Source organism: Lentzea sp. NPDC036949, assembly GCF_055608075.1.
Map to the genome: position 1 here is coordinate 111,735 of NZ_JBVJRA010000013.1, position 115,343 is coordinate 227,077.

The 115,343-nt window shown below is 69.6% G+C and carries 98 protein-coding genes and 3 tRNA genes (2 of these 101 cut by a window edge); 49 read left to right on the forward strand and 52 right to left on the reverse strand.

The features are described 5' to 3' along the window. Nucleotides 1-391: the 5' portion of an AraC family transcriptional regulator gene (locus ACZ7CD_RS31275; RefSeq protein ID WP_470380293.1), read on the reverse strand. 404 nt of this gene lie to the left of the window's left edge; 391 of the gene's 795 nt are visible here — the first part of the coding sequence; its start codon is at nt 389-391; the stop codon falls past the left edge of the window. 90 nt (nt 392-481) lie between these two features. Here ACZ7CD_RS31275 and ACZ7CD_RS31280 point away from each other — a divergent pair, with 90 nt between their 5' ends. Further along, nucleotides 482-1,288, forward strand: coding sequence for an NAD(P)H-binding protein (locus tag ACZ7CD_RS31280; RefSeq protein ID WP_470380294.1), 807 nt, complete (start codon nt 482-484; stop codon nt 1,286-1,288). Here ACZ7CD_RS31280 and ACZ7CD_RS31285 read toward each other — a convergent pair. Then, nucleotides 1,264-1,647, reverse strand: a complete 384-nt coding sequence (locus tag ACZ7CD_RS31285; protein ID WP_360400820.1) for a hypothetical protein — start codon at nt 1,645-1,647, stop codon at nt 1,264-1,266. The genes ACZ7CD_RS31280 and ACZ7CD_RS31285 overlap by 25 nt on opposite strands. 87 nt (nt 1,648-1,734) lie before the next feature. On the opposite strand from ACZ7CD_RS31285, the gene ACZ7CD_RS31290 reads away from it, so the two are divergent. Then, on the forward strand, nt 1,735-3,234 hold the full coding sequence (locus tag ACZ7CD_RS31290) for an alpha/beta hydrolase (RefSeq protein WP_470380295.1): 1,500 nt from the start codon (nt 1,735-1,737) through the stop codon (nt 3,232-3,234). A gap of 38 nt (nt 3,235-3,272) precedes the next feature. Here the strand turns inward: ACZ7CD_RS31290 and ACZ7CD_RS31295 are convergent, their stop codons facing one another. The 12 genes from ACZ7CD_RS31295 to ACZ7CD_RS31350 form a co-directional block, all read right to left on the reverse strand. After that, nucleotides 3,273-3,992, reverse strand: coding sequence for a MerR family transcriptional regulator (locus ACZ7CD_RS31295; RefSeq protein ID WP_458434000.1), 720 nt, complete (start codon nt 3,990-3,992; stop codon nt 3,273-3,275). Nucleotides 3,993-4,145: 153 nt separating this feature from the next. Beyond that, nucleotides 4,146-4,685 (reverse strand): VUT family protein, encoded by a 540-nt coding sequence (locus ACZ7CD_RS31300; RefSeq protein WP_470380296.1) that lies wholly within the window; start codon nt 4,683-4,685, stop codon nt 4,146-4,148. Next, nucleotides 4,682-5,845 (reverse strand): DGQHR domain-containing protein DpdB, encoded by a 1,164-nt coding sequence (gene dbpB / locus ACZ7CD_RS31305; protein ID WP_470380297.1) that lies wholly within the window; start codon nt 5,843-5,845, stop codon nt 4,682-4,684. The genes ACZ7CD_RS31300 and dbpB (ACZ7CD_RS31305) overlap by 4 nt, the downstream gene beginning before the upstream one ends. Continuing rightward, nucleotides 5,842-7,080: a tRNA-guanine transglycosylase DpdA gene (dpdA, locus tag ACZ7CD_RS31310; protein ID WP_470380298.1), complete on the reverse strand. Its 1,239-nt coding sequence runs from the start codon at nt 7,078-7,080 to the stop codon at nt 5,842-5,844. Before dpdA ends, dbpB (ACZ7CD_RS31305) begins: the two co-directional genes overlap by 4 nt. Beyond that, nucleotides 7,077-8,216: a DGQHR domain-containing protein DpdB gene (gene dbpB / locus ACZ7CD_RS31315; protein WP_470380299.1), complete on the reverse strand. Its 1,140-nt coding sequence runs from the start codon at nt 8,214-8,216 to the stop codon at nt 7,077-7,079. Before dbpB (ACZ7CD_RS31315) ends, dpdA begins: the two co-directional genes overlap by 4 nt. Next, on the reverse strand, nt 8,216-9,130 hold the full coding sequence (locus ACZ7CD_RS31320) for a hypothetical protein (protein WP_470380300.1): 915 nt from the start codon (nt 9,128-9,130) through the stop codon (nt 8,216-8,218). The genes dbpB (ACZ7CD_RS31315) and ACZ7CD_RS31320 overlap by 1 nt, the downstream gene beginning before the upstream one ends. Continuing rightward, on the reverse strand, nt 9,130-9,951 hold the full coding sequence (folE2, locus tag ACZ7CD_RS31325; protein WP_470380301.1) for a GTP cyclohydrolase FolE2: 822 nt from the start codon (nt 9,949-9,951) through the stop codon (nt 9,130-9,132). The genes ACZ7CD_RS31320 and folE2 overlap by 1 nt, the downstream gene beginning before the upstream one ends. Further along, the gene (gene queD, locus ACZ7CD_RS31330; RefSeq protein ID WP_470380302.1) at nt 9,948-10,307 is read right to left on the reverse strand and encodes a 6-carboxytetrahydropterin synthase QueD; all 360 of its coding nucleotides are present in this window, start codon (nt 10,305-10,307) and stop codon (nt 9,948-9,950) included. The genes folE2 and queD overlap by 4 nt, the downstream gene beginning before the upstream one ends. After that, nucleotides 10,307-10,948, reverse strand: a complete 642-nt coding sequence (gene queE / locus ACZ7CD_RS31335; RefSeq protein WP_470380303.1) for a 7-carboxy-7-deazaguanine synthase — start codon at nt 10,946-10,948, stop codon at nt 10,307-10,309. Before queE ends, queD begins: the two co-directional genes overlap by 1 nt. Further along, nucleotides 10,945-11,652, reverse strand: coding sequence for a 7-cyano-7-deazaguanine synthase QueC (queC, locus tag ACZ7CD_RS31340; protein ID WP_470380304.1), 708 nt, complete (start codon nt 11,650-11,652; stop codon nt 10,945-10,947). The genes queE and queC overlap by 4 nt, the downstream gene beginning before the upstream one ends. Nucleotides 11,653-11,990: 338 nt before the next feature. Then, nucleotides 11,991-12,063, reverse strand: a tRNA-Arg gene (locus ACZ7CD_RS31345). A 130-nt stretch (nt 12,064-12,193) separates the two neighbouring features. Further along, nucleotides 12,194-13,273: a LacI family DNA-binding transcriptional regulator gene (locus ACZ7CD_RS31350; RefSeq protein ID WP_470380305.1), complete on the reverse strand. Its 1,080-nt coding sequence runs from the start codon at nt 13,271-13,273 to the stop codon at nt 12,194-12,196. 73 nt (nt 13,274-13,346) lie between these two features. On the opposite strand from ACZ7CD_RS31350, the gene ACZ7CD_RS31355 reads away from it, so the two are divergent. Beyond that, nucleotides 13,347-14,510, forward strand: a complete 1,164-nt coding sequence (locus tag ACZ7CD_RS31355; RefSeq protein WP_470380306.1) for an MFS transporter — start codon at nt 13,347-13,349, stop codon at nt 14,508-14,510. Here the strand turns inward: ACZ7CD_RS31355 and ACZ7CD_RS31360 are convergent. Beyond that, on the reverse strand, nt 14,485-15,009 hold the full coding sequence (locus ACZ7CD_RS31360; protein WP_470380307.1) for a DUF3558 family protein: 525 nt from the start codon (nt 15,007-15,009) through the stop codon (nt 14,485-14,487). The two genes, ACZ7CD_RS31355 and ACZ7CD_RS31360, sit on opposite strands and share 26 nt — an antisense overlap. 36 nt (nt 15,010-15,045) lie before the next feature. On the opposite strand from ACZ7CD_RS31360, the gene ACZ7CD_RS31365 reads away from it, so the two are divergent. Beyond that, on the forward strand, nt 15,046-16,977 hold the full coding sequence (locus ACZ7CD_RS31365; protein WP_470376338.1) for a bifunctional copper resistance protein CopD/cytochrome c oxidase assembly protein: 1,932 nt from the start codon (nt 15,046-15,048) through the stop codon (nt 16,975-16,977). Here the strand turns inward: ACZ7CD_RS31365 and ACZ7CD_RS31370 are convergent. The 3 genes from ACZ7CD_RS31370 to ACZ7CD_RS31380 are packed head-to-tail and all read right to left on the reverse strand — an operon-like array spanning nt 16,974 to nt 19,305. Further along, the gene (locus tag ACZ7CD_RS31370) at nt 16,974-17,771 is read right to left on the reverse strand and encodes an ABC transporter permease (protein WP_458433972.1); all 798 of its coding nucleotides are present in this window, start codon (nt 17,769-17,771) and stop codon (nt 16,974-16,976) included. The two genes, ACZ7CD_RS31365 and ACZ7CD_RS31370, sit on opposite strands and share 4 nt — an antisense overlap. A 9-nt stretch (nt 17,772-17,780) precedes the next feature. Further along, on the reverse strand, nt 17,781-18,704 hold the full coding sequence (locus ACZ7CD_RS31375) for an ATP-binding cassette domain-containing protein (protein WP_470380308.1): 924 nt from the start codon (nt 18,702-18,704) through the stop codon (nt 17,781-17,783). Next, nucleotides 18,697-19,305 carry a TetR/AcrR family transcriptional regulator gene (locus ACZ7CD_RS31380; protein WP_458433970.1) on the reverse strand — a complete coding sequence of 203 codons (609 nt, stop codon included), beginning with the start codon at nt 19,303-19,305 and terminating at the stop codon, nt 18,697-18,699. Before ACZ7CD_RS31380 ends, ACZ7CD_RS31375 begins: the two co-directional genes overlap by 8 nt. A gap of 253 nt (nt 19,306-19,558) precedes the next feature. Between ACZ7CD_RS31380 and ACZ7CD_RS31385 the strand changes: the two genes are divergently transcribed. From ACZ7CD_RS31385 to ACZ7CD_RS31410, 6 genes are all read left to right on the forward strand, one after another. Further along, nucleotides 19,559-19,966: a single-stranded DNA-binding protein gene (locus ACZ7CD_RS31385; protein ID WP_360401895.1), complete on the forward strand. Its 408-nt coding sequence runs from the start codon at nt 19,559-19,561 to the stop codon at nt 19,964-19,966. Between the two features lie 262 nt (nt 19,967-20,228). Then, nucleotides 20,229-21,905, forward strand: a complete 1,677-nt coding sequence (ettA, locus tag ACZ7CD_RS31390; protein WP_360401898.1) for an energy-dependent translational throttle protein EttA — start codon at nt 20,229-20,231, stop codon at nt 21,903-21,905. Nucleotides 21,906-21,923: 18 nt separating this feature from the next. After that, on the forward strand, nt 21,924-26,267 hold the full coding sequence (locus ACZ7CD_RS31395) for a hypothetical protein (RefSeq protein ID WP_470380309.1): 4,344 nt from the start codon (nt 21,924-21,926) through the stop codon (nt 26,265-26,267). Between the two features lie 334 nt (nt 26,268-26,601). Next, a complete protein-coding gene (locus ACZ7CD_RS31400; protein WP_470372140.1) occupies nt 26,602-31,542 on the forward strand; it encodes an NAD-glutamate dehydrogenase in 4,941 nt (1,646 codons plus the stop codon). A 119-nt stretch (nt 31,543-31,661) separates the two neighbouring features. Beyond that, on the forward strand, nt 31,662-32,093 hold the full coding sequence (locus ACZ7CD_RS31405) for an acyl-CoA thioesterase (protein ID WP_360401907.1): 432 nt from the start codon (nt 31,662-31,664) through the stop codon (nt 32,091-32,093). Further along, a complete protein-coding gene (locus tag ACZ7CD_RS31410) occupies nt 32,086-32,712 on the forward strand; it encodes a DUF8010 domain-containing protein (protein ID WP_360401910.1) in 627 nt (208 codons plus the stop codon). Before ACZ7CD_RS31405 ends, ACZ7CD_RS31410 begins: the two co-directional genes overlap by 8 nt. A 4-nt stretch (nt 32,713-32,716) precedes the next feature. On the opposite strand, the gene ACZ7CD_RS31415 is transcribed toward ACZ7CD_RS31410, so the two are convergent. The 5 genes from ACZ7CD_RS31415 to ACZ7CD_RS31435 all read right to left on the reverse strand — a co-directional run bounded on the left by ACZ7CD_RS31415 (nt 32,717) and on the right by ACZ7CD_RS31435 (nt 38,849). Beyond that, a complete protein-coding gene (locus tag ACZ7CD_RS31415) occupies nt 32,717-33,592 on the reverse strand; it encodes a DMT family transporter (RefSeq protein WP_470380310.1) in 876 nt (291 codons plus the stop codon). Nucleotides 33,593-33,641: 49 nt separating this feature from the next. Beyond that, entirely contained in the window at nt 33,642-35,234 is a 1,593-nt protein-coding gene (locus ACZ7CD_RS31420) for a glycoside hydrolase family 13 protein (RefSeq protein WP_360401916.1), read from the reverse strand. 57 nt (nt 35,235-35,291) lie between these two features. Beyond that, nucleotides 35,292-35,675, reverse strand: a complete 384-nt coding sequence (locus tag ACZ7CD_RS31425; protein ID WP_360401919.1) for a globin — start codon at nt 35,673-35,675, stop codon at nt 35,292-35,294. A gap of 151 nt (nt 35,676-35,826) precedes the next feature. Then, nucleotides 35,827-36,657: a mechanosensitive ion channel family protein gene (locus tag ACZ7CD_RS31430; RefSeq protein WP_360401931.1), complete on the reverse strand. Its 831-nt coding sequence runs from the start codon at nt 36,655-36,657 to the stop codon at nt 35,827-35,829. A gap of 95 nt (nt 36,658-36,752) precedes the next feature. Next, nucleotides 36,753-38,849: a prolyl oligopeptidase family serine peptidase gene (locus ACZ7CD_RS31435; protein ID WP_470380311.1), complete on the reverse strand. Its 2,097-nt coding sequence runs from the start codon at nt 38,847-38,849 to the stop codon at nt 36,753-36,755. Between the two features lie 151 nt (nt 38,850-39,000). On the opposite strand from ACZ7CD_RS31435, the gene ACZ7CD_RS31440 reads away from it, so the two are divergent. Beyond that, nucleotides 39,001-39,669, forward strand: coding sequence for an HNH endonuclease (locus tag ACZ7CD_RS31440; RefSeq protein ID WP_458433966.1), 669 nt, complete (start codon nt 39,001-39,003; stop codon nt 39,667-39,669). Nucleotides 39,670-39,688: 19 nt separating this feature from the next. On the opposite strand, the gene ACZ7CD_RS31445 is transcribed toward ACZ7CD_RS31440, so the two are convergent. After that, complete coding sequence (locus ACZ7CD_RS31445) at nt 39,689-40,306, reverse strand: DUF2345 domain-containing protein (protein WP_470380312.1); 618 nt, start codon at nt 40,304-40,306, stop codon at nt 39,689-39,691. Nucleotides 40,307-40,766: 460 nt separating this feature from the next. Between ACZ7CD_RS31445 and ctaJ the strand changes: the two genes are divergently transcribed. Together ctaJ and ACZ7CD_RS31455 are read left to right on the forward strand one after the other, a co-directional pair. After that, a complete protein-coding gene (ctaJ, locus tag ACZ7CD_RS31450) occupies nt 40,767-41,012 on the forward strand; it encodes an aa3-type cytochrome oxidase subunit CtaJ (protein ID WP_360399583.1) in 246 nt (81 codons plus the stop codon). After that, nucleotides 40,999-41,478 (forward strand): DUF5130 family protein, encoded by a 480-nt coding sequence (locus ACZ7CD_RS31455; RefSeq protein ID WP_458433965.1) that lies wholly within the window; start codon nt 40,999-41,001, stop codon nt 41,476-41,478. The genes ctaJ and ACZ7CD_RS31455 overlap by 14 nt, the downstream gene beginning before the upstream one ends. A 953-nt stretch (nt 41,479-42,431) precedes the next feature. Here ACZ7CD_RS31455 and ACZ7CD_RS31460 read toward each other — a convergent pair. Then, nucleotides 42,432-43,616 (reverse strand): hypothetical protein, encoded by a 1,185-nt coding sequence (locus ACZ7CD_RS31460; protein ID WP_470380313.1) that lies wholly within the window; start codon nt 43,614-43,616, stop codon nt 42,432-42,434. 84 nt (nt 43,617-43,700) lie between these two features. Further along, nucleotides 43,701-46,262 carry an aminopeptidase N gene (gene pepN / locus ACZ7CD_RS31465; RefSeq protein WP_360399574.1) on the reverse strand — a complete coding sequence of 854 codons (2,562 nt, stop codon included), beginning with the start codon at nt 46,260-46,262 and terminating at the stop codon, nt 43,701-43,703. 163 nt (nt 46,263-46,425) lie between these two features. On the opposite strand from pepN, the gene ACZ7CD_RS31470 reads away from it, so the two are divergent. The 4 genes from ACZ7CD_RS31470 to ACZ7CD_RS31485 all read left to right on the forward strand — a co-directional run bounded on the left by ACZ7CD_RS31470 (nt 46,426) and on the right by ACZ7CD_RS31485 (nt 50,667). After that, complete coding sequence (locus tag ACZ7CD_RS31470) at nt 46,426-47,034, forward strand: mycothiol-dependent nitroreductase Rv2466c family protein (protein ID WP_470372145.1); 609 nt, start codon at nt 46,426-46,428, stop codon at nt 47,032-47,034. A 224-nt stretch (nt 47,035-47,258) separates the two neighbouring features. Beyond that, on the forward strand, nt 47,259-48,611 hold the full coding sequence (locus ACZ7CD_RS31475) for an aldehyde dehydrogenase family protein (RefSeq protein WP_470372146.1): 1,353 nt from the start codon (nt 47,259-47,261) through the stop codon (nt 48,609-48,611). A 41-nt stretch (nt 48,612-48,652) separates the two neighbouring features. After that, on the forward strand, nt 48,653-49,867 hold the full coding sequence (locus ACZ7CD_RS31480) for a GNAT family N-acetyltransferase (RefSeq protein WP_470380314.1): 1,215 nt from the start codon (nt 48,653-48,655) through the stop codon (nt 49,865-49,867). 56 nt (nt 49,868-49,923) lie between these two features. Beyond that, the gene (locus ACZ7CD_RS31485) at nt 49,924-50,667 is read left to right on the forward strand and encodes a hypothetical protein (protein WP_458433961.1); all 744 of its coding nucleotides are present in this window, start codon (nt 49,924-49,926) and stop codon (nt 50,665-50,667) included. A gap of 67 nt (nt 50,668-50,734) precedes the next feature. Here the strand turns inward: ACZ7CD_RS31485 and ACZ7CD_RS31490 are convergent, their stop codons facing one another. Further along, on the reverse strand, nt 50,735-51,535 hold the full coding sequence (locus tag ACZ7CD_RS31490) for an Fpg/Nei family DNA glycosylase (RefSeq protein ID WP_360399559.1): 801 nt from the start codon (nt 51,533-51,535) through the stop codon (nt 50,735-50,737). 3 nt (nt 51,536-51,538) lie between these two features. After that, the gene (locus tag ACZ7CD_RS31495) at nt 51,539-51,997 is read right to left on the reverse strand and encodes a ribose-5-phosphate isomerase (protein ID WP_360399556.1); all 459 of its coding nucleotides are present in this window, start codon (nt 51,995-51,997) and stop codon (nt 51,539-51,541) included. A 27-nt stretch (nt 51,998-52,024) separates the two neighbouring features. Here ACZ7CD_RS31495 and ACZ7CD_RS31500 point away from each other — a divergent pair, with 27 nt between their 5' ends. Together ACZ7CD_RS31500 and ACZ7CD_RS31505 are read left to right on the forward strand one after the other, a co-directional pair. Next, nucleotides 52,025-52,705 carry a 2-phosphosulfolactate phosphatase gene (locus ACZ7CD_RS31500; protein ID WP_470376005.1) on the forward strand — a complete coding sequence of 227 codons (681 nt, stop codon included), beginning with the start codon at nt 52,025-52,027 and terminating at the stop codon, nt 52,703-52,705. After that, on the forward strand, nt 52,702-53,310 hold the full coding sequence (locus tag ACZ7CD_RS31505) for an MBL fold metallo-hydrolase (RefSeq protein ID WP_470380315.1): 609 nt from the start codon (nt 52,702-52,704) through the stop codon (nt 53,308-53,310). The genes ACZ7CD_RS31500 and ACZ7CD_RS31505 overlap by 4 nt, the downstream gene beginning before the upstream one ends. Here the strand turns inward: ACZ7CD_RS31505 and ACZ7CD_RS31510 are convergent. The 3 genes from ACZ7CD_RS31510 to ACZ7CD_RS31520 all read right to left on the reverse strand — a co-directional run bounded on the left by ACZ7CD_RS31510 (nt 53,291) and on the right by ACZ7CD_RS31520 (nt 54,438). Then, a complete protein-coding gene (locus ACZ7CD_RS31510; protein WP_360399547.1) occupies nt 53,291-53,626 on the reverse strand; it encodes a histidine triad nucleotide-binding protein in 336 nt (111 codons plus the stop codon). The genes ACZ7CD_RS31505 and ACZ7CD_RS31510 overlap by 20 nt on opposite strands. Before the next feature lie 206 nt (nt 53,627-53,832). Then, nucleotides 53,833-54,171, reverse strand: coding sequence for a VOC family protein (locus tag ACZ7CD_RS31515; protein ID WP_470372150.1), 339 nt, complete (start codon nt 54,169-54,171; stop codon nt 53,833-53,835). 196 nt (nt 54,172-54,367) lie between these two features. Then, nucleotides 54,368-54,438 (reverse strand) — tRNA-Gly (locus ACZ7CD_RS31520). Between the two features lie 62 nt (nt 54,439-54,500). Here ACZ7CD_RS31520 and ACZ7CD_RS31525 point away from each other — a divergent pair. After that, nucleotides 54,501-54,574, forward strand: a tRNA-Pro gene (locus ACZ7CD_RS31525). A 110-nt stretch (nt 54,575-54,684) separates the two neighbouring features. On the opposite strand, the gene ACZ7CD_RS31530 is transcribed toward ACZ7CD_RS31525, so the two are convergent. The 3 genes from ACZ7CD_RS31530 to ACZ7CD_RS31540 all read right to left on the reverse strand — a co-directional run bounded on the left by ACZ7CD_RS31530 (nt 54,685) and on the right by ACZ7CD_RS31540 (nt 56,492). After that, nucleotides 54,685-54,864: a hypothetical protein gene (locus ACZ7CD_RS31530; protein ID WP_360399541.1), complete on the reverse strand. Its 180-nt coding sequence runs from the start codon at nt 54,862-54,864 to the stop codon at nt 54,685-54,687. 58 nt (nt 54,865-54,922) lie between these two features. Then, nucleotides 54,923-55,402: a LacI family DNA-binding transcriptional regulator gene (locus ACZ7CD_RS31535; protein WP_470380316.1), complete on the reverse strand. Its 480-nt coding sequence runs from the start codon at nt 55,400-55,402 to the stop codon at nt 54,923-54,925. A gap of 247 nt (nt 55,403-55,649) precedes the next feature. Continuing rightward, complete coding sequence (locus ACZ7CD_RS31540; RefSeq protein WP_360399535.1) at nt 55,650-56,492, reverse strand: DUF5677 domain-containing protein; 843 nt, start codon at nt 56,490-56,492, stop codon at nt 55,650-55,652. 218 nt (nt 56,493-56,710) lie between these two features. On the opposite strand from ACZ7CD_RS31540, the gene ACZ7CD_RS31545 reads away from it, so the two are divergent. The 3 genes from ACZ7CD_RS31545 (at nt 56,711) to ACZ7CD_RS31555 (ending at nt 60,595) form a co-directional block, all read left to right on the forward strand. Further along, nucleotides 56,711-57,259 carry a DUF4365 domain-containing protein gene (locus tag ACZ7CD_RS31545; protein WP_360399532.1) on the forward strand — a complete coding sequence of 183 codons (549 nt, stop codon included), beginning with the start codon at nt 56,711-56,713 and terminating at the stop codon, nt 57,257-57,259. Next, nucleotides 57,256-58,389, forward strand: coding sequence for a hypothetical protein (locus ACZ7CD_RS31550; protein WP_360399529.1), 1,134 nt, complete (start codon nt 57,256-57,258; stop codon nt 58,387-58,389). The genes ACZ7CD_RS31545 and ACZ7CD_RS31550 overlap by 4 nt, the downstream gene beginning before the upstream one ends. Nucleotides 58,390-58,804: 415 nt before the next feature. Next, nucleotides 58,805-60,595 (forward strand): hypothetical protein, encoded by a 1,791-nt coding sequence (locus ACZ7CD_RS31555; protein WP_470380317.1) that lies wholly within the window; start codon nt 58,805-58,807, stop codon nt 60,593-60,595. Between the two features lie 63 nt (nt 60,596-60,658). Here ACZ7CD_RS31555 and ACZ7CD_RS31560 read toward each other — a convergent pair whose 3' ends face one another. The 8 genes from ACZ7CD_RS31560 to ACZ7CD_RS31595 all read right to left on the reverse strand — a co-directional run bounded on the left by ACZ7CD_RS31560 (nt 60,659) and on the right by ACZ7CD_RS31595 (nt 71,088). Further along, nucleotides 60,659-60,835 (reverse strand): hypothetical protein, encoded by a 177-nt coding sequence (locus ACZ7CD_RS31560; protein ID WP_470372152.1) that lies wholly within the window; start codon nt 60,833-60,835, stop codon nt 60,659-60,661. Between the two features lie 157 nt (nt 60,836-60,992). Further along, nucleotides 60,993-62,462 (reverse strand): PKD domain-containing protein, encoded by a 1,470-nt coding sequence (locus ACZ7CD_RS31565; protein ID WP_470380318.1) that lies wholly within the window; start codon nt 62,460-62,462, stop codon nt 60,993-60,995. A gap of 12 nt (nt 62,463-62,474) precedes the next feature. Continuing rightward, entirely contained in the window at nt 62,475-63,977 is a 1,503-nt protein-coding gene (locus tag ACZ7CD_RS31570; protein ID WP_360399518.1) for a PKD domain-containing protein, read from the reverse strand. Nucleotides 63,978-64,103: 126 nt separating this feature from the next. Further along, nucleotides 64,104-67,010, reverse strand: a complete 2,907-nt coding sequence (locus ACZ7CD_RS31575; protein ID WP_470380319.1) for an alpha-mannosidase — start codon at nt 67,008-67,010, stop codon at nt 64,104-64,106. A gap of 1 nt (nt 67,011) precedes the next feature. Continuing rightward, nucleotides 67,012-68,133: a glycoside hydrolase 5 family protein gene (locus ACZ7CD_RS31580; RefSeq protein WP_470380320.1), complete on the reverse strand. Its 1,122-nt coding sequence runs from the start codon at nt 68,131-68,133 to the stop codon at nt 67,012-67,014. A 17-nt stretch (nt 68,134-68,150) separates the two neighbouring features. Next, the gene (locus tag ACZ7CD_RS31585; protein ID WP_470380321.1) at nt 68,151-68,972 is read right to left on the reverse strand and encodes a carbohydrate ABC transporter permease; all 822 of its coding nucleotides are present in this window, start codon (nt 68,970-68,972) and stop codon (nt 68,151-68,153) included. Next, nucleotides 68,969-69,838 carry a carbohydrate ABC transporter permease gene (locus ACZ7CD_RS31590; protein ID WP_360399510.1) on the reverse strand — a complete coding sequence of 290 codons (870 nt, stop codon included), beginning with the start codon at nt 69,836-69,838 and terminating at the stop codon, nt 68,969-68,971. Before ACZ7CD_RS31590 ends, ACZ7CD_RS31585 begins: the two co-directional genes overlap by 4 nt. Then, entirely contained in the window at nt 69,835-71,088 is a 1,254-nt protein-coding gene (locus tag ACZ7CD_RS31595) for an ABC transporter substrate-binding protein (protein ID WP_470372157.1), read from the reverse strand. The genes ACZ7CD_RS31590 and ACZ7CD_RS31595 overlap by 4 nt, the downstream gene beginning before the upstream one ends. 99 nt (nt 71,089-71,187) lie before the next feature. Here ACZ7CD_RS31595 and ACZ7CD_RS31600 point away from each other — a divergent pair, with 99 nt between their 5' ends. Next, the gene (locus ACZ7CD_RS31600) at nt 71,188-72,180 is read left to right on the forward strand and encodes a LacI family DNA-binding transcriptional regulator (RefSeq protein ID WP_360399505.1); all 993 of its coding nucleotides are present in this window, start codon (nt 71,188-71,190) and stop codon (nt 72,178-72,180) included. Nucleotides 72,181-72,243: 63 nt separating this feature from the next. On the opposite strand, the gene ACZ7CD_RS31605 is transcribed toward ACZ7CD_RS31600, so the two are convergent. Then, the gene (locus tag ACZ7CD_RS31605) at nt 72,244-73,143 is read right to left on the reverse strand and encodes a LysR family transcriptional regulator (RefSeq protein WP_360399502.1); all 900 of its coding nucleotides are present in this window, start codon (nt 73,141-73,143) and stop codon (nt 72,244-72,246) included. A gap of 293 nt (nt 73,144-73,436) precedes the next feature. Beyond that, nucleotides 73,437-74,207, reverse strand: a complete 771-nt coding sequence (locus ACZ7CD_RS31610) for a hypothetical protein (protein ID WP_470380322.1) — start codon at nt 74,205-74,207, stop codon at nt 73,437-73,439. A 215-nt stretch (nt 74,208-74,422) separates the two neighbouring features. Between ACZ7CD_RS31610 and tig the strand changes: the two genes are divergently transcribed. The 6 genes from tig to ACZ7CD_RS31640 all read left to right on the forward strand — a co-directional run bounded on the left by tig (nt 74,423) and on the right by ACZ7CD_RS31640 (nt 80,391). Continuing rightward, nucleotides 74,423-75,766, forward strand: coding sequence for a trigger factor (gene tig / locus ACZ7CD_RS31615; protein ID WP_360399496.1), 1,344 nt, complete (start codon nt 74,423-74,425; stop codon nt 75,764-75,766). A gap of 187 nt (nt 75,767-75,953) precedes the next feature. Continuing rightward, nucleotides 75,954-76,541 carry an ATP-dependent Clp protease proteolytic subunit gene (locus ACZ7CD_RS31620; protein ID WP_053735683.1) on the forward strand — a complete coding sequence of 196 codons (588 nt, stop codon included), beginning with the start codon at nt 75,954-75,956 and terminating at the stop codon, nt 76,539-76,541. A 35-nt stretch (nt 76,542-76,576) separates the two neighbouring features. Continuing rightward, nucleotides 76,577-77,191, forward strand: coding sequence for an ATP-dependent Clp protease proteolytic subunit (locus ACZ7CD_RS31625; RefSeq protein WP_089957693.1), 615 nt, complete (start codon nt 76,577-76,579; stop codon nt 77,189-77,191). Between the two features lie 234 nt (nt 77,192-77,425). Next, the gene (clpX, locus tag ACZ7CD_RS31630; protein WP_360399493.1) at nt 77,426-78,706 is read left to right on the forward strand and encodes an ATP-dependent Clp protease ATP-binding subunit ClpX; all 1,281 of its coding nucleotides are present in this window, start codon (nt 77,426-77,428) and stop codon (nt 78,704-78,706) included. Nucleotides 78,707-78,772: 66 nt separating this feature from the next. Continuing rightward, nucleotides 78,773-79,837 carry a BUD32 family EKC/KEOPS complex subunit gene (locus tag ACZ7CD_RS31635; RefSeq protein WP_360399490.1) on the forward strand — a complete coding sequence of 355 codons (1,065 nt, stop codon included), beginning with the start codon at nt 78,773-78,775 and terminating at the stop codon, nt 79,835-79,837. Further along, nucleotides 79,813-80,391, forward strand: a complete 579-nt coding sequence (locus tag ACZ7CD_RS31640) for an RBBP9/YdeN family alpha/beta hydrolase (protein ID WP_458433942.1) — start codon at nt 79,813-79,815, stop codon at nt 80,389-80,391. Before ACZ7CD_RS31635 ends, ACZ7CD_RS31640 begins: the two co-directional genes overlap by 25 nt. Here the strand turns inward: ACZ7CD_RS31640 and ACZ7CD_RS31645 are convergent. The 3 genes from ACZ7CD_RS31645 to fdhD are packed head-to-tail and all read right to left on the reverse strand — an operon-like array spanning nt 80,388 to nt 83,248. Then, entirely contained in the window at nt 80,388-81,269 is an 882-nt protein-coding gene (locus ACZ7CD_RS31645; protein WP_470372160.1) for an alpha/beta hydrolase, read from the reverse strand. The two genes, ACZ7CD_RS31640 and ACZ7CD_RS31645, sit on opposite strands and share 4 nt — an antisense overlap. A 7-nt stretch (nt 81,270-81,276) precedes the next feature. Continuing rightward, the gene (locus tag ACZ7CD_RS31650) at nt 81,277-82,434 is read right to left on the reverse strand and encodes a CaiB/BaiF CoA transferase family protein (protein ID WP_360399481.1); all 1,158 of its coding nucleotides are present in this window, start codon (nt 82,432-82,434) and stop codon (nt 81,277-81,279) included. Continuing rightward, the gene (gene fdhD / locus ACZ7CD_RS31655) at nt 82,421-83,248 is read right to left on the reverse strand and encodes a formate dehydrogenase accessory sulfurtransferase FdhD (RefSeq protein WP_360399478.1); all 828 of its coding nucleotides are present in this window, start codon (nt 83,246-83,248) and stop codon (nt 82,421-82,423) included. The genes ACZ7CD_RS31650 and fdhD overlap by 14 nt, the downstream gene beginning before the upstream one ends. A gap of 64 nt (nt 83,249-83,312) precedes the next feature. Between fdhD and ACZ7CD_RS31660 the strand changes: the two genes are divergently transcribed. The 4 genes from ACZ7CD_RS31660 to ACZ7CD_RS31675 all read left to right on the forward strand — a co-directional run bounded on the left by ACZ7CD_RS31660 (nt 83,313) and on the right by ACZ7CD_RS31675 (nt 86,181). Continuing rightward, entirely contained in the window at nt 83,313-84,827 is a 1,515-nt protein-coding gene (locus tag ACZ7CD_RS31660) for a phytoene desaturase family protein (RefSeq protein ID WP_470380323.1), read from the forward strand. A 47-nt stretch (nt 84,828-84,874) separates the two neighbouring features. Next, nucleotides 84,875-85,366, forward strand: a complete 492-nt coding sequence (locus ACZ7CD_RS31665; RefSeq protein WP_360399472.1) for a hypothetical protein — start codon at nt 84,875-84,877, stop codon at nt 85,364-85,366. 70 nt (nt 85,367-85,436) lie between these two features. Further along, the gene (locus tag ACZ7CD_RS31670; protein ID WP_470380324.1) at nt 85,437-85,994 is read left to right on the forward strand and encodes a winged helix-turn-helix domain-containing protein; all 558 of its coding nucleotides are present in this window, start codon (nt 85,437-85,439) and stop codon (nt 85,992-85,994) included. 25 nt (nt 85,995-86,019) lie between these two features. After that, entirely contained in the window at nt 86,020-86,181 is a 162-nt protein-coding gene (locus ACZ7CD_RS31675) for a hypothetical protein (protein ID WP_470380325.1), read from the forward strand. Here ACZ7CD_RS31675 and ACZ7CD_RS31680 read toward each other — a convergent pair whose 3' ends face one another. Together ACZ7CD_RS31680 and ACZ7CD_RS31685 are read right to left on the reverse strand one after the other, a co-directional pair. Continuing rightward, entirely contained in the window at nt 86,182-88,470 is a 2,289-nt protein-coding gene (locus tag ACZ7CD_RS31680) for an FdhF/YdeP family oxidoreductase (protein WP_470380326.1), read from the reverse strand. A 149-nt stretch (nt 88,471-88,619) separates the two neighbouring features. Beyond that, a complete protein-coding gene (locus ACZ7CD_RS31685) occupies nt 88,620-89,507 on the reverse strand; it encodes a hypothetical protein (protein WP_470380327.1) in 888 nt (295 codons plus the stop codon). An 85-nt stretch (nt 89,508-89,592) separates the two neighbouring features. Here ACZ7CD_RS31685 and ACZ7CD_RS31690 point away from each other — a divergent pair, with 85 nt between their 5' ends. The 8 genes from ACZ7CD_RS31690 to ACZ7CD_RS31725 all read left to right on the forward strand — a co-directional run bounded on the left by ACZ7CD_RS31690 (nt 89,593) and on the right by ACZ7CD_RS31725 (nt 105,144). Beyond that, nucleotides 89,593-92,220: a valine--tRNA ligase gene (locus tag ACZ7CD_RS31690; protein WP_470380328.1), complete on the forward strand. Its 2,628-nt coding sequence runs from the start codon at nt 89,593-89,595 to the stop codon at nt 92,218-92,220. 3 nt (nt 92,221-92,223) lie between these two features. Continuing rightward, on the forward strand, nt 92,224-93,561 hold the full coding sequence (gene folC / locus ACZ7CD_RS31695) for a bifunctional tetrahydrofolate synthase/dihydrofolate synthase (protein ID WP_360399454.1): 1,338 nt from the start codon (nt 92,224-92,226) through the stop codon (nt 93,559-93,561). Further along, entirely contained in the window at nt 93,558-93,956 is a 399-nt protein-coding gene (locus ACZ7CD_RS31700) for a DUF4233 domain-containing protein (protein ID WP_360399451.1), read from the forward strand. The genes folC and ACZ7CD_RS31700 overlap by 4 nt, the downstream gene beginning before the upstream one ends. A 217-nt stretch (nt 93,957-94,173) precedes the next feature. Beyond that, the gene (locus ACZ7CD_RS31705; protein ID WP_470380329.1) at nt 94,174-95,682 is read left to right on the forward strand and encodes an alkaline phosphatase D family protein; all 1,509 of its coding nucleotides are present in this window, start codon (nt 94,174-94,176) and stop codon (nt 95,680-95,682) included. 21 nt (nt 95,683-95,703) lie between these two features. Then, complete coding sequence (locus ACZ7CD_RS31710; protein ID WP_470380330.1) at nt 95,704-97,632, forward strand: hypothetical protein; 1,929 nt, start codon at nt 95,704-95,706, stop codon at nt 97,630-97,632. Between the two features lie 94 nt (nt 97,633-97,726). Further along, nucleotides 97,727-103,129 carry a pullulanase-type alpha-1,6-glucosidase gene (gene pulA, locus ACZ7CD_RS31715; protein ID WP_470380331.1) on the forward strand — a complete coding sequence of 1,801 codons (5,403 nt, stop codon included), beginning with the start codon at nt 97,727-97,729 and terminating at the stop codon, nt 103,127-103,129. Between the two features lie 49 nt (nt 103,130-103,178). Beyond that, complete coding sequence (locus tag ACZ7CD_RS31720; protein WP_458433933.1) at nt 103,179-103,661, forward strand: MarR family winged helix-turn-helix transcriptional regulator; 483 nt, start codon at nt 103,179-103,181, stop codon at nt 103,659-103,661. Between the two features lie 40 nt (nt 103,662-103,701). Continuing rightward, nucleotides 103,702-105,144, forward strand: a complete 1,443-nt coding sequence (locus ACZ7CD_RS31725) for a DHA2 family efflux MFS transporter permease subunit (RefSeq protein WP_470380332.1) — start codon at nt 103,702-103,704, stop codon at nt 105,142-105,144. 200 nt (nt 105,145-105,344) lie between these two features. Here ACZ7CD_RS31725 and ACZ7CD_RS31730 read toward each other — a convergent pair whose 3' ends face one another. Continuing rightward, nucleotides 105,345-105,962, reverse strand: a complete 618-nt coding sequence (locus tag ACZ7CD_RS31730; protein WP_470372173.1) for a hypothetical protein — start codon at nt 105,960-105,962, stop codon at nt 105,345-105,347. A 108-nt stretch (nt 105,963-106,070) separates the two neighbouring features. Between ACZ7CD_RS31730 and ndk the strand changes: the two genes are divergently transcribed. Then, on the forward strand, nt 106,071-106,481 hold the full coding sequence (ndk, locus tag ACZ7CD_RS31735) for a nucleoside-diphosphate kinase (protein ID WP_053735616.1): 411 nt from the start codon (nt 106,071-106,073) through the stop codon (nt 106,479-106,481). 278 nt (nt 106,482-106,759) lie between these two features. Here the strand turns inward: ndk and ACZ7CD_RS31740 are convergent, their stop codons facing one another. Continuing rightward, nucleotides 106,760-107,356 (reverse strand): GNAT family N-acetyltransferase, encoded by a 597-nt coding sequence (locus tag ACZ7CD_RS31740; RefSeq protein ID WP_470380333.1) that lies wholly within the window; start codon nt 107,354-107,356, stop codon nt 106,760-106,762. A 55-nt stretch (nt 107,357-107,411) separates the two neighbouring features. Here ACZ7CD_RS31740 and ACZ7CD_RS31745 point away from each other — a divergent pair, with 55 nt between their 5' ends. From ACZ7CD_RS31745 to ACZ7CD_RS31760, 4 genes are read left to right on the forward strand one after another with little or no spacing between them, the layout of a single operon-like run. Further along, nucleotides 107,412-108,326 (forward strand): ABC transporter ATP-binding protein, encoded by a 915-nt coding sequence (locus tag ACZ7CD_RS31745; protein WP_470376024.1) that lies wholly within the window; start codon nt 107,412-107,414, stop codon nt 108,324-108,326. Then, a complete protein-coding gene (locus tag ACZ7CD_RS31750) occupies nt 108,326-109,099 on the forward strand; it encodes an ABC transporter permease (RefSeq protein WP_360399382.1) in 774 nt (257 codons plus the stop codon). Before ACZ7CD_RS31745 ends, ACZ7CD_RS31750 begins: the two co-directional genes overlap by 1 nt. Before the next feature lies 1 nt (nt 109,100). Then, complete coding sequence (locus ACZ7CD_RS31755) at nt 109,101-109,943, forward strand: ABC transporter permease (protein ID WP_360399379.1); 843 nt, start codon at nt 109,101-109,103, stop codon at nt 109,941-109,943. 52 nt (nt 109,944-109,995) lie between these two features. Next, on the forward strand, nt 109,996-111,960 hold the full coding sequence (locus ACZ7CD_RS31760; protein ID WP_360399376.1) for a TIGR03960 family B12-binding radical SAM protein: 1,965 nt from the start codon (nt 109,996-109,998) through the stop codon (nt 111,958-111,960). A 90-nt stretch (nt 111,961-112,050) separates the two neighbouring features. Here ACZ7CD_RS31760 and ACZ7CD_RS31765 read toward each other — a convergent pair whose 3' ends face one another. Continuing rightward, nucleotides 112,051-113,466 (reverse strand): S8 family peptidase, encoded by a 1,416-nt coding sequence (locus ACZ7CD_RS31765; RefSeq protein WP_470380334.1) that lies wholly within the window; start codon nt 113,464-113,466, stop codon nt 112,051-112,053. A 206-nt stretch (nt 113,467-113,672) separates the two neighbouring features. Between ACZ7CD_RS31765 and ACZ7CD_RS31770 the strand changes: the two genes are divergently transcribed. Both ACZ7CD_RS31770 and ACZ7CD_RS31775 read left to right on the forward strand, forming a co-directional pair. Beyond that, nucleotides 113,673-114,398 (forward strand): TIGR03936 family radical SAM-associated protein, encoded by a 726-nt coding sequence (locus ACZ7CD_RS31770; protein WP_360399586.1) that lies wholly within the window; start codon nt 113,673-113,675, stop codon nt 114,396-114,398. A gap of 212 nt (nt 114,399-114,610) precedes the next feature. After that, nucleotides 114,611-115,343, forward strand: the start of a protein-coding gene (locus ACZ7CD_RS31775) for a translation initiation factor IF-2 N-terminal domain-containing protein (protein WP_360399370.1). The gene runs 2,327 nt beyond the window's last position; the window shows 733 of its 3,060 coding nt (coding positions 1-733); the start codon lies at nt 114,611-114,613; its stop codon lies off the right edge, out of view.

Below are 115,343 nucleotides of genomic sequence, written 5' to 3' on the forward strand. Positions count from 1 at the left end.
ACCAGGTCCGCAGGCCGCACACCATGATCCAGTCCAGCAACCGGTCCGCCACCACGCCCGACTCCTCGTCGAGCGTGCCGTAGAACTCCGCGCACCCCTCCGTGCCGTGGGACACCAGCACCTCGGGCAGCACCGCGGCGAGCCTGCTCGCGACGGCACCGGTGAGGTCGTAGGTCCCGGTCACCACCTCGGCCCGCCCGGTCAGCGTGAACGGTCCGCGCGCGACCAGGACGTCGCCCGCCCGCGCGGTCTCGCCCGCGACCTCCACCCAGCCGGACACCAGCGCGTACACGGCGAGGCGGTCGCACTCGACGGTGCCGATGACCTCCGACCGGCGCAGGTCACCGCCGTCCGCGCGCACCCCGCGCAGCAACTCCTCGAACGGGTCCATGACACCCACGATAGTGGCTCGAACGATCGAACATCATCGATGAACTCTCGGACATGGGCCGATCGCGCCGGTCCCGGTTGGCTGGACGCCATGACACAGGAGATCTTGGTTCTGGGCGCCACCGGCAAGACCGGCCGCCGCGTGGCCGACGCCCTCCGCGGCGCCGGCGCGACCGTCCGCCCCGCGTCCCGTTCCAGCGCGGTCCGCTTCGACTGGACCGACCGCTCCACCTGGCGGCCCGCCCTCACCGGTGTGACCGGCGCGTACCTGATCGCACCGCACGACCCGGCCGACGCGGCACCGTTCGTCGAACTGGCCGAAGAGCAGGGCGTCCGCCGCCTGGTGCTGCTCTCCGGTCGCGGCCTCGACCGGACCCCGCGCCACGTGTTCGCGGGCATGCACGCGGCCGAGGACGCCGTGCGCGCCTCCGGGCTGGACTGGACCGTGCTGCGCGCCAACAACTTCACCCAGAACTTCTCCGAGGAGATCTGGGAACCGGAGGTCCGCGCCGGCCGGTTGTCGCTGCCGGTGGACGACACCCCGGAACCGTTCGTGGACGTCCGTGACATCGCCGACGTGGCGGTCAAGGCGTTCACCGAGGACCACGCCGGGCAGACCTACGACCTGAGCGGGCCCACCGGGGTGACGTTCGCCGACGCGGTCGCCAAGATCGGCGCACGGACCGGGCGCGCGATCGAGCTGGTCCGGCTGACGCCGGAGGAGTACCGGGACGTGTTGCTCTCGTACGGCGTCTCGGAGGAGGAAGCCGCGGAGCTGAACGGCATGTTCGAGGGGATGCGCAAGGGCCTGCTCGCGACCCCGGCCGACGACATCGCACGGCTGCTCGGCCGCCCGGCCACCGACTTCGACACCTACGTGGCCGACACCTGGGGCTGACGCGGCAGCAGCAGGTGCACCGCGAACCCCGCGGCCGCCGTCAGCACGGCCTGGTAGACGACCGAGAGCCGGTACTGCCCCGCGACCAGGAACGCGGCCTCCAGCCCGGTCGTCCACCAGCCGGCGAGCGCACCGAGCCCCAGCACGTGCCACCCGAAGAACCCCGCGCACCAGCCGACCACCGCCCAGGCCGCCCGCCCTCCCCGGCGCACGAGCAACCCGGTCGACACCGCCGCCACCGCGTTGAACGCGAGCGCGATGCCCGTCAGCGTCGTGTCAGCGCTCCACACCAGACTGGCCAGGGTCTGCACGACGAGCACCGCGACCACCACACCGATGCCCACCCGCGTCTTGTCCACGCGTCACGGTAACGCGCGGAATCGCGAGGCAACCGGTTGACTGTCACCGGCGTCGTCATGATCGGAACCAACTGGGGAGTTGATCTCGTGAAACCACTGTTGATGGCGGCGGCGCTGCTGGTCGGTCTGGCACCGGCGGCGACCGCCCAGGCCGGGTCCGGGGCCCAGACCCCGGCGCTGTCCTGGCAGGACTGCCAGGACGGGTTCCAGTGCGCCACCGCCGAGGTACCGCTCGACCACGACCAGCCGCGTGGCACGAAGATCGACCTCGCGCTGATCCGCCTGCCCGCGACCGACCCGGGCAAGCGGATCGGCTCGCTGTTCGTGAACTTCGGCGGCCCCGGCTCGTCCGGCGTCGACCGGCTGCGCGCCCGCGCCAGGTGGGAGTGGCTGTTCTCGTCCGAGCTGCGCTCCCGCTTCGACGTCGTGTCGTGGGACCCGCGCGGCATCGGCAGGAGCGCGACCGTGCGCTGCTTCGACTCCGTCGAGGACCAGCAGGCGTTCCTGAACTCCATCCCGCTCTACCCGGTCACGGCCGCGGACGAGCCCGCGTTCCACGCCAAGCACCAGGAGTTCGCCCAGCGCTGCGAGGACAGGTCGGGCGACCTGCTCGACCACGTCTCGTCGGCGAACACCGCCCGCGACCTCGACCTGCTGCGCAAGGCCGTCGGTGACAAGAAGCTGACCTACCACGGCATCTCCTACGGCACGCACCTCGGCGCGATCTACGCGAACCTGTTCCCGGACAAGGTGCGCGCGCTCGTGTTCGACGGCTCACTCGACTTCATCGGCAACGCCACCGGCCACGGCAACCAGGGCAGGACCGTGCCGCTGGACACCCGCCAGGACGTGCCGCGCGGCACCGCCGAGACGTTCGACCAGTTCCTGACCCAGTGCGCGGCAGCAGCCACGAAGTGCGCTTTCGCCGGCGGTGACCTGAAGAAGAAGTGGGCGGACCTCGTCACCAAGGTGACCGCGACACCGATCACCACACCCGACGGCACGTTCGACCGCGCCGCGCTGATCGGCACGGTGTGGGACGCGATGTCCCAGCCCGACACCTGGCAGTCCACCGCCCAGATCCTGCAGACCGTGTGGGAGACGCAACCCGCGCTCACCCGCATCGCCGCCGCGGCACCGGACTACATCTCCAACCGCACCGAGGCGTTCAACGCGGTCCAGTGCTCCGACAGCAACTTCCCGCGCGACACCGCCGCGTACACCAGGTACGGCAAGAGCGAGGACGAGCGCGTCCCGTACTGGGGCCGCCCGATCGTGTACGACATGATGCCGTGCGCGTTCTGGCAGGGTCGTGACACCGACCGCTACACCGGCCCGTGGAACCGCTGGACCTCCGCGCCGATCCTGTTCGTCAACAGCAGGTTCGACCCGGCCACCCCGCTGCACGGCGCGCAGGACGGCGCCGCGGAGATGGCCCGCACCGGCTTCCTGACCGTCGAGGGCTCCGGCCACACCTCGATGTACGTCCGCAGCACGTGCGCGGAGAAGGCCAAGCGCGAGTACCTGTTCACCGGCGTCCTGCCGACCCAGCGCACCTGCGCCGTCGACCAGGCCCCGTTCGCCTAGCACCCGCTCGGCACCGTCCGGTGTGGACGGTGCCGAGCTCACTCCCGGCTCCGCCCCATCCGCACCAGCACGTCGAGCTGCGCCGAGTTGTACAGGTCCACCAACGCCCGCCCCGCAGCCTCACTGGCGTACTTCGCCCCACGCGGCGCGTCGGCGTAGATCCCACCGGGGAACATCACCTTCATCTCCCGCACGATCGGCAACTCCAGCATCGCCTCCGCAAGCCGCTGCCGAGTCCCCTCGTCCGCGTCCTCGGCCAGCTCGTCGAACTCGACCTCCACCGGCCACCGCCCGTGCTCCCGCACCGACTCCGCATACCGCGCGAACGTCTCCGGCGCCAACACCTGCGCCAACACCACGGAAAACGCCCGATCCGCCGCAGACAGGTCCGCCTCCGCCACCACCTTCGCCACCGCCGGCGGCAACTCGGTGGGCGACGCCTGCCGCAGGATCACCCCCAACTCCACCCGCACCCGCTGCAACCGCTCAATGGTGCTCGCCAACTCCGCATCAAGCGCCCGCAACGCCTCCTCGGGGTGCTCATCCGCATCCCCGAGCTCAGCGATCCGCGCCAACGACAACCCAAGCCCGGTCAACCGCTTGACGCGCAACACCCGCACCAGGTGCGCCACCCCGTAACTCTTGTACCCGTTGGCCCTGCGCTCCGGCTCCGCCAGCAACCCCACCTCGTGGTAGTGCCGGATGGTGCGCAACGTCGTGCCGGCCAGCTCCGCCAACTGCCGGGTGCTCCACCCCACGCCCCGCACTCCCTTCGCCGCGTCCAGTCAAAACCATGCCGCAACGGCAGACTCAACCAGCGCTTGCCTCATCGACAATGCCAAGAGGCGAGGTGCAGTCCACGTTTCCGCGGCTGCCCTCGCCTCTTGAACAGAGAATGCGTGAAGCAGTGTTCAGACTGCTGGCCGAGCAGTCCTCTGATAGGTGTTCACTCCGCGGCGTATGAGCTCACCGAGCACGAGACATATTCCTGTCACCCAGACAGCCTTCACGAGAATCTGTCCAGCCACTGCGGTGAGGGTCAGACCGAACCCGGACAACCACAGGAACAGCATCGTGTCTGCGACAGAGCCGACAGCGTTCGATGAAATCAGCGCCAGGCGCCAACTGCGGGCTCGCAACTTGCTGTACACCACCATGTCGAGAAACTCAGACAGAGCGAACGCCGCGCCGGAGGCAAGAGCGATACGTCCGTCAGCCACGGCGACCGACAACACGGTGCCGGCAGCGATGCCGATCCACACCCATGTCCTGCCGGCGAACTCCTGCACCGCGTCGCGCAAACTCAACGCAAGAGCAGCCGTATAGGTCCCCGCAGGCACCAGAAGTCCGAATCCGGCTGCTACCAAGCCGAACTCGCTTGTGACGATGTTCGCGAGGAGCACAGTACCCACGTATGCCGTGACAGCGAGTATGAGAAGAGGTCGATTCATCGGTTCGAGGATCGCATTCTCTTGCTCTTGGCGTGCTTGCGGTAGGTGTCCAAGAGGTGGTTCGTCAGCAGTTGGATGTCCTTCGACGTGTTCTGCAGTTCGTTCCACCTCCGCACAGAACCGTCCTTGAACTCCCAGTTTCCCTGAGTCCAGCGACAGATCGGTGCAAGCGCCTTGAGCTCGACTTCGAACTCTTCGACGGTGAGTGGCTTACCGGTGGACTTGATCTTGATGATCTCATCCATCACGAACCCGAGGCTGATGATGCCGACACCGTGAGTGAGCCGTGACTTGGTCGGCTTGAGGTCCCACGGCAAACTGAAGACACGAGATACTGCAGTCCAGTAGTTCTTCAAGATGTCCAGCATCGCAGCCACGTCGCCGTCGCCTGCGCCAGCGTTGCGGTGATCGTGCAACGCGCCGTTGTCGAGACTGTTCTCCAGCATCCGCAAGATCGAATTGTCCTTGACGAAGCCATCCGGCATCGTCGTCGTGTGGATACGGTGCCTGAGCGGTGAGCCCTCGTCGTAGTTGAGACGTTCGAGCAACAGCGCAGGGAACTGACGCAACTGGAGAGGCAGGGGTAGTTGCCCGGAAGCGGTGGGCAACAGTTCGTGGATCAGCCCCTTGGGCAGCGGCTTGGTGTTGTTGACCAAGATGAATTGGGAGCGCTGCTCTGCAGCGTCGTCGGTGATGAACGCCGTCACGCAGACGGGGAAGCTCTCGACTCGGGCTTGGCGGATCGCAGAACTGCGCTGCTGACCGTCGACGATCCAGCCGGGCTTGTCGGACTCCGTCCACTCCTCGTCCACAGGGATGATCAGCATGCCGGCCCGGCTGTGACCATCTGCTGGAGCCCCCTTCATCGGCTCGAAGGTGACGCGCTTGTCGAACGCCACGACGAGCGCATTCGGCAGCATGGCGTCTGCGGATTCGATGTAGCGCTTGATGGCGTTGATGTGCGAGGTGACAGCGGTGCGCTGGTAGCCCTGCAACTGCGCGTCTTCATCACGACGGATGCGGGCGATCGTCGCTACCTTGGGCAACTGCTTCCCATCGATGGCGAAGGTGTAGAGCGTCCTGCTCGGGCCTTGCTTGACCTCGATGGCGGGGATCCGCAGCGTCTGCTCGGGCTCTATCAGGCTGTCGGTCGCGGTCACGCGGTGCTCCCTGCTACCAGTTCTCGGTCGAGTTTCTTGCTGAAGACGTACAGGTTGTGAAAACCGCGGCTCTTGTTGCGTTCCGAGCCTCGGAACAAGATCACTTCAACGCCGAGCCGAGTGCAGATCGCACACGGGCACTTCTCCCACGGACGATCGGCGAGCGTCGTGCGGTACGCGTTCCTGTGATCCTTCTTCGGGTCGTACAGCTTCTCGTATGCGCACAGAGCCTCGACGACTTCGTCGATGCTGCTGCTCCCGGCAGCGTAGGACCGGACGAGCTCCAAGCAGGTTTGCTCGTGCTTGAAGGCAAGATCCTGCTCGATGCGACCGGCGCTGATCTCTTTGCGCAGGCGAGGACTGCCGTCCACCTGGGGAATCCTAACGGCCACGTAGTTGCGCTCAGGACCGTAGTAGTTGTCCTTGTCGTCCTTGAACGACTGGCGGAACGCGGATGTGGTGTCGAAGCTGGTCACGCCGTATTTCTCGAACTCCAGGACCTGCTCGCAACGACTGATGCCGAGGAGGTGGAGCTGGGTCTTCGGGTCTCGATCTGCATCGATCCGGCGCAGGCTCAGCAAGATGTCTGCAGTCTTGAGCGGCACCATGCCACCGAGGGCGATCCGCGTATAGCCGATCTTCTGCAGTTCGGCCACAGAGTGAGCGTACGAGTCGGGATCCCATCCCTGTGCGACGCCCATCGGGATGAAGTCAACCTTGCGGAGCTTGCACAACTTCCAGAACTCGGCTGCGAGTTGCAGAGTGATTTCCTGGCGGCGCGTCCATTCGGGAAGTTTGGGCTCGTCAGGAGGTGTGATCGGCTTGAAGCCGAAGATCACGTGGTCGACCGAGATGCCGATGTGCAAGCCGGTCTCTTGATAGAAGTCGATGACCTCGTCCGGGGTGTACGGCGGGTACTCCTCGCCCACGTAGTTGAATGCGCCGCAGTCGCCCATGATCTTCAGGTCTTTGCTCTGGTTGGCAAGGCGGAAGAACTGCTCAGCGCCTTCTCGATAGAGCCTGTGCCGCTGTGCAACGGTGTACTTGCCGGTGCCGCTCATCGTCCCGTCGACGATGGCCTTCGACACGAGCAGTCCGTCGAAGGGCGGCTCAGTGAGCGCTTCGTGAGCGTAGAGGTCATCGCGTTGGCGGATGCGGAACGCCTTCTTCTCCTCGGTGATGAAGTCGAACGCTGGATCGATCTGATCCTGCGAGTCAGGGAAGAAGAACTTCATGGCGTGGGCGTCCTGCCGCTCGTGACGTAGGTGCGGATGAGGAAGTTGGACAGCTCTTGTATGTGCTTCGGGACGTTCTCGATGGCGTTCCACTTCATGCCGAGTTCCTCCCATGTGCCGCTGGTCCACCGGCACATGGGAACGATCTTCGCAAGCTCGCGGCGCACGAGTTCCGGCGCATCGTCCCGGAGGGGGTCCACTGCGATGAGCACACGATCCATCAGCCGACCCATGGCGCGGATGCCGGCACCATGACTCAGCCTGCTCTTGGTTGGAGGCTTGCCCCAAGCTTCAGGAAAGGTGTCCTTCACTGCGTTCCAGAACACCATGAGTGCGCGCCAGACCCCGTCGACGTCGGTGTTTCCGCTGCTCATGTTGCGGTACTGGAACAAACAACCCGTGTCTTTGAGGGATTCCTCCAGCATCTTGACGATGCTGGTGTCCGTGATCACCGCTGTCTTTTGGATCTTCGTGTCCGTCGATGAGCGGACGATGAGTCCGTGGAACGGAGACTTCTCATCATAGTTGAGCATGTTGCACAATTGCGATGCCAGCTGCTTGAGAGTCAGTCTCCGAGGCAGTTCTGTGGCAACCTCGGGCAGCAGTTCTGTGACCAGGCTCCGTGGCAACGGTTTGGTGTTGTTCACCCGGATGAACTGATCCCGCTGCACCGAAACCTCATCGGCGATGAACGCGGTGACCGGTACGGGGAAGTTCTTGTTCGCAGCTTGCGCCAGAGCAAGCGCGCGCTGCTGACCGTCCACGATCCAGCCCGGCTTGGGGCGGTCAGGCGGAACGAGTGGGATCTCGATCATTCCCGCCGTCGCGTAGCCGTCCTTGGTCTTCGGTCCCCGGCTTCCGGTGAAGTGGACGTCGGACGACAACGCAAGAATGATCGGATTGGGGAACAACACGTCGTCGCCGTCGAGGTAGTCGACGATCTCCTGGATGTGCGCTCGCACCGGAGCTCGTTGGTAGCCGATCAGATCTCCGGCCTCATCACGGTTGACTCTGGAGATCTCAGCGACCTGGAGGATCTCGGCTGCGGTCAAGGTGAAGAGGTACAGCGGTCGCTGCGTGCTCTGCTCCACCTGCAATGCTCGTCTGCTGATGATGAGTGATGATGCGTTCGCCATCAGTTGCCCCCCACCGCATTGAGGAACAGTTGGCGGAACCTGGTCTGCTCACAGGCGAATCCTGCAGTTCGGAGCTCACGCAACATCGAAGTGTGTGTGCTCCTCGGAGTCAGTCGTTCTGCGATGAACCCCAGTACTTCGGCGTCGCTCATCGGTACGCGCTCGAACTTGCGGCGTGGTGCACTGCTCGAACGCAACCGCAGCAAGTGCTCTGTGAGTGCCGACCTGGACAGGTCGTCGCCTTGGAGAAGTGCTGCAGCGATGCGCACGTTCAGCGAACCGAGGCTACCACCCAAACTGCTTTGCAGTCTGGCGTCAGTCGGCAGGAGGTAGCGGTCCCACTCGCCGGCGGACGACGCGCCAGCCGAGATGATCGACAACTGCTCGGCGTTCCGCAGTTGTCGCCCGGCGTTGACGAGGTCAGGTCCGATCGCACGCAGGTAACTGCTGGAGAGCACGGCGATGAAGGTCGCATCGGGGTCGCTGTCCGCGAGAGCAGCCAATGATCGCGGTGAGGTCGTGCTGGGGCCGCGCCAGGTCGACAGGTACTGCCACCATTGCTGGAGCTTGGTTGTCGTGTTGCCAACGCTGTCCAGTTGATCGGTGGCGAAGGTCGCGGCGTACGGCCTCAACTCAGCATCCAGCGTCACCAAGCCATAGCCCGCTGAGCAAACCCAGGTGCGGGCGTTCTCCGTCTTGGTGTGCAGCTTGCGTGCGATCTGCCACTGATCACCCGCATAGAGTTGCTGTGCCTCGACTGCCGGGACGGCAGAAGTGCTCAAGCGCTCGATCCACGCGTCGAAACGACCCGCTGTCCCCAGTTGGGTCAAACTGCGGACCTGCAGGGTTTCAGGTACGGGTTGCTGCTTGCGGTTGGTACACGTGACGATGATGTGCGTGCGAGACGTACCCATCACGTCGTCTCGAGCGTGTACGCACCGCGGTGAGGCCACTCTGTCACTGCGTATGCCGCATGGTCGTGAATGCTCTCGTCATTGGTAGCGCGAACATGGAATGCGCGCACCCGATCATCGGCGCGCAGTCGTTCAGCAACCGATCGTGCCATGTCCTCGACGAACACCGGGTTGTCATACGCCTGCATCGTGACAAAGCGTTCATCAGGGCGCTTGAGCAATGGGTAGACAGGTGCGGAAGCCGCCGATTCTGCAAGATCGAACAAGTGCGAGAGGCTCACTGGCTCGACGATGTCAGCACGCTCGTCAAGCAGAACACCGATGGTGATGTGACCGCGCTGGTTGTGGGCGCCGTAGTCGCTGATCGCCTTGCTGCAGGGGCATACGCTCGTCACGGGGACAGTGACCTCTACCCGAGTCGAACTGGCACGTTCGTCACCTACCACTGACCAGAGAACGCGGTGGCCGAGCAAAGCACGCGCGCCGCTGACCGGAGCACGGCGTTCGCGGAAAAATTCGGTCTCGACACACACCTTCGCCCACGGTGCAGTCAGCCTGCGAAGCACCTCGTTGTGGACAACGCGCATGCCGATGGCGCTGACCTCGGATGCGCACTCGTGCAAGATCTCCACGAAACGGCTCATGTGTGTGCCCTTGACCTCGGCAGGCAGCGCCACTGCGAGCGCGAACTCGCCAATGCTCTCCTGCTTGCCTTCAGGTCCCTCCGAGATCAACACCGGATACCTCAACCCGGAGATTCCGACCTCGTCAAGCGCGACGCCGCGAGTGTCCGGACGGTTCTGGACGTCTTCGAGCGTCATGCTGCGTCTCCTCGGTACACACAGCCGGAAGTGCACGTCTCCCGCACCACGATCTTCGACAGCGGAAGTTCGGCGGTCAGTTGATCCCAGATCCACCGCGCCAGGTTCTCGCTCGTCGGGTTCTGCAAGCCAGGCACTTCATTCAAGTAGCGGTGGTCGAGCTGGGCGTCGACCGGCTCGAACGCTTTCTTCACATCACCGAAGTCCATGATCCAACCCGTGGCGGGGTCCACGTCTCCCGTGACGTGGACCTCCACCCTGTACGAGTGGCCGTGCAAACGAGCGCACTTGTGACCCTCCGGCACGTTCGGCAGCCGGTGGGCCGCCTCGAAGGTGAACTCGCGGAAGATCTCCATCAAGCGATTCCTAGGTACTTGTGCGTTTGCAGGCTGAGGCTCCACTGAGGATTCTGCAGGCAGTACTCAACGGCGGCCTTGGTGTTCGTCTCGACCTCCGGCCCGTCCATCGGCTGAAGCCTCAGGTGGGTGAAGTCGAGGTTTTCGAACCTTTCCGGTGGCGCCGCCTCTTGTGGGTAGACGAGCTTGAGTTCGTCTCCGGAGGTGAGCACCAGTTCGCTGTCCGCCTTCGGACTGACGCAGATCCAGTCCAAGCCAGGGGGGGCCGGCTTCGTGCCGTTCGTCTCGACAGCGATCTCGAACCCGGCTTCGTGCAAGGCGTCAACCAGAGGCGTGTCGAGTTGCATGAGTGGTTCGCCGCCGGTGCACACGACGAATCGCTTCGTGCGTGGTCCGGTGACGCCTGACCACGCATGGCTGATGCCTTCCGCCAACGCCGCAGCGGAGTGGAAAGTCCCACCGCCAGGGCCGTTGGTGCCGACGAAATCTGTATCACAGAACTGGCAAATCGCCTTTGCGCGGCCGGACTCACGACCGTTCCACAGGTTGCAGCCGGAGAAACGGCAGAACACCGCAGGTCGGCCAGCGTGAGTTCCCTCGCCCTGCAGCGTGTAGAAGATCTCCTTGACCTGGTAGGTCACGAAGTCACCGACTTGGCAAGAACGGGATCGGCGAGGCCGAGGTCTTCGAACCCGCGCTTGCGAAGCAGACAGGAGTCACAAGTCGCGCACGCTTGTCCGGAAGGACTGGGGTCATAGCACGAGTGAGTGATCGCATAGTCCACGCCGAGTTCCAGGCCGCGCTGGATGGTTTGCGCTTTGGTGAGGTCGACGAGAGGTGCGTGCACCTTGAACTTCATACCGCCGTCGGCGCCGGCAACCGTGCCGAGGGTTGCCGTGGTCTCGAAGGAGTCGAGGAACGGTCGTCGGCAGTCCGGGTAGCCGCTGTAGTCCAGTGCGTTGGCTCCGATGAAGATGTCGGTGGCACCAAGCGTTTCGGCCCAACCGGCAGCAACCGAGAGGAAGATCAGGTTCCGAGCGGGCACGTAGGTGATGGGAGCCGCGCTTGAATCCAGTTGGTCGACGCTGTCGTGGTGCGGCACGTCGATGTCATCCGTCAGTGCAGATCCTCCGATGGCCCGCATGCCGAGGTCGAACACGATGTGCCGTGCTGCGCCGAGTTGGTCCGCGACGCGTTGAGCGGCTTCCAGTTCGACGGTGTGTCGTTGGCCGTAACGGAAGCTCAGCGCGAACGTCTCGTAGCCTTCTGCGTTGGCGATGGCCAGAACCGTCGCTGAGTCCAGGCCGCCGCTGAGCAGCACAACAGCTCTGCGTGGTGTGTCCACCGATGCCTCCAAGATCAGATCCGGCTCGCGAGAGCTGGATCGGTCAAACTGTGACGGTGCCAGAATCCTAGCAGTGCACTTTTGTGGCGCCATGTTGCACATAAACTGTAGTGGCAGGCATGCCTGACTGCCTGCGGGACGGTGGGTCGCGTGTCAATGTCGCCGCTGCGTAGCGCAACGCCAATTCGGGGCGTGACTGGCGGATCGCGTTGTGTTGACGTCGGCATCATGAGTTCTTGACGGGCTATGCGGCGCTTGCGAGTGGTCAACCCCGTAAAAGATCAAGGGGTGAGGTGGATCCGCGCACTGCGCGGATCCACCTCACCCCTCAACACGAGCGCCCCTGGCAGGATTCGAACCTGCGACCTCGGGATTAGAAGTCCCTCGCTCTCTCCACTGAGCTACAGAGGCTGGAGGGGTGCGGGAGCGGCCACGATGCGTGGTCGCCCGCTGCCCCCACCGGACACATCGTCCGGAGTCGATCGTCCGTTTCCGCCCTACGGCCAAACGGGTGGCGGAAACGGGGTAAACGTGACGCGAATCACGTTCTGGGGGCCGTTGAGGCTCTCTCCACGAGGGAAACGTCGAGTCTCGTCGGCTGGGGCGGTCTGCTGCCGGCCAGCAGTTCCAGGGCCAGTTCGCCGGCTCGGCGGCCCTTGTCGGCCAGGGGTTGACGCACCGTGGTCAGCGGTGGGTCGCTGTAGGCCGCCTCGGGGACGTCGTCGAAGCCTGCGATCGACACGTCGGAGGGCACCGAAAGGCCTAGGTCGCGGGCGGCCCGGAGTGCGCCGAACGCCAGTTGGTCCGAAGCGCACAGCAAAGCGCTCGGCCGGGGCGTGCGGGTGAGCAGCCACCGCGCGCCGAGACGTCCGAGCTCGCGATCACTGCCGCGCGCCTCCCACACCGGAACATTGTCCGGTTGCACCCCGGCTTTTGCCAAAGTGTCCAGGTAGCCGGCCAGGCGGTCGCGGCTCACGCGGAACGGCACGGCCGATCGGCGGTCAGCGGAGACCGGGCCGGATGCGCCGTCCGGGTGAAGCGCGAACATCAGCACGCCGAAGCGGGTGTGGCCCAGGGACAGCAGGTGTTCCGCCGCGAGCGAGGTGCCCCGGTGGTCCTGGACCTCGACGCGTGCGGAGTCGGGCAGCTCGGGCTGGTCGATCACCACGAGCGGCAGGCCGCGGGCGGCCACGGCGTCCAGTGCCGGTGCGGAGTCGGGAAGTGAGTAGGCGACCATCACGTCCGCTTGCGCGCGCGTCACGATTGAGGGGCGTGGTCCGCCTGTGGTGTCGCCGGGCATGAGGACGAGGCTGTGGTCGTGGCCGTCCACGGTCTGTGCGAGGCCGTCGAGCACGATGGACAGCGCTGGATCCGTGAACGCCCCACGGAGGCCCTGCGGCAGCATGAAGCCCACGGCGGCTGACGACCGTGTGGCCAGAGAGCGTGCAACGGGGTCTGGGCCTGCATAACCCAGAGAGCGCGCCGTCTCGAGGATGCGTTCGCGCAACGACGACGAGAGTTGGTCGGGGCGGTTGTACGCGTTCGACACCGTTGCCCGCGATACCCCGACCGCGGCGGCGACGGTGTCCAGCGTCGGCCTGCGGCGGCGGTCGGAGTCCACGGACAGCATCGTAGGCGAGGAGGCGTAAGAAGGGAGTTGGCGACTCTGAAGCGCTTCAGTCATGCTGGGGGACATGTCCCCACGGCTCGTCACGTTCGTCGTCTTCCTGCTGAACGGCGCCGTCTTCGGCACTTGGGCCTCCCGCGTGCCCGCACTCGCCGGCCAGGTCGGTGCAGACGAGGGCGTCCTCGGGCTCGCGTTGCTCGGTGCGAGCGCCGGGCTGGCGTTCACCGCGCCCGTGGCGGCCCGGATCTGTGCCGTCTACGGGTCGCGAGGGGTGCTGATAGCGAGCACCCTCCTCTGTCCGCTCCTTCTACCGGTGCTGGCGCTGTCGCAGTCGCCGTTGCAGATGGGGCTGAGCCTGGTCGCGTTGGGCGCGAGCGTCGCCGCGATGGACGTGTCGATGAACATCGCCGCCGTCACGGTCGTCCGCGACCTGCGGCGGCCGTTGATGCCGCAGTTCCACGCCGGCTTCAGCGTCGGCGGCCTCATCGGGTCGTTGGGCAGTGCTGCCGCCGCTCAAGCGCAGTGGACGCCCATGAGGCACTTCCTGGTTGCGGCGCTCATCGGCCTGATCGTCACGGCGATTGTGGCGAAGAGCATTCCTGGAGGAGTGGGGGAGCGGCATAGGCAAGAGGCCACCGAACGTGCCAGCGTCCTCAAGAGCCCTGTCTTATGGTTGTTGGCGGCCGTGGCGTTGTGCAGTGCCATCGCGGAAGGGGCGACAGCGGACTGGTCGGCGTTGTTCATGGTGCGTGAGCGCGGCATGGGTGACGCGGCGGCGGCGTACGCCTATGCGGGATTCTCGGTCACGATGGCGCTCGCACGGTGGTTCGGTGAGCCGGTGCAGCGGAAGCTCGGGCCGCACCGCCTGCTGGCCGCCGGTGGCGGGCTGGCCGCGACAGGGCTGGCGCTCACCGTCCTCGTGCCGGTCCCGGCCGCGGGTTACGCCGGGTTCGGGCTGGCCGGGCTGGGGCTCGCGTTCTCGTTCCCGGTGGTCATGGACCTGGCGGGCGAAGCGGGCAAGCGCGCGGACGGCAGTGGCGGGGAACGCGAGCTGGGGCTGGTGACCACGATCGCCTACACCGGGTTCCTCGCCGGGCCGCCGATCGTGGGCGGGCTCGCGCACGTGAGCTCGCTCGTGCTGTCGCTCGGGTTCGTGGCGCTGGTCACCGCGCTCATCATCCCGGCGACCTGGCTCGCGAAACGGGCTACGAGGCAGCCGGCAGGCGTTTGAGGGCGGTCTGGGCGACCGGCTCCAGCAGCTTCGTCGCCTGCGTGCCGGTCGAGGCCTTCTTGCTGATCGCGACCAGCAACGACTCGTTGCGCGACACCGCGATCGTGGCCGTGCACACCATGTTCTCGCCCTCCTGGCCGCAGGACAGCCACGTGGCGTGCTTGAGCGTCTGGACCTCGGAGCCCTTCGTCTGCCGGCTCTTCGACTCGTCGAACGACCGGTACGGCACCGCCACCATCACCTGGGCGTCCTCGTTCAGGACGAACAGGCACGAGTGGGGGATCTTGTCGTTCTGCGGGCTCGGCTTGTACTTGGGCGTGCCGATCGACTTCAGGTCGTCGTCGCCGATGAGCGTGCACGGGTCGACGTTCGCCGTCTTGCGCGGTGTCGCCACGGCGGGGCCGGGCGGCAACGGTGCGGCCACGGGATCGCCCTGGACGCTGTACGAGCAGCCGGCCAGGACGAACGCGACCACCAGCAGGAGGGGAGAACGGCTCACACAGGGCAACACTAGAGGGTGCGTAGGCTCCAGGCCGTGGCTATCGAGCGCTCGACCAGAACAGGTCTGATCCCACTCGTCGTCATCGGCTTCGCGGTGGCGGCGCTCGTCGCCGTCGCGCTGAGCGCGCTCTCGCCCAACCCGCCGGCCGGTCTGCTCGTCGTGCGCGTCCTCACCGAGGTGGGTGCGGTCGTGACCATTGGCTCGTTGCTGCTGGCGGCGTTCCTCGTGCCACCGCAGCAGTCCGGGAACCTCGCGGCCGACGGGTACGCGGCGTTGCGCACGGCCGGATGGGCGTCCCTGGTCTGGTTGGTCGGCGCGGTGCTGTCTGTGCCGTTCACCACTGCCTCGGCCATCGACCGGCCGGTGTCGTCGTTCACGGTCACCCAGATGATCGACACGTCGATGTTGCTGGAGCAGTCGAAGGCGTGGGCGCTGACGGCGATCGTCGTGGCGCTGCTCGCGCTCGGCTGCCGGCTGGTGCTGTCGTGGGGCTGGACCGCGGTCCTGCTGTTCGTGGCGATCTTCGCGCTGGTGCCGGTCGCGGTCACCGGCCACTCGTCGTCGGGTGGTTCGCACGACATGGCCACCAACAGCCTGTTGTGGCACCTCGTCGCCGTGGTGCTGTGGGTGGGCGGTCTGATCGCATTGCTCGCACACGGGCGCCGTGGCGGTGCGCACCTGCCGCTGGCCGCGTCCCGCTTCTCGAAGCTGGCGCTGGTCTGCTGGATCGTCCTGGCCGTCTCCGGCGTGGTGAACGCGCTGGTCAGGATCACGCCCGGCGACCTCGTGACCTCCACCTACGGCTGGCTGACGCTCGGCAAGATCGCCTGCCTGGTGGTGCTCGGCGTGTTCGGGTACTTCCAGCGCGAACGCGGCGTGAAGGGCGTGGTCGACGGCCGGCCCTCGGCGCTGCTGAAGCTCGCGGGCGTCGAGGTCCTGCTGATGATGTTCACGATCGGGCTCGCCGTCGCGCTCGCCAGGACACCTCCGCCCACCGGCAGCGTCGCGCTGCCCAGCCGCACCGAGATCGCCATCGGCTACGAGCTCGACGGGCCGCCGACCCTGGCGCGGATCTTGTTCGACTGGCGGTTCGACCTCATCTTCGGCACGGTCGCGGTCATCCTCGCCGTGCTCTACGTGCTGGGCGTGCGCCGGCTCACCAAGCGCGGCGACAAGTGGCCGGTCGGGCGCACCGCCGCGTGGCTGTGCGGGTGCTTCTCGCTGCTGTTCGCGACGTCGTCGGGCATGGGCCGCTATTCGCCCGCGATGTTCAGCGTGCACATGGAAGCGCACATGGTGCTGTCCATGCTCACGCCGATCCTGTTCGTCCTGGGCGGCCCGGTGACGCTCGCGTTGCGCGCCCTGCCGGTGAGCAAGGAGGTGCCGGGGCCGCGGGAGTGGGTCCTGGCGTTCGTGCACTCACCGGTCGCACGTCTGCTCACGAACCCGTTCGTGGCGCTGGCGTTGTTCGTCGGCTCGTTCTACGCGCTGTACTTCTCGGGGCTGTTCGAGGCCGCGCTGCCGTTCCACTGGGCGCACCTCGCCATGAACGCCCACTTCATCCTCGCCGGCTACGTCTTCTACTGGCCCGTGATCGGCGTGGACCCGTCACCGAACAAGCTGCCGCCGCTGGGACGGCTGGGCCTGTTGTTCGCGTCGATCCCGTTCCACGCGTTCTTCGGCGTCGTGCTGATGAGCTCGCAGAACGTCATCGGCGAGCAGTTCTACCGCGGGCTGGCGCTGCCGTGGGTGCAGGACCTGCTGGAGGACCAGCGGCTCGGCGGCGGCATCGCGTGGGCGGCGGGGGAGCTGCCGTTGCTGGTGGTGATGGTGGCCCTGCTCACGCAGTGGGCCCGGCAGGACGGCCGGGACGCGAAGCGGTTGGACCGCAAGGCCGACGCCGATGGCGACGCCGACCTCGAGGCCTACAACGCGATGCTGCGGAAGATGTCCGGGAAGGACTAGAGCGACAACGGCCTGCGGAAGCCGCGGACCGCGAAGAACGCCCCGATGGCGGCGATCACGCCGCTCGTGACCAGTGCGCCGGCCACGCCCGTGACGGGGTGGGCGAGTGCGAGGCTGCGGGCGGCGTCGACCGCGTAGGTCAGCGGGTTGACCTTGGCGACCGCCTGCAACCAGCCCGGCAGGCCGTTGATCGGCACGAACGCGCTGGACGCGAACATCAGCGGGAACATCGCGAGGAAGCCGACGGTCTGCATCAGCTCGGCCTTGCGCACCCACGCCGCGATCGCGATGAACACCCAGCTCAGCGCCCATCCCACGACCAGGGCGAGCCCCAGCGCCGCGAGCGTGCCGAGCACACCGCCGTCGGGCCGGAACCCGAACACCAGCACGCCGAACGCGATCATCAGCACGAGCTGGAACGCTGTCCGCACGGCATCGGAGAGGTTGCGTGCCAACAGAACCGTGCTGGGCCTGATGGGCAGCGAACGGAACCGTGCGAGCACACCGTTCGACATGTCCTGCACGAGCCCGATGCCGGACGCGAGAGAGGACTGCATCGCGGTGTTCACGAGGATCGCGGGCAGCAGGAAGTTGATGTAGCTCATGCCCGGCGGGAAGTTCGCCGTCGAGGTGATGCTGCTGAAGATCTGGCTGAACAGCGTCAGCATGATCAACGGCTGCAGGATGCTGAAGAACACCAGCGCGGGCGTGCGCAGCAGTGCGCGCAGCGAACGGCCGGTCAGCACGAGAACCTGTGTCGGGTAGCTGCTGCCGTGCCAGGTCAATGTCGCCATGATTTCCCCCTAGTTCGCGGCGAGCGTGAGGTAGACGTCGTCCAAAGTGGGCTCTTTGAGGCCGATCTCGTGTGCCTCCAAGCCGTTGTCGTCCAACGCGCGCACGACCGTCGCAAGGTCGCGTGAAGCACTGACGGGAGTGGTGAGCGTGAGACCTTCTGCGACCGGGTGGAGGCCGACCGAGGTGATCGCCCGCACCGCGGTGTCCACATCGGACGCCGAGTCGAGCGTCACGGTCACCGTGCGCTGGCCGACCTGGGCCTTGAGCTCCGCGGACGTGCCGGACGCGACGACCTTGCCGTGGGACAGCACGGTGATCGAGTGGGCGAGCCGGTCGGCCTCGTCCAGGTACTGCGTCGTGAGCAGCACGGTCGTGCCGTCCGCGACGAGCTTCTCGACGATCTCCCACATCGCGAGGCGGCTGGCCGGGTCGAGACCGGTGGTCGGCTCGTCCAGGAACAGCACCTCGGGGCGGCCGACCAGCGACGCGGCCAGGTCGAGGCGGCGCCGCATGCCGCCGGAGTAGGTCTTGGCGTTGCGCCTGGCTGCGTCGGTGAGGTCGAACTGCTCCAGCAGCTCGTCCGCGCGCTGGTGGGCCTGCCGTCCGCTGGCACCGAGCAGGCGTGCGATCAGCACGAGGTTGTCGTGGCCGCTCAGCTGTTCGTCGACGGCGGCGAACTGGCCGGTGAGGCCGATCCGGCTGCGCACCTCGTGGCCCTGCTTGACGACGTCGAAGCCGGCGACCCGCGCGTCGCCACCGGTGGGCGGCAGCATGGTCGTGAGGATGTTGACCAGCGTGGTCTTGCCGGCGCCGTTGTGGCCGAGCAGGCCCAGCACGGTGCCCTTCCTGGCGGTGACGCTCACGCCGTCGAGCGCGGTCACGTCACCGAACCTCTTGCTGACCTCGTGGGCCTCGATCATGAGCTCACTCATGTGTTCCCCCTTTGAGCGCGCCGTGCAGGAAGAGCTCGACGATGGCGGCGGGTTCGGCTTCTGTCTCGCCGAAGCCCGCGCCCATGCGGTTGGTGAAGACGGCGCCGAGCAGCATCCGCCCGGCGAGGTCGGGGCTGACGCGCAGATCCGCGTCGCCGAAGAGCTCCGCGACCGCGTCCGACAGCTGCTGCATGCCGATGGGCGGTCCCTTGTGCTTCTTGTGGTCTTCGTCGTGCGGTCGGTAACCCGTCTCGCGCAACGTGCCGATGAGGCCCCACATGCGGTCCAGGTAGCCGCTGAACGTGGCGACCCCCGCGGTCAGGCGTTCCTCCAGCGGTGCGTCCGCCGGGATCGCCGCGAGCCGGGCGACCTCCTCGTCGGAGTGCAACGCGCGCTGGACGCACGCGTCCAGCAGCTCCGCCTTGTCCCTGAAGACGCGGAACACCGTGCCCTCCGCGATCCCGGCCGCGGCGGCGATCTGGCTGGTGGTGACGTTCGCGCCGGCCTTGACGACGAGCGGCAGCGTCGCCTGGACGATCGCTTCGCGGCGGTCTTCCGGGCTCATCGCCGGGGCGCGGCGGCGGCGTGGTTCCTCTGGCACGTCCGCCACTGTATGAGTGAGTACTCACTCATGTCAATGAGTGGGCACTCACTCACTCGCGCGGGTCGAGTGGCGCACTAGCACACGGGGCCGACAATTCCCCGGTCCGAGGCGGTTCAAGATCCCGACCTGTCCACAACCCGCGAGTAGTCCACAGATCCCCGTCCACGCCACCACCCCGCCCCGCCGCCGGAGCAACCTGGACCCGCAACCCCTCGACCTGGAGGCGAGTCCCATGGCCTGGAATTCCACCGTGATCACCGTTGTTGGCACCGTGGTCGGCGACGTCAGCCACCGCGTCGGCGAGGACGGCAGGAGCAACGCCTTCTTCCGCATCGCCTCGACCGAGCGCCGGTACAACACCGCGATCGGCGACTGGGAGGACGGCGAGACCCTGACGCTCGGGGTCACGTGCTGGCGCAAGCTCGCCGACACCGTGCGCACCGCGGTCGGCAAGGGCGATCCCGTGGTGGTCCAGGGCCGGCTCCGGACACGGGTCTACGAGAAGGACGACCAGAAGAAGACCGTGCTGAACGTGGACGCGAGCACCATCGGGCTCGACCTCAGCCGGGTCCAGTCCCTGGGCGCCGCCACGGTTGTAGAACCGCGAGTGAGCGAAGATCTCGCGGGGAACCCGGCCGTGGCGACCGCACCGTTCTGATCTTGCGCCGATCGGGGCAACTCGTACCGGAGTTCGGGAACCCGCACGATCCGGCGGCACCGCCGGAGATGATGTACGCACTGCGATCCGAGAAGGAGGGAAGCTCGTAGATCGGGCCGACGAGGACCGATCGCCGAGGGTCGTTCACGTTCGAATGGAATGAGCTGGTCACCGTCTCGCGTGCCGCTCGATCCGGACCTGGACACCTGCTTGTCGGCGACCGAGGTCAACGGCCTCCGGGCACCGCTCTACGATCGCCGCCATGGCCGAGTTCATCTACACCATGAAAAAGGTGCGCAAGGCGCACGGTGACAAGGTCATCCTCGATGACGTCACGATCATGTTCTACCCCGGCGCGAAGATCGGTGTGGTCGGTCCCAACGGCGCCGGCAAGTCGAGCGTGCTCAAGATCATGGCGGGGTTGGACACGCCCAACAACGGCGAGGCGTACCTGTCGCCCGGCTACACCGTGGGCATCCTCCAGCAGGAGCCGCCGCTCAACGAGGAGAAGACCGTCCTCGGCAACGTCCAGGAGGGCCTGGGCGAGATCAAGGTGAAGCTCGACCGCTTCAACGAGATCGCCGAGCTGATGGCGACCGACTACTCCGACGAGCTGATGGAGGAGATGGGCAAGCTCCAGGAGGAGCTCGACCACGCCGACGCGTGGGACCTCGACTCCCAGCTGGAACAGGCGATGGACGCCCTGCGCTGCCCGCCCCCGGACGCCGACGTCACCAAGCTCTCCGGTGGTGAGCGCCGCCGCGTCGCGCTGTGCAAGCTGCTGCTGAGCAAGCCCGACCTGCTGCTGCTCGACGAGCCCACCAACCACCTGGACGCGGAGAGCGTCCTGTGGCTGGAGCAGCACCTCGCGCAGTACGCCGGCGCCGTGCTCGCCGTGACCCACGACCGGTACTTCCTGGACAACCTGGCCGAGTGGATCCTCGAGATCGACCGCGGCCGGACCCACCCGTACGAGGGCAACTACTCCACCTACCTGGAGAAGAAGGCCGAGCGGCTCGCGGTCCAGGGCAAGAAGGACCAGAAGCTGCAGAAGCGCCTCAAGGACGAGCTGGAGTGGGTGCGCTCCGGCGCCAAGGCCCGCCAGGCCAAGTCCAAGGCGCGTCTCGACCGCTACGAGGAGATGGCGGCCGAGGCGGAGAAGACCCGCAAGCTCGACTTCGAGGAGATCCAGATCCCGCCGGGCCCGCGACTGGGCAGCGTCGTGGTCGAGGTCGACAAGCTGAAGAAGGGCTTCGGCGACCGGGTCCTGATCAACGACCTGTCGTTCACGTTGCCGCGCAACGGCATCGTCGGCGTCATCGGTCCGAACGGCGTCGGCAAGACGACGCTGTTCAAGACCATCGTCGGTCTCGAGGAGCCGGACGCCGGCACCGTGAAGGTCGGCGAGACGGTCCTGCTGTCCTACGTCGACCAGAACCGCGGCGGCATCGACCCGAAGAAGAACGTGTGGGAGGTCGTGTCCGGTGGGCTCGACTACATCCACGTCGGCAACGTCGAGATGCCGTCCCGCGCGTACGTCAGCGCCTTCGGCTTCAAGGGTCCTGACCAGCAGAAGCCCGCGGGTGTGCTGTCCGGCGGTGAGCGCAACCGCCTGAACCTCGCGCTCACGCTCAAGCTCGGCGGCAACCTGATCCTGCTGGACGAGCCGACGAACGACCTGGACGTCGAGACCCTGGGCTCGCTGGAGAACGCGCTTGAGCAGTTCCCCGGCTGCGCCGTGGTCATCTCCCACGACCGGTGGTTCCTCGACCGCGTCGCCACGCACATCCTCGCGTGGGAGGGCACGGACGAGGACCCGTCGAAGTGGTACTGGTTCGAGGGCAACTTCGAGGGGTACGAGAAGAACAAGCTCGAGCGCCTGGGTGCCGACGCCGCGAGGCCGCACCGCGTCACCTACCGCAAATTGACACGGGACTGAGAGGGCAACGGCGACGTCGTGGCGGCGAGGGGCGAGACGCAGGCGAACGTCGAGGTGAGCACGCTGGCCGTGCCCGCCTGGCGGCTGCGTTGGCGGGCACCGGAGCTCGCTCTGGTGCTGGGTGAGCGCGTGCTGGCGCTCACCTCCGCTCGTCAGGACGACGCCGAGCGGTTGCGGGCCGAGGCGCTCGTGGTCTTCGCGGGCAACCGCGTGGGCCGCGGCGTCCGGGTCGCCGACCGGGCACTCGACGCGCTGAAGGCGGCCGAGGCCGCCGGGGACCAAGAGACGGCGTGGCTGCTGCGGGTCGAGCTGGCGGCGTGCGCGCGTGCCGTGGGCGCGCCGCTGACCGGGTTCGCAGCCGTCATGCCCGTCCTGGAGGCGGCGGACGTGCCCGCGGAGCTGCGGGCGTCCGCTCTCGTGCAGGCCAGCGAGTGCCTGGTCACCGTCGGCCGCGGCGACGAGCCGACCCGCGCGCTCGCCGAGGCCGACCAGCTCTACGTCGCCGACACCGAGCTCGACGAGGACATGCGGCTGGTGCTGCGCGGTCTCATCCGCGCCGTGCAGGCCGCGCAGCACCGCCGGTGGGGCGACATCGCCGCCGCCATCGGTGCCGCACGCGAAGGCCTCGACCTGCTGAGCCGGCTCGCCGACCAGTCAGCGGACAGCGGCCAGGCGCACGGCCGGCTGACGCTGGAGCTGGCGCTCGCGTTGATGGACGCGAACCGCATGCTCGACGCGACCGAGGTCGGCGCCCCACTGCTCGACCGCCCGGTGCGCGCACCGGGCGCCTCCACCGCAGGCTGGCTCCGCCTGGCCCTCGCCACGCGGGTGCACCTGCCCGCCGGCCGGGTCGCCGTGGCCCGCGACATGCTGCGCGACGCCGCGACCAGCGCCGAACGCCACCAGCTCGACACGGTGCTCGCCGAGAGCCTGCTGGCGCTGGCGCACGTGCACGAGGTGGCCGGTGACCTCGCCGACGCGCTCACCAACCTCCGTTCCGCCCACGCCGCGGAACGCCGCCGTGCCCGCGCCGTCTACGCCGTGCGCGCCCGGTTCGCCGCCGAGTTCTCCGGCGTCCACCGCCAGCCCGCCGACCTGCACCGGCAGCTCGCGGACCTGCTCCGCCCGATCGAGGGCATGACCAGGCCCGCCGACGGCCTCCTGCCCGCCGCCCTGAAGCAGCAGCTCCGGCAGTGGCGCCCGGTCCAGGTCCGCAAGGCGGACGGCCTGAAGGTCAAGCGGGCACGCCGGGCTGCCGAAGACATGACCGTGGAGGGTTTGTCCGCGGCACGAGCACACGCCGCCGATCGCTGGCGCTTGGTCCAGCCCTTCGGCGAGCCCGGCGACAAGACGCCGGACCCGGTCGAGCCGCCACCCGTCTCCGAGCGCACGGTTCCCGCGTCCGGTCTCATCGCCTCGGCCGGCGCCATGGTCAGCGGCCGCCGCCGTGCCGCCCGCGTTGCCGCCGGCGAGATCGAGGACACACCTGCTGCCGCCACCGAGGTCATCCCCGTCATCCCCGCGTCGCCCGAGGATGCCCCGTCGGCGAATCCCGCGCCGGCCGAGCCGCAGCTGAGCGCCGACCAGGAGCGCAAGCGCAAGGTCGAGCAGCAGCTCATGGAGTTGCAGCGCGAGGCCCGCCGCCAGATCGAGGCAGAACGCGCGGCGCGCGCCGAGGAGCGCGCCAAGGTCGAACGCGAGGCCCGCCAGGCCGCCGAGGAGGCCGCCCGCCAGGAGGCTGCCCGCCAAGAGGCCGCTCGCCGGGAGGCCCAGCGCCGGGAAGCCGCGCGGCAAGAGGCGGCCCGCCAGCAAGCTGCTCGGGAGGAAGCCGCCCGGCAGGAGGCGGCCCGTCAGGAGGCAGTCCGTCAGGAGGCGGCCCGTCAGGAAGCCGCGCGGGAGGAAGCCGCTCGCCAAGAGGCGGCCCGGCAGGAGGCGGCTCGCCAGGAGGCGGCTCGCCAGGAGGCGGCGCTTCAGGAGGCCGCTCGCGAGGTCGCCGCCCGTGAGGCTGCCCGCGTCGAAGCTGCCCGAGCCCAGGCCGCCCGCGTGGAAGCGGCTCGGCAGGAGGCCGCCCGCCTGGAAGCAGCGCGCCAGGAGGCTGCGCGTCAAGAGGCCGTGCGCGAAGAAGCCGCGCGTCAGGAAGCCCTCCGCGCCTCCGCGGAACGCGAGGAGGCCGCACGGCAGGAGGCTGCGCGCCACGAGGCAGCAAGGCAGGAGGCGGCCCGGCAGGAGGCGGTGCGGCACGAGTCCGCTCGTCACGAGGCTGCGCGGCAGGAGATACCGCGGCAGGAGGCAGCGCGGCAGGAGATACCGCGGCAGGAGGCAGCGCGGCAGGAGGCAGCGCGCCGGGAAGCGGCCCTTCACCAGGGTTCGCACCAGGAGAGTGCGGGCCAGGAAGCCGCTCTCAAGGGTGCTGCTCGCGCGGCCGCCGACAGCGACACCGCCGGTGGCGACACCGCTTATCCGGACACCGCATCTCCGGACGGCGCGGCCTCCGGGGGCGGCGTCGCGGACCCCGACCGCCAGGCCACCCTGCGCACCAGGTCGCCGTTCGCGCAGCCGCCGTTCGTGCCCTCCTCGCAGGAGGAGAGCGTCCTCGACAAGCTCAAGGCGCAGGGCCTGCGCGCCGGTGGTCGCCGCCGTGCCCCCGACGCCACCCGTTCCGCGCCGGTCGAGTCCGAGGCGGACGCCCCGTCGTGGCGCGTCGACCCCCCGGACCGGCTGCGCGACGAGCGCGTTCCCGGCTACTCCGCGGACGCCGCGGACCCCGGTACGTCTCAGTCGTTCTTCGCGGACCTCTCCACGAGTCTGCCTTCGCAGGCGGCCTCCGATGAGCCGTCAGGCCCTCCGGAGACCACCGGCCCGAACCTCTTCGGCGACCCCGACCAGCCGGACCGCACCGCCCGCCCCGGCCTGGCGGCGGCCTTCTCCCGCCCGCCGGCCGCTCCCGACTTCGGCCCGCACGTCGACGACCCGGCCTATCCGCTCTTCACCCCGGCATCAGGCTTCCCGGCGGCCGAGCCGACACCTCCCCCGGCTCCCGAACCTGCTGAGCCGGACCTGGACCTGCCGGATTTGAGCCTGCCGGACCTGAAGCTGCCCGAGCTCACGCTGCCGGAACTCGACTTCAGCTCCCTCGACCTCGGTGACCTCGCGGCGCGCTCGCAGTCCGCCAAGCCCGACTGGTCGACGTCCTCGATCCCACACCCGGAGCCCGCCGAGCCGCCGGACCCCCCCCAGCCCCGCCCCACCCCGGAGCACGAGCCGGAGCCGGTGCCGCCCGTCCCGGACCCGGTGCCGTCCGTCCCCGTGCCGGACGAGGTCCCGCGGCCCTCCGAGCCGGACTTGCTGACGAACACGTTCCTGAGCGCTGCCGACGTCGACGACGACCTCGCCGACCTGCCGACGGCTCCCGTCCAGCTCCATCCCGACGCGCACACGGCCCGGACCCCGCGCTCCGCCGGGTTCTCGTCCGCAGTTGCCGTACCGTCGGAGCAGGGCCCGGGCGAAACGGCAGGACCGGGCGTCGAGGCCGACCCCGCCGCGGCGACCGAGGCCGTCGGTTCGCCCGCTCCGGTGGAGGACACGCCCGCGAAGCCGTCGAACGGCCGCCCGAGCAGCCGCCGCAAGCCGAGTGACCTGAGCCTGGCCGACCTGCTGGCCGAGGCCCTGGTCGCCTACGAGACCGGTCGCCGCGAGGACGAGGAACAGTTCCAGGCCGCCGACCTGGCCACTGAGGACTGGTCGACCGTGGACGGTGACCAGCCGACGCCCGCAGTGCCGCTCGGCCAGGACGAGCCGCAGCCGGGCCTCCCGTCCACGCAGGACCAGACACCGCCCGCGTTTCCGCTGATCCCGGACCAGCCGACCGGTGCTCCGGCACCGGGTGAGTCCGGCTTGCCGTTCATCCCCGGCCAGCCGCTGCCGCCCGACCTGGCGCTGCCCCAGCTCCCGGTACCGGAACCCTCTCCGGTCCAGGAGCAGCCCCTCCCGTCCGGCGACGGTGCGCCGTTCGGCTCCGGTCGACCGTCGTTCGCCGACCAGCCGTTCGTCCCCGGCCACCTGCTGGGCTCCGGGCAGCAGTTCGGCGCGGAGCCGTCGTTCGGCTCGCCCGCGCCGCAGTTCGGGGCGAACGCGCAGTTCGGTCTGCCCGCGCTGCCCTCGACCGAACACCCCGTCCCGGCCGCGGACACGTCGGGGAACCCGCCCACGACCCCGCCCGGCGGCCTGTCGGTCGAGGCCAGCCGCGAGGAGACCACGGGCCCGATCGTCCCCGTGGGCACCGCGTCGGAGGAAGAGACCACCGGCCCGATCCGTCGTGTTCAGACCGACGGTGTTGGCGGCTGGACCCTGCCGGGTACCTAGGTCCGGCGAGAACAGATCCACTCAGGACTGCCGGGAGGACCCGGCGGTCGGTGGAAGGCCGCGCCGAACAGGTCGGCGGTGGTGCGCCGGCCCGGTTGTGAGAGGTGCGGAATGAGACAGAGGAACGGAGGTGTGGCGAGTGTCGCTCGTGCACGTCGTGGGATTGCGTCCACCATGCGGAATGCCTTGGGATCACTGGTGAAGTGACTCGATTCAGCCCTCGATTCAGTGGTTCGACAGTGCCCCTCCCGTTGCCGGTGACGGCCGCCACCCCATCTAGGGTGGGGGCGGACCCGGCACACAGAGGTGCCGGATAGCGTGGAGTCGCCTGAAGATGACCTCGACTGGAGCCCCGACCCGAACCGACGACGTCTCCGCGGTGACCACCGCGGACGGCGGCAGTCGACCGGCCAGTCCTGAGCAGGTCCGTGACGAGCTGATCGAACGGGCCGCCGCCAATGCCCCCGAACTCGCTGATCTGATCCGCCTGTTCTACCGCCACGTGCCCGCCGAGGAAGTCAACGACGACGACCCGGTGGACCTGGTCGGTGCGGTGCGGTCGAACTACCGGCTGGCCGAGAGCCGCGTGCCCGGGAGGGCAGCGGTCAGGATCTTGAACCCGACCCGCTCGCAGGACGGCTGGCAGTGCCCCGTCACCGTGGTGCAGGTCGTGACCGACGACATGCCGTACCTGGTCGACTCGGTCGCATCCGAGCTCACCCGCGGCGGTCTGCAGGTGCAGCGGGTGGTGCACCCGATCGTCGTGGTGCGCCGCGACCCGGTGACCGGTGAGCGCCTGGAGGTGCTGCCGACCGCGGACCCGGCCGATCCGCCGGCCGACGCGCTCGCCGAGTCGTGGATGAACATCGAGGTCGACCTCATCACCGATGCCGACCGGGCGCGGGAGCTGGAGTCCCGGCTGCTGTCGGTGCTGACCGACGTCCGCGAGGTCGTCGAGGACACCGACCGGATGGCGTCGACGGCGTTGCAGCTGGCCGACGAGCTGGACAAGGGCGCCTCCGACGAGGCGTCCGCGGATGCCGCGAAGCTCCTGCGGTGGCTCGCGGACGGGCACTTCACGTTCATGGGCTACCGGCAGTACGAGCTCGTGCAGGAGGACGACGACCCGGCGTTGCGGGCCGTGCTCGCGAGCGGGCTCGGGGTGTTGCGGCAGGACAGCCTCGCCGCGCGGAGCCTCACCGAGGGGCCGGACAACGGCGCGCAGGCGCTGAGCCCGAACCCGCTGGTGCTGACGCAGGCGAGTGCGCAGAGCAGCGTGCACCGCAGCGTCTACCCGTACTACGTGGGCGTGAAGACGTTCGACGGTGCCGGCAACGTGACCGGGGAGCACCGGTTCCTCGGCATCTTCAGCACCACGGCGTTGCACGAGGACGTGCTGGACATCCCGGTGATCGAGCGCCGGGTGCGCGACGTGATCCACCGCGCGGGCTTCCCGCTGCAGTCCTACTCGGGCCAGCGGATGCTGGAGGTGATCCAGAACTACCCGCGCACCGAGCTGTTCTCGGTGGACGAGGAGTGGCTCTACCAGACCACGACGGGGGTCATCGCCCTCGCGGAACGCCGCCGGCTGCGGCTGTTCCTGCGGCGCGACCCGTACGGCCGGTTCTTCTCCTGCCTGGTCTACCTGCCGCGCGACCGCTACACGACGACGAGCCGGCTGGCGATGCAGGAGGTGCTGCTCGCGGAGCTGGGCGGGCTGAACCTGGAGTACAGCGCGCGCATCGGCGAGTCGGCGCTGGCGCGGGTGCACTTCATGGTGCACACGGACCCGCACCGGACGCTGGAGCCGGACACGCACGCGATCCAGCTGAAGCTGGCCGAGGCCATCCGCAGCTGGGACGACCGCATGGTCGAGGCCGTCGTCGGCGACGACCTGGGCGCCGAGTCGGCCACGGAGCAGGGCCAGCGGTTCGCCGCGGTCTTCCCGGAGGCCTACAAGGAGGACTTCCCCGCCTCCACGGGCCTGGAGGACTACCGGCGCATCGAGGCGCTCGTGCAGGGCGACCTCGACATGGTGTTCTACGTGCCCGAGAACGCCGAGCCGGGGGAGCGGCGCTTCAAGCTGTTCGTGACCGGCGACGGCATCACGCTCTCGGACGTGCTGCCGATGCTGCAGCGCATGGGCGTGATCGTGGTCGACGAGCGGCCGTACGAGATCGCGCGCGAGGACGGCGTGCAGTGCTGGATCTACGACTTCGGCCTGCGCATCGACAAGGCCGCGCTGTCGCAGCTGTCCGAGGCCGGCCTCGACAACGTGCGGGTGCGGTTCCAGGACGCGTTCGCCGCCGTCTGGCGCGGCGAGGCCGAGGTCGACCGGTTCAACTCGCTGGTGCTGCAGGCCGGGCTGACCTGGCAGCAGGCCGCGATGCTGCGCGCGTACGCGAAGTACCTGCGGCAGGCGGGCACGCCGTACTCGCAGGACTACATCGAGGACGCGGTGCTCAGCCACACGAGCGTGGCGATCGCGCTGGTCGCGTTGTTCGAGGCGCGGTTCGACCCGCGGCTCGACGACGCCACGCGCACCGACCGCACCGAGACCATGGTCGTCGAGACCGGCAAGCTGATCGACGACGTGACGAGCCTCGACGCGGACCGGATCCTGCGCAGCCTGCTCACGCTGATCAACGCCACGCTGCGGACGAACTACTTCTTCCGCGACGCCGACGGCAACGCCCGGCCGTACCTGTCGGTCAAGCTCGACCCGCAGGCCATCCCGGACCTGCCGGCACCGCGGCCGAAGTTCGAGATCTTCGTGTACTCGCCGCGCGTCGAGGGCGTGCACCTGCGCTTCGGCAGCGTCGCCCGCGGTGGTCTGCGCTGGTCCGACCGCCGCGAGGACTTCCGCACGGAGGTACTCGGCCTGGTCAAGGCGCAGGCCGTGAAGAACGCGGTGATCGTGCCGGTCGGCGCGAAGGGCGGGTTCGTGGTCAAGAAGCCGATCGCCCCGACGGGCGACCCCGGCATCGACCGCGAGAACTTCATGTCCGAGGGCATCGCCTGCTACAAGATGTTCATCTCGGGCCTGCTCGACCTCACCGACAACCTGATCAACAACGAGGTCGTGCCCGCGCCGCAGGTCGTGCGCTACGACGCCGACGACACCTACCTGGTCGTCGCCGCGGACAAGGGCACCGCGACGTTCTCCGACATCGCCAACGGCGTGTCGCAGAGCTACGGCTTCTGGCTCGGTGACGCGTTCGCCTCCGGTGGCTCCATCGGCTACGACCACAAGGCCATGGGCATCACGGCCAAGGGTGCGTGGGAGAGCGTGAAGCGCTCGTTCCGCGAGCTGGGCCTCGACACCCAGACCGAGGAGTTCACGGTCGTCGGCATCGGCGACATGAGCGGTGACGTGTTCGGCAACGGCATGATGCTGTCCGAGCACATCCGGCTCGTTGCCGCGTTCGACCACCGGCACATCTTCATCGACCCGAACCCGGTGGCGGCCACGTCGTTCGCCGAGCGGGTGCGGCTGTTCTCCGTGCCGCGCTCGTCGTGGGACGACTACGACCGCTCGCTGATCAGCGAGGGCGGCGGCGTCTTCCCGCTGACGGCGAAGTCGATCCCGATCTCCGAGCAGGCCCGCGTCGCGCTGGGGCTGCCGGAGGGCGTGCAGAAGCTGTCCCCGCCGGAGCTGAAGAAGGCCATCCTGCTCGCGCCGGTCGACCTGCTGTGGAACGGCGGCATCGGCACGTACGTGAAGGCGTCCATCGAGTCGCACGCCGACGTCGGCGACAAGGCGAACGACTCGATCCGCGTCAACGGCGCCGACCTGCGGGTCAAGGTCATCGGCGAGGGCGGCAACCTGGGGCTGACCCAGCGCGGCCGCATCGAGTTCGCGCGCACCGGCGGCAAGGTCAACACCGACGCGCTCGACAACTCCGCCGGCGTCGACTGCTCCGACCACGAGGTCAACATCAAGATCCTGCTGGACCACCTGGTCCGGGAGGGGTCGCTGGAGCAGCAGCAGCGCAACGAGGTCCTCGCCGAGATGACTGACGAGGTCGGCCGGCTCGTGCTGGCGGACAACTACTCGCAGAACAACGTGCTGGGCGTCAGCCGGGCGCACGCCGCCCCGATGCTGTCGGTGCACGCGCGGCTCACGGCCGACCTGGAGGCCCGCGGCGCGCTGAGCCGCCAGCTGGAGGCGCTGCCGAGCCCGGCGGAGTTCAAGGCGCTGGAGAAGGCGGGCGAGGGCCTCACCTCGCCGGAGCTCGCGACGCTGCTCGCGTTCACGAAGCTCACGCTGAAGGAGGAGCTGCTCGCCAGCGACATCCCGACGATCGACACGTTCACCCGCAAGCTGCCGGACTACTTCCCGAGCCTGCTGCGCGAACGCTTCGGCGCCGCGATCCCGAACCACCCGCTGGCCAGGGAGATCATCACCACCGTCGTGGTCAACGAGGTCGTCGACGGTGGCGGCATCTCCTACGCGTTCCGCCTCGCCGAGGAGACGAGCGCCTCGGCCACGGACGCGGTGCGCGCGTACGCCGTGGTCACCCAGGTCTTCGACCTGCCGTCGATCTGGCGGGAGATCGAGGCGCTGGACACCGCGGTCTCGACGGACGTGCAGGACAGCATGGTCCTGGAGACCCGCCGCCTGCTCGACCGGGCGTCGCGCTGGCTGCTGTCGAACCGCCCGCAGCCGCTCGCGGTGGGCTCGACGATCAGCCGCTTCCGCGGCGTGGTGGAGCAGCTGAGCCCGTCGGCCTTCGACCTGCTGCAGGGCAAGGAGCTGGCGGTCGTCGCGGGCAAGGCCGAGCGGTACGTCGAACAGGGCGTTCCCGCGGAGCTGGCCCGCAAGGTCGCCGCGCTGCTCTACATGTACGGCCTGCTCGACGTCACCGAGATCGCCGAGCTGGCCGAACGCGAGTTCGGCCCGACCGGCGGAGCGGGCCCGGAGCGCACCCACCGGGAGACGGCCGAGCTGTACTTCGCGCTGTCCGACCACCTCGACATCGACCACATGCTGGACTCGGTGACGAGCCTGGAACGCGGCAACCGCTGGCACGCGCTGGCCCGGCTCGCGCTGCGCGACGACTTCTACACGTCGCTGCGGGCCATCTCGGTCGACGTGCTGAGGGCGAGCGACGAGGACGACACGGCGGCCGAGAAGATCGCCAAGTGGGAGCAGGCCAACGCCTCGCGCCTGGCCCGTTCCCGCGGCGCGCTGGAGGAGATCAACCGGGTCCACCAGCTCGACCTGGCCACGCTCTCCGTCGCCGCGCGGCAGGTGCGGAGCATGGTCCGCTAGCAGGCACGGACGACAGGGGCGCCGCGGAGGAGTTCTCTCCGCGGCGCCCTTGCCGTTCCACCCGTTCCGCGAGGGGACTCGCTCGTGATGCGGCGGGGTTTGCTCGGTAGGGTCCGTGCATGGGTGTCTTCGTCACTGGTGTGCGACCGCGGTGGTCGGACATGGATGCGTTCGGTCACATCAACCACGCGAAGACGGTGACACTGCTGGAAGAAGCCCGCATCGAGCTGCTGTTCACCGAGGCCGCCCGCCACGGGGTCAAGGAGATGGCCGAGGGCATGGTCGTGGCGCGGCTGGTGGTCGACTACCTCGCGCCGATCGTGTTCACCGGCGAGGAGATCGTCGTGGAGATGTCGGTGCGCGAGCTGCGGTCGGCGTCCTTCACCCTCGACTACGTGGTGCGGAGCGGCCGGGAAACGGGTAGCCCGGTGGTCGCCAAGGCGGAGACGCTGATGGCTCCCTACAACTTGACGACTGCGCGCCCGCGTCGTCTGACCGAGGCCGAACGCGACTTCCTCGCGGGTTGGCGTGCCGGAGGTAACGGTGCCTGAGCTGGTGTTGGCCGACGCGGCCGAGAGAGACGACCTCGGCGCGTTCGCCGCGCGCGCGGTGCGGCTGGACGGGCAGACGGTGGTGCGTCTGCGCAACCGCGACGAGGAGCTGCTGGACGCGTGGGTGGCGACGCCGTTCGACACGCTGGCCACGCGGACCGTTGCGGGGCAGGCGAACCCGGCGGACGTCACGGTGGCCGGGTCGGAGCTGCTGACCGGACTCGCGGTGATGCGCGACGAGCGCATCGACCCGGGACCGGCCAAGGACCTGATGTGGCGCTCGGCCCTGCCGCCCGCGGAGGGCTGGCTGCTGGTGGACCGGTTACCGGTCGAGGTCGTCGCGAAGCTCGCGGACGAGGGCGTCGAGGTGGCGCGGGAGAACACCGGCCCGCAGGGCACGCCACCGGCCTCGCTGCTGGACCAGGTCGTGCTGACGGTGACCGGGTCCGGGCTGGACGTGAAGATCCCGCTGCGGTGCCTGTTCGCGTTGTCCGGCATGGGTTTCCTCGGCGAGGACGGCGAGGTGCGGGTGACCGCGACGGACTCGTGGCTGCGGATCGACGCGCGCTACGGGGCCGTGGTGCGGCGCCGGCACTCGATGCTGCCGCTGATCGTCTGACCCGCTACCGGCGGTCGAGGGCGACCTCCGGCCGGGCGGGCAACGCCAGCAACGACAGCCCGCCGAGCACCAGCAGCCCGCCGGCGACCGTGGCCGCGGTGATCTCCTCACCCAGCACCAGCACTCCCAGCGCGGTCGCCACGACCGGCTCGGCGAGCGTCAGCGTGGCCACGGTCGCGGCGGGCAGCACCTTGAGCCCGGCACCGAACAGCAGGTACGCCACCACCGTGGGCACCAGCGCCAGGTACACGGCGATCGTGATGCCGCCGGTGGAGTCGAGGCCGCCCGGCCACCGCCAGATCAGCATCGGCACCAACACCAGCGCACCCACGCCGAACATGAGCCCCATCGCGCCGTGGGAACGCTGGCCGTGCGCGATCAACCGCGACCCGGCCACCGTGTAGACGCCGTACCCGAGCCCGGCCAGCAACGACGCCGCCACCCCGAGCCACGACACACCAGTGCCGCCGCCGGTCAGCACCGCCACGCCCGCGACCGCCAGCGCCGTGGCGGCCAGCCAGCGCGCCGACGGCGTCCTGCGCGTGCTCAGCCACTCGACGACGCCCGCCCACACGGGCCCGGAGCCCAGCGCCACGACCGTGCCGACCGCGACCCCGCTCAGCCGCACACCGGTGAAGAACCCGATCTGGAAGGCGACGACCCCGACCGCTCCCGCGACCACGACGGGCCACGAGAAGCGGGTGCCGCGGTAAGCGCCCGACACCTGGGCGACGGCGAACAGGACCGCCCCGGCGAGCACGACGCGGGCAGCGCCCACCGCGAGCGGGTCGAGGCCACCGGGACCGAGCTCCTGCGCGGTCCCGGTCGTGCCGAACAGGACGGCGGCGGCGAGGACGGCGAGGACTCCACGGGAACGCACGCCCGCCATCCTCACCGGCCCCGCCGCCGCGGTCGAACGAATTGCGGTGTCAGACCAGCCACACGGCGGTGTCCGGCGGCAGCTGGTCGCCGTCCATCGGACCGGACGACAGCAGCACCCGGCCAGGGGGCAGCGGCACGGACGCGCCCGAGGTGTTCAGCGCGCAGATCAGCCCGCCGCCCTTGCGCCGGAACGCGAAGCAGCCCGCCGGGGCGCCGTACCACTCGAGCTCGTTGCCACCGAACGCCGGCGACGTCTTGCGGTGCTCCAGGGCCTCCCGGTACAGCGAGAGCATCGAGCCGGGGTCCTCCAGCTGCGCCTCCGCGGTGAGGTGGTCCCACTCGTTCGGCTGCGGCAGCCAGGTGTTGACCGCGGTCGAGAAGCCGAACGGCGGGGCGGTGCCCTCCCACGGGATCGGCACCCGGCAGCCGTCGCGGCCGCGTTCGGTGTGGCCGGAGCGCTCCCAGGTCGGGTCCTGCAGGGCCCAGTCCGGCAGCTCGACGTTGGGCAGGCCCAGCTCTTCGCCGTTGTACAGGTAGATCACGCCGGGCAGGGCCAGCTCGACCAGCGTCATCGCCCGCGCGCGCTGCTCGCCCAGCGCACCGCCGCCGTAGCGGGTCACGTGCCGCACCACGTCGTGGTTGGACAGCGTCCACGCCGCGGGCGTGCCGCTCAGGGCCACCGCGGCCAGCGTGTGCTCGATCGCCGAACGGACGGCGTCGGCGTCGAAGCCGGCCTCGACCAGGCGGAAGTTGAAGCCCAGGTGCAGCTCGTCGGGGCGGACGTAGGCGGCGAAGCGCTCGTCGTCCTTCACCCAGATCTCGCCGACGGCCATGGTGCCGGGGTAGCCGTCCATGACCTTGCGGATCATGCGGTGGATCTCGTGCACGCCCTCGTTGTCGAACCGCGGGTCGTGCGCGTCGTCGCTCAGCACGCCCGGCGCCTGCGGGCGGATGTCCATGTCCGGCAGGCCCTCCGGCTTGGCCATGCCGTGCGCCACGTCGATGCGGAAGCCGTCGACACCGCGGTCGAGCCAGAACCGCAGCGTCTGCTCCAGGTCGGCGCGGACCTCCGGGTGCTCCCAGTTCAGGTCGGGCTGCTCGGGCGCGAACAGGTGCAGGTACCACTGGCCGTCCGGCACGCGGGTCCACGCGGGACCACCGAAGACCGACGTCCAGTTGTTCGGCGGCTGCGAGCCGTCGAAGCCGCGGCCCTCGCGGAAGATGTAGCGGGTGCGCTCCATGCTGCCGGGACCGGCCTGCAGGGCCTCCTGGAACCACTCGTGCAGGTCGCTCGTGTGGTTCGGCACCAGGTCGACGGTCACCCGGATGTTGTGCTCGTGCGCGTCCGCCACCAGCCGGTCGAACGCGGCCAGGTCGCCGAACAACGGGTCCACGTCGCGCGGGTCGGCCACGTCGTAGCCGTGGTCGGCCATGGGGGAGCGGTAGAACGGGGTGAGCCACAGGGCGTCGACACCGAGCAGTTCGAGGTAGCCCAGGCGGGACCGGATGCCGTCGAGGTCGCCGACGCCGTCGCCGTTGGAGTCGGCGAAGGAACGCACGTAGACCTGGTAGAAGACGGCGTCACGCCACCAACCGGACTCTTCGGCGATCTCGGGGCTGAGGTCGGAGGATCGTCGCACGGGGGGTCATCCTGCCATTCGTGTCGCTGCGTAAGGACCCGATCGGGTGATGGGCGATCAAGACCAGCTGTTCATCAGGCTGTTCGCGGCCATCTCCAGGTAGTCCCAGAGCTGCTTGCGGTGGGCCTCGTCGAGTCCGGCCTCGTCGACGGCGACCCTCATGCAGCGCAGCCACGCGTCCCGCTCGACCGGTCCGATCGTGAACGGCACGTGCCGCATTCGCAGCCGGGGGTGTCCCCGGTTCTCCGAGTACGTGTGCGGGCCGCCCCAGTACTGCATCAGGAACAGCCGCAGGCGCTCCTCCGCAGGTCCGAGGTCCTCCTCCGGGTAGAGGGGGAGCAGGACGTCGTCGGACTTCACCTCGTGGTAGAAGCGCGCGACGATGCGGCGGAACGTCTCCTCGCCGCCGACCTGTTCGAAGAAGCTGACCGGGTTGCCCACACACCCATCCTGACTCACGCGCGTGCGCGCGTGCAGGGCGCCCCGCCTGTTGTCTCGGTCATAGGCCTGTGAACTGGTACGACACCGGGTGATCACCGTCTCGAATGCGTGTTCTACCTCACCCGGCATCCAGGTTTGAACCCGGGCCCGCCTACTTCGCGGTGAAGCCGGCTTCCTCCAGCGCGGGCATGAGCTGCGCGCGCAGGTTGCGCTGGACCGCCCACTGGCGGCCGGGGCGCGTCTTCACGGTGACCCGCAGGGTGATGCCCTCCGGCGTGAACTTCTCGACGCCGAGCACGTCCGGTTTGGCCGTGATGTCGTTCTTCAACGGCTCCTTGTCGGCCGCGTCGGCGGCTCGGCGCTCCAGCACCTTGGTCGCCTCGGCGAGGTTGGCGCCGTAGCTCAGCGGCAGGTCGACGACCGCGACCGCGAAGCCCTGCGACGAGTTGCCGACGCGCAGGATCTCGCCGTTGCGGACGTACCAGACGGTGCCACCTGTGTCGCGGATCGTGGTGGTGCGCAGGGCGACCGCCTCGACGGTGCCGGTGATGGACGGGCCGAGGTCGACGACGTCGCCGACGCCGTACTGGTCCTCCATCAGCATGAACATGCCGGACAGGAAGTCCTTGACGAGGTTCTGGGCGCCGAAGCCGATCGCGACGCCCAGGATGCCCGCCGAGGTCAGCACGGGCGTGATGTCGAGCGTCAGCACGATCATGATCTCGAGGAACGCGATTCCGAAGACCAGGATCGTGACGACGGACTTCAGCACGGAGCCGATCGTCTTCGCCCGCTGCTCGCGGCGCTCGGAGATCAGGTTCCCGAGCGCCTGCGGAGCACGTTCGCGCAGCGGCTTGAGCAGGCCGGGCTTCTTGCCCTCCTTGCCCGGCGTGGTGATCCGGTCGATGACCTTGCGCAGCAGGGCCCTGATCACGAACGCGGCGATCAGGATCACGAGGATCTTGACCGCGCCCGCGATGATGTCCGGCCCGTACCTGTCGAAGAACTCAACCGCCTCCGCGGTCTTGTTCGCGGCGTCATCCACCGGATTCGTCGCCAACACGTGGTCGTGCCCTCCTACAACTCCATGCCCGTGGCATTCGCGAGAAACGTCAGCTGGTCCACGGCGAGAGCCACCGTCCGGCTGACCGACCGGCCCGCGTGACCGACCTCGGTCTCGCGGCGGATCAGCACCGGGTGCTTGGTCGGATCGCTGGACGAAGCGTGCTGCAGTGCCGCGCACATCTTCCTGGCGTGGTTGGGGTCCACACGAGAATCCGACTCGAACACCGTGAACAAGACGGAAGGGTACTCAACGTCCGTTACCACTTGGTGATAAGGCGAGTAGGAGAGCAGCCAGCCCAGTTCCTCGGACACGCTCGCGCTGCCGTACTCGTCCGCCCACAGCCGCCCGAGCAGGAACTTCTCGTAGCGCACCATGTCGAGCAGTGGTGCTGAGCACACCACGGCCGCGTACAGGTCGGGCCGCTGGGTCAGCGCGGCGCCCACGAGCAGACCGCCGTTGCTGCCGCCCATGATCGACAGCTGCTGCGGGGTGGTCCACCCGGTGCGCACGAGGTGCTCGGCCGCGGCGTGGAAGTCGTCGAAGACGTTCTGCTTGTTCTGCCGCATGCCGTCGACGTGCCACTCCTCGCCCTCCTCGTCGCCGCCGCGCAACGACACGTGCACCCACACGCCGCCGGCCTCGACCCACGCGAGGGTGGTGGCGCTGTAGCCGGGGCCGCGGCCGATCGCGAAGCCGCCGTAGCCGGTCAGCAGCGCCGGGCGGGGCAGGTCGGGCTTCTGCTCGCCGCTGACGACGAACATCCGCACCGTCGTGCCGTCCTTGGACGTGTACGCGACCTGCTGCGTCGTCACCGCGGGCAGCTCGACGCGACCGGGAGCGGCCTCGTGCAGCACCGTCTGGCCGGTGGCGGCGGAGTAGCGGAACACCGAGGCGGGCGTGACGAAGTCCGTCCACCCGAACCACAGCGCGTCCTCGTCGTGGCCGGTCAGGGCGTCCACGACGGACAGACCGTGCACGGAGCCGGTGCCGGGCATGGGGACGACCTGCAGGTGCGCGCCGGTCTCGGCGTTGTGCAGGTGCAGCTCGGACACCGCGTGCCGGGTGCGCAGGACGACCAGGTCGCCGTTCAGCCAGCGCACGCCGTCGAGCACCGAGTCCGGCTCCTCGCTGATGAGCTCGGTCCACTCAGCCGGGTTCGCCGGGTCGGCCACGCACAGCCGCTGCCGGGGCGCGCCGAGGTTGGTGTGCAGGTAGAGCCGTCCGTCACGGGCGACGAACGCCGAGCACTGCGCGCCGGCGTCGGACAGGAGCACCGGGTTCAGCACCGCGTCGCCGTGCAGGTCGGCGATCCACACCGAGTCGTGCTTCAACGTGCTGGGCGCACCGCTCACGACCAGCCAGCGGCCGTCCTGCGAGACGGTGAGCGAGTAGTAGAACGTGTGCTCCAGGCCGTCGCCGTGCACGTTGAGGTCGGTCTCCGGGTCGGTGCCGACCCGGTGGCGCCACACGCGGCGGTGGAAGAGCTTCTCGTCCTCCGGCAGCAGCGCCGGGTCGAGCTGGCGGACGTAGTAGAACTCCTCGCCGCCGGGCAGCCAGCCGACGGAGGAGTAGCGGCACCGGTCGATCGGGCCCTCGACCAGCTCACCGGTGTCCACGTCGAGCACGTGCAGCAGCGAGTGCTCGTTGCCGCCGACCGACACCTGGTAGGCCAGGCGCGTGCCTTCGAGGCTCGGGGACCAGCGGTCCAGGGTGGTCCTGCCGGACGGGTCGAGCACGCTCACGTCCAACAGCACGCGCTCGGTGCCGTCGGTCTCGCGCACGACGACGACCGGGTGGTCCTGCTCGGGGCCGCGGCGGGTGAAGAACGCGCGGCCGGCGCGCCAGGTCGGCGTGGACACCGAACCCGTGCGCATCAGCTCCCTCAGGCGCTCGCCCAGGCGGTCGCGGCCGGGCATCGCGTCCAGCCAGGAGCGGGCCAGCCCGTCCTGCGCCTGCGACCACGCCTCGGTGCGGGGGTCCGCGGTGTCCTCGAGCCAGCGGTAGGGGTCGGCGACCTCTCGCCCGTGGAGCTGCTCGACGAGGTTCAGCCGCTCGGCGATCGGGTACGTGATCGTCGCAGGCAGTGGTGTGGAAGGGGCTTCTGTCACCTTGGCAAGGGTAGCGGCTGTTGAAAACGATCCCCGATAGGGCGCTGGTTCACCCCGGGTTCGATCACACATCCGTGACGCGTCACTTATCACACGTGATTTTTTCCTGGTAAGTGTGGTCTCCTAGGGCTGAACCGGTGGAGGTGGTCGCGTGCCAGACCGACAACCGACCCCTATCGGCGCCTCGCCACCAGGCGAGACGGCGCCGACGGTCCCCCCATGCCGAAATCAGCCCGAGCTGCGGGCAGTGCCCGACGGGGGCCGCGACGGGGGAGGTTCCGGTCCGACGCCGGCGGTGTTCCCCTGGGGCAGACGCAAGGTCCTGCTGCTCAACGCCACGTTCGAGCCGCTCACGGCGCTGTCGCTGCGCCGGGCGGTGGTCCTGGTGGTGTGCGGGAAAGCCGAGGTCGTGCACGGTGACGCCTCCGGGCTCGTGCTGCACTCGTCGAAGTCCGAGGTGCTCGTGCCCTCGGTCATCCGGCTGAGCACCTACGTTCGCGTGCCCTACCGCGGCCGCGTGCCGATGACCCGTGCCGGGCTCATGCACCGCGACCGCTACCGCTGTGCTTACTGCGGCGGACGGGCGGAGACGATCGACCACGTCGTGCCGCGTTCGCGTGGCGGACCTCACACCTGGACGAACTGCGTCGCGTGCTGCGCGAAGTGCAACCACCGCAAGGCGGACAAGCTGCTGTCCGAACTGGGCTGGCGGTTGCGCGTCGTGCCGGCCGCGCCCCGTGGTCCGCACTGGAGACTGCTCGCGGGTGTCGCCGAGGCCGACCCGCAGTGGTTGCAGTACCTGGGTGAACCCGCGGCCTGAGCTGCCGCCCCCTGGTGGTTCAGGCCGCGAGGGTGAGCTCGTCGCGACGGGCCGTGATGCGGACCGAGTCGTCGTCGCACGCCGTGATGCGGACGGAGTCGTCGGTCGCGGTGATGCGCACCGAGTCGTCCGTGGCCGTGATCCGGACCGAGTCGTCCGTGGCAGTAATCCGGACCGAGTCGTCCGTGGCCGTGATCCTGACCGAATCGCTCGCCGTGATGCGCACGGAGTCGGTCATCGTGATGCGCACCGAGTCCCCGGCCGTGATGCGCACGGAATCGGCCGCGGTGATCCGAACGGAGTCGTTCGCCGTGATGCGAACGGAGTCACTTGCGGTGATACGCACGGAATCGTCCTTGTAGCTCGGAAGAGTGACGGACAGGGCCTGGGGGCGGGTCATCGTTGACATTTCGTGTCCTCCAGGACGCTCGGGGCGGGTGCGCAAGACCCGTATAGGTGAAAAGCTAGGAGGTGGGTGTTCCGGGAACAAGACCCCAAACCGGCACCCGTTCGCCGCCGACCGGGTGAGGACTGACCGGGTGTAACCGCTGCGCCGCACGAGAGTGCTCATTGGCTCTACTGGTCGGTACGCACACGCTCCGTGACGTGAAATTCGGCCTGAAGTGATGTGCGTCATAGTGCAAATGGAGTGCTCAGGCGGAAAAACCGGGACGTTTTCCGGTGCTATATCACAGGAACAGCACTCGCGGGTGGTTTTGAGCGGGCCCGAACGGTCCGAATCCGGTCACCACGCCGGTGACGGTGATCGCGCCGGCGCGGTCGTACCGCTGGTCGTCCCGCATGTGGACGCGCGAGAGGACGGGACGCGGTCGTCCGGTGAGTCGTTCGTGGGATGTGGGGGTGACCGGAATGCTCGCCGAGAGGTGCAACTCGTTTGGGGCCTGACAACGTCGTCACTGCTGGTTGTCGTCGCAACAACAGCAGTGCTCTACTCCAACCAGGTCTTCCTCAAGGGCGAACCGGGTGGTTCACGGGCTCGTCCGGTGCGCGGTGCTCCCGGCTCTGCTAGCCCTCGCGGCTCGCCGCGCGGTGGCCCGGCCACTCGTGCGCGACCGAGTTCGGCTACGGTACCGCCCGTGACCATCGTGGAGACCGTTCTCGTCTTCGCGCTGATCCCGCTGGCTATCTACGGCGTGATCACGCTGCTGACGGTGAGGCCAAAGGCCACCCGGATCCCCCGGTACCGGCCCGGCCAGGAGTGGGGCTACGCCCCGGTGTGGTGGAGCGCGAACCCGGCCGGGCTGAGCGCGGACCACCGCGGTTCCGCCGAGTCCGCCGCGGCGGGTTCGACTGCCAAGGGAGGCGCTCGTGGCAACTGGTAAGGCCATCGCGGCCGTTGACCCGTCGTCGCTGCCGCTCGGTGCGGTCGTGACGAACAGCGGTCGCGTCTCCGCCGCCAAGATGTACGAGCCGCACACCCCCGAGCTGCCGTTCTCGCCGACCCAGCTCGCGCAGCTGGACGAGGCCCTCACGCTGTCCAGCCGCGCGACCGGGCTCGACTTCAGCGTGTACCTCGGCGAGCTGGGCAGCTCGTCCCGCCAGCGCGCCGAGGAGCTGCACGCCTCGACCGAGCGCCCCTCGCACCACGTCCTCGTGGCCGTCTCGCCGGGCGAGCGCGTCGTCGAGGTCGTGACCGGCGAGGAGTCGCACCGCCGCCTCGCCGACCGCGGCGCCAAGCTCGCGGTGATGAGCATGGTCGCGTCCTTCAAGGAGGGCGACCTCGCCGGCGGCCTGGTGTCCGGTCTGCGCATGCTGACCGACCAGGCGGGCAACGCACCGCGTTCCTGACCCGACCTCGCGACAGCCCCCGGCCACCTCCGGCCGGGGGCTGTCGCCGTGTCAGGGGCTCAGCCGCGCGGCGACCTGGTTCTGCGCCACCACCAGGTCGGAGATCCGCTCCCAGCCGAGCCGGCGGTAGAGGTGCACGCCGTCGGCCGAGGAGAACAGCAACCCGGTGTCCGCGCCGTCCGCGAGCGCCTCGTGCACCAGCGTGCCCATGACGACGCTGCCCAGCCCGCGCCGCCGGTGCCCGGCCGCGGTCTCGATCCGGTGCGCCACCGCGTCCGTGCCGACCACGGCCATCAACCCGCTCGCCGCGAGCTCACCGCCGGCGAGCACCCGCACCCGCAGCACGGGCTCGCGCGTCACCTCCACCGCGTACCCGGCCGGCGGCGCGGGCAGCGGGTGACCGGCGAGCGCACGCCGCATGAACGTCTCGTCCGGCCGCGCGACGACCAGCCCGGCCCGTTCCAGCTCGCCGACCACCTGCGCCGGGTCGGAGGTGGGCACGCTGAGCCAGTTCGGTTCCCGCGTCGCGGCCACGAGCGCGGCCAGCTCCGCGACCTCGGCCTCGTCGGTGGCGAGCCACTCGTACTTCCGGTGCGGCCGGTCGACGTGCACGACGAGGTGCCCGTCGCGAACCTCGGACGTGAGCCCGTCGGCGGCGGTCCAGCCGCGGTGCCAGCGTTCGACGAGCGTGCCGATGTGGTTCACGTTCCCCCTTGCGGTGATCGCTTCGTGCCGGCTCTGCGCCGAATCGGTGAGGCGGCTGCGCCGGTCCGCCTCGTCGCGCCCCGCGTCGTTCCTGGCGACGACGAGGTCCGCGACCCGTTCCCAGCCGTGCTCGCGGTGGTCGTCCCCGGCCACGACCAGCCCGGTCCCGCTCCGCAGGACCGTCCGCTGCGGCTGCAGCTCCAACCCGTTGCGCAGCAGGGTCTTCGCGACCTCGGCCGGCGAGTGCGTCACCACCGCGATCCGCTCACCCCGCGTCGACACGGCGGCGTCGGCCGCCACCAGGTCGAGCTTCCAGCGGCGGTTGTCGGTGAGCACGTGCTCGCCCGCCTCGGCCAGGCGGCCGGCCAGCTCGTCCAAGGCGGACCTGCGGTCCAGCTCGGTGGAGGCGCAGTCCAGCTCGACCACCACCCCGTTGGCGCGCGACAGCTCCACGACCTCGAAGAACAGCTCACCGACCGACTCCAGGGCAGTGCGGGCGTTGCGCCACCCGAGCGTCGACCCGGCCGCGCGGGCGTCTGCCAGACAGGCCAGGAAGGAGTCGAAGTGCCGGCCGAAGTACTGGCCGGGCCCCGCAACGCCTCGCTCAGCGCCAGGTACAGCCCGGGTTCGTCGGTGACGTGCCCGCCGTCGAGGTGGAACGTCCCCGCGCCCAGCTCCGCCGTGCTCTCCCAGTCGACGAACGTGAGGTCGAGCCACGACCGGCGTTCCTCGGTGCCCAGCTCCGCCCACAGCCCGCGGTGCCGTGGCTGGCCCCGCCGCCAGAGGTCCCACACCGCTGCCGCGGCGGGCGACGGCCGTTCCCGCCACCTCGGCACGGGGTGCGAGCCCGACTGGTCGAGCACCACGTCGAACCGTCCGTCCGCGCGGGGACGCACCTCCGTGATGTCGAGGTCGAGCCGGACTTCGCCCATCACGCGCCCGGTGACGTCCAACGCGCGCACACCGGTCCACAGGTCATAGCGGTCGCACGGGAGATCCGGCGTGTCGCAGCCGAGCACCGTGACCGGCGGCCACGACCAGCCCTCCCACCTGTCCGGCAGCCCCTCGACCTCGCACCGGCCCACGAGCCGGTGCCCCTGGAAGACCCGGTACCGCGGCTGTGCCGGCCGGTGCAGCGCCTGCGGACGGTCTTCCTCCTGCAGCGCGACGGAAGCGGTGACGACGACGTGGTCGGCCTCCTCCCGCACGACGGGGTCGAGCACGTCCCAGAACCACAGCCACTGCCGTCCGTCGAGCACCTCGATCGTGAAGCCACCGGACAGCGCCGCCACGTCCAGCTCACCGCGCAGGACGAGCTCACGGCGTTCGAGCGGGAGGGCTTCCGCGAACAGCCCCTCGACGTCCTCGGCCCCGGTCAGCACCTCGTGCAGCTCGTCGTCGCCCACCTCGTACCGCCGCACCACTTCCCACATGATCCCCCCAGCCCGTGAACAGCCGGCCGACGATACGCGGAAGCCCCGCACCGCGCGAACGCGTTGCGGGGCTTCCAGGACCGGTCAAGAGCGGTCGAACTCCTGTGCCGCAAGAGCGCGCACGATGCCCGCACGGCCTTCGGACACCAGGCGGCGCAGGGCCGGCGGGTGCTCGTCGGCCAGCCACGCGTCAGCGGCCTCCACAGTGGACTTCGCGATCGACCACGCCGGGAACATGCCGACCACCATCGACTGCGCGCGTTCCGAGGAACGGCGGTCCCACACGCCCTTCACGTCGGCGAAGTAGCGCTCGACGTACGGCGCGAGCAGCTCCTTCTGCGAGGGGTGCGAGATGCCGGCGATGATGGCCTCGCTGACCGCGTTGGGCAGGTCGTCGTCGTTGACCGCCCGGTCCCACGCCTCGTCCTTGGCCTCGGCCGTCGGGCGCAGGGCGCGGGTGGACTGGGCGCGGCGGTGACCGGTGGAGGTGGGGTCGCGCTCCTCCTCCGCGGCGATCTCCGGCAGGTCCGCCCTGCCGTGCGCGACGAGGGCCTGCAGCAGGCGCCAGCGCAGGTCGGTGTCGACCTCAAGGCCTTCCAAGCCCGCGGAACCGTCGTACCAGCCGCGCAGCACGTCCAGAGTGGACTCGTCCAGCACCGAGGAGGCGAGCGCGTTCACGAACGCCAGCTGGTGGTCCGAACCCGGCTCCGCGGCCCGCGCCAGTTCCAGGGTCTTCGTGACGAACCGGCGCCAGCCCTCCGCGCGCCACGAGTCGTCCGCGTAGGACGACAGCGAGGTCTGGGCCTGCAGCAGGAGCCGCTGCACGACACCGACCTCCGACTCGGCGTGCAGACCGCCGAGCACCAGGTTCACGAAGTCGCGGGCCTTCAGCTCGGCCTCGCGGGTCATCTCCCACGCGGCCGACCAGCACAGCGTGCGGGGCAGCGGCTCCGCGATGTCGGAGATGTGGTCGATCAGCCCGGCCAGCGAGTCGGGGTCCAGGCGCATCGTGCAGTACGTGAGGTCGTCGTCGTTGACCAGCACGATCTTGCCGCGGTGCACGCCGACCAGCTCGGGGACCTCGGTGCGGTCGCCGGTGACGTCCAGCTCGTGGCGGTGCGTGCGGACCAGCTTGCCGCTGCCGTCGTCGTCGTACACGCCGATGGCGATGCGGTGCGTGCGGAACTCGCCCGCACCCGGACGTGCGCCGCCCTGCAGCACGGCGAACTCGGTGAACTTGCCGTCCGCGTCGACGGTGAACTTGGGGCGCAACAGGTTCAGGCCGGTGGTCTCCAGCCACTGCGCGCTCCACCACGACAGGTCGCGGCCGGACGCCTCCTCCAGCGCGCCCAGCAGGTCCGCGAGCGTCGCGTTGCCCCAGGCGTGCTTGGCGAAGTAGACCCGCAGGCCCGCCAGGAAGTTCTCCAGGCCGACGTACGCGACGAGCTGCTTCAGCACGGAAGCGCCCTTGGCGTAGGTGATGCCGTCGAAGTTGACCTCGACCGCCTGCACGTCCGGGATGTCCGCGGCGACCGGGTGCGTGCTCGGCAGCTGGTCTTGCCGGTACGCCCACGACTTCTCGATCTTCGCGAACGTCGTCCACGCCTGGCGGTACTCGGTGGCCTCCGCCTGCGCGAGCACCGACGCCCAGGTGGCGAACGACTCGTTCAGCCACAGGTCGTCCCACCAGCGCATGGTCACCAGGTCGCCGAACCACATGTGCGCCATCTCGTGCAGCACGGTCTCGGACCGGCGCTCGTAGAGGTAGCGGGTGACCCGGCTGCGGAAGACGTAGTCCTCCAGGAACGTGACGCAGCCCGCGTTCTCCATCGCGCCCGCGTTGAACTCCGGCACGAAGCACTGGTCGTACTTGCCGAACGGGTACTTCACGCCGAACGCCTGGTGGAAGAACCCGAAACCCTGCTTGGTCTCGGTGAACAGCCGCTCGTGGTCCATGTGCGGGGCGAGCGAGGCGCGGCAGTAGATGCCGAGCGGGATGCGGAAGTCGCCGTCCACGAACTCGTCGCGCCATTCCGCGTACGGACCGGCGACGAGCGCGACGATGTACGTCGACATCGGCTTGGTCGTGGCGAACGTGTGCACGTCCGCGCCGCCCTCGCCGTCCTCGGTGCCGGTGATCTCGCCGTTGGAGATCACCTTCCAGTCGTGCGGCGCGGTGACCTTCAGCGAGAACACCGACTTCAGGTCCGGCTGGTCGAAGCACGCGAACATGCGCTTGGCGTCGGCGGTCTCGAACTGCGAGTACAGGTACACGCCGCCGTCGACCGGGTCGACGAACCGGTGCAGGCCCTCGCCGGTGTTCATGTACCGGCAGTCGGCCTCGATCGTCAGCTCGTTCGTCTCCGCGAGGTCCGACAGCCGGACGCCGTCCTCCTCGCGGTAGTCGGAGACGTCGATCTCCTCGCCGTTCAGCACGGCCCGGTGCACGGTCGCCGCCACGATGTCGATCCACGAGGAAGCACCCGGAGTCCGGCTGCGGAACACCACGGTGGTGGTGGAGCGGAACGTGTCCGAACCCGGCTTTCCGCCGCCGTCGGTCAGGTCCAGCTCGATCCGGTAGGACTCCACTTCCAGCAGCCCAGAACGTTCCTGGGCCTGGTCGCGGGTGAGGTTGGGCGCGGCCACTGTTCACCTCGTCTGCCACGCGTGTGGTTACGCGCTGACGTCGTCGGGAATGGTTATGACTCCCGCATCCAATCACGGAACCGGCGTGCGGGAAGAGATGACGGGGTGATCTGGTTGGGCTGTTGGGGGGGCAACCCCACCTACCGTGACTGAAGGGGCACCCATGGCTGAGAAGGCCAAGGTCGATTTCTACTTCGACCCGCTTTGTCCGTTCGCGTGGATCACCTCCAGGTGGATCCTCGAAGTGGAGCAGGTCCGCGACATCGACCTCAGCTTCCACGTGATGAGCCTGGCCGTGCTGAACGAGGGCCGCGACCTGCCCGAGCAGTACAGGGAGCTCATGACCAAGGGCTGGGGTCCCGTCCGCGTGGCCATCGCGGCCGAGCAGAAGTTCGGCAACGAGGTGCTGCCCCGGCTCTACGCCGCCATGGGCACCCGCATCCACAACGAGGGCAACCAGGACTTCGACGACGTCATCAAGCTGGCACTCGCCGACGCCGAGCTGCCCGCGGAGCTGGCAGAGGCCGCGCACTCGACCGAGTACGACGAGGAGCTGCGGGCCTCGCACCACCGCGGCATGGACCCCGTCGGGATGGACGTCGGCACGCCGACCATCCACATCGACGGCGTCGCCTTCTTCGGCCCGGTGCTCACGAAGATCCCGCGCGGCGAGGAGGCCGGCCGGATCTTCGACGGCGCCCGGCTGCTCGCCGGCTACCCGCACTTCTTCGAGCTGAAGCGCACTCGAACGGGTGACTTGGACTTCAGCTGAGGTCCGTGCCGCGGCTTCGTCGACGCGCGGCGAATTTTCGGGGCGACTTTTCTGCCGGGGTGCCGGCGGACGTGGCGCCGCGCCGAGGTTTTTCACGACCCGGTGCGGCGCCACCGCCGTTTCACCGGAGCGGGCGTGCGCATGGCCGATGACCACCGCCCACCCGATGTGACAGTCTGGACGTCGTCCGCGCCAAACCTGTCACATCCGTCTGGAGGGCTCTCGTGATCGAGGTCGTCAACCCCGCCACCGAGGAAGTCGTCGGCACGCTCGCCGAAGGCACGCCGGCCGACGTCGACGCGGCCGTGGCCGCTGCCGTCGCCGCCTTTCCGGCGTGGTCGCTGACGGCGGTGCCCGAGCGGGTGAAGGTGGTGCGGGCGATCGTCGACGGGCTGCGAGAGCGGGCCGACGAGCTCGCGGCCACCATGACCCGGGAGATGGGCACGCCGCTGGCGTTCAGCCGGAAGGTGCAGGTCGCGAACCCGATCGGGATCGCGGAGGGTGTCGCGGACGTGCTGGAGCGCGGGTACTTCGAGCCGGAGGAGATCGGCAACTCGCTGGTGCTGCGCGAGCCGGTCGGGGTGGTCGCGGCCATCACGCCGTGGAACTTCCCGTTGCAGCAGATGGTGGCGAAGGTCGTCCCGGCGCTGGCCGCGGGCAACACCGTGGTGCTCAAGCCGAGCGAGCTGGCACCGCGGACCGCAGACCTGCTGGCGGAGATCGTCACGAGCGCCACGCCCAGCGGGGTCTTCGGCCTCGTGCACGGCACCGGGCCGGTGGCCGGGGAGGCGCTCGCGGCGCACCCGGACGTCGACATGGTGTCGTTCACCGGGTCCACGCGGGCGGGACGGCGGGTGTCGGCGGTGGCCGCCGAGACGGTCAAGCGGGTCGCGCTGGAGCTGGGCGGCAAGTCGGCCTGCGTGGTGCTCGACGACGCCGACCTCGGGCGGGCCGTGAAGATCGCCGTCGGGAACTCGTTCATGAACAACGGCCAGGCGTGCAGCGCGTGGACGCGGTTGCTGGTGCCCGCCGACCGGCACGACGAGGCGGTGCGGTTGGCGGTCGCCGCGGCGGCCAAGTACGTGCCGGGTGACCCGGCGGAGCCGGCGACGCGGATCGGGCCTGCCGTGTCCGCCGCCCAGCGGGACCGGGTGGTCGGCTACATCCGCAAGGGTGTCGAGGAGGGCGCGCAGCTGGCGGCCGGTGGGCCGGACGCGCCGTTGCCGAAGGGGTTCTACGTGGCGCCGACGGTGTTCGGCGGGGTCACGCCGGAGATGACCATCGCCCAGGAGGAGATCTTCGGGCCGGTGCTGTCGGTCATGCCGTACGCGGACGAGGACGACGCGGTGCGCATCGCGAACTCCACCATCTACGGGCTCGGGGGTGCCGTGTTCTCCGCGGACACCGACCGCGCGCTCGCCGTGGCCAAGCGGTTGCGCACCGGGCAGGTCGACATCAACGGCGGTGCGTTCAACACGAGCGCGCCCTTCGGCGGGTACCGGCAGTCGGGCAACGGGCGCGAGTTCGGCAGGTTCGGCCTCGACGAGTTCTGCGAGATCAAGTCGATCCAGCGGTAAATGAGCTGCGGAACCGGCCGTGGCGGCGTATCACTGCCGCCATGGCCGACTCGACGCTGAGCATCAGGACCATCGACCGCTCTGACCTCGACGACTTCCGGCGGGTGTTCGCCTGGGCGTTCCTCGACGAACCGCGCGACAGCGAGCACCGCTGGACCAAGGTGCTGGAGCTCGACCGCACCCACGCGGTGTTCGACGGTGACGAGATGATCGGCACCGGCGGGATTCTCAGCCGCGAGCTCACGGTCCCCGGCGGCGCGCTCACACCGGTCGGCGCCGTGACCGTCGTGGGCGTCAAACCCGGCCACAGGCGCCGTGGCGTGGCATCGCTGCTGATGAAGACCCAGCTGCACCAGATGCACGAAGCGGGCGACTCGATCGCGATCCTCTGGGCGTCGGAGGGCGGGATCTACCGGCGGTTCGGCTACGGCGAGCACGCGTCGAGCCGGTCGATGATGACGATGCCGACGCGCATGCCGTTCCACCCCGGCGTGCGGGTCGGCGACGCGCGCATCCGGCAGGTCACGCGCGACGAGGCGCTGCCGTTCATGCGCGAGGTCCACGACCGCGTGCGCCGCACCAGGACCGGCTGGCTGAGCCGGGTCGAGAGGTCGTGGGACGTGCACCTGTCCGACGACGAGTCCGACCGCAACGGCCTCTCGTCCTACCGCTACTGCCTGCACCCGCAGGGGTACGTGGTGTTCCGCGTGAAGCACGAGTGGGACAACAGCGGGCCGCGCAACGAGCTGCACGTGCGCGAGCTCGCGTGCGAGACCGAGCAGGCGTACGCGGACCTCTACCGGTTCCTGCTCGACGTCGACCTGGCCGCTCGGATCTCCTTCTACACCGCCACCGATGAACCGATCTTGCACATGGTCGCTGACCCGCGGAAGGTGCGCCAAGAGCTCGGGGACGCGCTGTGGCTGCGGATCGTCGACGTGGACCGCGCTCTGCCGCTGCGCCGCTACCTGTCCGATGTGGACAGCGTGCTGGCCGTCGAGGACGCGTTGTGCCCGTGGAACTCGGGCCGCTGGCGCCTCACGGTGAAGGGCGGTGAGGCGGTCGTCACCCGCACCGAGGACCCCGCGGACGTGTCGCTCGACATCGCCGCGCTCGGCAGCGCCTACCTCGGCGGCGTGCGGCTTTCCGTGCTCGCACGAGCACATCGCGTGGTCGAGCACACGCCAGGGCATGTCGACGCGCTGACGTTGGCGTTCCTCAACACACACGAACCGCACTGCCCCGAGGTGTTCTAACGGAACTCTGGCCCGCTTTTGCTCGTTGACGGTTTGTCTGCCGTGGGAGGTAAACCGTGGGCACGATCGTGTGGGTCGTTGTGCTGGTGCTGCTGGTCGCCGGCGTGTTCTACCTGGTCAGCCAGAGCAACGCGCGCAAGGCGCGGGAGCTCGACGACGCCAAGGCCGAGGCACGTCGCTGGGTCGAGCGGCTGGGTGGTCAGGTGATGAGCCTCACCGGCAGCAACACCGCCTCCACCCAGGCGCTGGCCGACGCCTCCGAGCGCTTCACCGCCGCCGGTTCCCAGATGGAGCAGGCCCGCACGATCCCGCAGGCCCGCCTGGTCACCCAGACCGCGATGGAGGGCCTGCACTACGTCCGCGCCGCGCGTGAGGCCATGGGCATGGACCCCGGTCCCGCGCTGCCCGAGATCGCGGGCCAGAAGCAGGCCGGTGCCGTCAGCGAGGACCGCCGGGTCACCGTCGAGGGCCACGACTACGCCGCCTCGCCGCAGTCGGGCGCGGGCACGCCGTACTACTACCCCGGCGGCATGGTCGCCGGCCGCCCGGTGCCCCGCGGCTGGTACTCCGAGCCGTGGTGGAAGCCCGCGCTCGTGGCGGGTGCCTGGGGCGTCGGCACGTTCCTGCTGATGGACGCCATGTTCTCCGGCATGCACGGCATCGGCGACTACGGCGCGGCCGACCTGGGCATGGGCGCCGACGCGGGCATGAACGACATGGGCGGCGACTTCGGTGGCGGCGACATGGGCGACTCGGGCGGCTTCGACTTCGGCGACATGGGCGGCGGGTTCGACTTCTAGCCGGGCCGTGAACGACACGAGGCCGCCCCCGCACACGCGCGGGGGCGGCCTCCGTCGTTGTCGGGTGTCAGGCCTGGCAGACGGGGCACCAGAACAGGTTCCGCGCCGCCAGCTCCTTCGTCAGCACCTCGGTGCCGCACACCAGGCACGGCTCACCGGCCCGCCGGTACACGTACACCTCACCGCCGTGCCGGTCCACGCGCGGCGGGCGCTTCATCGCCCGCGGCATGTGCTCGCGGCGCACGGTGTCGATCCGCCCGACCTTCACGCCGTCCTTCATCAGCACGACCAGGTCGTTCCACAGGTCGTCCCACAGCTCGCGGCTGACCTCGGTACCCGGCGTCATCGGGTTGACGTTGTGCCGGAACAGCACCTCGGCGCGGTAGACGTTGCCGACGCCCGCGATGACCTTCTGGTCCATCAGCAGCACGGCCAGCGACTGGCGGGAGCGGCTGACCCGCTCGTGGGCCAGGTCCGGCCGCGCGTCACGGCGCAGCGGGTCGGGGCCCAGACGAGCCCGGATGGCCTTGACCTCGTCGGCGTTCAGCACCTCGCACGCCGTCGGGCCGCGCAGGTCGGTCCAGTGGGTGACGCCGACCATGCGCATCCGCACCTGGCCGACCGGTAGCAGCACGGGCGGGGTGTGCTCGGTGAACGTGCCGTAGAGGCCGAGGTGCACGTGCACCACCGCGTCCGGGCCGTACACGTGGAACAGGTGCTTGCCGTGCGCCTCGGCGCGCACGAGCGTCCGTCCGTCCACAAGGGACGCCGAGAAGCGGCCCTGTGGACTGGAGACGGCCACCGGGGCACCCGCGTACCGGCGCTGGTGCAGCCGCGCGAGGCGGTGCAGGGTGTGGCCCTCTGGCATCGGTCAGCCGGTCTTGCCGGAGTTCTCGTAGGCGCTGACCTGGTCGATGCGCCGCTGGTGGCGGGCGTCGCCGGAGAACGGCGTCTCGAGGAACGCCACGACGATCGCGGTCGCCTCCTCCGCGGTGTGCTGGCGGGCGCCGATGCCGACCAGCAGGGCGTCGTTGTGCTGGCGGGCCAGCTGCGCGGTGTCGACGTTCCACGCCAGCGCGGCGCGGGCACCCTTCACCTTGTTCGCGGCGATCTGCTCGCCGTTGCCGGAGCCGCCGATCACCACGCCGAGGCTGCCGGGGTCGTTCACGACCCGCTCGGCGGCGTCGACGCAGAACGACGGGTAGTCGTCCAGGGCGTCGTACTCGTGGGCGCCGACGTCGACGACCTCGTAACCCTGCTCCTTGAGAGCCGTGGACAGGTGGGACTTCAGCTCGAAGCCAGCGTGGTCTGCTGCCAGATAAACGCGCACGTCACGGAGTCTGACACGCTGGTGCCCATGTTCAGCCAGGAGGGGTACCGGCTGCGGCTGGAGTGGGGGCCCGAGGGGATCGACGCGCTCAAGGGCTGCGACGTGCTCGTGGTGGTCGACGTGCTGTCGTTCACGACGTCGGTGGACCTGGTCGTCGGCAACGGGGGACAGGTCCGGCCGTCGCGCTGGGGACCGGAGTCCGGGCGGACGCCGCGACCGGCGTCACTGGCCGGGGCGACCGGGCTGGTGGAGCTGCCGTCGCCGAACGGGTCGAACCTCAGCTCGCTCGCGGCCGCGACCGGTGCGCACGTGCTGGCGGCCTGCCTGCGCAACGCCGAGGCCGTCGCGGAACGCGCCGCGCAGCTGGGCGAGGTCGTCGGCGTGGTGCCCGGTGGCGAGCGCTGGGGCCTCGACGTCCTGGGCACCGGGCCGCGCGAGTTCGGCCCGCTGCGGCCGTGCGTCGAGGACCACCTGGGCGCCGGCGCGGTGCTGGCGGCGCTCGCGAGCCGGCTGCCCGCGGGTCAGGCCTCGCCCGAGGCGGAGCTCGCGATCACGGCGTTCACGCACGCCGACGTCGTGCGGGCCGTGCGGGAGTGCGGGTCGGGGCGGGAGCTGACCGGGAACGGGCACGCCGCCGACGTCGAGCTGGCGGTCGCCCTCGGGGTCAGCCGGGTCGTGCCGCAGCTGGTGGAAGGGGTCTTCCGGTGATCGAGATCGCGGACGGCGTGTTCGTGCTCCGGCACGCCGAGCTGGACCTCACCCTCGGCCTGATCACTGGATCGGGTAATTCGCTGCTGGTGGACTCCGGCATGGACGAGGGCCTGGCCGAGCGGCTGAGCCCGTCGCGGATCGTGCTGACGCACAACCACTTCGACCACGTGCTCGCGACGGAGGCGTTCCTGCCGTGCGAGGTGTGGGCGCACGAGGACTGCGTGGTCGACGAGAGCCTGCTGGAAAGCCGCGCCCGGTACTACGACGAGCCGTTCACGGGCAGACTCGTCGCGCCGACGCACACGTTCCGCGACAGCACCACGCTCGACGTCGGGGGCCGCCGGGTCGACCTGCACCACTTCGGTCCCGCGCACACCTCGCACGACGTGGTCGTGCACGTGCCGGACGCCGGCGTGGTCTTCGCGGGCGACCTGGTCGAGGAGGGCGCTCCCGCGCAGGCCGGTCCGGACGCGACGCCGGCGAACTGGCGGCACGTCCTCGACCGGGTGCTGGCGCTCGGCCCGCGCATCGTCGTGCCCGGCCACGGCAACCCGGTCGACGCGGCGTTCGTGCGCGCGATGGCTATCCCGGCGGCCAGCTGAGGCCGCGCCCGCCGAGCACGTGGCAGTGCACGTGGAACACGGTCTGGCCGCCGTCGCGCCCGGTGTTGAACACGAGCCGGTAGCCGGACCCGTCGACGCCCTCGGCCTTCGCCACCTGGTGCGCGGTCGCGAGGACCTGCCCGGCGAGCAGCGGGTCGAGGTCGCCGACGGCCCGGTGGTGCTCCTTGGGGATCACCAGGACGTGCGTCGGGGCCTTGGGGTCGATGTCGCGGAACGCGAGTGTGGTGTCGGTCTCGGCCACGACGGTCGCCGGGATCTCACCCGCGACGATGCGGCAGAACAGGCAGTCGGTCACCCCGCGATGGTATTGGTCCCGTTGGACCCTGTTGTTCCTGGCGCGCGACGGTCAATCATGTCGGGGTGAAGGGCGCCAAGCTCCTGCTCGTGGTGCGGTGCCTCATCAGCTTCGCGATCGGCGTGCTGCTCGTCGTGCTCGCCGTCCGCTTCGGTGAGGCGCTCTGGCGGGCCTTCCACTCGTGATCGCCTTTGGACGAACCTGCGCTAGTCGCGCACGAAGCAGAACTCGTTGCCCTCGGGGTCGCGCATCACCTGGAAGCTGCCCTGTTCGTCGGTGTGCACCACGCCCTCGCGCGTGCCGCCCAGGTTGACCGCCCGCACGACGGCGGCCTCGATGTCGTCGACCTGGAAGTCTAGGTGCAGCCGGTTCTTCACGTCCTTGCGCTCGGGCACCGGCTGGAACGACATCCGCACCCCGCCCGGCGGCTCCACGTGCGCCCACCCGAGCGCCCGCTCGACGGGCTCACCGCCGAGCAGCTCCGCCCAGAACCGCACGAGCGTCGCCGGGTCGTTGCTGTCGATGACGATCTGTTCCAGCCTCACGTCTCCACCAGGTCCTCTCGTGCCCAGTCGCGCAGCCTACCTCCGCGGCCATGGCGAAGATCGTTGTTTTCGGGGCCTGCGGCCAGGCCGGACGGGGGCGTGGCGGTGAGCGCGGTGCACGCAGGTCGGGATCGTCTCGATGTGAGCCGCATCACGAAAAAGGGCCGAGTGCGGGTGCACTCGGCCCTTCGTGTCGAGCGGGCGACGGGAATCGAACCCGCGTAGCTAGTTTGGAAGACTAGGGCTCTACCATTGAGCTACGCCCGCTTGCCGCCCGTTGTCGGGGCTGCGATCGATACTTTAGCGGGTGGCGGTAAGCTTGGTGCAACCGGGGCGTGGCGCAGTTTGGTAGCGCACCCGCTTTGGGAGCGGGGGGTCGCAGGTTCAAATCCTGTCGCCCCGACGGTTGAAAGCGCAGGACAGGGCTGGTTTCCCGGATAGGGGACCGGCCCTGACTTGTCTCCCAAGGGTTCTGAGGAGAATCTGGGGAGACGATCATGGTTTCGGAGATCACTACGCCAGCCCCTGAGTCACCCGGCGGACGTCGTCTCGAGCCAGCTCGTTGACCTTCCGGGCCCGCGCCCGCAGCAGCTCGTCCAGCGCCGCCACCAGCGACCGCGGGCTCACCGCGAACCGGGCGTCCAGCGACGCTTCCCACGCAGCCGTCAGGTCGTCGAGCAGTCGGACGCGCATCTCCTTCGTGGTGTGGTCGCAGCGCGCCTGAACCGAGCCGTCGAGGTGTCTTAGCCGGTCATCCATCAGCGGCGGCGGCGTGCCCACGCTTCGCATGAGCGTCTTGTGCGAGTGTCGCATCCCGTGCGGCGTAAAGCCTTTCGCAATCGGCACCCAGCACGAGTCTAGGCCGCCCGCCCGCCCGCGTTGCGGCCGCGCGCCGGCACTCCAGGCCACGGCTCGCCGAGCACCGGAACCGGCCGGGCATTGTGCGGCGCCTTCTTCGGAACCAGCCCATCACCGCAGGCTGGAACAGCCACGTCGCGAACCCGTTTCGGCGCCAGTGAGCCGCCGTCTCCCCGTCGCGTGCACTGCGGACGAAGCCGAGCTCGGCGATCGCCTTCTCCACCTGCAACCGCGTCGCCTCGGCAACGCGGTCCGGGTGGTTGAGCACGTTCGAGACGGTGCCGCTGGACACGTCGGCCCGACGCGCGACGTCGACGAGCTTTGCGCCTGGTCGACGGGCTGCGCCGTTCGCCATACCCAGGCTGCGGAACACGTACGTCCGGCCGTGGCAGGCACGGCTTCGGGCCGGTGCGGGCGATGTGGTCGGAGATGAGACGCGACAGGAACGCCAGCATGTCGATGTCGCGGTACGAGTCGTCCTTGGGTGGGCAGCGGTGCAACTCGCTCGTGTCCAGTTCGTACAGCTACCACTGCACGCGGATCGACCGCAGCTGGGCTTACTCGGTCTCCAGGCCGACGAGTTCGCCCCACCGGCCCTTACCCGATGAGGTACGCGCCGGTTAGGCGCCGTCGGGCTGCGCCACGACTGCAGCACGTGCTCGAAGCCGAGCCTGGCGGTCGGCAGACGCACGACGGATCCAAGCGTCAGGATGCAACTTGAGCACGGGTGCGGTGCCAAGTTGGCGTGCGATAGCGCGAAGCCGCTCGCGGTGCGGGCGATCGCGATCCAGCATGTCTGCTGCACGTGAGGCCCACATGCAGCTCACGCCTAAGATCCACATGCGCGAGTTGTCGTTCAGGGGCTTGTTGGGCTCGACACTGACCACAACGTGCTCGCCTGGGCGCAGGTAGGAATCCACGATGGCAGGCCCGGCGTGCGTCAGGCCAGACAGGACCCGATAGAGCGCGTATAGCTGGGGCCCAAGCGGCGCGAAATCTCCGCAAAGTTGCTGGAACGACCGGGCAGCGCCATCAGCCGATGAGTGCTCGAACGCTGGCGGCTTGTCCAGCACCGCAGCCACCTCCTCGGCGTTTCTCAAGCCACTCTCTAGAAGCGTCCTCGCGAAGTTCCGTCGCTGCCGCTCGTGCTCGTTGGCGAATCCCGCCACAGCTGCGTCCTCGTACTGACTGATCCACTGGGTGGTCAGTCCATGTTCCAAGGCGCCGCGGACCAGCGGTACGGCCTCCAAGTCCGCGCCGGCGTCGCTGAGGAGCAGTGCGGCCCGTGTCAGCCGGTGCGTGTGAGCTGCGAGACTTAGCACGACCGCCAGTCTGGCCGGCGTGACCTTTCGTCCTCGCCCAACCGACGCGAGTGCAGATGGACGGTCTTCCCAGATCGTCAGCAGTTCCTCGAGTGTTGCCCGCAACGCGGGGTCTTTCTTGGGATCATCACGGTGCGCCATCGGCGTGGATCACCTCCTTGAAGATCGCAAGTTATCCACAGCTTGCGATCGATCTCCGCTGATCATGTCTGCGCTCGGTTACGGTTGCGAGCAGGTTGAAGCTGACCTCTGAGATTGATCTTATTCCTCCGTTTGGGTGACTACTGCGAGGTTTCCCGAATGTCGATCTTGTTCGCATTAGTGTGCTGCCGTTCCGCCACCGAGCGGGGAGGGAGCCTATGGACGGAGACGAGCAGGATGCGATTGAGGGGGTGCAGGATGGAGGACTGCCTCCAACTGCACGTCAAGAGCAATTCCACATCGCCTTCGTGAGGATGGTCGCGGCGGCGGCTGGGTTCTACGTCAAAGACCACACCACCGACTACGACGGTGTTGACATCACCGTGGCTTCCTCGGCCAGGTACAGGCGCTTCTACTGCCCGCAGTTCGAGCTGCAGCTCAAGTGCACGACGCAGCGGGATGTGGTCGGTGAAGACGAGGTGTCGTGGCAGATGAAGCGCAAACCGTTTCTAAAACTTGTGGGCGATGACCGGTACATCCCCGCGCTTCTGGGCATCCTTGTCATCCCGGCCGACGAGCCGGTGCTCCACGTGACTGACGACCACTTGCTCACCCGCAGTCGCATGTACTGGCAGTACGCGAGTGAGCTCGGTGACATCGCAGATGGCGTCGCCAGCAAGACAGTGAAGCTACCGAGAAGTAACCTCTTCGATGTAGAGGGTTTGAAGGGCATCATGCAGAGGATCGGCGACGGAGGTGAGTGGTGAAGCTTGACTCCATCAGTGAACTTTTCACCGAACTTCAGCCAGCCACCGTGCACCAGTACCTCGCCGCCAACGAGTGGCAACTCGAGCTTGAGGTTCCCCATGTCAAGGAGATCTGGCGGCTGGGGGACGACGCCAGGATCATGCTGCCGCTAGCCACGAACTACGCCGACTTCGGTCCTCGCTTCAAGGACACGCTGTTCATGCTGGCCGACGTCTACGACTGGGACGCAGACGAGCTCGTCCAGAAGATCCTGGCTACTCGAGCGGACCTGTTCTACGTCCGCCTCGACCAGGTGATGACCGATGGCACCCTGCCGTTCAGACAAGCACATGACGCGCTGGAAAGCCTCTACAAGATGGTGAAGGCAGCGGCGACCACGGCGTACGACCCGACGCATTCCCATCGAGGGAAGCGCTCCGCGACCGTCAACGAGTTCCTCGATGACGACGTCCGCCTCGGTCACACCAAACGCGGAAGCTTCGTCTTCACGGTCGTAGCGCGTCTCGGCGAGCCAGCGCCAGTTCACACTGACGATGCGCCAGCGGTTAACTTCCCGCGTCTCGTCATGCAAACGTTGGCTACAGGCCTGCACACGGCGAAGAGCCTCTCGTTGGAACCTGACCCGCAGGTCATCGAGCACGCCGCAGAGCATGGGCTCAGCGCGAACCTTGTCGCTTCGCTGCAGGAGTTGACGGACACGGGGACGCTCCGCGAGCTCGACCTGTCGTTCGACTGGTCGACCTCGCTCCCCGCCCCAGAGGTGCCAGCCTCTCGCATCGTTGTAGATCGTGACGCGATGGCCGGTCTGCCGAGGGTTCGAGAGCGGCTGATCCGCCGTGAAGAGCCTCCTCGAGTGGAGACGTTGATCGGCAGAGTCCGATCGCTGACTCGTGAAGAAGAGGACGATCAAGAAGAGACCATGATCGTCCTCAGTACCGAAGTCAACGGCCGCTCCCGCAAGGTCCACGTGCCGCTCAGCGGGCAAGACTACGAGTGGGCCATCTACGCCCACCGCGAGAAGCTCCCGTTCACGGTGACCGGCGAACTAGCGTTCGAGAAGCGGGCATGGCGTTTGACCGGGCCAATCACGGTCGACTCTAGCTTCTTGGAACACCACCAGAATCAGTGACGCCAGCCAATTTTGGTTCGACGGTGTGAACTCGGTCCGTGGGAGAATTTCGGGAGACGTTCTCCCACGAGAGAGCAGTTCCTGCCGAGTCAGGCCGATGCAGACCGACGGCTTGACCTGCGGTGATGTTTCGGGGTGCTGGTCGGGGGAGTGGCCGTACCTTGTTTGGGAGCGGGGGCGCAGGTTCAAATCCTGTCGCCCCGATCGGTTGCCGAAAACCCGCAGCGCTCGCCGCTGCGGGTTTTCGCCTTCTCCACCCCCGCAGGTAGCGGCTGGCCCACGTCGCCAGCACCCGCGCCACGTACGTCGCGTCCGCCCGGTCGGCCAGCAGGTGTTCCACGTGGGCGGTGTCGGCGGAGGCGCCGATGGTCGACGACCGCGAAAAGCGTTTCTCCACGTCACTACTGTCCGGTCCGTGCGCTACCAGTACCTCGACGCCCGGCTGCGGCAGGCCTTCGACGACGCCGGGCTCAGCCGGTGCCAGCGGGCGTTGCTGCAGGGCGTGCTGCGCGCGCTCGACCCCGATGCGCACCTCGGCGAGCACGTCGCCGGGCTGGGCAGTGCGTTCCTGGCCGTCCAACGCGCGCAGACCGCCCTTGCCAGCCACGCCGCCGAGGACCACCCGCGGTGGAACCTGCTGCGCCGCATCATCAGCACCTCCGTCACGGTGATGGACGCCGCCGCGCCCGCCTACGCGCACGGCGGTGCGGAGGAGCTTGCCGAGGCACGGCGGACGTTGCTCGACGTGGACGCCGCCATCGCCGCCGACGGGCAGAAGCTCGACCCCGCCGTCACGGCCGCGGCTGCCGCGAAGCTCGACCCCGAGGCGCTCAGGGCCGCGGTCGAGCGGTGGCTCGCTCCACTGTGGAACGGCGTCGAGCTGCCGTTGCGGGCCAGGATGATCGCCGAGGTCGCGGTGGTCACGGCCGACCACGGGCGGGACGGGCGGCACCTGCGCACCGACCTGTTGCGGTTCCTCAAGAAACCGGACGACCTGGCGCAGGTGCTGTGGCCGCTGCCGCGCAGGCACGTGGTGGCGCTGGTCGTGCGCGGGGCCAGGGTGCTGCGGCACCTCGACGAGCTGCTGCCGGGGGCGCGGCAGGAACCGTTGCACCGCAGCAGGTTGCCGAAGGACGACTTCCTCAAGGACGTGGTCACCGGCTCGTCGGCGCTGGTCCGGCTGCCGGTCACGGCCGCGGACGCGCACACCGCGGCGGTGCTCGGCAGGCGGGTGCTGAGCGAGGCGCTCGACCAGTACGCGGCGGGGGAGCGGCTGACGGAGCTCGACATCGCGCCGGTGTGGCAGGTCAGCGGGCCGACCGGGCGGGTGACCCGCGGCGGGGAGCACCAGCGCACGGTCGGCAACGCCTACCCGCTCACCCCGTACTGGCCGGGTGAGCTGCGGTCGGCGATGCGGGTCGCGAACCTGGCACGGCAGGTCGACGCGCCGATGGCGGCCGCGGGGCTCGCGTGGAGCGCGCTGGAGGCGACCGGGCTGGACCCGAGCCGGATCGGCTGGCTGGCCAAGGCGTGCGCGCTGCAGGTGTTGCGGCAGCACCTGGTCAGCCTGCACGTCGTCGTCACCCACCACGACCGCGAGCTGAGGGCACCGCTCGACGCGCACGTGCCGACGACCGGGGTGAAGCACCACCTGAGGTCCGTCGACGCGTGGCTGGAGGTGCTCGTCCGGCACCCCCGGCCGAACGAGCGGCTGAAGGCCGCGCAGGACGCCGTCACCGCGCTCGCGGAGAGCGAGGGCGGGCTGGTGCCAGACCTCGTGGAGCTGTGGCGGTCGCGGCTCGCGGACTCGAACGCCCTCGCGGACTGGTTGCAGGAGCAGGAGGACACGGCCGCGGCACTGCTGGAATGGCTCTACGCCACGCGGAACCTCGCCTTCCACGCCGGCACGTTCGCCGCGCCCGGCGACGTGCTGACCGCGCACGCCGGGCAGGCGCTCGCCGACCTGGCGCTCGAGTTCCTCGGCAACTGGCGCACGCGGGAACGCCGGCAGGGCCGGGACGAGACGCCCGCGCTGGAGGTCTACCGCCGCCTCGCCCAGCGCAAGGACCAGCTCACCGCGCGACTGCGGCGGGCGAACTCCGTGCGCAGGCTCAGCGTCGAGGACATCTCCGGGCCTGACGAGAAGTGGTGGACGCGGGGCGAGGCCAACGGCGACAAGGTCAAGGCCCGGCTGCCGAAGGCCTGACGGCCGACACGGGTCGTGGGTGGTTCCTGGACGAGAGGAACCACCCACGACCCGTTTCACGCATCAGGCGGCCTGGTGCCCGTTGGGCACCTCAGGCTCGTGGCGGTGCGTCATGCGGTGCCACCACGACCGCGGCCGGCCACCGCTGCGGTAGTACTCCTGGACGCGGCGGGCGTCCTCGCGCAGCGCCGCCTGCCGGTAGTCCATCTCGGCCTTGATCGCCTCGGGCGTCCACTCCACCTGAACCAGCTCCTCAGTTCGCTTCGTTGACGAGACCGAGGTTGCCCCTGAGGGATGGCCCCTCACATCGAACGATCACCCAAGGCTGCGCCGCGAGACCCCTTACTCAGCCGAAAGCGCCCGGGTGGAAGGGTTCCACCCGGGCGCCTGAGGCGTGCTAGCTCACGCGCGCGGTCGTACCGGGACGCACGGTCGTGGTCGTGGCCTGCGCCTGGTTGTCCGCGGGCCTCGCGTCCTGGTACCAGTCGGGGGACGAGGCCACCGCCCGGAACGTCACCTGGCCCGCCGCGGCGTCGGCGGCGGAGTAGGTGTACGCGAACACGAACTCGGTGCGGGCGGTCGGTGAAGCGGCCACGCGCTGCAGGGTGTAGCCGATCTCCTGGCCTTGGGCGCCGTTCGCGCTGACCTTGTAGAGCGTGACCTTGACGTTCCCGTCGTGGTGGGGGTTCGCCACGTACGCCTTGATCGTCTTGGTCTGGCCGGCCCGTGCCGCCTCCGGCACGGACAGGGCGGTGATCGCCAGGTCGTGCGTCTCGACCGTCAGCTTCTCCGGCACGCTGCTGCCGGTGCGGCCGTCGGACGTCGTCGCGGTCACGGAGACCGAGTAGTCACCGTCCTTCGCGTACCGGTGCCTGATCCGCTCACCGGGCACGATCGGCGCCGACCCGCCGTCGCCGAAGTAGACGGTGCCGCTGACCAACGGCCGCTGCTCACCCGCGGACGGCACGAACTCGACGTCGGTGTAGATGGTCGGGTTGTTGGGGTACGGCGACAGCCACGGCCGCAGCGGCGCAGCGGTGCTGAACTCCACGAGCGCCGGCTCCGCGTCCGCGGGCGTCTCCGCCACCCGGACCAGGTAGGACTCGCCGGCCTCGGCCGAGAAGACCGACCGCATGCCGTTGCGCTCGTTGTCGTCCGTGGACACGCAGTCCACTTCGGACAGGTCGGCGGCGCGGTACACGCTGACGGCGCCCTCGCTGGCGAGGACCTGGACGAACCTGCTGCTGGTCGGGGCGTAGCGGTACCAGACGGACTGCGTCGCCGCCGGGTCGCAGCTCGCGGACAGCTCGCCCGGCTCCGCCGTCGTGCGCCGCAGGTCGACGTCGTGCCTGCTCGGCACCGCGACCGCCGCGGCGTTCGCGCGGTTGTCGTTCGACAGGCCGGGAACGCCGCGGAAGTCGATCAGGACCGGGCCGCCGCCGGAGTAGTACTCGACCACCATCACGTGGTAGGTCGTGCCCGCTTTGACCGCGAACGTGTCGTCCCTCGGACCGTTCGCGGTGCAGGCGCCCTCGACCGGCGTCAGCGCGCCGCGCTCGCCGGTGAAGACGCCGTAGAACGGCCCGTACCGCTCGCTGTGCGTGGCCAGCCGGACGAAGCCGTCGGCGGGTGCGGTGTAGCGCAGCCACACCGACCCCGTACCCCAGTAGTTGCAGGCGTTCGGGTCGTCGGCGGCCTTGGTGGCACCGGTGGTGTCGACGGTGGCCGTGAACGGCAGTGCGGTGACGTCAAGAGCGGTGTCGAAGTCGTCGTTGCCCGGTGCGGCGTGCGCGACACCCGGCACGGACAGGGCGAGCAGGGCCGCGGCACCGAAGGCCAGCGCACGCGTTCTGATGGACAGTCTCATGATCCCCCCAGATCAGTTCAGGACGGCGGCGGCGGCGAGTGCGGGACGCACGGTGGTCGCGATCGCGATCACCTCGTTGTCGCCGGTGTTCGCGTCGTACACCGGGTACTCCAGCTTCACCTCGGCCTTGAACGTCACCTTGCCGGTCACCGCGTCCTCCGGCGTGAAGGTGTAGGAGAACGGGAAGCTCACCTTGCGCGTCGGGTGCGCGGGCACGTCGAGCTTCAGCACGCCGACCTCACGCCACCACTCGCCGTCGTGCTTGTAGAGCCTCACCGTGGCCTGCTCCAGGTACCGGGTGTTGCCCACCTGCACGGTGATCTGCTTCTGCTGCCCGGCCCGTGCCGAGGTGGGCACGGTGAACTTGGTGATGCCGACGTCGTGCGTCTTGACCGTGACCTCGACGGTGTCGGTGGAGACGCGGCCGTCGGACGTGGTCGAGCGGATCGCCGCCGTGTACACGCCGTCCTTGGTGTACCGGTGGTTCCGGTCGGTCTCCTCGCTCGCGGGCAGCGTGGTGCCGTCACCGAAGTCCCACTCGGTCAGCACCGGGTCGTCGAAGTCGTTGCCGGTGTAGACCCGGAACGGGATGGTGTCGTTGACCGACGGACCACCCGACGTGGTGGAGTAGCTGAGGTTCGTCGTGAACGCGGGTGCTTCCTTCAGCTCCAGCGTGAACCGGGAGTCGTCGCCGGCGCTGCTGACGAGCTGGAAGAAGTAGGTCTTGCCGCCCGTGAGGCCGACTGCCTTGCCGTTGTAGGCGGACGTCCCGGTGCACTTGCGCAGTTCCAGCCCGCCCAGTGCGGCGCCGTCGAAGACGCTGATCACCGGGCTGCTGCCGCCGCTCGACTTGACCTGCACGACCACTGACTGGTCCTGGGCGGGCGTGTAGGAGTACCAGACCGACGGCCGGCCCTCGGAGCTGTGACAGGCCGCCGCGTACGGCTCGGCGTCCTGGGCGGAGGCCAGCGAGAAGTCCGGACCGGGTGTGGAGAACGGCAACGTCACCGGCTGCGCGTTCGCGAAGTCGTCGTTGGCCAGCGGGGAGATCCGGTCGAGCGCGAGCTTCAGCGCGCCACCGGTCACGTTCTGCCCGGTCACCATGAAGTGGTAGGTCTCGCCCGCGGTCGCGCGGAACGTGACCGGGTCGGTCCGGCTGCGGCTGCAGCCGTCGGAGTACCAGTCGACGTGGCGCAGCTCGTGCCGCGGCCCGGTGAGCGTCGTGACCACCAGGTCTCGGCCGCTGCCCTCGGTCTTGAGCCGCAGCAGGCCGTCCTCGGTCGCGGTGTAGCTGAACCACACCGAACCGCTTGCGACGTAACCGGTGCAGTCGTACGGGTCGTCGAGCGCCTTGGTGGCGGACGTCGTGTCCTGTTCGGTCACGTACGGCAGGGCGTTGATCACGGTGGGCGTGTCGAAGTCGTCGTTGGTCGGTGGTGCCGCGTGTGCCACACCGGGCACCAGCACCCCGACCAGGGCGACGGCCGCGACCGCCGCTGATCTCCAGGAAGGCATGCGAAAGTTCCCCCAAGTCCCCAGACCCCGGCCTTGATGGCAGGGGTACCCCGACCCTAGATCGCGACGGATGGGGTGTTCGTTGCACGTTCCGGCCGAATTGCCCCATCCGGCGCAGCGCGCGCGTTACCTCGTGAACCGCAGGGTGATCACCTGGAACGGGCGCAGCACCACCTCCGCGGCCGCGGCACCCAGCGGCCGTTCGAGCAGGTCGGTCTCCTGGACGTCCCGATGGGCGAAGGAGGTGCTGATCGAGGCGCGGGCACGACCGCCGTGCGCCTCGTAGAGCCGGACGACGACATCGCCCGACCGGTCGTCCGCCAGCTTCACGGCCTCGACCCTGACCGCCGGGTTGCCGGTGCGCACCAGCGGTTGCGGTGCGGCCGAGCCCTGGACGGTCCGCGGCGGCAGGTTGATCCGGTAGCCCGCGTCCACGGCCTCCGGCAGGCCGCCGAGCACGAGGGCGTAGCGGAAGCGGTGGTGGCCCTGGTCGGTCTCGGGGTCGGGGAACCGGGGCGCGCGCAGCAGGGACAGGCGCACGGTCGTGGTGGTCCCGCCGTCCTCGCGGGTGGTGCGGGTGACCTCGTGGCCGTAGGTCGAGTCGTTGACCACCGCGACGCCGTAGCCGGGTTCGCCGACGTGCAGGAAGCGGTGGGCGCAGATCTCGAACTTCGCCGCCTCCCACGAGGTGTTGGTGTGGACGGGCCGGTGCAGGTGGCCGAACTGGGTCTCGGCGGTGGAGACCTCGGCGCGCAGGTCGAGCGGGAACGCGATCTTGAGCAGCTTCTCGCGTTCCTGCCAGTCGACCTCGGTGTCGAAGTCGACCTGCTTGGAGCCCTCGCGCAGCCGGATCGTCTGGGTGAGCGCGGAGTCGCCGAACTCGGTGCGCACGACCACGGCGTCGGCGGCGTCGACGCGTCCGGTCGGGGCCAGGTCGGACCGCCAGTTGCGGTAGAACGGGTCGATGTCCCAGGCGTCCCACTGGTTCGGGTTGTCCTTGTGCAGCTGCGGCAGGCCCGCGCGCCCGCGCGGCGGCAGGACCTCGCGCTGCTCCTCCAGGTCGAGGACGGAGGTGATCACGCCGTCGCCGTCGACCGTCACGCGGAGGCGGCCGTTGTCGAGCACGCCGTCCACGGGCGCGACGAACGGCCTGGGCGCGTCACCGCCGAACACGTCGAAGACGACCTCGGCGGAGCCGTCGCCCTTGACCGCGTCGATCGCACGGGTCGTGAGCTGCTCCAGCTCCGCCGCCACCCGCGCGTAGGTCGCCTCGGCCTCGCGGTGCACCCAGGCGATCGAGCTGCCCGGCAGGATGTCGTGGAACTGGTGCAACAGCACGGTCTTCCACAACCGGTCGAGGTCGTCGTACGGGTACTCGGCACCGTGGAGCGCAGCCGCGGTCGACCAGTGCTCGGCCTCGCGCAGCAGGTGCTCGCAACGCCGGTTGCCCTGCTTGGTCTTGGCCTGCGTGGTGTAGGTGGCGCGGTGCTTCTCCAGGTACAGCTCGCCCGCCCACACCGGCGCGTCCGGGTACTCGTCCTGCGCGGCCTGGAAGAAGTCGCGCGGCGGCTCGACCGTCACGGTCGGGGAGCCTTCGAGGTCCGCGACCCGGTGCGCGGTCTCCATCATCTCGCGGGTGGGGCCGCCACCACCGTCGCCGTAGCCGAACGGGACCAGCGACCGCGAGGCCTTGGCGTGCTCGGCGAACTGGCGTGACGCCCGTGCGAGCTCCTCGCCGCTCAACGAGGAGTTGTAGGTGTCGACCGGCGGGAAGTGCGTGAAGATCCGGGTGCCGTCGATGCCCTCCCACCAGAACGTGTGGTGCGGGAACCGGTTGACCTGGTTCCACGACAGCTTCTGGGTGAGGAACCAGCGGGAGCCGGACAGCTTGATCAGCTGGGGGAGCGCGGCGCTGTAGCCGAACGAGTCCGGCAGCCACACCTCCTCGGTCTCCACGCCGAAGTTGTCGAGGAAGAACCGCTTGCCGTGCACCAGCTGCCGGGCCATCGCCTCACCGCCGGGCATGTTCGTGTCCGACTCGACCCACATGCCGCCGACCGGCACGAACTGCCCACTGCGGACCTTCTCGCGCACCCGGTCCCACACGTGCGGGTGGTGCTCCTTCATCCACGCGTACTGCTGGGCCTGCGAGCACGCGAAGTAGAAGTCCGGATACTCGTCCATCAGCCTCGTGACGTTGGAGAACGTCCTGGCGCACTTGCGGACCGTCTCCCGCAGCGGCCACAGCCACGCGGAGTCGATGTGCGCGTGGCCGATCGCGGAGACCTTGTGCGCGGAGGCCGTGGCGGGCATCGACAGCACGCCGGCGAGCCGGTCACGGGCGTCGGCGGCGGTCTCCGCGATCGCGTTGAGGTCGAGCGCGTCCATCGCCCGGTCCAGCGCGTGCAGCACCTTGTGCCGGCGCGGGTCGTGCTCGGGCAGCTCCTCCATCAGACCCTGCAACACCTCGATGTCGAGCATGAGGTGCCAGACCTGCGGCCGGAACACCGCGAGCTCGGCCCTGCGGATCTTGTACAACGGCTCGGTGCCCGCGGTGTCCTTGTCGCCCAAAGCGGTCGGCAGGAACGGGTGGAAGTCGAGGATCGTGGGGTTGCCCGCGGCTTCGAGGTAGTAGCGGACCTCGCTGCCCTCGACCGGCAGGTGGGTGTTGCGCGGCTCGATGCCCTTGATCGGCACGCCGTCGGCGGTGTAGGCGAGGCCTTCGGACTGAAAACCGGGGCCGGGGTGGGTGAAGCCGAGGTCGAGCACCACCTCGACCTGCTCGCCCCGCCACGCCTCCGGGACGGTGCCGGTCAGCCGGAACCAGCTGGTGCTCCACGGCGCACCCCAGTCGTCGCCGACCCGCGCGGGTTCGTAGTGCGCGGCGAGGGCTTCGGCGACCGGCACCGGCTCGTCCGGCACGGTCCACACGGCCAGCTCCAGCGGCGCGGTCTCGCCGTAGACCGCCGGGCGGATGCGTTCCTTCAGCGTGCGGTTGAGGCGTTCTTCCAGCAGCGCGCGTTCGTCGTGCATGTCAGTTCCCCAACTCGATCGAGGCCCGCACACCCGTGCGCGCGAGGGCCATCCACTCTTCGAAGAAGGCGCCACCGGGACCCCACGAGGGCCGGTCGCCGTGCAGCGTGATCGGCGTGCGCTCGGCCGGCGCGGGCGGCGTCTCCCCTGCGATCCGGGCGATCACCTCGCCGAGCGGCTTGACCTCGCGTCCGGTGGTCATCAGCCCCAACTCGTACTCGCGTTCGGGGAAGTCCACCAGCGCGCGGTCGACGTCGAACGAGCACCACCACGTGACGCCCCACAGGTCCGCGCACGTCAGCACGTTCGCAAGCGTTCGCTCGGCGAACTCCGGCGCCTGCTCGGCGCTGATCTCGGGCTGGGCGGCGCCGACCTCCTGCAACCACACCGGCCGCCGCGGGTCCCTCGCGTGCGCCTTCGCGAGCTCGACCAGGTACTCGGCGTGGTGGACGCTCTCCGGCGACATCGGGCCGTAGAGCTGCGCGGTGCCGTTGAAGACCCACGAGTGCACGGTGGTCATCGCGCCCTTGTTGGCCGCGTGCTCCGGCAGGAACGAGTGCTCGCTCTCGTACCAGACGGCGTCGTACTCGGAGTGCACGTGCGGGTGGTCCGGCGCGGCCGCGGCGCACTCGGCGAGCAGCGCATCGATCCACTCGCCGGCTTGCTCGGGCGTGCACGGGTTGGACTCGGTGAGCAGGTTGACCTCGTTGCCGAGGGTGAAGCCGAGGAAGTTCGGCTTGTCGCGCAGCGCCTCGGCGAGCGTGCGGACGTAGAGCCTCTGCCCGCTGATCACCTCGGGGTTGGTGAAGATGTTGGCGCGGTGCCAGGTCTGCACCCACGACGGGTAGAAGTCGAAGCTCGACAGGTGGCCCTGCAGCACGTCGACCTGCACGTCCAGGCCGTGTTCGCGGGCCGCGTCGAGCACCTGGCCGAGCTGTTCGACCGCCTTCGGGCGGACCAGGCCCCGGTTGGGCTGGAACACCGGCCACAGCGGGAACACCCGCACGTGGTCGAGCCCCAGCCCGGCGATCGCCGCGAAGTCCGCTTTCACGTCGTCCAGCGAGAAGTCGAGCCAGTGGTGGAACCAACCGGTGGACGGGGTGTAGTTCACGCCGAAACGCAAGGTTGAACTCCTCGGGTTTAGCCCTTGATCGCGCCTTCTCCGACTCCGCGGAAGAAGTGCTTCTGCAGCAACAGGAACAGCAGGACCAGCGGGACGACGGCGATGATCGTGCCCGCCGCCACCAGCCGCTGGTTCTGCACGAACGTGCCCTGGAGGTACGCCAGGCCGATGGTGAGCGTGTACTTCTCCTGGTCGCTCAGGACGATGAGCGGCCACAGGAAGTCGTCCCAGCTGAACATGAACGAGAACAGCGCCACCACGACCAGCGTGCCCTTCACCGACGGCAGCGCGAGGCGGGTGAAGCGCTGCCACGCGTTGGCGCCGTCGATGACCGCCGCCTCCTCCACCTCGGCGGGCAGGGCGAGGAAGGCGTTGCGCAGCAACAGGACGTTGAGCGCGGTGACCGCACCGGGCAGCACGACCGCGGTGAGCGTGTTCGTGAGCCCGAACCCGCGCATCACCAGGAACAGCGAGATCATGATCGCCTCGAACGGCACCAGGATGCTGCTCGCGAACACCACCGCGGCGAACCGGCGGCCGCGGAACCGCAACCGCGCCAGCGCGTAGCCGGCCATGGCGGCGCCGAGGCAGTTCGTGACGACGTTGACGCTCGCCACGCCCAGCGAGTTGAGCGCGAACGACCAGACCGGCACCACGTCGGCGACGGCCGCGTAGTTCGCGAACGTCGGGTCGTCCGGGATGAAGTCGGGGACGAAGACGTCCTCACCGGGCCCCTTGATGCTCGTCGCGAACTGCCACAGGAACGGTCCGACGCTGATCGCGAGGACGGCGAGCAACCCGAGGTAGCGCAGGCCGAGGAGGACGTGGGAGCGCTTCACAGCTGGTCCTCCCTGCGGTTGAGCTTCAGCGTGACCAGCAGCAGCCCCAGCAGGACGACGAACAGGACCACGCTGAGCGCGGAGGCGTACCCGACCTCGCCGGTGAGACCGCGGCCGGTGGACTGGATGAGCATCACCAGCGTGGTGCTCGCCCCGCCCGGCCCGCCGGTGCCGCCGGACAGCAGGTAGATCTCGGAGAACACGCGGAACCCGTTGACCGCGCTCAGTGCCGCGACCAGCACCATCGTCGGCCGCAGGCTCGGCACGGTGACCGACCAGAACCTCCTGACCGGTCCCGCGCCGTCGACCATCGCGGCCTCGTGCAGGTCCTTCGGCACGTTCGCGAGCGCGGCCAGGTAGATCACCATGTAGTAGCCCAGGCCGCGCCAGACCGTGACGACCATCGAGCTGACGAGGAGCAGGCCGGAGTCGGTCAGGAACGGGACCCGGTCACCGCCCAGCGCCTCGACCACGCTGTTCACCAGGCCGCGGCTGTCGAGCAGCCACGTCCAGATGAGCCCGACCACGACCGTGGACGCGATCACCGGCGTGAAGAACGCCGTCCGGAAGACCCCGATGCCCGGCACGACCTTCTGCGCGAGCACCGCGACCAGCAGCGGCAGCAGCACCAGCGGGGGCACGACGCCCGCCATGTACAGCAGGCTGTTGCGCGCGGCGGCCCAGAACCTGGGGTCCTGGGCCATCCGAACGAAGTTGTCCACGCCGGTGAACGTGCCGCCGCCCAGTGCGCTCGCGTCGGTGAACGCGAGCACGATCATGTTCAGGAACGGGAAGATCACGAACAGCGAGCAGATGGCCAGTCCTGGCGCCAGGAACAGCCACGGCGTGTACGGGCGGTGCGTCACCTCAGCAGCCGGTTGCACTCGGTGACGGCGTCGTCGAGTGCCTGCTTCGGCGACTTCTTGCCGAGCATCGCGTCCGCAAGCTGCTGCAGCAGCGTCTCGCGCATCTGGTCGCTGAACTGCACCGGCGTGTAGTTCACCGCCGTCTTGAGCTGCTTGGCCGCGGCGACGCGCACGCGTGCCTCGTCCGTGCCGTCCTCGGTGGTGAAGTACGGGTCGTCGCCGCCCCTGCTGGTGCTGGGGAAGATCGAGGCGAGCTTCGCGAACGCCACCTGGTTCTCGGCGTTGGTGAGGAACCGGCCGAAAGCCAGTGCCGTCGCCTGGTTCTTGCTGCTCTTCGGCACGCTGACGCCGTGCAGGAACATGTTGGCGCTGCCCGTGTTCGTGATGGGCGTGGTGATGCCGATGTTCGCGTGGAGGCTGGGCGCGTCGGTCTTGAACTTGCCGAGGTCGTAGGCGCTGCCGGGGTTCATCGCGGTCTGCTGCGCCATGAACTTCGCGCCGGCGCCGGTGTAGTTCTGCGTGAGCGCCTCGGGGATGAGCGCGCCCGCGTCGTACATGCGCTTGTAGCTCTCGACGAACTCGACGCCCTTGGGTTCGTTGAAGGTGAACCTGTCGTTCTCGAACAGCTTCACGCCGTACAGCCCGAAGTCGGCGATGCTCGGGGTCTGGCCGAGGATCGCGATCTTCTTCTCGGCGAGCTTGAGGGCCGTGACTTCAAGCTCCTTGAAGTTCGTCGGCGGCTTGCTCGGGTCGAGACCGGCCTGCTGGAACAGGGCCCTGTTGTAGAAGATCGGCCCGGTGTTGAGGTACCAGGGGAACCCGTAGCAGCCGCCCTTGCCGGGGATCTCGAACGCCTGCCAGGCGTTCGCCAGGTACTCCTGCCTGGCGTCCTTCAGGGTCTCGTCGAGGTTGACGAGCTGCCCCGCCTTGGCGAGCGGGAAGCTGAGGTCTGGCGGGACGTTGATGACGTCGGGCAGGCTCCCGGCGCTCGCGTCCGCCATGACCTTGGCCAGGTAGCCGTCCGCGGGCTGGTCGACCCACTTCACGGTGGTGCCCTGGTGCCGCTTCTGGAAAGCGTCGACGACACCGTTGACGTAGTCGGTGTACTTGGGCTTGAGGGACCAGGTCTGGACCGTGATCTCGCCCGTGACCTGGCCCGACGCCGATGAGCCTGTGTTCGGTGTGCCGGACAGTCCGCATCCCGCCACGGGCACCGCCGCCAGGCCCGCGAGGAACGTGCGCCTCTTCATCAACAGCCACCTCCTTGCTGGCGGACCCTAGCTAAACCGGTTTATCTGCGGCTAGCCTCCGATCGTCTTGTTGTCTCGTTCCGGACAGGGTGCGCAGCGGTGAAGAGGCCAACGATCAAGGACATCGCGGCGGCCGCCGGCGTGTCCAAGGGCGCCGCGTCACTGGCGCTGAACGGCCGCTCCGGCGTGTCCGAGACGACCCGCGCCCGCGTGCTGGCCGTGGCCTCGTCCCTGGGCTATCGCCCCTCCGCGACCGCGCGCGCGTTGTCCTCCGCCTCCGCCGACGCGGTCGGGTTGGTCCTGGTGCGCCCACCGCGCGCGTTGGGGGACGAGGCGTTCTTCTTCCAGTTGATCGCCGGCATGCAGTCGGAGATGTCATGCGCACTGCTGCTGCAGGTGGTGTCGTCGCGCGCCGAGGAGATCGCGCTCTACGAACGGTGGTTCGCCGAACACCGGGTCGACGGGGTGTTCCTCGTCGACCTGCTGGTGTCGGACCCGCGGGTGGAGCTGATGTCGTCGCTCGGGATGCCGGCGGTCGTGGTCGGCGGCGCGGGGCACCACGGAGCGCTGGCTTCGGTGTGGGCCGACGACTACGCGGCGATGACGTCGGTCGTGTCGCACCTGAAGTCGTTGGGCCACCGGCGGATCGCGCGCGTGGCCGGGTTGCCGTCGCTGCTGCACACGGTGCGGCGGGACGCGGCGTTCTCCTCGTCCGTCGTGGACGGTGTCGTGGTGTACGGGGACTACACCGCCGAGTCCGGGGCCTCGGCCACGCGGGAGCTGCTGGGAGCGGCCGAACCGCCCACCGCGATCGTGTACGACAACGACGTGATGGCGGTGGCCGGGGCCGAGGTCGCCGGTGCGCTGGGGGTGGCGGTGCCGCAACGGCTGTCGATCGTCGCCTGGGACGACTCGGTCCTGTGCCAGCACGGGCGGCTGACGGCCCTGTCGCGGGACACGTTCGCGTTCGGGGCACGGGCGGCTCGGGCACTGCTCGCGGTGTTGGGCGGCGCGGTGCCGACGGACGTGGAGGACGTGCTGCCGGAGCTGGTGGTGCGGGGGAGCTCCGGGGTGGCACCGGGCAGTGCCTGAGGGCAGCCTCGCCCGGTGGACGGCGCGCGGCCGCCACCGGGCGAGGTCCTGCGCTCGGGACGGTCAGGTCAGCGAGGCCACCTGGTCGCTGACCACCTGGGCCGCCGCCGACACGAGTGCGGTCACCGCCGGGTTCGTCGAGTTGTCCTGGCGCCAGCCGAACTGGGTGTAGACGCGGAAGTTCGGGGACCAGGGCAAGCGGACCAACCTGCCGTCGGCCAGCTCGGCGGCGACGGTGACCTCCGGCATCAGCGCGATGCCGAGGCCGGAGGAGACGGCGCGCTTCGCCGCGTCGATCGAGTCCAGCTCCAGGACCGGGGCCCGCGTCTCGTCGAAGGCGAGGGAGCTCTCGAACAGGTCGTGGTAGGCGGCGCCGTTCTCGGCGCGGATCAGCGTGCTGCCGGTGAGGTCGTCCTCCGTGAGGGACTGGCGCTGCGTCAGCATGTGGTTCGGGCCGGCCACCACCACGAGCGGTTCCGGGCACAGCACCGTCGTCTCCAGGCCCTCGCGCGGCTCGATGGCGCCGATGAAGAACGCGCAGTCGAGTTGGCCGTCGCGCACCGAGTTCAGGTTGTTCAGGGCGTTGCGCGAGTGGAGCGAGAGTTGGACGCTCGGGTAGCGCCAGCACATGTATTCGATGAGCGGTAACAGACGGTAGTCGGTCAAACTCTGTGCGGAACCGATGACGAGTTTGCCGTGCGGCTCGCCGTTCATCGTGATGGCTTTTCGGGCCTTTTCCGTGAGGTTGATGATGTTTCGCGCGAACGGGAGCAGTTCCACGCCTGCGGAGGTCATCTGGATACCCCGCGGCAGGCGTCGGAATAGCACGACGCCGAGTGCCTCCTCCAGGGCCTTGATGCGGGTCGTGATGGTCGGCTGCGAGCAGTTGAGCGTGGCTGCGGCCTTGGTGAAGCTCCCTGTCTGAACCACGGTCGTGAACGCGAGAAGCTGGCGTGTCTCCATCAGGCGGATCCTCGGATTAAAACGGTGCGACGACTTTTTCTCGTTCGTTCCCGTGGTCCTGTTACGGATGGTGCGAGGGTCGTAACGCTACCTGTCCCCCTTGGCCGCAACATTGGTGCTAATGGAGTCATCTTGATCGGTCGCGAAAGGGGGTTTCCGCCGAAAGAGTGATTTTAGAGAGGTGGTCTGCGACAGGCCGTAGCGGGCCGACTCTTTTCAGTGATCCTTTCGCCAGGCGAACAAACAACGCCGCCACCTCGCAGAGGTGACGGCGTTGTGGGCGGAGGTGCGGATCAGGCGCCGCAGGCCCCGCCGCCGAGCAGGAAGCTGTAGACGACCGGCGGTTCGGTGCCCAGCTGCTGCGTCACGGTGAGGCGGATGCCGTCCGCCCACTCGTAGGTGTGGGGGAACTCGCTGCGCCACGGTTCGAGGATGGACGCCCGCTGCGCGCCGCGGAGCTCGACCGTGGTGGTCCGCTGCGCGCCGTCCGGGGTCGCGGAGTCGCCCGCGTCGACGCCCGTCAGGGTGTGCACGCCGATGCCGTTGGCCGGCGCCTTGACCATCCGGCCCGCCGCGTCGCGGAGGTGCAGGGCGAGGTTCGACATCTCGCTGACCGTGTTGTAGCTGTCCGGGTCGGTGGTGCACCACGCCGTGCGGTTGATCTCGGCGAACGCCAGGAACGGGCCCCGCGAGTCCGTGAGCGCGATCGAGGCGAGGCGTTCGGCCTTGAGGTTCGTGCTGTCACCGGGGCCCCCGTAGAGGACCACGGCGGACTCGGGCAGCTGCGGCGCCACGTCCTCGTCGGCCAGGTGCACGCCCCAGCCGGGGTGCAGGGCGGTGCGGCCGACCACGACCTCGTCCGCGCGGAACCCGGCGGGCTCGTCGCCGGGGAGCCAGGTGCGGCTGAGGCCCTCGGTCCGGCCGTTGACGGTCAGCGCGTAGGCGGACGCCGTGGCGACCTGCGGGAAGACCGGGGTGCCCGCCGACGCGGGTGCGACCGCGGCCGCTCCCAGGACGGCGCCGGCGGCGGTGATGGCGAGAAGTCTGCTGACAGCACTGTGCACGTCGAACTCCCGATGATCGGGTGAAGCCCCCAGAACGGCACGAACCGGCCGTGTGCGGAGAAGGGTAGCGACGGCTGCCGGCCGGTCCCGCGGGGCGCGGAACCGGGGTGGCGGCGGTCACACGGCGGGCCTCGCCTAGACTCGCTGGGAATCCGGGCGCCACGAGTGGCGGTACCGGCTGTCTGCACGTTCTTGTTCGTATCGAGGAGTCCACGTTGAAGAGCACCGTCGAGCACCTGAGCCCGACGAGGGTCCGGATCAACGTCGAGGTGCCGTTCGACGAGCTCAAGTCGAACTTCGACCAGGCGTACCGGAAGCTCGCGAAGCAGGTCCGCATCCCCGGCTTCCGCCCCGGCAAGGCCCCCGCCAAGGTGCTGGAGAGCCGCATCGGCCGCGCTCCGGTCCTGGACGAGGTCATCCAGGAGGCCATCCCGGCCAAGTACCTGGAGGCGGTCAACGCCGGTGAGGTGCGCACGCTGGGCCGCCCCGACTTCGAGGTCACCAAGATCGAGGACGGCGCGACGCTCGAGTTCACGGCCGAGGTCGACGTCCGTCCCGAGATCACCGTGCCCGCGTTCGGCGAGCTCGCGGTGACCGTGGACGAGCAGGAGGTCGCCGACGAGGACGTGACCACGCAGCTGGACGAGCTCCGCGCCCGCTTCGGCACGCTGACCGGCGTCAGCCGCCCCGCGCAGACCGGCGACTTCGTCGTCGTCGACCTGTCCGCCACCGTCGGCGGCGAGGAGGTCGAGGAGGCGCGCACCAGCGGCCTGTCCTACGAGATCGGCTCCGGCCAGCTCGTCGAGGGCATCGACGAGGCGCTCGTCGGCGCGTCCGAGGGCGAGACCAAGACCTTCACCACCACGCTCGTCGCCGGTGAGCACGAGGGCAGCGAGGCCGAGGTCACCGTCGTGCTGAACACGGTGAAGGAGCGCCAGCTCCCCGAGCTCGACGACGAGTTCGCGCAGCTCGCCAGCGAGTTCGACACGCTCGACGAGCTCAAGGCCGACCTGCGGACCCGCCTGGGCCGCGTCAAGAAGATGCAGCAGGGCGTGCAGGCGCGCGACAAGGTCCTCGAGGCGCTGCTGGAGACCACCGAGGTCCCGCTGCCCGAGGGCATCGTCCAGGGCGAGATCGACGCCCGCAAGCACGACGCCGTGCACGCCTTCGACCACGACGACGCGAAGTTCGCCGCGTGGCTCGAGGAGCAGGGCCAGTCGGAGGAGGAGTTCGACGCCGAGCTGCGCAAGGCCGCCGAGCAGGCCGTCAAGACGCAGCTGGTGCTCGACTCGATCGCCGACGCCGAGCAGGTCACGGTGTCCGACGGCGAGCTGACCGAGCGGATCATCTACCAGGCCCAGCGCTTCGGCATCAGCCCCGACGAGTACGTCAAGCGCGCGCAGCAGTCCGGCCAGCTCGGCGCGATCTTCGCCGACGTCCGCCGCGGCAAGGCGCTCGCGAGCGTCGTGCGCCAGGCGACGGTCAGCGACACCAGCGGCGAGAAGCTGGACCTCGACGAGCTCTTCGGCGAGACCAAGTCCCAAGAGGACGCGGAGTAGTTCGGCGCCCTCGCCGCGTGACGCGGCGAACGCCGGAAATACAGCCCTGAGCGAACGCGGGCGGTGTCGGGCATCTGACGCCGCCCGCCTTCGTTAAGGTCGATCGCAGAGAGTTTTCGCTTCCAGATTCGTTCCACCTGGAGTTAGGCAGGCAGACGTGACGCAGCACTCCTTCCCGACCCCCGAGATGCGGTCGGCCACCGCCGGGATGAACCTCAACGACTCGGTGTACGAGCGGCTGCTCCGCGAGCGGATCATCGTCCTGGGATCGCAGGTCGAAGAGGGCATCGCCAACCAGATCACCGCTCAGTTGCTGCTGCTGGCCGCTGAGGACCCCGAGAAGGACATCACCCTCTACATCAACTCGCCGGGTGGTTCCGTCACGGCGGGCATGGCCATCTACGACACGATGCAGCTGATCGAGCCGGACGTGGCCACGGTCGCCATGGGTCTCGCGGCGTCGATGGGTCAGTTCCTGCTCTCCGCGGGTGCCCGCGGCAAGCGCCAGGCGCTCCCGCACGCGCGCATCCTCATGCACCAGCCGTCGGCGGGTGTCGGTGGTACGGCGGCGGACATCGCGATCCAGGCGGACATGCTGACGCGCACCAAGCGCGAGATGGCCGAGCTGATCGCCGAGCACACCGGCCAGCCGGTCGAGCGCATCATCGCCGACTCCGACCGCGACCGCTGGTTCACCGCGCAGGAAGCGCTGGAGTACGGCTTCGTCGACAAGGTCGTCACCCGGTCGCAGCCCGTCGGCGACTCGAACAACTGACGTCAGCTAGGAGACCTCAAGTGAGCCAGTTCCACATGCCTCAGTCGCGGTACGTGCTGCCGTCGTTCGTCGAACGCACCAGCTACGGCATGAAGGAGTCGAACCCGTACAACAAGCTGTTCGAGGAGCGCATCATCTTCCTCGGCGTGCAGGTTGACGACGCCTCGGCCAACGACGTCATGGCGCAGCTGCTGGTCCTCGAGTCCGAGGACCCGGACCGCGACATCCTGATGTACATCAACTCGCCGGGTGGCTCGTTCACCTCGCTGATGGCCATCTACGACACCATGCAGTTCGTCCGCCCGGACATCCAGACGTACTGCCTCGGCCAGGCCGCCTCGGCCGCCGCGGTGCTGCTGGCCGCCGGCACCCCCGGCAAGCGCCACGCGCTGCCGAACGCGCGAATCCTGATCCACCAGCCCTCCATGGAGGGCGCGTACGGTCAGGTGTCCGACCTGGAGATCCAGTCGAACGAGATCCAGCGCGTGCGCCGCCTGATGGAGTCCACCCTCGCGCGGCACACCAACCGCACGGCGGAGGAGGTTCGCGAGAGCATCGAGCGCGACCGCATCCTCACGGCCGACGAGGCCAAGGACTACGGCATCGTCGACTCGGTGCTGCCCTACCGCAAGCTCTCCGCGAAGTCCTGAAGCGTCGTCTCCCGAGGGCTGGGAAGCCGGCCCTCGGGAACCGCCGACACGCCGATGTGACCGGGCAACTGGCCTGATCGGGGCGTCGGGGGGACGCTGGTCCTCCCCTGAAACGGGGTCGGCCGGGTACCGTCAGGAGAACGGGCGAAGCACCCACAGCCAGTGGGACTGCCACAGCAAGTCAGCAGGCGCACTACAGCAGGTGTGCGCCGGAGGGGACATAGGTCAGCGGTCATGGCGCGTATCGGTGACGGCGGCGACTTGCTGAAGTGCTCTTTCTGCGGAAAGAGCCAGAAGCAGGTGAAGAAACTCATCGCCGGCCCCGGCGTCTACATCTGCGATGAGTGCATCGATCTCTGCAACGAGATCATCGAGGAGGAGCTGGCGGAAGCCGGCGACGTGAAGCTCGACGAGCTGCCGAAGCCCGCCGAGATCCACGAGTTCCTCGACCAGTACGTCATCGGCCAGAGCGATGCGAAGCGCACCCTCTCCGTCGCCGTCTACAACCACTACAAGCGCATCCAGGCGGGCGACCGCGGGCGCGAGGGTCGTGACGACGGTGTCGAGCTGGCCAAGTCGAACATCCTGATGCTCGGCCCGACGGGCTGTGGCAAGACCTACCTCGCGCAGACGCTCGCGAAGATGCTGAACGTGCCGTTCGCCATCGCCGACGCGACCGCGCTGACGGAGGCCGGGTACGTCGGTGAGGACGTCGAGAACATCCTGTTGAAGCTCATCCAGGCCGCCGACTACGACGTCAAGCGGGCCGAGACGGGCATCATCTACATCGACGAGGTCGACAAGATCGCTCGAAAGAGTGAAAACCCGTCGATCACGCGCGACGTCTCCGGCGAGGGCGTGCAGCAGGCGCTGTTGAAGATCCTGGAGGGCACCACCGCATCGGTGCCACCGCAGGGCGGCCGCAAGCACCCGCACCAGGAGTTCATCCAGATCGACACGACGAACGTGCTGTTCATCGTGGCCGGTGCCTTCGCGGGCCTGGAGAAGATCATCCAGGACCGGGTCGGCAAGCGCGGCCTGGGCTTCGGTGCCGAGGTCCGCTCCAAGGCCGAGACGGACGCGGCGGACTACTTCGCCGACTCCATGCCGGAGGACCTGATCAAGTTCGGTCTGATCCCCGAGTTCATCGGGCGTCTGCCGATGGTCGCCTCCGTCACGAACCTCGACAAGCCGTCGCTGGTGCAGATCCTCACCGAGCCGAAGAACGCGCTGGTCAAGCAGTACCAGAAGCTCTTCGAGATGGACGGGGTCGAGCTGGAGTTCACCAAGACCGCGCTCGAGGCGGTGGCCGACCAGGCCATCCTGCGCGGCACCGGTGCCCGAGGGCTCCGCGCGATCATGGAAGAGGTCCTGCTCCCGGTGATGTACGACATCCCGAGCCGCACGGACGTCGCCAAGGTCGTGATCACCGAGCAGACGGTGAAGGAGAACGTGAACCCGACCATCGTGGCCCGGCAGCCCTCGCGCCGGGAGCGTCGGGAGAAGTCCGCGTAGTACTCGCTCGTGAGAAGGGCGCCGGTGAGCTCACCGGCGCCCTTTCGCGTTTCCGGGGGGATCGGGATGTCGTTCGACGCGCGGGTGGCCGCTCACGGGGCCGTGTCCACGGCGCTGGCCGGTCTCGGGGACGAGGAGCTGGCCGCTCTCGTGGCCGCGGCCAGGCCGCTGGGGGCGGGGATCGGCGGGACGTCGGCGTTGCTGCACGTCGACGGGGTCCCGGTCTTCGTCAAACGGGTGCCGCTGACCGAGCTGGAGCTGCGGCCGGAGCACGTCCGGTCCACGGCGAACCTCTTCGGCCTGCCCGCCTTCTGCCACTACGGCGTCGGGCTCGTCGGCGCGCCGGGGTTCGGTGCCTGGCGCGAGCTCGCCGTGCACGAGCTGACGACGGACTGGGTGCTCGCGGGCGACCACGAGGGCTTCCCGCTGCTGCACCACTGGCGGGTCCTGCCGCACCTCGGGCAGTCGCTGCCCGACGAGCTGGCCGACGTCGACGGGGCGGTGGCCTACTGGGAGGACACGCCGGCGGCGCGGCACCGGATCGAGGCGCTGCGGGACTCCACGGCGAGCATCGCGTTGTTCCTGGAGCACTTCCCGCACGACCTGCACGACTGGTTGCGGCAGCAGGTCCGCGCCGGCGCCGAGGCCACCGCGAACGCTTGCGCGATGGTCGAGCGGGAGCTGGCGGCCGGGATCGCCGCCATGAACGCCCGCGGCCTGCTGCACCTCGACGCCCACTTCCGCAACGTCCTGACCGACGGCGAACGGCTGTACTTCGCCGACTTCGGTCTCGCGCTGACCGCTGACTTCGACCTGGCCCGGGACGAGGCGGACTTCTTCGCCGGGCACCAGGGCTTCGACCGCGACTACGCCGCCACCCACCTGGTGCTCTGGCTGACCGCCGAGCTGTACGGGCACCGCGGCGCCGAGCACAGCGCGTTCCTGCGCGCGTGCGCCCGCGGGGAGCGTCCGGCGGGGGTGCCGCGGCAGGTCGCCGACGTCCTCGTCCGCCACGCGCCGACCGCCGAGCTGATGACCGGCTTCTACCGCCGCTTCCAGCAGGAGAGCCGGCACGTCCCGTACCCGGCGGCCACTAGGGTGGTGCCATGTCGCTGCCCCACGTGCTCCTGATCCACGGCTGGACCGGTTCGGGTCCCGAACACTGGCAGAGCAAGCTCGCCCACGCGGTCGCCGAACACGGCGGCCTGGTCGACATGCCGCACTTCAGCGACCCCGACCAGCCTGACCTGACCACGTGGCTGCGGGAGCTCGACACCCACCTCGAAGCCGCGCCGGCCGACCGCGAACGGGTGGTCATCGCCCACTCGCTGGGCTGCTACCTGTGGCTGCACCACGCGGCCCGCGAGGGCATCGCGCACGTCGACCGGGTCCTGCTGGTCGCCCCGCCCGCCCCGGACTACCCCGAGCCCGCCATCAAGACGTTCTTCCCGGCACCGCTCGACCCGGCCGGGCTGCGGCGCGCGGCCACCGACACGCGGCTGGTGCTCGGCGAGGGCGACCCGTACCTGCCGGTGGCGGCCGGGAAGCAGCTCGCGGAGTCGTTGCGGATCGAGGTCGACGTGGTGCCGGGTGCGGGGCACATCAACGTGGACGCGGGCTACGGCGAGTGGCCGGCGGTGCTCAAGTGGGTCCGGTCGAAGACGGTGCCGCTGACGCCCCGCTAGACGGCCTGCTTCGCGTACTTGGCGAGGAACCGGACCACGTCCGGCGTGATCTTGCGGTAGAAGCCGTCGTCGTGCCCGCCGGGCTTGACCGTGCCCACCTCGGGCCGTTCGTCGCGGATGAACTGCCGCGTGCCCACGATGAACCGGTCGCGGTCGCCGATCCACACGCCCAGCGCGGTCGGGCCGGTCGCACGCGGGTGCCGCAGCGGGTCCAGCGCGGCCCACTCGGCCTCGCTCTTGAACGCCCTGCGCTTGGCCATCTCCGGCCACGACGTGAGCAGGCCGGGGGAGATGGCGGCCGCCGCGGTGACCGGGTCGCCGCGCTCGGCCCTGCGGCGGGCGTACAGCAGCGCGCCGAAACCGCCCATGGAGACCCCGGTGATCGCGAACGGGTCGCCGTAGCCGCGGTCGTGCAGCCAGGTGGGGACCTCGTCGAGCAGCATCTTCATCGGGTCGTCGCCGGGGACGTTCTCGTGCCAGTAGTTGTCGCCGCCGTCGACCGCGACGAAGCCGAACGCGGGCACCGAGCCCTTGGCGACGGCATCGGCCAGGTTCTCGGCGAGGCTGCCGACCGCGGCGTCGCGGGCGCTGCCGTGCAGGCCGTGCAGCAGGATCGACATGGGCAGGCCGCGCGGGGCCTTGTTCGTCGGGGTGAAGAACGCGAGCGTGATCTCACGGCGGCGCGCGGACGAGTAGACCCGCTCGAAGCGGATGGCGGGTTTCGCACCGGACTTGGTGGCGACGCGGTTGGCGGTGGCGACCTGGTGCTGCGCCGCGCGGTGAGCGGAGACGTACACGGCGGTGCCGACGGCCATCGCGACGACGACGCCGACAGCCGCCAGCAGTGTGCGGCGACGGCAGTGGTTCGGTTCCCCCATGCTCACCTCATCGCGCAGGTTCCTGTCCTCGTTTCCAGAAGACGGAACGCGCGCGCAACGAGGTCAGTTCCTCGTCGGAGCATCCCAGCCAGCGGAGCACGCGGTCATTGTGCTCGCCGAGGGCGGGCACCGCACCCGGTGACCACTCCCAGCCGCGCACCGGCGGCGGCAGCATCCGCACCGAACCACCGGGCACCGCGACGTCCGTCCACGCGCTGAGCTGCGGGTGTTCTGGCAGCTCGGTGATCGAGCGGGTCAGCGCGGCCGGCACGTCGGCCTCGTCCAGCGCGGCCAGCAGCTGTGCGGCGGTCATGTCCGCGAACGCCCGTTCGAGCAGTGCCTGCAGCTCGCCGCGGTGCTCCACCCGTGAGCTCACTGTGGCGAACCTCTCCTGCGGGGCGAGGCCGATGAGCGTGCTGAGACGCTGCCACTGGCCGTCGTTCTGCACGGCCAGGTGCACCGCGCCGTCCGCACAGGCCACCGGCCCGTAGGGCGCGATGCTCGGGTGGTGCGCGCCCGACCGCGGCGCGGCGGCTCCCGTGCCGACGGCGTAGAGCATCGGCTGGTGCATCCACTCCGCGAGCGCGTCGAACAGCGACAGCCGCAGCCGGGTGCCCAGCCCCGTGCGCGCCTTCTGCAGCAACGCCGCCAGCACCGCCGCGTGCAGCTGCACCCCGGCCGCGATGTCGGCCACGGAGATGCCGGCGCGCGCCATCACGTCGCCCTCGCCGGTCAGCGACACCAGGCCCGCCTCGGACTGCACCAGCGCGTCGAACGCCTTGCGGTCCGCGTACGGGCCGTCCCAGCCGTAGCCGGACAGCTCGGCCACCACGAGCGTCTCGGGCAGCTCCAGCCCCAGCCGGTCCCACACCCGCGGCGACAGGTTGCACAGCAGCACGTCGGCGCGGTCGACGAGCCGGTCGAGCCACGCCCGGCCGTCCGGGTGGAAGACGTCGAGCGACACCGACTCCTTGCCGACGTTCGTCCACGCGAAGTACGACGACACCTCGCCGCACGCCGAGTCGTAGTGCCGCGCGAAGTCACCGCTGCCGGGCCGTTCGACCTTGATGACGCGGGCGCCCAGGTCGGCCAGCAACCGCGTCGCGTACGGCACGGCGACGGCCTGCTCCAGGCTCACCACCACGACGCCGTCAAGCGGCCTCAACGACGCGCTCCCCGCCGGTGTAGACGTTCATCGAGTCGCCGCGCAGGAACCCGACGAGGGTCATGCCCTGCTCCTCGGCCAGCTCGACGGCGAGCGACGACGGCGCCGACACCGCGGCCAGCAGCGCGATCCCGGCCATCGCGGCCTTCTGCACCAGCTCGAACGACGCCCGCCCGGACACCATCAGCACCGACCCGGTCAGCGGCACCAGGTCCTGCAGCACCGCCCAGCCCAGCACCTTGTCCACGGCGTTGTGCCGGCCCACGTCCTCGCGCACGACCAGCGGCTCGCCGTCGCGGAACAACCCGGCCGCGTGCAGCCCGCCGGTGGAGGAGAAGACCTTCTGCCTGGCCCGCAACGCGTCCGGGAACGCCGTCAGCTCCTCCGGGGTGACCCGCAGCGGGTCGGCGGCGGGCGAGAAGCGGGTCTTGAGCTTCACCGCGTCCAGCGCGCCCTTGCCGCACACCCCGCACGACGACGTGGTGTAGAAGTTCCGCTCCACTCCGGTGTCCGGCTCCGGGACACCGGGTGCCAATGCGACGTCGAGCACGTTGTAGGTGTTCATCCCGTCCGGCCCGGTGCCCTCGCAGAACCGCGCGACCGACACGTCCTGAGCGGCCCCGATCACGCCCTCGCTGAGCAGGAAGCCGTGCGCGAGCTCGACGTCCTGGCCGGGCGTGCGCATCGTGACGGCCAGCGCCCGCCCGTTGACCCGCAGCTCCATCGGCTCCTCGGCGGCCAGCGCGTCGACCCGCCGCCGCCGGTCACCCGGCGACACCCGCTCGACCGCCCGGCGCACCGTCACTCGGCCCATGTGCACCTCTCCTTCGGACCGCTATGTTCCCCACGACCAGGCTACGTGGGAGGGATCTCGGGGCATGGACGACGTCGTGATCGTGGGAGGCGGCCACAACGGGCTCGTGGCCGCCGCGTACCTGGCCGGGGCCGGCCGGTCGGTGACCGTGCTGGAGAAGCTCCCGCACGTCGGCGGCGCCGCGGTGAGCGCGTCGCCGTGGGCCGGTGTCGACGCCCGGCTCTCCCGCTTCTCCTACCTGGTGAGCCTGCTGCCGGACCGGATCGTCTCCGACCTCGGGCTCAAGCTGGCGCTGCGGTCGCGGGCCGCGTCCTCCTACACGCCCGGTGGCGGGTCCGGGCTGCTCGTCGAGCGGTCACCGGGCGAGGCGACCACCCGGTCGTTCCAGGAGGTGTGCGGTGACCTCGGCGACTGGGAGCGCTGGCAGCGCTGGTACGCCGACCTCGACCTGATGGCCCGCGCGCTGGCGCCGACGCTGCTGGAACCGCTGGTCTCCCGCGAGCACCTGCGCGTGCACGTCGACGCGGTGGCGCGCGGCCGGGTGTGGGAGCAGGTCTTCGAACGGCCGATCGGCGCGACGCTGCGGGAGCTGTTCGAGAACGACCTGGTGCGCGGCGTCGTCGCGACCGACGCGTTGATCGGCACGCACTCGTCGCTGCACTCGTTGCAGGCCAACAGGTGCTTCCTCTACCACGTGATCGGCAACGGCACGGGGGAGTGGAAGGTCCCGGTCGGCGGCATGGGAGCGGTCACCGCCGAGCTGGAACGGGCGGCGCGCGCGGCCGGGGCGAAGATCGTCACCGGCGCCGAGGTGACCTCCGTCGAAGCCGACGGGAAGACGGCCTCCGTGGCGTACAACGGCACCTCGGTGGACGCGAGGTTCGTGCTGTCGAACGTGGCCCCGTCCGTGCTGGGACGGTTGCGGGGCAAGGAGGTCCACGACTCGCCCGGCTGCCAGCTGAAGATCAACGTGCTGCTGCGCAGGCTGCCCGCGCTCAAGTCCGGTGTGGACGCGCGGCTCGCGTTCGCCGGCACGTTCCACCTCGACGAGTCCTACGACCAGCTGGAGACCGCCTACCGGGAGAGCGCCGCCGGACGGGTGCCGTCGGTGCTGCCGGGCGAGATGTACTGCCACTCGCTGACCGACCCGTCGATCCTCGGCCCGTCGCTCGCGGGCCACGAGACGCTGACGCTGTTCGGCCTGCACCTGCCGGCGGCGCTGTTCGAGGGCCGCAACGAGGAGCTGCGCGACCGGCTCGTCGAGCGCTACCTCGACCAGCTCAACGCCCACCTCGTCGAGCCGGTGCAGGACTGCCTGGCGGTGGACGCCGACGGCCGGCCGTGCATCGAGGCGCGCACACCGCTCGACCTGCAGGAGGAGCTGGGCCTGCCGGGCGGCAACATCTTCCACGGCGAGCTCGCGTGGCCGTTCGCCGAGAGCGAGGACGAGGTCGGCCGCTGGGGCGTGGAGACCGACGTGGACAACGTCTTCGTCTGCGGCGCGGGCTCCCGGCGCGGCGGCGGGGTCAGCGGCATCGGCGGCCACAACGCGGCGCGGGCTGTGCTGGAACGCGGCTGAGACATTCTCGATGACGTGAGTCGTCATCTCTGGTTACAGTGGTGCCCGTGGGGGACTTCTACGGGATCGCGGAGATCGCCGACGCCATGGGCCTGAGCCGCCAGCTCGTCACGGTGTGGCGCAAGCGCCGTTCGCACGGCATCCCGGAGCCGGACGCGGAGCTCGCGTCCGGCCCGATCTGGCGCCGGGAGACGGTCGAGCCGTGGATCGACCGCACCCGCGGCCGGCTGGGGCTCGCCGGCGGCCCGGAGTCGGCGTCGCGCAGCCTGCGGTTGCGCACGAGCCGGCGGGTCCTGCGGCTGGCGGCGCTGATGCTCGAAGAACCCCTGCGCCCGCGCGTGCTCAACGAGGCCGCCGCCCAGCTGCGCGACCTGGCGCACGAGATCGACTCGACGGCGGACGACGTCGTGGGGGCGTTGCTGCGCGAGCTGGTCGAGCCGGTGCGTGACCCCGACGTGCCCGCCGAGCTGCTGCGGGTGCCGGTCATCGAGTCGTTGCCGCTGGTCACGGCGGTGGCCCGGAACTCGCCGGACTGGTGACGCGGCTATCTCAAGACTTCTATATCAAGAAACCTTGCTAAGGGTTCCTTGATACGCGTACCGTCGTGTCATGACCGACGCTCCCATCACCGACCCCAAGGCGCTCCGGGCGCTGTCGCACCCGTTCCGCTGGAAGGTGCTCCAGCTGCTCACCGAGCAGGGGCCGCAGACCGCGACCCAGTGCTCGGCGGTGCTCGGTGAGAGCGTCGCGAGCTGCTCGTACCACCTGAACATGCTGGCCAAGTACGGCTTCGTCGACGAGGTCGAGGGGCCGGGCAGGCAGAAGCCGTGGAAGATCGTCCCGAAGCGCCAGTCCATCTCGACCGAGGGCCTGGAGGGTGAGGCGGCGCTCGCGGCCGAGGCGGCGTCGACGGCCTACCTGGACCAGGAGTTCGAACGCATCCGGTCGAGCCTGCGCCAGTTCGACCGGATGCCCGCGGAGTGGCGCCCGGCGATCGGCACCGAGGGCACGGTCAAGTTCGTCACCCCCGAGGAGGCCGTCGCCCTCGTCGAGGAGCTGCGGGCCGTCTTCGAGAAGTACGGCGAGCGCAAGCTGAACCCCGGGCTGCGCCCCGAGGGCGCGCGGGCGGTCCGGTTCTTCCTGAGCCACACGGTCGCACCCGAGTGACCAACCGACTCGAAGGAGAGCTCGCATGATCCCGCACGACCACGTGTTCGCAATCGCGAAGTCCCGTCAGCGGGACTTCGAGGCCGACGCCGCCGCGCGCCGGCTCGTCAGGAAGACCGAGCAGGAACCCGCGGCCGAACCCGAGCGGCGCCGGTTACGGCTGTCCGTCCGGGTCCGGCACGCCTGATCAGGCCGCCGGCTCCAGCCGCACGACCACCGACTTGGAGGTCGGCGTCCCCGAGATGTCGGCCTTGGAGTCCAGCGGCACCAACGGGTTCGCCTCCGGGAAGTACGTCGCCGCGCACCCGCGCGCGGTCGGGTACGACACGATCCGGAACGACTCGGCGCGGCGTTCGACGACGCCCGTCGGGTCGTCCTTCCACTCCGAGACGATGTCGACCATCTGGCCATTGGAGAACCCGAGCGCCTTGAGGTCGTCCGGGTTGACGAACACCACGCGCCGGCCGTCCTTGACGCCCCGGTAGCGGTCGTCCAGGCCGTAGATCGTGGTGTTGTACTGGTCGTGGCTGCGCAGGGTCTGCATGAGCAGCCGGCCCTCCGGCACCTCCAGCACGGTCAGCTCGTTCGCCGTGAAGTTGGCCTTGCCGGTGGCCGTCGCGAACTCCTGCGAGTCGCGCGGCGGGTGCGGCAGCACGAAACCGTCCGGCTGGCGCACGCGCGTGTTGTAGTCGGTGCAGCCCGGCACGACGCGCGCGATGTGCTCGCGGATGACGTCGTAGTCCTTCTCGAACTCCTCCCAGGCGACCGGGTGCGCGGCGCCGAGCACCTTGCGCGCCAGCCGGCAGACGATCGAGACCTCGGACAGCAGCCGGTCGGAGGCGGGCGCCAGGCGGCCCCGCGAGCGGTGCACGACCGACATCGAGTCCTCGACCGTCACGAACTGCTCGCCGGAGTGCTGCACGTCGCTCTCGGTGCGGCCCAGCGCGGGCAGGATCAGCGCGGTGCGGCCGTGCACGACGTGCGAGCGGTTGAGCTTCGTGGAGACGTGCACGGTCAGCGAGCACTGCTCCAGCGCCTTCTCGGTCACCGGGGTGTCCGGGGTGGCGCTGACGAAGTTGCCGCCCATCGCGATGAACACCTTGCCGCGGCCGTGGCGCATGGCGTTGATCGCGTCGACGGTGTCGAAGCCGTGCTTGCGCGGGACGGAGATGCCGAACTCGTTCTCCAGCGCCAGCAGGAACTTCTCCGGCATCTTCTCGTAGATGCCCATCGTGCGGTCGCCCTGCACGTTCGAGTGGCCGCGCACCGGGCACAGGCCCGCACCCGGCTTGCCGATCATGCCGCGCAGGAACATCACGTTCGTGATCTCGCGGATCGTCGGCACGCTGTGCTTGTGCTGCGTGAGGCCCATGGCCCAGCACGCGATCGTGCGCTGCGAGTCGACGAACATGCCGGCGACCCTGGTGATCTGCTCGCGGGTCAGGCCGGTCGCGGTGAGCACGCGGTCCCAGTCGAGCTCGCGCAGGCTCTCGGCGTAGGCCTCGAACCCGTGCGTCTTCGCGGCGATGAACGCCTTGTCGAGCTTGTCCCACCGCAGCAGCAGGTGACCGACCGCCTGGAACAGCGCCTGGTCGCCGCCGACCTTGATCTGCACGAACTCGTCGGACAGCGCGGTGCCGCGGCCGACGACGCCGGCGACGTTCTGCGGGTTCTTGAACCGCATCAGGCCCGCCTCCGGCAGCGGGTTGATCGCGATGATCTTCGCGCCGTTCTTCTTGGCGTCCTCCAGCGCGCTGAGCATGCGCGGGTGGTTCGTGCCGGGGTTCTGGCCGATGACCACGATCAGGTCGGCGAGGTCGAAGTCCTTGATCGACACCGAGCCCTTGCCGATGCCGATGGTCTCGTTCAGCGCGGAGCCGGACGACTCGTGGCACATGTTCGAGCAGTCCGGCAGGTTGTTCGTGCCGAACGAGCGGACCAGCAGCTGGTAGAGGAACGCGGCCTCGTTGCTGGTGCGGCCGGAGGTGTAGAAGATCGCCTCGTCCGGCGCTGACAACGCTGTCAGCTCGTCGGCGATGAGCGTGAACGCGTCGTCCCAGTCGATGGGCGTGTAGTGGGTGGCGCCGGGGCGCAGGACCATCGGCTCGGTGATCCGGCCCTGTTGCCCGAGCCAGTAGTCGGTCTTCGTCCGCAGGCTCTCGAGGGAGTGGGCGGCGAAGAACTCCGGCCCGATGCGGCGCTTGGTCGCCTCCTCGGCCACGGCCTTCGCGCCGTTCTCGCAGAACTCCGCCATCTTGCGGTGGCCCTGCGGCTCCGGCCACGCACAGCCGGGGCAGTCGAACCCCTCGCGCTGGTTGAGCAGGCGCAACGTCTTGACCGTCCGGGTCACGCCCATCTGCTCGACCGCGCGGTCGAGCGAGACGAGGACGCCCGGAACACCCGCTGCCCAGCTCTTCGGCGTGGACACTTCGAGCGCGGACTCGTCGACGTCGTGCTGCGGAGGCTTGCTGCTCATGTCCTTCATTCAACGCCGATGGACGTCGGCGCCGCCAGCGCCCCCGAAGAACGCGGCGGCGTCGCCATCACGGGCCCCAAGGGGTTGAACGGTCCGTGACGGTCAATTGTGATCGCCGTCACGGTCGATCGGCACCTCTGAACGAGTGATCAGTGGCATCCGCTCTCGGTGGGGATCGGCGCGTCGGACGCGAACCACTCGTCGGGCCCGCGCTCGCTGCCCTCGTCGTCCCGCTGCCGCTTCTCGGTGAACATCGGCGCCAGGTAGCCGTCCTTCGACGCCTGGCAGGCCATCAGGTAGTGGTAGCCGTCGACCCCGGTGACCCACAGCCCCTCGGCGTCGAGCTGGAAGTCCACGTCCGCCCGGACCATCGCGAGCAGGTCGGTCTGCTCGAACAGCGAGTTCCGCATCTCGCCCGGTTCGAACGCGTAGGCGAACCGGTAGCTGGTGTGCACGACCGGCAGCCCGTTCTCGTCCTGGCCCGGCCACATCCGCCCGTCCACCTTGACCGGCGCCGGCAGCAACGCCGTGCCCGCCTTGGTGCGCGTCCACAGGACCGTGTCCTGCACCGGTTCGAAGTGGTCGGCGACCTCGGGTGCGAGCAGCGCGAGGAACGGCGCCCGGTCGCGCTCGACCACCATCCTCGGGTCCAGGTGCGCGGCGATGATCGCCCTGCGTGCCGCCTCGTAGATCGGCGCGTACCGCGGGTCCTGGTCCGGCGCGACGATCCCGGCCTCCCCGTCGGCCCACTTCTCGGCCGGTGTCCGCGCGTACGGCTGCGCGGTGTCGACGCCCTTGTGGGAACCCCGCAGGTCCGGCATCGACAGCTCGCCGAACGTGCCCGCCCTGTACAGCCCCACGACCACGCCGACGATGACGACGAGCGCGACCGCGGACACGACCTTGCCGCCGTGCCTGCGCATGCGGGCCTGTCTGCGCTGCCTGCGGATGTCCTGCTTCGCGCGTCTGTTCGCCGCGCGGAGCCAGGCGTCGTCCTTCAGGTCGGGATGGTCTTCGATTCCCCCAGGAATGCTCACAGCCCGCGGATCTTAGGGGCTCGCCCGTCCGTTAGCAGGTATCTCGGTGTAAGTCGATAGCCACGCCTCCGTAGACTTGTCAGCTGTGACTGAACTCGACACCGCAACCCAGCGTCCTGACCTCCCCGCCGCGTGGACTCCGGCGGAGGTAGAGGCGGAGCTGTACCAGCGGTGGGTCGACCGGCGGTACTTCGAGGCGGACGTCAAGAGCGACAAGCCGCCGTTCACGATCGTGCTGCCCCCGCCGAACGTCACCGGCAGCCTCCACATGGGCCACGCGATGAACCACAGCGTGATGGACGCCCTGACGCGCCGCCGCCGCATGCAGGGCTACGAGGTCCTGTGGCTGCCGGGCATGGACCACGCCGGCATCGCGACGCAGAACGCCGTCGAGCGCGACCTCGCGAAGCAGGGCCTGTCGCGGCAGGACCTCGGGCGCGAGAAGTTCGTCGAGCGCGTCTGGGAGTGGAAGGAGGAGTACGGCGGCAAGATCCTCGACCAGATGAAGCGGCTCGGCGACGGCATCGACTGGTCGCGCGAGCGCTTCACCATGGACGAGGGGCTGTCGCGCGCCGTCCAGACGATCTTCAAGAAGATGTACGACGACGGTCTGATCTACCAGGCCGAGCGGATCATCAACTGGTGCCCGCGCTGCCAGACGGCGCTGTCGGACATCGAGGTCGACCACAGCGACGACGAGGGCGAGCTCGTCTCGATCCGCTACGGCGACGGGGACGCGTCGATCGTCGTCGCGACCACGCGCGCCGAGACGATGCTGGGTGACACCGCGGTCGCCGTCCACCCCGACGACGAGCGCTACCGGCACCTGATCGGCACCGAGGTCGAGCTGCCGCTGACCGGCCGCCGCATCCCGATCGTCGCCGACGCGCACGTCGACCCGAAGTTCGGCACCGGTGCGGTCAAGGTGACGCCCGCGCACGACCCGAACGACTTCGAGATCGGCCAGCGCCACGGCCTGCCGAACCTCACGGTCATGGACGGCCGCGCCACCATCACCGTGCCCGGCCCGTTCCTCGGGCTCGACCGCTTCGAGGCGCGCCCGGCGATCGTCGCCGCGCTGCGCGCCGAGGGCCGGATCGTGGCGGAGAAGCGGCCGTACGTCCACTCCGTCGGGCACTGCTCGCGCTGCAACACCGTCGTCGAGCCGCGGCTGTCGCTGCAGTGGTGGGTCAAGGTCGAGGGCATCGCGGCCAAGGCGTCCGCCGCCGTCCGCGACGGCCGCACCAAGATCCACCCGGCCGAGCTGAACAAGCGCTACTTCGACTGGACCGACAACCTGCACGACTGGTGCATCTCGCGCCAGCTCTGGTGGGGCCACCGCATCCCGGTCTACTACGGCCCGAACGGCGAGGTCGTCTGCGTCGGACCCGACGACGAGGTGCCCACCGGTGAGGGCTGGCGCCAGGACGAGGACGTCCTCGACACCTGGTTCTCCTCGGGCCTGTGGCCGTTCTCGACGCTGGGCTGGCCGGACTCCACCGAGGACCTGAAGAAGTTCTACCCGACCAGCGTTCTGTCGACCGGCTACGACATCCTGTTCTTCTGGGTCGTCCGGATGATGATGTTCGGCCTGTACGCGATGGACGAGGTCCAGCCGTTCGACCACGTCTTCCTGCACGGTCTCATCCGGGACCAGCACGGCAAGAAGATGTCGAAGTCCAAGGGCAACGGCATCGACCCGCTGGACTGGATGGAGCGCTACGGCGCCGACGCCACCCGGTTCACGTTGCTGCGCGGCACGAACCCCGGTTCGGACATGGCCGTCGCCGAGGAGTGGGCGGCCGGCTCCCGCAACTTCACCACGAAGCTGTGGAACGCCACCAGGTTCGCCCTCTCCAACGGTGCGACGGTGGCCCGCCCTCTGCCCGCCCGCGACGAGCTGACGGCGGCTGACCGCTGGATCCTCGACGAGCTCGACGCCCTCGTGTCCACGGTGGACACGAACTTCGAGGCGTTCCAGTTCTCCCGTGCCTGTGAGGCGCTGTACAGCTTCACCTGGGACGAGTTCTGCGACTGGTACCTGGAGATCGCGAAGGTCCAGATCGCCGACGGCCGGGTCGAGGCCACGCAGTCGGTCCTGGGCCACGTCCTCGACACGCTGCTGCGCCTGCTGCACCCGGCGGTCCCGTTCATCACCGAGACGCTGTGGACCACGCTCACCGGCGAGGAGTCGCTCGTCGTCGCCGCGTGGCCCCAGGCCTCCGGTGCCGAGCGCGACGCGGACGCCAAGGCCGAGGTCGAGGGCCTGAAGAAGCTGGCCACCGAGATCCGCCGGTTCCGCTCGGAGCAGGGCCTCAAGCCGGGGCAGAAGGTCGCGGGCAAGGTCCGCGGCGCGTGCTGCGTCGGCCTGACCGACCAGGTGCCGTCGGTCCGCTCGATGACGCGCCTGACCGAGCCGGGCGAGGACTTCACCGTCTCCGCCACGCTGGAGGTCGGCCTGCCCAGGGGAGCGGTGAAGGTCGAGCTGGACCTGTCCGGCGCGATCGACGTCGTGGCCGAGCGCAAGCGCCTCGAGAAGGACCTCGCGGCAGCGCAGAAGGAGCTCGCCCAGACCTCGGGCAAGCTCGGCAACGCGGGCTTCCTCGCCAAGGCGCCGGCCGACGTCGTCGCCAAGATCGAGGAGCGCAAGGCCACCGCCGAGGCCGACATCACCCGCATCAACGAGCGCCTGGCCGCGCTGCCGGAGAAGTAACCGATGGACACCAACCTCGACGAGTTCCTCGACGTCGAGAACGAGCTCAACCAGCGCTGGCCCGAGACCAAGCTCGAGCCGTCGCTGGACCGGATCAAGGCGCTGGCGCACGTGCTGGGCGACCCCCAGACGAGCTACCCGGTCGTGCAGCTGACGGGCACGAACGGCAAGACGTCGACGTCGCGCATGGTCGACGCGCTGTTCGCGCGCATCGGCCTGCGCACCGGCCGCTACACCAGCCCGCACCTGCAGCTGGCCACCGAGCGGATCAGCCTCGACAACCAGCCGATCAGCCCCGAGCGCTACGTCGAGGTCTTCCGCGACATCGAGCCGTACGTCGCGATGGTGGACGCGCGGTCCGAGATCCGGATGAGCAAGTTCGAGGTGCTCACCGGCATGGCCTACGCCGCCTTCGCCGACGCACCGGTCGACGTCGCGGTCGTCGAGGTCGGCATGGGCGGCACGTGGGACGCGACCTCGATCGCCGACGCGAAGATCGCGATCCTCACGCCGATCTCGATCGACCACACCGAGTACCTGGGCAACCGGATCGAGGACATCGCGACCGAGAAGGCCGGGATCATCAAGCCCGGCTCGGTCGCCGTCATCGGTGAGCAGACGCCCGAGGCGATGCGGGTCGTCCTGGAACGCGTGGCCGAGGTCGACGCCACGGTCGCGCGCTTCGGCAGCGAGTTCGGCGTCGTCTCCCGCTCGGTCGCGGTCGGCGGCCAGCTCGTGACGCTGCAGGGCCTCGGCGGGGTCTACGAGGACATCTTCCTGCCGCTGCACGGGGAGCACCAGGCGGCGAACGCGGCGCTGGCGCTGGCCGCGGTCGAGGCGTTCTTCGGCGCGGGCACCGACCGGCAGCTCGACGTCGAGGCGATCCGCGAGGGCTTCGCGACGGTCGTCTCACCGGGCCGGCTGGAACGGGTCCGCTCCGCGCCGAACGTCTTCGTCGACGCCGCGCACAACCCGCACGGCGCCGCGGCACTGGCCAAGGCGCTGGAATCGGAGTTCGGGTTCCGCAAGCTCGTGGCCGTCGTCGCCGTGATGTCGGACAAGGACGCCGAGGGCATCCTCTCGGCGCTCGAACCGGTGGTGTCCGAACTGGTCATCACCACGAACTCGTCGCCGCGCGCCATGGACCCGGACGTGCTGGCCGGTCTCGCCGTGCCGATCTTCGGCGAGGACCGCTTCGAGGTCCGCCCCCGCCTGGTCGACGCGATCGACGAGGCCATCCACCTCACCGAGGACGAGCTGTCCGGCGGTGGTGTCATCGTCACCGGCTCCGTCGTCACCGCCGGTGAGGCCCGCGCGTTGTTCGGAAAGGAACCGGCATGAGCGAGAACCCGGTGCCGGCACCGAAGAAGGACCCGATGAAGGCGTTCCGCGGCATCATGGCGGGCACCTTGATCCTCGAAGTCATCGTCGTGGCGCTGGCGTTGCCGGTCATCGCGAAGCTGCACGGCGGCGTCACCTCGCTCGTGGGCTGGGTGACGTTCGGCTTCATCGTCGCCTTCATCGCGCTGTGCGCGTTCGTCCGCCGCCCGTGGGCCATCGGCGTGCTGATCGGCCTGCACGTGCTGCTGATCGCGACGTGGGTCCTGCTGCCCGCCCTCGGCGTGATCGGCGTGATCTTCGCACTGGTGTGGGCGTACCTGCTGTGGCTGCGCAAGGACCTGCTCAAGCGGATGGCCGAGGGACGACTGCCGTCCCAGCAGCAGCAGGCCGGCTGACGAAGGACCGGTGAGAGGACGAGTTCGCGGCCCCCGCGAATTCGTCCTCTTTCTGTGAAGGCGGCGGGTCATGACCTGCCGAGCGCCGTCTGCGCGGGCCACGCAGTCGCCACGGCAGCTGCCGGCCCGGCCGCTGGCTGGTGGTCAAGCACACCGGCCGGAACGAAGTTCACCCGCGGTTGGGGCTGTGGTCAGAACCGGCGACTAGAAACCGCCCATGACCTTCGACCGACGCACGTTGTTCAAGGCAGGCGCGCTGGGCACGGCGGCAGCGCTGGTGCCGACCGGAGCCGGCCTCGCGAAGACCGACCGGCCGCTGCTCACGCACGGCGTGCAGTCCGGTGACGTCACCTGGGACGGTGGCATCGTCTGGACCCGCGCCGACCGCCCCTCCCGGATGCTCGTCGAGGTGTCGAACGACCCGGGGTTCCGCTTCTCCCGGCGCATCCGCGGCCCGTTGCTCACGCCCGAGACCGGTGGCACCGGCCACGTCCGGGTGTCGAGCCTGCTGCCCGGCCGCCGCGCCTACTACCGCGTGACGGCGGAGGACCTGCACGGCCGCACCCGCAGCGCACCGGTCACCGGCAGCTTCACCACCGCGCCGCTGGGCCGTGACGAGGTGCGGTTCGTGTGGTCCGGTGACGTCGCTGGCCAGGGCTGGGGCATCAACCCCGACATCGGCGGCATGCCGATCTTCCGCGCGATGGCCGACCGCCGCCCGGACTTCTTCATCCACAGCGGGGACAGCGTCTACTCCGACAACCCGCTGAAGGAGTCGGTGACGCTGCCGGACGGCCGGATCTGGCGCAACGTCGTGACGCAGGAGAAGCTCAAGGTCGCCGAGACGCTCGACGAGTACCGCGGCCAGTTCGCCTACAACCTGCTCGACGACAACGTGCGTCGGTTCGCAGCCGAGGTCCCCGTCTTCGCGCAGTGGGACGACCACGAGGTCACGAACAACTGGTACCCCGGCGAGATCCTCGACCTCCCGCAGTACACCGAGAAGCGCGTGGACGTGCTGGCGCAGCGGGCGTTCCAGGCGTTCCACGAGTGGATGCCGATCGACCGCCACCGCGCCGTGGACGGCCGCGTCTACCGGAAGTTCGCCTACGGCCGCAACGTCGAGGTGTTCGTGCTCGACATGCGCACCTACAAGGACCGCAACACCGCGCCGAAGGACCAGCCGGGCGTGATCCTCGGTGCGGCGCAGGCGAAGTGGCTCGTCGAGAGTCTCGCGCGCAGCACCGCCACGTGGAAGGTCATCGCCGCCGACCTGCCCATCGGGCTGACCGTGCCGGACGGCACCGACATCGAGGGCGTGGCGAACGGCCTGCCCGGCGCACCGAACGGCCGTGAGCACGAGATCGCGTGGGTGCTGCGCGAGCTCAAGCGGCGCCGGGTGCGCAACACGGTGTGGCTGACGGCGGACGTCCACTACACCGCCGCCCACCACTACTCGCCGGAGCGGGCCGCCGTCGGCGACTTCGACCCGTTCTGGGAGTTCGTGTCCGGCCCGCTGCACTCCGGCGCGTTCGGTCCCAACACGCTCGACCCGACCTTCGGTCCCGAAGCCGTGTTCGTGCACGCACCGCCCGCCGCGAACACCAGCCCGCTCGACGCCTTCCAGCACTTCGGCGAGGTCAGGGCCGACCGGAACGAGCTCACGGTGTGGCTGCGTGACGCATCCGGCGCAGCGCTCTGGTCCACAACGCTCAACGCGCGCTGAAGATCGCAATAGGGTTGGTGCGTGCCCATCACGTTCGACACCACCGGCTTCCAGCAGCACGAAGAGAACTCCTGGCTCCACGGAGGCGGTGACCGGCTCGCGCTGACCGTCTACGACGGCCCGGCCGACCTGCCGGTGGGGCTGGACGACCTGCAGGGGCTGCGGCGTGAGCTCGCGGTCCGCTACGCCCCGACGGGCTGTCTCGTCGAGGCGCAGGTCGTCCAGCTCGGCGACGTGCCCGCGCTGCTGCAGATCGCCAAGGTGCCGCTGGGGAACCGGCCCGGCCAGGCGTTCGGCCTCTCGCTGACCGTGCAGGGGGTGACCGCGCACGCGGTGCTGTCGCTGGTGGCGGAGGAACGCGGCACGACCGGCGTGCGCGAGGGCGTGCTGGCCGCCGAGATCGGGTTCCAGCGCTGGGTCCTGCCGCACCCGTACGCGCCGCAGGTACAGGGCCGGCTGCCGTTCCACGCGGGCGACGACCCGCGGTTCGACAGCCGCTTCCCCGACCACCCGCTGTCGCGCGTGCGCCGGTTGATGCACCAGCTCGTGAGCACCGCACGGGTCGACCCGGCGTTCGTGGCACCACCGGCGCCGCAGCTCCCGCCGGAGGTGGACGCGGTGTTCAACTCCCAGCTCGTCAATGCCGAGTGCGGCCTCCCGGTCAACGGCCACATCGCGCTGCAGATCGGCGAACGCACCACCTACTGGAAGCTGGTCGGCGAGGCCGTGCCGCACCGGCTCGGCCGTGGCACCCTGGGTCGCTCCCCACACGGCGAGGCCCGGTTCCGCGAGGTGCTCGTGGTCGACGAGCGCACCGGAACCGCCCTGATGATGGACCGGTTCATGACCGACGGCGCCTCCCTGGGCGTCCACACCCGGCTCCAGCCGGTCACCCGTGACGAGGCGTACGCGGCGGTCACGCCCGAGGCGCTCAAGGAGGCCTACCGCGCCCTCGGGCGGCTGGCCGACATGGCCGACGGCCGCAACGAGTACCTCACGATCGAACCGATCACGCACCAGGTCGGGCGGTCGGAGCCGTTCGCGGTGCTGAGCATGCAGCACCACGAGGACGAGGACGTCGTGCTCGTCTCGTGCTCGCCGGCGCCCTCGGAGAACACGCCGTTCCAGGGCAGTCCGGGGATCAGGGCGCCCGTCACGGCGGAGAACCTGCGCGGCATCGGTGAGCTCGTCCTGCACGCGGCGCTCGAATGGGGCCCGCACCCGTTGGACATGGCGGTCACCTTCCACCGCCACGCGGGCACGACGGAGGCGCCGGGCACGCCGGAGAGCCTCGCGGACGAGGTGCGTGCGCAGTTCAGCGGGCAGCTGGCCACGGCGGTGCCGGGCATCCCGGTCGGCGGCTGCGTTGCGTTGCAGCAGGGGGAGCAGCGGACGTACTGGCGGTTGCCCGACGACGCGCTGTCGAGCCGGCTCGGTTCCGGGGTGCTGACCCGCGCCCACGCGCCGGGCCACCGGTTCCGCGACGTCGTGCTGCTCGACCAGGACACCGGCGAGCTGTTGATCCCGAACCGCTACGGCGACGCCACGACCGGGACCAAGACCGTGCTCACCGGGGTGAGCGAGGAGGAGGCGCTGGCGGCGGCGACACCGGAGGCGTGCCGGGAGGCGTTCGAACGGCTCGGCCGGTGCGTGTTCGCCGCGGCGAAACGCGGTGAGCACATCTTCGTCGAGCAGCTGGAGAACGAGCTGAAGCAGGACCCGTACGTGTTGCTGACCGTGCAGGGCCTCTTCGACGGCGACCCGGTCGCGATCGCCTCCGCGTCCCCCGCGCCGTCGGCGAACACCCAGTTCAACGGCCTGCCCACGCTGGAGGCCCCGGCGGCGGCGAACAACGTGGTCGGGCTGGGCCAGCTCGCGTTGCAGGCGATCACCGACTGGGGCGTCCACCCGCTGCACGTGGTGCCGACCTACCACCGCCCGACCCGCTGACCGCAAATGTTTGCACGCCCCGACGTATTGTTTCCCCCTGTTTCTCGTGGTTTCGTGCAGCAACCCTGCAAGAAGTTGCGACAAGGAGGTCGCGATGCGTCGGGTCGTCGCCGCGCTCGCTGCACTGGTCCTACTGCCTCTCACACCCGTCCAGGCCGTTGCCGCTCCACCGGAGCAACGCCTGGCCGTGGGGGAGGTGGTGGATATCGCGCCCGGTGTGCGCGCCGGTGACTCGAAACTCGCCTTGCCGCCCAAGCGGGACGACCTGCGGGGTGAGCGCTTCTACTTCGTGATGCCGGACCGGTTCGCGAACGGCGACCCCCGCAACGACCGCGGTCGCAGCAGCAGTGCCGAGAACGGGTTCAACCCGGCCGACAAGGGCTTCTACCATGGTGGTGACCTCAAGGGCCTGCACCAGAAGCTCGACTACCTCGACGGCATGGGCATCACGGCGATCTGGATGACGCCGATGTTCCTCAACCGCTGGGTGCAGGGCGACAGCGCCGCCTACCACGGCTACTGGACCATCGACTTCACCAAGCTCGACCCGCACTTCGGCACCACGCAGGAGATGCGCGAGCTGATCCGCGACGCGCACCGGCGTGGCATCAAGGTGTTCTTCGACATCGTCGCGAACCACACCGCCGACGTGATCAAGTACGCCGAGGGCAAGAACGCGTACGTGTCCACGGGTGCGCAGCCGTACCTGGACGCTTCGGGCAAGCCGTTCGACCTCGCCGACCACGCGGGGCGGAAGGACTTCCCGAAGCTGGACGCGGCCAAGTCGTTCCCGTACACGCCGGTCAAGGACGGCCCGACGAAGTTCCCGTTGTGGCTCAACGACTCCACGCTCTACCACAACCGCGGCGACTCGACGTTCTCCGGTGAGTCGAGCGAGCAGGGCGACTTCTCCGGGCTCGACGACCTGATGACCGAGCACCCGCGCGTGGTCAACGGCATGAAGGACATCTTCACCAGCTGGATCGACACGCTCGACATCGACGGCTACCGGGTCGACACGGTCAAGCACGTCAACCTGGAGTTCTGGCAGGCGCTCGCGCCGCACGTGAAGCAGTACGCGAACCGCAAGGGCAAGAAGGACTTCTTCGTGTTCGGCGAGGTCTTCGACTCCTCACCGGAGAACACCTCGAAGTACACGACCGAGGGCCGGATGCAGGCCACGCTGGACTTCCCGTTCCAGAGCAGCGCCGTGAGCTTTCTGGCCGGCAAGGGCGCCCAGCGCCTCGGCGAGGTGCTGCTCGACGACGACCGCTACACCGACGTCGACTCCAACGCCTCGTCGCTGCCGACGTTCCTGGGCAACCACGACATGGGCCGGGTCGCGTGGATGATCCGCAACGACCGGCCCGGCATCACCGACGCCGAGCTGCTGGAGCGCCTCAAGCTCGGCAACCGGCTGATGTACCTGTGGCGCGGCAACCCGGTCGTCTACTACGGCGACGAGCAGGGCTTCGCGGGCACGGGTGGCGACAAGCTGGCGCGCCAGGACATGTTCGCCTCGAAGACGCCCGAGTACGTGGCGGAGAAGCTGATCGGCTCGGACCGCACCGGCGCCGTCGACAACTTCAACACCGCGCACCCGCTGTACCAGCAGCTCAAGGCCCTCGCGGCGCAGGTCGACGAGGACCCCGTGTGGCGGGACGGCAACCAGGTGCTGCGGTACGCCGACGGGGACGTGTTCGCGTTCAGCCGCATCCTCGTTCGTGAGCACCTCGTCGTCGCGAACGCCGGTACCGCGCCCGCGACCGTCACCGTGCCGGTGTCCTCGGCCGGGTTCGAGAACGCCCAGGTCCAGAACGGCCGTGTCACGGTGACCGTGCCCGCGCTGTCGGCGTTGGTGCTCAAGGGCACCAGCGACGTCGCCAAGTCGAAGCCGGCGCCCGTGCTGGTCGCCCCGGCCGCCGGAACCGTGCTGGACGAACGGGTCGAGCTGCGTGCCGACGGCATCGGCACGGCCAACGCGGCCGCCACCTTCGCCGCTCGCGTCGAGGGCAAGTCCGACTGGACCGTGCTGGGCACCGACGACGCGGCGCCGTACCGGGTGTTCGCGGACCTGTCGGCGCTGCCGGGTGCGGCCGTGGGCAAGCGCGTCGAGCTGCGGGTGGTCGCGAAGTCCGGCGAGATCGGCGCGGACGGCGCGTTCGTGTCGCTCGTGGCCGCACCGCCGCTGCCGGACCCCGGCACGAAGAACCCGGACTGGCTGGTCGTGCACTACGCGCGCGGCGACTACGACGGCTGGGGCCTGCACGTCTGGGGCGACGTCGAGACGCCGACCGAGTGGAGCACGCCGCTGCCGTTCGCCGGCGAGGACACCTACGGGCGGTTCGCGTGGGTGAAGCTGAAGCCGGGCGCGAAGTCCGTCGGGATCATCGCGCACAAGGGCGACGAGAAGGACACGAACGCCGACCGGGTCGTCGACCCGAGCGTGACGCCCGAGGTGTGGCTGAAGCAGGGCGACCCGGCCGTGCACCCGTCCGAGCAGGCGGCCACCGGCAAGGCGGTCGTGCACCACGTCGGTGACTCCACGGGTGCCGTGGTGCGCGTGGCCGGACGTGCCGACGTGCCGTTCTCGAACGGGATCGCGGAACTGCCGCCGACCACCGACTTCTCGGTGGTGCGCGGGACGACCGTGGAGGCGTCCGGCACGTTCACGAGCGGTCACGCGTGGGTGGCGAACGGCGAGGTGCACGCTTCCCCGGCCGCGGCCGAGAACCGGGCGGTGATCCACTACAACCGGCCGGACGGCGACTACACCGACTGGACGATGTACCACTGGACGGGCTCCGCGGAGCCGTCACCTGGCTGGAACCAGTCGCGGGTGCCGGACGGGCGGGACCGGTTCGGCGTGTACTGGTCGGTGCCGCTCGCCGCGGGCGCCGCGGGGCTGAGCTACCTCGTCCACCGCGGCGACGCCAAGGACCCCGGGCCCGACCAGTTCCTCGACCTGGGGCAGAAGGGGAACGAGGTGTGGCAGTTGCAGGGGAACGAGACCTACCTGCTGCCGCCGAACGCCGGTCCGGCCGCCGATGACGACCTGACCAAGGCGAAGGCGATCTGGATCTCGCGCGACAGGGTCGTGTGGGACGTGCCGGTCGTGCAGTCCGACGGCTACCGGCTGGAGCACGGCTCGCGCGTGCTGAGGCTCTCGCCCACGACCGAGGCGGTGCCGGCGCGGCTCCCGCACCTCAAGGGCAAGCCGGTGTTCGCGGTGCGCGGGTTCGTCGACGAAGCGTTGCGGGACAAGCTCTCCGCCGTCCACGTCGATGCGGGCGGTGCGATCCGGCACCGGACGGGCGTGCAGATCGCGGGCGTGCTGGACGACCGCTATGCCGCCGCCGCGACGAAGCTGGCGTTCGGGCCGACCTTCGACCACGGCCGCGCATCGGTCCGGCTGTGGGCGCCGACGGCGAAGAACGTGAAGCTGCGCCTGTTCGACCAGCCCTCCGGTGAGCCGCGGAAGGTCGTGCAGCTCAAGCGCGACGACGCCTCGGGGTCGTGGAGCGGTTCCGGCGACTGGGAGAACAGGTACTACCAGTTCGAGGTCACCAACTGGCAGCGCACGGTCGTGGTCACCGACCCGTACTCCGTGGCGCTGTCGGTGAACTCGACGCACTCGCAGTTCGCGGACCTCGAGGACAGCCGGACCATGCCCGCCGGGTGGTCCCGTGACGTCGCTCGCGGGATGGTCGGTGCGATCACCGAGCTGCACGTGCGGGACTTCTCGATCGGCGACGAGTCCGTTCCGGCCGCCGACCGCGGCACGTACAAGGCGTTCACGCACCGTGACTCGGTCGGCATGAAGCACCTCAGGACGCTGGCCGCGGCGGGCATGGACACCGTGCACCTGCTGCCGACGTTCGACATCGCGACGATCCCCGAGAAGCGCTCCGAGCAGGCCACGCCCGCGTGCGACCTGCCGTCGCTGCCCGCGGACTCGGACCAGCAGCAGGCCTGCGTGGGCGCGGTGGCCGCCCGTGACGGCTTCAACTGGGGCTACGACCCGTTCCACTACGACGTTCCCGAGGGCTCTTACGCCACGGCGGACGCGCAGAACGGCTGGGCCCGCTCGAAGCAGTACCGCGAGATGGTGAAGTCGTTGCACGACAACGGCAACCGCGTGGTCGTGGACGTCGTCTACAACCACACGGCGGCGTTCGGCGACGCACCGACCTCGGTGCTCGACAAGGTCGTGCCCGGCTACTACCAGCGGCTCAACCTCGACGGGTCGGTCGCGAACTCCACGTGCTGCGCGAACACGGCGACCGAGAACGCCATGATGGGCAAGCTCGTCGTCGACTCGGTGGTGCGGTGGGCCCGCACGTACAAGGTGGACGGGTTCCGGTTCGACCTGATGGGCCACCACCCGAAGGCGAACATCCTCGCCGTGCGCGCCGCTCTGGACGCGTTGACGGTGGAGCGCGACGGCGTGGACGGGCGCAAGATCGGCGTCTACGGCGAGGGCTGGGACTTCGGCGAGGTCGCGGGCAACGCCCGGTTCGAGCAGGCCACGCAGGCGAACATGGCAGGGACGGGCATCGGCACGTTCAGCGACCGGCTGCGCGACGCGGTGCGCGGCGGCGGGCCGTTCGACGACGACCCGCGCGTGCAGGGCCTCGGCTCCGGTCTGGCCGGTGACGTGAACTCCTCGCCCGCCAACGGGAACGTCGCGGCACGGCTGGAGAACTACAGCGACCTGGTGAAGCTCGGCATGGCCGGCAACATGGCGTCGTACCGCTTCCAATCCACCGCCGGGCCGGTCGTCACCGGCCGGGACGTGCAGTACAACGGCACCGCCGCCGGGTACACCGGGCAGCCGTTGGAGGCCATCACGTACGTGGACGCGCACGACAACGAGGCGTTGTTCGACGCGTTGACGTACAAGCTGAAGCCCGAGACGTCGATGGCGGACCGGGTGAAGATGCAGACGGTGGCGCTGGCACCGGTGTTGCTGGGGCAGGGGCGGCCGTTCGTGCACGCGGGCACCGAGTTCCTGCGCTCGAAGTCGTTGGACCGCAACAGCTACGACTCCGGTGACTGGTTCAACCGGTACGACCCGTCGTTGCGCGACAACGGTTTCGGCCGCGGGTTGCCGCCCAAGGCCGACAACGAGGCGAAGTGGCCGTACGCGAAGCCGTTGCTGTCGCTGCCGAAGCCGGCGGCCGCGGACATGAAGGCCGCGCTGGACGCGACGCTGGAGCTGCTGCGGATCCGGCAGTCCTCACCGCTGTTCTCGCTCGGGTCGGCCGACCTGGTGCAGCAGAAGGTGTCGTTCCCGGCGGCGCGGTCCGGTGTGGTCGTCATGCACGTCGACGACACCGTCGGACCCGACGTGGACCCGGCCCGGCGCGGCGTGCTCGTGGTCATCAACCCGTACCCGGACGACCAGGCCATCGCGCTGCCGCCGGGTGACTGGAAGCCGGTGACCAGCGAGAAGAAGGCGGGAGCCGCGCGGTCGGTCGTGGTGCTGGAGCGGTAGTACCGCTGAAAAACAGTTTATAACAAAATAGTTTGGTACCTTAGTGCTCATGGGCACGAAGGGGTGTACCGACCTGATGATGCTGTTGCACCGCACAGGTCACGCACTGGAGACCGAACTGACGGCGAGGCTCGCGGAGATCGGGTTGACTCCGCGGGCCCGCTGCGTCCTGGCGACCGCTCTCGACGCGGACCGCACGCAGACCGAGATCGCCGACATCGTCAGCATCGACAAGACGACCATGGTCGTGACGATGGACGCCTTGGAGGCCGCGGGGTTCGCCGAGCGCAGGCCGTCCCCGACGGACCGCCGTGCCCGCGTCGTCGTCGTAACCGAACGGGGCCGGTCCATCTCGGAGCAGGCCGACGACGTGTACGCGGACGTCGTGAACAGCGTCCTGCTGTCGTTGCCGGAAGACGAGCGGTCCGGCCTCGTCAACGGCCTGACCAGGCTGGTCGAGGGTCGTCTCGGTGCCGTCGTCCCCTGTGAGAAGCCCCCGCGCAAGAGGGCGCTGCGCCAGGCGATCGGGTAACAGATAGTCCCGTAAAAAACTATCTGCTACGGTTCCTCTTATGACAACAGGGGGACCGAAGACGGATTCGCGCTGGCCGGCGCTGATCGTGCTGTGCGCGGGGATGTTGATGATCGTGCTGGACCAGACGATCGTGAACGTCGCGCTGCCCGCGATCGACGAGGACCTGAAGTTCGGCCAGGCGGGCCTCGCCTGGGTCGTGAACGCGTACCTGATCGCCTACGGCGGTCTGCTGCTGCTCGCCGGCCGCCTCGGCGACCTGGTCGGGCACAAGAGGGTGTTCCTGATCGGCCTCGGCGTGTTCACCGCCGCCTCGCTGCTGTGCGGCCTGTCGATCAGCTCCGAGATGCTCGTCGTGGCGCGGTTCGTGCAGGGCGCTGGCGGCGCGCTGGCCACGTCCGTGACGCTGGGCATGGTCGTGACGATGTTCCCGAAGCCCGACGAGCAGAGGCGCGCCATCGGCGTGTTCAGCTTCGTCGCAGCAGCGGGCGCGTCCATCGGCCTGCTGCTCGGCGGCGTGCTCACGGACACCATGTCGTGGCACTGGATCTTCTTCGTGAACATCCCGATCGGCATCGTGGCCGCCCTTGCCGCCGTGCGCCTGGTGCCCGACTCACCCGGCCTGGGCCTGCGCGAGGGCGCGGACGTGCTGGGCGCGCTGCTGATCGTCGCCGCGGTGATGCTGGGCGTCTACACGATCGTCAAGGCCGAGCACTACGGCTTCGGCTCGGTGCACACCCTGGCCCTCGGCGCCGTGGCGGTGGCGTTGCTGGTGGCGTTCGTCCTGCGCCAACGACACGCCACCAAGCCGTTGCTGCCGCTGCGCGTGTTCCGCTCCCGGAACGTGACGGGCGCGAACCTCGTGCAGATCTCGATGGTCGCGGGCATGTTCGGCCTGTTCTTCCTCGGCACCCTCTACATGCAGCTCGTGCTGGCGTACACGCCGTTGCAGATCGGCCTGGCCTTCATGCCCGTCGCCGTTGCCATCGCGGTGTTCTCGGTGTCGCTCTCGGCCCGCCTGAACACCCGGTTCGGCGAGCGCAACATGCTGATCCTCGGCCTGGTCCTGATGCTGGTGGGCATGGTCGTCTTCACGCAGGTGCCGGTCGACGGCTCGTACGTGGCCGACATCCTGCCCGCGGTCGCACCGGTCGGCATCGGCATGGGCCTGTCGTTCCCGTCGCTGATGACGCTGGCCATGTCCGGCGCCGCCCACGACGAGGCGGGCCTCGCCTCCGGCCTGGTGAACACCACCGCCCAGGTCGGCGGCGCACTGGGCCTCGCCGTCCTCGCCACCACCTCGACCACGTACACGTCGTCGCTGCTGGCGTCCGGCGTCGGCCGGCTGGAGGCGCTGACGTCGGGCTTCCACCTGGCGTTCTGGATCAGCGCCGGCCTGGTGGCGGTCGCGCTGGCACTGGCGGTGTTCGTGCTCCGGCAGGTCGCGGTGTCCCGCGACGCCCAGCCGGTGCTCGTGCACTGAGGGGGAGCGGGCGGTGGGTGGCGGCGCGTGCCACTCACCGCCCGTTTCGTTTCAGAACCGCGGATCGTTTGCGAGGTGATCGCATTGCCGATGCTCGTGTACCTGGACAAGCAGGCCGAGGACGGCAAGCTGGCGCGAGCGTGCTCAGCACCGGTGCGGCCCCCGAGCGGCTGGTTCACCAGAGCTGACGCCACCCGGAGTCAGTGGTCCGCGAGTTCCACCCGCTTGGTGACGTCCTCGGAGCGCAGGATCGCGAACTCGCGGTCCTGCGCCTTGAGCACCTTGAGGTAGCCGGGGCTCGTCTCGAACACGTAGACGTCCTCGGAGTCGTTGATCCGCTCCTTCGGCACCCACGGCGTGCTGACGACCGCCGCCACCGCGAGCGCCGTCCCGGCCAGGAGCCACGCGAACCAGTGCAGCAACCACCGCGCGTTCCTGATGACCAGCACGAACCCCACCCCCAGCGCGACCGCGCCGAGCGGCATCCACCACCGGTGGTACGTGAGCGTGTGCGACACCATCAGCGCCACGAGCACGATCAACGTGAGCAACGCCGTCGTGTTCGCCCGCTCGGGGTCCTTGCGCGTGCGGAGGTAGAAGAAGAAGGTCGCCGGCGTGACCACCATCAGCAACACCGTGCTGATCCGGTCGTCCGCCATGAACGTGCCGAGGAACAACCCTGGCGCGTCATCCAGTTCCAGCGTGTGCAGCAGCGCGAACGCCGTGTGCCAATCATAGTGCGACACGGCCAGCAGCCTGAGCAGGACGAACAGAACGGCGGCGCCGGTCACCGCGGACCCGGTGTGCTTTGCATCCACCCGCAGAACTATGGCGTATCGCCGGTCACAGCCCTCCCGACGTGCACCGCGCGGGCGCGGCTACCCTGTGCGGACATCCCGTACCTGTTTTCGAGGAGTCACACCGTCGTGTCCGAGCGCACCCTGGTTCTGGTCAAGCCCGATGGCGTCGAGCGTGGTCTGGTCGGCGAGGTGATCGCCCGCATCGAGCGCAAGGGCCTCAAGCTCGCCGCGCTGGAGCTCCGCACGGCTGACCGTGCTACCGCCGAGCAGCACTACGCGGAGCACGACGGCAAGCCGTTCTACAACGACCTCGTCGACTTCATCACCGGCGGCCCGCTGGTCGCGCTCGTCGTCGAGGGCGTCCGCGCCATCCCGGCGTTCCGCCAGCTCGCCGGCGGAACCGACCCCGTCGAGAAGGCCACGCCCGGCACGATCCGCGGCGACTTCGGCACCGAGGTGCAGTACAACCTCGTGCACGGCTCGGACTCGGCGGAGTCGGCGGAGCGCGAGATCAAGATCTGGTTCCCGAACCTCTGAGGTTGCAGGGATTCTGCGTGAAGCGGTGAGCTGAGCGCGTTGAGCTTGGGCGCTTGAGCGTCTGAGCCGTCTGAGTTCGTCGGACCCCCTGGTTGTCAGACCCGCTGAGTACAGTCGGGTTGATCAGGGGGTCCTGTTTCTGAGGGGACGCCTGCGGGAGCGTGTCCTTGCGCTCGACATCCCCTCTCAGGCCCGGCAGGACCATCGGAGCGCTCGACGGGGAAGCCACCACCGCCAAAGCCCGAGGAAGAGCTCGAAACGCCTCGCCTTCGGCTCGATCAAAACCCAGCTCCCCGCCGAGGGCTTGACCCCAGCCCACCCGGCGAAGAGCCGTTCAACCGCGTCCCCTCGGGATGACTGAGCGGCAGGTACATCCACACGTCGTCCCAGCGGTCCGCCCCGACGGCGATCGCGTTGGGCATCCGCCCGCATTCGCGGAACCCGAGCTGCTCGTACAGCTCGATCGCCCCGTGGTTGTTGCCGCGCACGCCGAGCATGGCGATCTCGAACCCGGCCGCCCGCGCGCTGTCCACCAAGCCCTGCACCACCAGCCGCCCCAGCCCGAGCCCACGCGCGGCTGGGTGGGCCATGACCTGTTGAACCTCGCAGCGGTGCTGGAACACGGCGGTGCCCCCGCGCCGCCACAACCCGACGGCGCGCACCACGCCGTCGACCACGGCGGTCACGAACGCGGCGTCGCCGTCGCGGACCTGTTCCAGAACGCCGTCCAGCCACGCCGAGAGCCGGTCCGGACCCGGCGGCGAGTGGTAGCCGACGGCGCCGCCGGCAGCGACCACGTCGTGCACGACGGTGTGGATCTCGGCGCGCAGCCGGGGGTTTGCCTCGTGCGGCCACCGCAGTTCGATCTCCGGCATGGGGCGATCGTAAATGCGTCGAGAATTGTCAGACCCCTTGGCTAACGTCGGGCGGGTGGAGAACCTCGTCGAGGCCAAGGCGCTCACCAAGCACTTCGGGGCGTTCGAGGCCGTGCGCGGCATCGACGTCGAGGTGCGCAAGGGGGAGGCGTTCGGGTTCCTGGGGCCGAACGGGGCGGGCAAGTCGTCGACCATGCGGATGATCTCGTGCGTGTCCGGGCGGACCGGTGGGGACCTGAAGGTGCTCGGCCTGGACCCGGACGTGGACGGGCCGAGGATCCGCGCGCGGCTCGGGGTGGTGCCGCAGCTCGACAACCTCGACACGGAGCTCACGGTCCGGCAGAACCTCCAGGTCTACGGCAGGTACTTCGGGATGTCGCGGCAGCGGTGCCGGGAGAAGGCCACCGAGCTGCTGGAGTTCGCCCAGCTCGCCGACCGCGCGGACCACGAGGTGGAGCCGTTGTCGGGTGGGATGAAGCGCAGGCTCACGATCGCGCGGTCGTTGGTCAACGACCCGGAGCTGCTGCTGCTCGACGAACCGACCACGGGGCTCGACCCGCAGGCGCGGCACCTGTTGTGGGACAGGCTGTTCCGGCTCAAGCAAGAAGGCGTCACGCTCATCATCACCACGCACTACATGGACGAGGCCGAGCAGCTGTGCGACCGGCTCGTGGTCATGGACGGCGGGCGGATCGCGGCCGAGGGATCGCCCGCGGAGCTGATCAGCCGCTACTCCACGCGGGAGGTGCTGGAGCTGCGGTTCCGGCCCGGTGCGGAGAAACCGGACCTCGGGCGGTTCGCGGAGCGGGTCGAGGTGCTGCCGGACCGGTTGCTGCTGTACGCGCAGGACGGTGAGCGGGCGCTGCAAGCCGTGCACGACAACGGGGTGCAGCCGGTGTCCAGCCTGGTGCGGCGCAGTTCGCTGGAGGACGTGTTCCTCCGGCTCACCGGCCGGACGTTGGTGGACTGATGCGGACGTTGCGGGCCTCCTGGTACGGGTTCGAGAAGCACTGGACGTGGTACCGGCGCAACTGGCGGGCCACGGTCGTGTCGAGCTTCCTCACGCCCGTGCTGTTCCTGCTGGCGCTCGGGTTCGGGTTCGGGTCGCAGGTGCGGTCGACCGAGCTGCTCGGCGGCGTGCCGTACCTGCAGTACCTCGCGCCCGCGCTGGTCGTCGTCACGGCGTTGCAGGGCGCCACGTTCGAGTCGACGTACGCGATCATGTCGGCGTTCCTGTGGCAGAAGACGTACATCGGCATGGTGGCCACCCCGATCACGCCCGCTCAGGTGCTGTACGGGCAGGTCATGTGGATCGGCACCCAGCTCGTGGCGCGGTCCGCGGTGTTCGTCGTCATCGCCGCGGCGCTCGGAGCGGCGGCCGGACCGGGAATCCTGTGGGCGGTCCCGTTCGGGGCGCTGGCGGGGCTCGCGTTCAGCGCGCCGCTCATCGCCTACAGCGCGCGGCTGGACAAACCGGACAGCTTCACGACGGTCTTCCGGTTCGTGCTGATGCCGATGACCCTGTTCACCGGCGCGTTCTTCCCTGTCGCCCAACTGCCGGAGTGGCTGCTGCCGGTGGTGTGGCTGACGCCCGCGTGGCACGGCATCGAGCTGGCCAGGGGAGCGGCGTTCGGCACGCTCGGGGTGCTGCCCGCGCTCGGGCACGTCGCTTACCTCGCGGTGCTGGCGGCGGCCGGGCTCGCGCTCGGCGTCAGGTACTTCCGACGCAGGCTGGCGGTGTGAGATGACCGGGACCCTCGACCGGCGACGGGCCGTGCCCGCCAGCGTGGGGCTGCTGTGGCGGGTGGTACCGCCGGGGCTCTACGGCGGGAAGGCGAGCGTGCTCGTCGAACGGGCCGCCGTCGTCAACCGGCGCGCGTGGTTCGTGCTGGTCGGCGGTGCCTTCGAGCCGATGCTGTTCCTGTGGTCGCTCGGGCTCGGGTTCGGCCAGATGGTCACGGCCGTCACCGGGCCGGACGGGCAGCCGGTCGGCTACGCGGCGTTCGTGGCGCCGGCGCTGCTGGCGGCCAGCGCGATGAACGGGGCCGTGTACGACGCCACGTTCAACGTGTTCTTCAAGTTCAAGTACCTGAAGCTCTACGACGCGATGCTGGCCACGCCGATGGGGCCGATGGACATCGCGATCGGCGAGATCGCCTGGGCGTTGCTGCGCGGCGGCCTGTACTCGGCCGGGTTCCTCGCCGTGATGCTCGGCATGGGTCTGATCGCGTCGCCGTGGGCGTTGCTCGCGCTGCCGGTGGCGTTGCTGGTCGCGTTCGCGTTCGCGGCGGTGGGCATGGCGGCGACGACGTTCATGCGCTCGTGGCAGGACTTCGACCTGGTGCAGCTGGCCGTGCTGCCGCTGTTCCTGTTCTCGACCACGTTCTACCCGCTGTCGGTCTACCCCGGCTGGGTGCGGGTCGTGGTCTCGTGGACCCCGCTCTACCACGCGATCGAGCTGATGCGCGGCCTCACGCTGGGCGTCGTGGGCTGGGGGATGCTCGGCCACCTCGCGTACTTCGCGGTGATGGCCGCGGTGGGCACGGTGGTGGCGGCGCGGCGGCTCGGCAAACTGCTGCTGGACTGAGCGGTGCGGCAGGCGATTCGGCCGTCAACGTGGGGGCGGTTACTCTGGTCGCGTGAGTGCCGAGTCTGTTTTCCCCAGGTTGGAGCCCCTGCTGCCGCGGATCTCCAAGCCGGTGCAGTACGTCGGCGGGGAGCTCAACGCGACCGTCAAGGACTGGGACGAGGCGTCCGTGCGCTGGGCGTTGATGTACCCGGACGCGTACGAGGTCGGGCTGCCCAACCAGGGCGTCATGATCCTCTACGAGATCCTCAACGAGCTCCCGGACGTGCTCGCCGAGCGCACGTACGCCGTGTGGCCGGACCTCGAAGCGCTGATGCGCGAGCACGGGGTGCCGCAGTTCACGGTCGACGGGCACCGGCCGCTGAAGGCGTTCGACCTGATGGGCATCAGCTTCGCCACGGAGCTGGGCTACACGAACATGCTCACGGCGCTGGACCTCGCGGGCGTCCCGCTGCACGCCGCCGACCGCACCGAGGACGACCCGATCGTGGTCGCCGGTGGGCACGCGGCGTTCAACCCGGAACCGATCGCGGACTTCGTCGACGCGGCGGTGCTGGGCGACGGTGAGGAAGCCGTCCTCGAGATCACCGAGATCGTCAAGAACTGGAAGGCCGAGGGCCGCCCCGGTGGCCGCGACGAGGTGCTGACCCGCCTGGCCGAGACCGGCGGCGTCTACATCCCGCGGTTCTACGACGTGGAGTACCTGCCGGACGGCCGCATCCAGCGCGTGGTGCCCAACCGCGACCGGGTGCCGTACCGCGTCTTCAAGCGGACCACGATGGACCTCGACGCGTGGCCGTATCCGAAGCAGCCGCTGGTGCCGCTCGCCGAGAGCGTCCACGAGCGGATGAGCGTCGAGATCTTCCGCGGCTGCACCCGCGGCTGCCGCTTCTGCCAGGCCGGCATGATCACCCGCCCGGTGCGCGAGCGGTCCATCGAGGGCATCGGCGCCATGGTCCAGAAGGGCCTGGAGGCGACCGGTTTCGAAGAGGTCGGCCTGCTGTCGCTGTCCAGTGCGGACCACAGCGAGATCGCCGAGATCACCAAGGGCCTCGCCGACCGCTACGAGGGCACCAACACGGGCCTGAGCCTGCCGAGCACCCGCGTCGACGCGTTCAACATCGACCTCGCGAACGAGCTGTCCCGCAACGGACGTCGCTCGGGCCTCACCTTCGCGCCCGAGGGCGGCAGCGAGCGGATGCGGCGCGTCATCAACAAGATGGTGTCCGAAGAGGACCTCATCAGAACGGTGTCCGCGGCGTTCTCCAACGGCTGGCGGCAGGTGAAGCTGTACTTCATGTGCGGCCTGCCCACCGAGGAGGACGAGGACGTCCTGCAGATCGCCGAGATGGCCAAGAACGTCATCCGCGCCGGCCGCCAGGCCAGTGGCCGCAACGACGTCCGCTGCACCATCTCGATCGGCGGGTTCGTGCCCAAGCCGCACACGCCGTTCCAGTGGGCCCCGCAGTGCGACCCGGACGTCGTGGACGACCGGCTGCGCAAGCTCCGCGAGGCCGTCAACGCCGACCGCAGCCTCGGCCGCAACATCGGCATGCGCTACCACGACGGCAAGCCCAGCCTCATCGAAGGCCTGCTCAGCCGCGGTGACCGCCGCATCGGCAAGGTCATCGAGGCGGTGTGGCGCGACGGCGGCCGGTTCGACGGCTGGAGCGAGCACTTCTCCTACGAGCGCTGGACCACGATGGCCGCGCGCGAGCTGGAGCCGCTCGGCGTCGACCTCGCCTGGTTCACCACCCGCGAGCGCGAGGAGCTGGAGGTCCTGCCCTGGGACCACCTCGACTCGGGCCTCGACAAGGAGTGGCTCTGGGCCGACTGGCAGGACGCGCTCGACGAGCGCGAGCAGGACGACTGCCGCTGGACCCCGTGCTTCGACTGCGGCGTGTGCCCCGCGATGGGCACCGACATCGAGGTCGGCCCGACGGGCCGCAAACTGCTGCCGATCTCCCCGGTCGGCGTCGGTTCGCCGGTGAAGAACCCGGCGCTCACCTCGAAGTGAACGACCCCGTGTCCTGAACGACGCCCCTGCTGCTCGAAGTAGCGGGGGCGTCGTTCAGTGCGGAAACGGGACCGTCCGTGGCCTGCGACGTCACCTCGTGACGGCGGCCAGCGCGTCCACCAGACCGTGCCCGTAGAACGAGTTGTACTCCGAGTACCCGGTGCAGAACGCGTCCTGCACCCCGGTCCCGTACAGGTCGTAGTCCGCAGGGCACGCCAGCGTCGTGGCCTGCACGTTCAGCATCCGGCCCAGCTGCAGCGCGTCGGCCTCCGGGTGCGTCGAGGCGATCAGCGCCGCCACCCCGGCCGCGTGCGGCGCCGCCATCGACGTGCCGCACGAGTAGTCGTAGCCGGACGGCACCGTCGACAGCACGCACCCGCCGGGGGACCGCGAGTCGCCACCGGGCGCCGTCACGTCGATCGCCCCCAGGCCGTACGAGCTGTACGAGGACTTGGTCTTGGTCGCGTCCACCGCTGACACGCCGACGACGTTCTTCAGCTGCGCCGGCAGCACCACGCACGACGGGTCCACGGGCCGGGTCTGCGCCTCGCCGTTCGTCGGTGACACCGAGTCACGGCCCGGCCGCGACAGGTCGGCGGCGTTGTTGCCCGCGGCGGCGACGGTCAGCACGTTGCGCGAGGTCGCGTGGTCCACGGCACGCCGCACGGCCTCGTAGACGACCCGCTGACCCGGCGCGTTCTGGCACGTGAACAGGTACGGGTCGATGAAGTAGCTGTTGTTCGTGATGGTCATGCCCTGCGCGGCGGCCCACATGAAGCCGCACACCGCGTACTCGGGGTAGATGAACCCGTCGTCGTCGACGACCTTCACGGACGCGATGCGCACGCCGGGCGCCACGCCCGTGATGCCGCGGCCGTCGTTGGCCGCCGCGATCGTGCCGGCGACGTGCGTGCCGTGTGCCGACGTGGTCGGTGCCCAAGCCGCGGGGGAGGGGTCGGGCTTGCCGGTCAGGCAGCCCGCGGACAGTTCCGGTGCCAGCGCCGCGGCCAGATCGGGGTGCCGGGCGACGCCCGAGTCGAGCACCCCGACCACCACGGACCGCGAACCGGTCGTGATCGAGTGCGCCGCCGGGGCGTTGATGAGATCCATGTCCCACTGCTCGCTCGACCGGGCGCCGGCGGGCTGCAGCAGCTCGGTGTCGTCCTTCTTGCGCTTCACCGTGCGCTTGGAGGCACCCTCGGCCTGGGCGCTGTAGGCGCGCTGCGGGCCGATCAGCCGGAGGAACGACGGGTCCGGTGACGTGGCCACGGCGACCGCGATCTCCGGGTAGTACACGGTGGTGGTGCCACACGCCCCAGCAATTTCCGACTGCGCCGTAGCAGGGGTCGTGAGCTGCGGGAACACCACGAGGTAGCGCAGCAGCGGACCCGGCTGGGTGCAGCTGGTGAGCACCGGCTCGGCGCCGGCGGGCGTGGACGCCACCAGTCCTGCGGCGAGCAGCGCGGTGGTCACCGCAGCCGCCCGTGCGCGGTGGAGCAGAGGCACCAGGGACCTCCAGGTTGGCGGGGCGTCCGGTCAGCCGGACCGTAACCACGCGCAACGATCTAGACAAGCTGAACGTCCTGAATCAAGTTCACGGTACCGTCCTACTGGACGAACAGCCTGCGCCGATGGGACCGCTCACCCGTCAGGCCCACCCGTGGGGAGCACCACTGAGCCGCCACCAGCCCAACAACCCGTCGGCAGCAGCCGTGCAGAAACTGCGCCTCCGCTACACCAAGCGGGGGAGGCTGCGCTTCACGTCGCACCGCGACATCGCTCGTACGTTCGAACGAGCACTGCGCAGGGCCGGCGTACCCATGGCGTACTCGCAGGGCTTCAGCCCTCACCCGAAGGTGTCGTGGGTCGGCGCGGCGCCGACCGGCGTCGCCAGCGAGGCGGAGTACGTCGAGGTGTCCGTGGTCGAGCAGGTCGACCCGGCGGCGCTGAAGCTCGCCCTCGACGCGGCGCTGCCACCCGGCATCGACGTGGTCGAGGTCGTGCAGGCCCGCGGGGGCAACCTCACCGAGCGGATCGACGCGAGCGAATGGCGGATCGAGCTCGACGGCGTCGACCCCGCTGAGCTCGCGAAGGCGGTCGAGCTCCTGCTCTCCGCCGAACGGGTGGAGGTCGAGCGGCTCACGAAGAACGGCGTGAAGACGGTCGACGTCCGGCCCGCGGTCGTGTCGGCACAGGTCGGGCCACGTTCGAGCGACGCCGGACACGATGACGCCGCAATGTCACCACCGTGTGGGATACTCATGACGGTCGTTCGGCAGGTAACGCCTACCGTCCGACCCGACGACGTGCTGAATGCGCTTCGTGTCGTCGCCGATCTCGTGCCACCGGTTCCTGCGAGAGCAATCCGGATGGCGCAGGGACGGCTCGACGACGAAGGCAGGCTGGCGGACCCGCTCCAGCAGGACAGAGAGTCCTGACGAGCGCCGGAACGCCGGTCAGCGACGCAAACAGGAGGAGCGGCGCTGGAGGCGGCGTCGTCGTGGGACCTGCGCAAGCGTGCGCCCGCTGAGGCGTCACGCCGCTGCGCGCGAGGCAAGGATTCCCGCCGCGAGCATGCGGTGGAGAGAGACAAGAGAGGCCCCTGCGCGGCCGCGTCCTCACGGGACGCGCCCGGGGGTGGAGGAGCTGCATGTCGAACACGGAAAAGCCCGCCGGTGCGACCGGCGGGCAGGGTGTGGTTTCCGCACGCCCTGAGCTGGCCGATCTGCCCGACAAGTTGCGGGTGCACGCCTTGGCCAAACTGCTGGACGTCAGCAGCAAGGACGTGATGACGGCGCTGGCCGACCTCGGTGAGGTCGCGCGCAGTGCGCAGTCGAGCGTGAGCCGCGACGTCGCGCTGAAGGTCGCAGAGACCCTGCTGGACTGGGACGACGTCGTCACCGGTGAGATCACCGAGGACTACGAGGCCCCGGCGGTCCCCGCGTTCGAGGCCCCGGCGCTCGCGCCGGTCTTCGCCGCGCCGAGCGCGGTCTTCCTGCCGCCGACGCCGATCGAGCGGCCCAAGGCGTCCGCCTCGCCGTTCGTCGTCGAGCAGGAGCCGGTCGAGGACGAGAAGTCGGTGGGCGAGCTCGCCGCCGACGAGCTCGACGCCGCCGAGGCCGCCGACGTCGACGCGGACACCGACGGCGACATCGACGTCGACGGTGACGACGAGGGCGAGGGCCGTCGCCGGCGCCGCCGCGGTCGCCGTGGCCGTGGCCGCGGCAAGGGCGCGGATGCCGAGAACGGCGGTGAGGACGGCGACGACACCCAGTCCGAGGACGCCGAGGCGCCCGCGGAGGGTGCCGACGCCGACGACACCGCCGAGGACGAGGGTGACGAGGGCTCGACCCGCCGTCGCCGCCGTCGCCGCCGCCGCAAGA

Bases quoted from the DNA above. Each gene is read 5' to 3' on its own strand.
- ACZ7CD_RS31375 (WP_470380308.1), bottom strand. From the start codon at position 18,704: ATGAGTGAGCTCATGATCGAGGCCCACGAGGTCAGCAAGAGGTTCGGT.
- ACZ7CD_RS31680 (WP_470380326.1), bottom strand. From the start codon at position 88,470: ATGAGCAGCAAGCCTCCGCAGCACGACGTCGACGAGTCCGCGCTCGAA.
- folC (WP_360399454.1), top strand. From the start codon at position 92,224: ATGGACACCAACCTCGACGAGTTCCTCGACGTCGAGAACGAGCTCAAC.
- ACZ7CD_RS31320 (WP_470380300.1), bottom strand. From the start codon at position 9,130: ATGGGTACGTCTCGCACGCACATCATCGTCACGTGTACCAACCGCAAG.
- ACZ7CD_RS31355 (WP_470380306.1), top strand. From the start codon at position 13,347: ATGTCCCCACGGCTCGTCACGTTCGTCGTCTTCCTGCTGAACGGCGCC.
- ettA (WP_360401898.1), top strand. From the start codon at position 20,229: ATGGCCGAGTTCATCTACACCATGAAAAAGGTGCGCAAGGCGCACGGT.
- ACZ7CD_RS31460 (WP_470380313.1), bottom strand. From the start codon at position 43,616: ATGTGGGAAGTGGTGCGGCGGTACGAGGTGGGCGACGACGAGCTGCAC.
- ACZ7CD_RS31645 (WP_470372160.1), bottom strand. From the start codon at position 81,269: ATGGGGGAACCGAACCACTGCCGTCGCCGCACACTGCTGGCGGCTGTC.
- ACZ7CD_RS31480 (WP_470380314.1), top strand. From the start codon at position 48,653: ATGGCCGACTCGACGCTGAGCATCAGGACCATCGACCGCTCTGACCTC.
- ACZ7CD_RS31675 (WP_470380325.1), top strand. From the start codon at position 86,020: ATGATCCCGCACGACCACGTGTTCGCAATCGCGAAGTCCCGTCAGCGG.
- ACZ7CD_RS31470 (WP_470372145.1), top strand. From the start codon at position 46,426: ATGGCTGAGAAGGCCAAGGTCGATTTCTACTTCGACCCGCTTTGTCCG.
- ACZ7CD_RS31500 (WP_470376005.1), top strand. From the start codon at position 52,025: ATGTTCAGCCAGGAGGGGTACCGGCTGCGGCTGGAGTGGGGGCCCGAG.
- ACZ7CD_RS31670 (WP_470380324.1), top strand. From the start codon at position 85,437: ATGACCGACGCTCCCATCACCGACCCCAAGGCGCTCCGGGCGCTGTCG.
- pulA (WP_470380331.1), top strand. From the start codon at position 97,727: ATGCGTCGGGTCGTCGCCGCGCTCGCTGCACTGGTCCTACTGCCTCTC.
- clpX (WP_360399493.1), top strand. From the start codon at position 77,426: ATGGCGCGTATCGGTGACGGCGGCGACTTGCTGAAGTGCTCTTTCTGC.
- ACZ7CD_RS31660 (WP_470380323.1), top strand. From the start codon at position 83,313: ATGGACGACGTCGTGATCGTGGGAGGCGGCCACAACGGGCTCGTGGCC.
- ACZ7CD_RS31530 (WP_360399541.1), bottom strand. From the start codon at position 54,864: ATGCGCGTCCGACTGCTCGACGACCTGACGGCTGCGTGGGAAGCGTCG.
- ACZ7CD_RS31625 (WP_089957693.1), top strand. From the start codon at position 76,577: ATGCCTCAGTCGCGGTACGTGCTGCCGTCGTTCGTCGAACGCACCAGC.
- ACZ7CD_RS31635 (WP_360399490.1), top strand. From the start codon at position 78,773: ATGTCGTTCGACGCGCGGGTGGCCGCTCACGGGGCCGTGTCCACGGCG.
- queD (WP_470380302.1), bottom strand. From the start codon at position 10,307: ATGGAGATCTTCCGCGAGTTCACCTTCGAGGCGGCCCACCGGCTGCCG.
- ACZ7CD_RS31750 (WP_360399382.1), top strand. From the start codon at position 108,326: ATGCGGACGTTGCGGGCCTCCTGGTACGGGTTCGAGAAGCACTGGACG.
- ACZ7CD_RS31700 (WP_360399451.1), top strand. From the start codon at position 93,558: ATGAGCGAGAACCCGGTGCCGGCACCGAAGAAGGACCCGATGAAGGCG.
- ACZ7CD_RS31300 (WP_470380296.1), bottom strand. From the start codon at position 4,685: ATGAATCGACCTCTTCTCATACTCGCTGTCACGGCATACGTGGGTACT.
- ACZ7CD_RS31575 (WP_470380319.1), bottom strand. From the start codon at position 67,010: ATGCACGACGAACGCGCGCTGCTGGAAGAACGCCTCAACCGCACGCTG.
- ACZ7CD_RS31565 (WP_470380318.1), bottom strand. From the start codon at position 62,462: ATGAGACTGTCCATCAGAACGCGTGCGCTGGCCTTCGGTGCCGCGGCC.
- ACZ7CD_RS31280 (WP_470380294.1), top strand. From the start codon at position 482: ATGACACAGGAGATCTTGGTTCTGGGCGCCACCGGCAAGACCGGCCGC.
- dbpB (WP_470380299.1), bottom strand. From the start codon at position 8,216: ATGGCGAACGCATCATCACTCATCATCAGCAGACGAGCATTGCAGGTG.
- ACZ7CD_RS31545 (WP_360399532.1), top strand. From the start codon at position 56,711: ATGGACGGAGACGAGCAGGATGCGATTGAGGGGGTGCAGGATGGAGGA.
- ACZ7CD_RS31595 (WP_470372157.1), bottom strand. From the start codon at position 71,088: ATGAAGAGGCGCACGTTCCTCGCGGGCCTGGCGGCGGTGCCCGTGGCG.
- ACZ7CD_RS31640 (WP_458433942.1), top strand. From the start codon at position 79,813: ATGTCGCTGCCCCACGTGCTCCTGATCCACGGCTGGACCGGTTCGGGT.
- ACZ7CD_RS31540 (WP_360399535.1), bottom strand. From the start codon at position 56,492: ATGGCGCACCGTGATGATCCCAAGAAAGACCCCGCGTTGCGGGCAACA.
- folE2 (WP_470380301.1), bottom strand. From the start codon at position 9,951: ATGACGCTCGAAGACGTCCAGAACCGTCCGGACACTCGCGGCGTCGCG.
- ACZ7CD_RS31725 (WP_470380332.1), top strand. From the start codon at position 103,702: ATGACAACAGGGGGACCGAAGACGGATTCGCGCTGGCCGGCGCTGATC.
- ACZ7CD_RS31755 (WP_360399379.1), top strand. From the start codon at position 109,101: ATGACCGGGACCCTCGACCGGCGACGGGCCGTGCCCGCCAGCGTGGGG.
- ACZ7CD_RS31405 (WP_360401907.1), top strand. From the start codon at position 31,662: ATGGGTGTCTTCGTCACTGGTGTGCGACCGCGGTGGTCGGACATGGAT.
- ACZ7CD_RS31445 (WP_470380312.1), bottom strand. From the start codon at position 40,306: ATGACGCACATCACTTCAGGCCGAATTTCACGTCACGGAGCGTGTGCG.
- ACZ7CD_RS31705 (WP_470380329.1), top strand. From the start codon at position 94,174: ATGACCTTCGACCGACGCACGTTGTTCAAGGCAGGCGCGCTGGGCACG.
- ACZ7CD_RS31400 (WP_470372140.1), top strand. From the start codon at position 26,602: ATGACCTCGACTGGAGCCCCGACCCGAACCGACGACGTCTCCGCGGTG.
- ACZ7CD_RS31720 (WP_458433933.1), top strand. From the start codon at position 103,179: ATGGGCACGAAGGGGTGTACCGACCTGATGATGCTGTTGCACCGCACA.
- ACZ7CD_RS31740 (WP_470380333.1), bottom strand. From the start codon at position 107,356: ATGCCGGAGATCGAACTGCGGTGGCCGCACGAGGCAAACCCCCGGCTG.
- fdhD (WP_360399478.1), bottom strand. From the start codon at position 83,248: ATGGGCCGAGTGACGGTGCGCCGGGCGGTCGAGCGGGTGTCGCCGGGT.
- ACZ7CD_RS31570 (WP_360399518.1), bottom strand. From the start codon at position 63,977: ATGCCTTCCTGGAGATCAGCGGCGGTCGCGGCCGTCGCCCTGGTCGGG.
- ACZ7CD_RS31490 (WP_360399559.1), bottom strand. From the start codon at position 51,535: ATGCCAGAGGGCCACACCCTGCACCGCCTCGCGCGGCTGCACCAGCGC.
- ACZ7CD_RS31370 (WP_458433972.1), bottom strand. From the start codon at position 17,771: ATGGCGACATTGACCTGGCACGGCAGCAGCTACCCGACACAGGTTCTC.
- dpdA (WP_470380298.1), bottom strand. From the start codon at position 7,080: ATGAAGTTCTTCTTCCCTGACTCGCAGGATCAGATCGATCCAGCGTTC.
- ACZ7CD_RS31620 (WP_053735683.1), top strand. From the start codon at position 75,954: ATGCGGTCGGCCACCGCCGGGATGAACCTCAACGACTCGGTGTACGAG.
- ACZ7CD_RS31605 (WP_360399502.1), bottom strand. From the start codon at position 73,143: ATGGAGACACGCCAGCTTCTCGCGTTCACGACCGTGGTTCAGACAGGG.